Consider the following 115,054-nt stretch of genomic DNA (forward strand, 5'->3'; position numbering starts at 1 on the left):
ATGGGGCGGGCCTCGTCTTTGACGTCAAGACAAGGCTGGATCGCGGCTCCAAGCCCGCGGGCATCGAGCTTTGGCGGTTGTAAGAGAAACCGGAGAAATGATGCCGCAGGATATGTTGTTAGTCACCGGAGCTGCCGGCTTTATCGGCTTCCATGTAGCCCAGCGTCTACTTGCAGCCGGTCGCAAAGTCGTTGGCCTCGACATCGTCAACGACTACTACGACCCACGGCTGAAGGAGGCGCGGCTCGAAACATTGAAGCGCGACCCTGGATTCCATTTCGTGAGGCTCGATCTGACCGACCGTGCCGGCATGAAGGCGCTTTTCGCCGAGTATCGCTTCCCCGAGGTTGTTCATCTCGCCGCCCAGGCCGGGGTGCGCTATTCGCTGGATCATCCTCATGCGTACGTGGATGCGAACCTCGAAGGCTTCATCAATGTGCTCGAGGGCTGCCGCCACAACGCGTGCAGGCATCTGCTGTTTGCATCATCATCATCGGTCTACGGAAGCAATACTAAGTTGCCGTTTTCCGTGCACGACAATGTCGATCACCCGATCAGCCTCTATGCCGCGTCAAAAAAGGCCAATGAGCTGATGGCGCATGCCTACAGCCATCTGTACGGCATACCCGCTACCGGCTTGCGGTTCTTCACCGTCTACGGTCCATGGGGGCGTCCCGACATGGCAATGTTCATTTTCGCAAATGCAATCTTGAGCGGAACGCCGGTCAAGCTGTTCAACAATGGCAATATGCGTCGCGACTTCACCTATGTCGATGACGTCACCGAGGCGATCGTGCGGCTCATAGATCGTCCGCCTCAGGGCAGGCAGGCCTCTGCCGCACCTGATCCATCGAGCAGCAGGGCGCCGTGGAAAATCTATAATATCGGCAACAACACTCCCGAGGAGCTCTCGCGGGTGGTTTCACTGCTCGAGAAAAAACTTGGCCGGACCGCAACGAAGGAAATGCTGCCGATGCAGCCGGGCGACGTGCCCGCGACCTACGCCGATATCGACGACCTCGCGCGTGACATCGGGTTCAAGCCTGCGACCACGATTGAGGATGGCATCGAACGATTCGTGAACTGGTACCGCGAATATCACAAGGTCTGAGCAAGGACAGTGAACCCCGTTCACCTGTCCGGGATCCGTCTCAATCAGAAGATTGGAATAAATGGCTCCGGGTTCAGCCGGTTTTCTGCACTTCCGCCTTGATCCGCAAAGGATTTTCTTAATATACGATGGAGCGGTCGCCAGTGCGTATAGGCTGCTGTGACCGCACGAGGGAGGAGAAGCATCCTGCATGAGGACGCCGGAATCAGATGATCCACAACCCTTTATCCATTCGACCGCCGTGGTCGAGGAGGGGGCGAAGGTCGGCAAGTTCACCAGGGTCTGGTATTTCTCCCACGTCGCGCCAGGTGCGGTGATCGGCGAGAACTGCAGCCTCGGCCAGAACACCTACGTCGAGCGCAACGCCATCGTCGGCAATGCGTGCCGGCTTGGCAATTCGGTCTCGATCTTCTCGCATGTTGAGCTCGAGGATTTCGTGTTCTGTGCGCCCTACATGGTGTTCACCCACATTTCCTTTCCCCGTGCCGCGATCAATCGTCACGCTGTCTTCAAGAAGACGCTGGTGAAGACTGGCACCACGCTTGGCGCAAACTCTACCGTGGTTCCCGATATTACGTGTGGCGTCGGCACTTTTCTTGCCGCCGGCGCGACTCTGACCAAGAGCTCGAAGGACTGGTCAATGATGGTAGGCACGCCAGCCCGCCAAGTCGGCTGGGTGAGTGCGTTCGGCGAGAAGATCGATCTGCCGCTATCCGGCCACGGCGAATGGCGCTGTAAGCATACGGACGATCTCTACGTCTTGAATGGTGCAGAGGTGACACGGCATCCAGGTCCCAAGGATATTCTGAAGTACGAGCCCGGACAACGATTGGTGCGAATGGAAGTCCGCTAGAGCTCCAGCCGCTCACGGCCGATCCAGATCCAAGAGTGGTGCCAAGAACTGTGCGAGGTTGCCCCCTACGAATAAGTGCCCTCTTACTCCGGCCAGGCGGGCGGCTTCCAGATCAGTTGGATTGTCGCCGACCAGAATACTGCGAGAGACATTCACCGGAAACCGCTTCAAAAGATCGGTGATCATACCCGCGCCCGGTTTGCGTCTATCACTTATTCGACGGTACTTCTCCACCGTACCTTCGGGATGATAAGGGCAATACTCAAATGCATCTATATGAGCGCCAGTCTTTGCCAGCTCCGCTGCCATCCAATCATGTAGCGCATTGACGTGAGCCTCTTCATACATGCCTCTGGCCACGCCTGACTGATTGGTAACCACGAAGGCAAAGTATCCGGCATCATTGACGATCTTTACCGCCTCGCGCGCTCCCTCTATCCACCGCACCTTGCTGATCTCAAATACGTACCCAGTGTCTTCATTGAGCACTCCATCGCGATCGAAGAAGACTGCTGGTTTCTCTATAGGCATGTGATCCCGCTCAACGTCCGGTGCCTAGCCATAGCAAGACAATATCAAAACAGCCAGCGCCGGCCATAACAATGAGCGATGCGACTTAGCGCTATCTTCGCTTGTCGGGATTTCATACTTTTCGCCGTAGAGTCTTCGATCAACTCCTTTCGTCCGATATCACCTTGCCATCGTTCGGCAGCGCGCCGGCGCCGACCAGTTCGACATTGCCGCCGAGCTTGGTCACGGTCCGCAGGGTCGCTGCGAGTTCGCTCTGAAAGGCTGCACTTGCCGCGACTGCTTCTGCCTTCAGCGTCATCACGTCGGTCTCGTCGGAACGTGTCACGACCAGGCGCAGCCGCCCGAGCTCCGGATGACGCTTGCCGATCTCGGCGATCTGTTCGGGTCGCACGAACATGCCTTTGACCTTGGTCGTTTGGTCGGCGCGCCCCATCCAGCCTTTGATCCGCATGTTGGTGCGCCCGCACGGGCTTGCGCCGGGCAGCTCCGCGGTAAGATCGCCGAGTGCGAGGCGGATCCAGGGGTGGTGCGGGTCGAGGGAGGTGACCACGATCTCGCCGACGTCACCCTCCGCGACGGGGTCGCCGGTCCCGGGCCTGACGATCTCGAGGATCAGCTCCTCGTTGACCACCATGCCGTCGCGGGCCTCGGTCTCGAACGCGACCATGCCCAGATCGGCGGTGCCGAATGCCTGATAGGCCTCGATGCCGCGTGACTTGATCTCCTCCTGCAGCGACTTCGGAAAAGCCGCCCCCGACACCAGCGCCCGCTTGATCGAGGACACATCGCGTCTGGCACTCGCGGCTGCGTCGAGCAGGATCTTCAGGAAATCGGGCGTGCCACTGTAGCCGATTGGCCGGTAGGCCTCGATCAGCTCGAATTGCTGCTCGGTATTCCCGGGGCCCGCGGGGATCACGGCGCAGCCGAGCGCCCGGGCGGAGGTATCGAAGATGAAGCCGCCCGGGGTGAGGTGATAGCTGAAGGTGTTGAGCACCACGTCGCCCGGACGAAAGCCTGCCGCGAACAGCGCCCGCGCCCCGCGCCAGGCGTCGCCCTGGGCGGCCTCGGGCTCGAAGATCGGTCCGGGCGACGTAAACAGGCGCGCAAACGATCCAGGCGGCCCGGCAACGAAACCGCCGAAGGGCGGGGCGGCCCTGTGCAGGGCCGGGAGTTCCGACTTCCGCAGCACCGGCAGGCGCGCCAGCGCGGCGCGGCTGGTGATGGTGGCGGGATCGACGTCTTTGAGGCGGTCGGCATAGGCCGGAGCCGCCATGGCCCGCCGCAGGACCTCCGGCAGGCGGGCGAACAGTTCCGCCTCGCGCTGGGCGGGATCGCGGGTTTCGCGGGCGTCATAGTGATCCGTCATGGGTGATCCTCACGGGTTCGCGCCAATTGCGCTCCGCCTTCGACGTGCTATCAGACGGTTTCCCGCCGAACTGGCGATGCTCCGGGAAGTGCAATGGCAGACATGCAGACCGCCGCGGCGAGCGGCCCTTCCGATGCCGACGTCGTCGGCAGGCTGAAGCGTCGCGTCATCGAGCACTGCCTGCCGTTGTGGTGCACGGAAGGCTGGGACGGTGCGGCAGGGGGCTTCGTCGACCGGCTCGACCCCGACGGCCGCGCCGATCGGCTGACGCCGCGGCGCGTCTTCGTTCAGGCCCGGCAAATCTACTGCTACGCCAAAGCCGCGCAGATGGGCTGGTACGCCGAAGGCCGCGAGATCGCCCTGAAGGGGCTCGATCACCTGTTGACGAAGGCGAAGGCGCCGGACGGCCGCCCGGGCTTTGTCCACAGGTTGACGGCCGACGGCGGGGTGCTCGACGCGCGGCGCGACACCTACGACCACGCCTTCGTGCTGCTGGCGCTCGCCACGGTCTACGGACTTGATCGCGACGCGCAGGTGCGCTCGGAGATCGATGCGCTGCTCGCCTATCTCGACGGGCACCTGCGCTCGCCGAATGGCGGCTTTCTCGAGGGGGCGCCGGCGTCCCTGCCGCGGCGGCAAAATCCGCAGATGCATCTGTTCGAGGCGATGATCGCCGTATTCGACGCGACGCATGATCTGGCGTTCCAGCAACGCGCCGGCGAGTTTTTCGCGCTGTTCCTTGCCAATCTCTATGACAAGCAGACCCAGGTGCTTGGCGAATATTTTGAAGACGACTGGTCCAAAATTCCGCCCATTAGCGTCGAACCCGGACATTTGGCCGAATGGGTCTGGCTCTTGAAGGGATTTGAACGGATCACGGGCTGTCCGACGGGGCGCTATCGCGGCGAATTGCTGGCGTCGGCGCTGCGCTACCGCGACGAGGCGACCGGCTGCCTCACCGACGAGGGTAGTGTCGAGGGCCGTATCCGGCGTCACTCTCGGCGCCTGTGGCCGCAGAGCGAGATCGCCAAAGCCTGGATCGCGCAGGCCGAAGCCGGCGAGGCGGCTGCCGCCGACGAGGCGCGCGCCGCATTGGCGCGCCTGGAGCGGCATTATCTGAGCCACCCTGTTGCGGGCGGCTGGTACGATCAGTTCGACCGCGACGGCAAGTCGCTGGTCGACACCATCCCTGCGTCTTCGTTCTATCATGTTCTTTGCGCGGTTACGGAAGCGGAGCAGGTGCTGCAATAGGCACCCGGCTACACTCACAGCCACCGCTTCCGCCGCTTGAAGCTCTTGAGGTTCTTGAAACTCTTGCGCTGGTCGCCGGCGCCGCCGAGGTAGAATTCCTTGACGTCCTCGTTGTCGCGCAATTCGTCGGCGGTTCCGTCGAGCACTACCTTGCCCTGTTCCATGATGTAGCCGTGGCTCGCCACTGAAAGCGCAGCGCGCGCATTCTGCTCGACCAGGAGGATGGTAACGCCGAGGTCGCGGTTGATCTCCTTGATGATGGCGAACACTTCCTTGACCAGCAGCGGCGACAGACCCATGGACGGCTCGTCCATCAGGATCATCTTCGGGCGCGCCATCAGCGCGCGGCCGATCGCCAGCATCTGCTGTTCGCCGCCGGAGAGATAGCCGGCGAGCCCCGTGCGCTCCTTCAGGCGCGGGAAATAGTTGAAGACCATGTCGATGTCGGCATTGACCTCGCCGTCGCTGCGGGTGAAGGCGCCAAGCCGCAGATTCTCCAGCGACGTCATGTCGGCGATGATGCGGCGCCCCTCCATGACTTGAAAGATGCCGCGGCGGACGATCTTATCGGGATCGATGCCGTTGATGCGCTCGCCGTCGAAGACGATCTCGCCGCGCGTCACCTCGCCGTCTTCGGTCTTGAGCAGCCCCGAGATCGCCTTCAGCGTGGTCGATTTGCCCGCGCCGTTGGCCCCCAGCAGCGCCACGATCGACCCCTTGGGCACTTCGAGGCTCAGGCCTCGCAGCACCAGGATGACGTCGTCGTACACCACCTCGATGTTGTTGACGCTGAGGAGGGGCGGCGCAGGGACCGCAGTCGGTGCCGGGTGATTTGCTTCGACGGTTTGGGTCATATTGGGATCACCTCAGACTGTCGTCACCCGCGAAGGCGGGTGACCCAGTATTCCAGAGACGCCTGCGATCAGATCCGATGCCACGGCGTACTGGATCCCCCGCCTGCGCGGGGGATGACGCTCGCTTATGGGGGATGAAGTTTACCACCCCAGCCATTCCGGCTTGCGCGGCAGCTCCACGGTCTTGACCTTCTCGAGCTTGATCACGCCCTTGCCCATGAGGTCGTTGAGATCGCCGTCGGTCGAGCCCGTGACCTTGGAGCGGTAGAGATCGACTTTCGTGGTCGGGCGATGGTCCTTCTCGGTCCAGGTCGAGGCGTTGCAGACGCCCTCCATGCCTGATGGCACCCAGTCCTTCTTCTGGTGGAAGCCTTTCGCGACATTCTCGCCGGTGGCGCCGCCGTTCTTGTCGGCCCATTCGATCGCCTCCTTCATGTAGAGGGCGGAGCAGACCGCGGCGATGTAGTGCACGGGACGGTAGATCTTGCCGGAGGGATCCGACATTTTGGAGATTTCCATCACCGTCTTCATGCCGGGCGCATCGCCGCCCCAGCCGACCGCGGTGCGCAGCGGGAAGATCACGCCGTCGGCGGCATCGCCGGCGGTCTTGGCCGCGTTCTCGTCCATGCCCCAGACGTTGCCGAGGAACTGCACGTCGGCGCCGGCCGCCTTGCAGGCTTTCAGCACGGAGATGTTGGAGGCCGCCGTATTGCCGAGATAGGCGTAATTGGCGCCGGAGCTCTTCAGGCTGAGGCATTGCGCCGAGTAGTCGCCGGGGGTGAGCGCGAACACCAGCGGCGGCAACACCTCGAAGCCGAGCTCGGTGGCCATCGCTTCGCCGGCCGCCTTTGGTGCGTTCGGATAGGGGTGGTTGGCGCCCATATGGACGAATTTGGGCTTGCCCGGCTTGCCCTTGGCTTTCCAATCATCCGCCGCCCAGATCAGCATGGCGCGCAGCGAGTCAGAATAGCTCGGACCATAGAAGAAATTATAGGGCGCGGGCTTGGCCTTGCCACTGCTGCCTACCGGATCGGTCAATGCTGCCGCATAGGAGCCGGAGATATCGGGGATCTTGTCCTGGGCGAGGAAACCGGTCAGCGCCTCCGTATCGGCGGTGCCCCAGCCCATGATCGCCGCGACCTTGCTGTCGGGCGCCGACCATTTCTTGTAAAGCGCGATCGCGCGCGGCACCTGATAGCCATAGTCGTTGGTATCGACATTGAGCTTCTTGCCGCCGATGCCGCCGTTCTTGTTGACCCACGCAAAGGTGTCGGCGACGGCCTGGCCGTAGGGTGTGCCGACATCAGAGGTGCCGCCTGAATAGTCGGCGAGGTGGCCGATCGCGATCTGGGCCTGCGCCGCCACGGATGCGCCGCCGATCAGCAGTGCCAACGAGGCCGTGCTCAAAAGGGATCTAATCGTCATGGTCTTTCCTCCTGTTATTCGTTGATACGTTTGTAATTCTTGCCCGACCTTAATGCGAGAACGGGTAAAGTTTCCAATATGCCTTGATCTGCCGCCAGCGGTGCGCGAGCCCGTCCGGCTCGAACATCAGGAACGCGATGATGATCAGCCCGATCGCGATCTCGCGCAGGAACGTGATGTTGTTGTTGAGCTCCAGCGCCCTGTCGATCGCGCTCCCCTTCAATTGCAGGCTGAGCCACTCCATTGCCTCCGGCAGCAGCACCACAAAGGCCGTGCCCATCAGCGTGCCCATCACCGAGCCGGTGCCGCCGATGATAACCATGGCCAGGAACAGCACGGAGCGCTCGATGCCGAAGCCTTCCTGCGAGACGACAAGCTGATAGTGCGCATAGAGCGCGCCGGCGATGCCGGCGAAGAACGCGGCAATACCGAACGACAGCGTTCGGTATTTGGTGAGGTTGATGCCCATGATCTCAGCGGAAAGATAATGGTCGCGGATCGCGATCAGCGCGCGGCCGTCGCGCGTGCGCATCAGATTGGTGACCAGAAGATAGCTGACGATGAGGTAAGCCAGCACGACATAAAAATACTGGCGGTCGCCGCGCAATGTGTAGCCGAACATCGAAAATGGCTCGGCGCTCGCCGGCACCGAGCCGCCGGAGAACCATTCGGCGCGGGAGAAGAAATCGAGCAGGATGTATTGTGCGGCGAGCGTGGCGATGGCGAGATAAAGTCCCTTGAGCCGTGCCGCCGGCACGCCGAAGATCAGGCCGACCAGCGCGGTGACGAGACCCGCAAGTGGAATGGCGAAGAACACCGGGATCGGCGCGTTGTTCGAGATATAGGCCGAAGTGAAGGCGCCAAGCAGGAAGAACGCCGCGTGGCCGATCGAGATCTGCCCGGTGAAGCCGACCAGCACGTTGAGGCCGAGCGCCGCGATTGCGAAGATGCCGATCTGGATCGAGATGCTGAGCCAGTAGTTCGAGAAGACGTAAGGCGCAAGGCAAGCCAGCACGATGCCGGCGATCGCGAAATTGCGGCTGGTGATGGTCGGAAAGATCGTGGTGTCGGCCGCATAGGTGGTGCGGAAGTCGCCGGAGGGGATTAGGGAACGCGTCGCCATGGTCAGACCCGCTCAATGTCTTTGGTGCCGAACAGGCCGTAGGGCTTGATCATGAGGATGATGATCAAGACGTAGAACGGCGCGATCTCGTAGAGATTACCCCAGTGCAGGTACTGGCTGTCGACATATTGCGCGACATTCTCGAGCAGCCCGATGATGATGCCGCCGAGCACTGCGCCGCCGACCGAATCGAGCCCGCCGAGGATCGCCGCCGGAAATACCTTGATGCCGTAGGCGGAGAGGCCGGAAGAGACGCCGTTGACGACGGCCACGACGACGCCCGCGACCGCCGATACGGTCGCCGAGATCGCCCAGGCCATCGCGAACACGCTTTTCACGGAAATGCCGAGCGACTGCGCGACCTGCTGGTTGTAGGCGGTGGCCCGCATCGCCAAGCCGTATTTGGAGGCGCGGAAGAACCAGGCCATGCCGATCATCATCGCGATGGAAACCACGAGACTCATCACGTAGACGGTCTGGATCTGGAGGCCGAACAGGTGGACAGATTGGCTCTGGAACACACGCGGGAACGGCTGCGGATTGACACCGAACATCCATTTCAGCGCGGCCTGGAACACTGTCGAGAGCCCGATCGTCACCATGATGACGGAGATGATAGGCTCGCCGATCATTGGCCGCAGGATCACGATCTGGATCGCAATGCCGAAGACGAACATAAACACCAGCGTGAGCGGCATACCGAGCCAGAACGGCACCTGGTATTTGGCGAGCAGTGCCCAGCACACCCAGGCGCCGATCAATAGCAGTTCGCCTTGCGCGAAGTTCACGACCTGCGTCGCCTTGTAGATCAGCACGAACGACATCGCGACCACGCCGTAGAGCGTGCCGACCACGAGGCCGTTGATCAGGAGCTGGAGCAGGAATTGGGTGTTCATGTTGATTTGCGACTAACGAAAGAGAGGAACGTCGCTGCACCCTCTCCCCTTGTGGGAGAGGGTGGCTTCGCGAAGCGAAGCCGGGTGAGGGGTTGTCTCCGCATCGGAAGTGTGGAGAGGGAACCCCTCACCCTGTCGAGGCCTTGTCTGCCTGCGGAGCAGCCCTCTCCCACAAGGGGAGAGGGCACCACAACTCGCATCGCGCGTTGCTGTTGCTGATCGCTCATTCCGCAGCCTCCGCGGTCATCGCAGATGCGAGATCCACCACCTTCAGCGTGGTCCGCACGCGCTGGGTCGTGCCATCCTGGAAGCGGATCACGGTATCGACCGGAATGTTTGCGTCGCCGCGATAGATCGCGTCGATGATGTCGGCGTATTTCTCGTTGATGACGCCACGGCGCACTTTTCGGGTGCGGGTCAGTTCACCGTCGTCGGCGTCGAGTTCCTTGTAGAGCAGCAGGAAGCGGGAAATCCGTTGGGCCGGCGGCAGCGAGGCGTTGACGGTCTCGACTTCCTTCCGCAACAGCGCATAGACCTCGGGACGCGAGGAGAGGTCGCTATAAGTCGTGAACGAGATCCGGCTCTTCTCCGCCCATTTCGAGATGATGGAGTAACGGATACAGATCATGGAGGCGAGCGCGTCGCGGCCGGCGCCGAGCACCACCGCTTCCGCGATATAGGGCGAGAACTTCAGCTTGTTTTCGATATATTGTGGCGAGAAGCGATCGCCGCGCGAGGTCTCGGCGAGATCCTTGATACGGTCGATCACCACGAGCTGGTTGTTATCGTTGAAATAGCCGGCATCACCGGAGCGCATCCAGCCATCCTGGATGTCCGCCACAGATGCCTCCGGGTTCTTGTAATACCCTAAGAACATGTTGGGGTGGCGCACCACGATCTCGCCGACGCCGTTGACATCGGGATTGTCGACCCGGATCTCGATCGTCTCGGCCATCGCGATGCCCGTGGTATCGGGATCGACTGCGCCGGGCGGATGCAGCGTATAGGCGCCGAGCAATTCGGTCTGGCCATAGAGCGTACGCAGCGGCACGCCCATTGCCCGGAAGAATTTGAAGGTGTCGGGGCCGAGCGCAGCGCCGCCGGTGGCCGCCGAACGCAGCCGCGTGAACCCGAGCCGGTCGCGGAGCGCGCGGAATAGAAGCTGGTCGGCGACGACCGAGCGCTTGCCCTGCTCGAGCGCGGCAAGTCCCGTCTTCATACCGAGCTCGTAGAGCCTTTGCTTCAACGGCGACGAGTCCATCACGTCGGCGCGCACGTCTGCCGCGATCGCCTCCCATACCCGAGGCGCGAACAGCACGAAGGTCGGCGCGATTTCGCGGAAATCGTGCATCATGGTGTCGGGCTCTTCGACGAAGTTGACCTTCATCCGGCAGAGCAGACCTTTGCCGAGCGCGTAGACCTGCTCCATGATCCAGGGCAGCGGCAGCACCGACACATATTCGTCGTCAGGTCCCTTCGGATCGAAGGAGAGATAGGTCGCGCAGTGCTTGAGCACGCGGCCGGCCGCAAGCATCGCCAGCTTCGGATTGGCCGTCGTGCCGGATGTCGTGCAGAGGATCGCGACATCCTCGCCGCCAGTGGCATCGACCAGCGCATCATAGAGGCCGGGCTCGGACGCGGCGCGCTCGCGGCCGAAGCCGGCAAGCTTGCCCGCTTCCATCAGGCGCGGGTCGTCATATTTCCGCATGCCGCGCGGATCGGAATAGATGATGTGCTTCAAGTGCGGCGCGCGGTCGGCGAGCCCCAGCAGCTTGTCGACTTGCTCCTCGTCCTCGGCGAACACCAGCTTCGCCTCGCCATAGTTCAGGAGGTAGGCCGCTTCCTCATCGAGCACGTCGCGGTAAAGTCCAAGGCTCATGCCGCCGATCGCGTGGGTGGCGATCTCGGCGGCCACCCAGTCCGGACGGTTGTCGCCGATGATGCCGATCACGTCGCCGTGGCCCAGCCCCAGTTCGATCATGCCGAGCGCGAAATCGCGCACGCGGGCCTGGTAATCGTCCCAGGTGAATTCGCGCCACAGGCCGAGATCCTTCTCGCGCAACGCAATCTCGCGGCCATGCTCCCTTGCATTCAGCCGTAATATCTTCGGGAAGGTGTCGGCCTGCGCGGCGCGTCCGGCATGGTCCATCATGCCACGCTCTCCCGCGCTAGCGGCACGTGATCAGGATCGATCAGTGCCTCGTCCTCTTCGCCGAGATAGGCGCGCTTGACATGGGGATCGGCGAGCACGGTCGCAGGATCGCCCTCGGCGATCTTGCGGCCGAAATCGAGCACCATGACGCGGTGGGAGATGTCCATCACCACGCCCATGTCGTGCTCGATCATCACGACGGTCATGCCGAACTCTTCGTTGAGATCGACGATGTAGCGCGTCATGTCCTCCTTCTCTTCGAAATTCATGCCGGCCATCGGCTCGTCCAGCAGGATCAATTGCGGCTCGAGCGCCATCGCGCGGGCAAGTTCCACGCGCTTGCGCAGGCCGTAGGGAAGCGTGCCGGCGGTCGCCTTGCGCACCGATTGCAGGTCGAGGAAATCGACGATCTCCTCGACCTTGCGGCGATGATCGAGTTCCTCGCCCCGCGCGCCGGTCAGCCAGTACAGCGATCCAGTGATGAAATTGTTCTTCAGCAGGTGATGGCGGCCGACCATGATGTTATCGAGCACGCTCATGTGATGGAACAGCGCGAGATTCTGGAAGGTGCGGCCGATGCCGAGCGAGGGCCGGGCGTTCGGATTGAGACCCGTGATATCCTTGCCGCGATAGAAAAGCTGACCTTCGGTCGGCTTGTAGCGGCCGGAAATGCAGTTGACGATCGAGGTCTTGCCGGCGCCGTTGGGGCCGATGATGGAGAACAATTCGCCGGGCTTGATGCCAAAGCTCACTTCGGTCAGCGCACGGACGCCACCAAAGCGCAGCGACACCCCGCGCACCTCCAACGTGTAATCCACCTATTCCCTCCAGAAGCGGCGCTTCACGCGCTCTGTGTCTCTTGTTGCAAAGACAGCGATAATCTTACATCGGCCGTTCCGGCTAAGCCATCCGACTAATGGTGCCTCGTTCCACTGCGGACCCCACCGTTCATGCGCGGTAACGCCGCAGCCGGCACTTTGCCCCGTCCGCACTTCCACGCGTGTCGTGCAGATGACATTGCGCCGGTAGCCCTCCATAGGGCAAAGCGATACGGTGAAATGTCTTGTGCCCGACAATTGGCCGCCAAATTTCGTTCGGCCTGTGTATTGTTGCGACGCAACATAATCAGACGAACGACAGTCAACGGGATCATGATTGCTGCCGATTACCTGAAGCGCATCGCGGCCTGGTCGCGTGAGCTGGATGACCGCGAGATCGAGGTCGCGCGCAGCGGCATTACCGAGAAATCCTATGGCACGAATGAATTCATCTTCATGCGCGGCGACCGTTTTGACTATTGGACCGGCGTGGTGACGGGGCTGGCGCGGATGGGCATCGTCTCCCGCGGCGGCAAGGCCGCAAGCTTCGCCGGATTGACCGCCGGTGCCTGGTTCGGCGAAGGGTCGGTGCTGAAGAACGAAGCGCGGCGTTACGATGTGGTGGCGCTGCGTGACACGCGGCTGGCCATGATGGACCGCAAGACCTTCGTCTGGCTGTTCGAGAACAGCGTGGCGTTCAACCGTTTCCTGGTGGCGCAGCTCAACGAGCGGCTTGGCCAGTTCATTGCGCTGCTGGAATATGGCCGTACCCTGGATGCGACCGCGCGAGTGGCGCGTTCCATCGCCTCCCTGTTCAATCCAATTCTCTACCCCGAGCTGTCGCGCCATCTCGAGATCACGCAGGAGGAAATCGGAGCGCTTTCCGGCATCTCGCGGCAGAATGCGAACCAGTGCCTGAAGCGGCTGGAGAAGGAGGGGCTCCTCCGGCTGGAATATGGCGGCGTGACCATCGTCGAACTCGAGCGTCTCCGCCACTACGGCGAATAGTCCAGCCGGCTGGCCCGGCGCAGTGCTTGACCGAAAGCTCGCGCCTAACGTCCTGAATCCAAACGGGGTTATGGCATTAGACTTCGCGGAGGCCGGATGCTACAGACCGGGCCATTCGCAACCTGGCGCAGTTCCGCGCCCTCGGAGAGGACATGCCGGTTCAGGACTCCAAGCGACGTGTCGCGCTGATCACGGGCGCCACCGGTCAGGACGGCGCTTACCTCGCTGAATATCTGCTCGGCCTTGGCTACACCGTCCATGGCATCAAGCGTCGCTCGTCGTCGTTCAATACGGCGCGCGTCGATCATCTCTACCAGGATCCCCATGTCGGCAACGTGCCGTTCCTGCTGCACTATGGCGATATGACGGACTCGACCAACCTGATCCGGCTGATGCAGCAGATCAGGCCGACCGAGATCTATAACCTCGCCGCGCAAAGCCATGTCGGGGTCAGTTTCGAAAGCCCGGAATATACGGCGAATGCCGATGCCATCGGCGTGCTGCGCCTCTTGGAGGCGATCCGCATCCTCAACATGGAGAAGGAGACGCGGTTCTATCAGGCCTCGACATCGGAGCTTTACGGCCTGGTTCAGGAAGTGCCGCAGCGGGAAACCACGCCGTTCTATCCGCGCTCGCCTTATGGCGTGGCAAAGCTTTACGGCTACTGGATCACGGTGAACTACCGCGAGGCCTACGGCATGTACGCTTCGAACGGCATCCTGTTCAACCATGAGAGCCCGATTCGCGGCGAGACCTTCGTTACCCGCAAGATCACCCGCGGCGTCGCCCGCATCGAGGTCGGGCTCGAGGACACGCTCTATCTCGGCAATCTCGAGGCCAAGCGCGACTGGGGTCATGCGCGGGATTATGTCGAGGGTATGCACAGGATCCTGCAGGCGGATGCTCCTGACGATTTCGTGCTGGCGACTGGCGAGACGCGCTCGGTGCGCGAATTCGTGGAACTTGCGTTTGCCGAAGTCGGCCGCGGAATCGAGTGGCGCGGGAAGGGCGTTGACGAGGTCGGGGTCGACACAAAATCCGGCAAGACCGTGGTCCGTATCGACCCGACTTATTTCCGGCCGACCGAGGTCGACCTCTTGATCGGCGACGCCAGCAAGGCGCGCGCAAAGCTCGGCTGGAAGCCGAAGACCGGCTTTGCCCAGCTCGTGAAGGAGATGGTCGCGAGCGACCTCGCCGAGGCCAGGCAGGAGGCCGCCAATGGCAAGCACGCCGTTTGAGCTGAAAGGCAAGACGGTCTTTGTCGCCGGCCATCGTGGCATGGTCGGCTCGTCGCTGGTGCGACGGCTTGCACAGGAGGATGTCGAGGTTCTGACGGTGCCGCACGGCGAAGTCGATCTGCGCGACCAGGCCGCGGTCAACCGGTGGTTTGTCGCCAGGCGGCCGCAGGTGGTGTTCCTGGCGGCGGCGAAAGTCGGTGGCATCGCCGCCAACGACCTGCTGCGCGCCGAGTTCCTCTACGACAATCTGGCGATCGCAACCAACGTGATCCACGCGGCTCACGTCAACGGAACCGAGAAGCTGATGTTCTTCGGCTCCTCCTGCATCTATCCTCGCTTGGCGCCACAGCCGCTGCGCGAGGACTCGATGCTGACCGGGCCGCTGGAGCCGACCAATGAGCCCTATGCGATTGCCAAGATCGCGGGCATCAAGATGGCGGAAACCTATCGCAGCCAGTACGGCGCGGATTTCATCAGCGTGATGCCCACCAATCTGTATGGTCGCGGTGATAATTATCACCCCGAATACAGCCACGTCGTCGCGGCCTTGATCCGCCGTTTCCATGAGGCGAAAGCGTCCGGGGCGAAGAGTGTTGCGGTCTGGGGCACCGGCACGCCGCGGCGCGAATTCCTCTATGTCGACGATCTCGCCGACGCCTGCATCCACCTGATGAAGGTCTATTCCGACAGCGGCTTGGTCAATATCGGCACCGGCAAGGACATCACGATCGCGGAATTCGCCCGGGTCGTCGCCGCGACGGTCGGCTATGAGGGCGAGATCAGCTATGATACTTCGCGGCCCGACGGCACGCCGCGCAAATTGCTCGACGTCAGCCGGCTGGCCGCGCTTGGCTGGCAAGCGAGGACATCGCTGGAAGACGGCATCAGGCTCGCCTATCGGGCATACCTGAGCGAGACCCTGCAGGCGGCGGAATAGCGCCCCAGCCTCACAGCCCGTCATTGCGAGCCAACGGGTCGCGCGAACGCGCGCCCGATGACAGGTTCCGCGAAGCAATCCATCTCTCCACGTGCGGAGGCATGGATTGCTTCGTCGCTTTGCTCCTCGCAATGACGGCGAAGAGAGTGGTTACCTCGTCCCCACTCGCGGCGGATGTTTTGCGAGTGCCACCGCCATCGCCGAGATCAGCGGCTTCATGAAGTAGGCGTCGTTCGCCGGCGCGATGTCGGTGCGCAGGCCGTGCGAGGCGAGCTCGCCGGAAACCGCCGGCCCCACCGAGGCGATCGAGGTTCGGTCTAGGCCCTGACGCAACCTGTCCTCAGAGCCGCGCGCCCGCGCGGCTTCGAACAGCCGGCGCACCTGGCCGAGATTGGTCAACGCGATCGCATCGATCCGGCCCTCCGCCATCTCGTCGATGGCGGCGACGATGTTGGCGTCGGCAGCCTTGGGATCGTAGACATAGGGCAGCACGGTATCGACCTCCGCACCCTGGGCTTTGATCGCGCCGATCAATGCGTTGTGATCCTTGTCCGGATAGAGCTGGAGGCCGAGGCGATGGCCCTTCAGGTCGATCCGGGACAGCATCTCGATGACGCCCTCCGAGGTCGGTTTCTCCGTCGTCACCTGCGGCTCGAGCCCGATTTCGCGCAACGCACGGCCGGGCTTTGGGCCACGGGCGAATTTGCGGGCCTTGCTCAGCGCTGCAATGAATTCCTGCTCGACGCCGACGCGGCGCACGACCTTCATCAAGCGCCGCAGGCCCTCGCCGGTCATCAGCACCAGATCGTCGAATGGCTTTTCGATACAGCGCCTGATCCAGGCTTCGATCGGCGCCGGATCCGGCGCATCGTGGATCGCGAACATCGGACATTGCAGCACGTCGGCTCCCTGTTCGGTGAGCAGCCGGGAGAATTGCGCCTCCTCGCGTGTCTCCAGGATCAGGATGCGGTAGCCGTTCAGCCGGTCAGCCATGATGTGCCTCTCGTAGAGTTTAATTTGGCCCCTGCTGCGGGATTGGCGCAAGGGCGACGGCGGTGGTACAGCAAGGATCCGCAAATCCGCGGTTCCTGCGGCTGCCCAAGCCTTAATCAATCAAGCCCTCATCGGCCAAACCCGAATCAGCCAAGTCTCGATCCATCGCCATGTCCGACCCCCAATTTGTCCTGACTCTGTCCTGCCCCGACCGTCCCGGTATCGTCTCGGCGGTCTCGACCTTTCTCGCGCATAATGGTCAGAACATCCTGGACGCCCAACAGTTCGACGATATCGAAACCAAGAAATTCTTCATGCGGGTGGTCTTCACCGCCGCCGACCTCGCGGTCGAATTGTCGGCGCTGCAGACCGGCTTTGCCGCAATCGCCGAGCGTTTCGGCATGGTTTGGCAGATGCGCGACCGCGCAAGCCGCCGCCGTGTGATGCTGCTGGTCTCCAAATCCGATCACTGCCTGGTCGATATCCTCTATCGCTGGCGCACCGGCGAGTTGCAGATGATCCCGACCGCGATCGTCTCCAACCATCCGCGCGAGACCTACAGCCACCTCGATTTCGGTGATATCCCGTTCCACTACCTGGCCGTGACCAAGGAGACCAAACGCGAGCAGGAAGCCGCGGTCTGGAAGCTCGCGGAGGACACGAATACCGACCTCGTCGTGCTCGCGCGCTACATGCAGATCCTGTCGGACGAATTGTCGGCAAAGCTCGCCGGCCGCTGCATCAATATCCACCATTCGTTCCTGCCGGGCTTCAAGGGTGCGCGCCCCTACCACCAGGCCCATGAGCGCGGCGTCAAACTAATCGGCGCCACCGCGCATTACGTCACCGGCGACCTCGACGAAGGGCCGATCATCGACCAGGACGTCGAGCGCATCAGCCACCGCGATACGCCCGACGATCTCGTCCGCAAGGGCCGCGATATCGAGCGCCGGGTGCTGGCCCGCGCGATCCGCTACCATCTCGAGGACCGCGTGATCCCCAACGGCCGCAAGACGGTGGTATTCGTCGACTGAGCGTTTTCGAGCGAAGCATGCCCTCGGACTTGATCCGAGGGTGGACCCGGTTCGCGTGAAGAAAACGCGTCAGAACGAGAATCTAGAGCTTCGGTTCTGATTCAATCAGAACCGAATGTGCTCTAAGCGTAGTAGCGCTCGTCCGTCCTCAATGAGCGGTGTCCTGCGAGGTCGGTGCCGGCTTGTTCTCGTCGCCGCGCTCGGAGGCGGGCATCAGCCGTTTGCGTTCCCGCTCGCGCATGAATTCGTCGTATTTGGCGGTCCCCGGCCGAGGTGGGGCGTCCGCGGGTAGCCCGCCGGCCCAGGCCGGAATGAAGTCCGCCGCGCCGGCAGACAGCTTCTCGTTGACGGTACCGCATCCGCCCAAGGCGCAGCCTGTCAGAGCGAGGGCGAAAAGGGTTGCGAGAGGGCGGGCACTGGTCGGCATCGCGATGCAGGGTGTCGTGGGCTTGAGGATTTGGATCGAATTGCGCCAACCTTTGGCGCGGGTCGGCGGACCCTAGTTTCGAAATGGTAAGATAGCCTTATCAGGTCTTGTTGGAGGTATTATAGAACCCTAAGCTGTCAGCAGTCAGCGCACGGGCGCCATCGTCGGCTTGACAAACCGGTGCCGGACGACGCCATTCGCCGCGCTACACCGCCGAACAATCTGGGCTATGGTGAGGCAGGGCCGGGGACTCGGTTCGATCTGCAAGAACGATGAGGGGGAGAGGCGTTCATGTTCATTCGCCGTCAATTGTTGCTGGCTGCAGGCGCCATTGCTGCCGCTGCGGCCGTCGTGCCCGTCCGGGCGGAGGAAACGGTCAAAATCGGCCTGATCGTGCCGATGACCGGCGGGCAAGCCTCGACCGGCAAGCAGATCGACAACGCGATCAAGCTCTACATACAGCAGAAGGGGGACATGGTCGCCGGCAAGAAGATCGAAATCATCCTGAGGGACGATGCCGCGGTTCCCGACAACACCAAGCGGCTCGCCCAGGAGCTGATTGTCAACGAGAAGGTCAACATCATTGCCGGTTTCGGCGTCACCCCGGCCGCGCTCGCCGCGGCGCCCCTGGCGACCCAGGCGAAAGTTCCGGAAATCGTGATGGCGGCCGGCACCTCGATCATTACCGAGCGCTCGCCCTATATCGTCCGCACCAGCTTCACGCTGCCGCAGTCTTCCACCATCATCGGCGATTGGGCGGTCAAGAACGGCATCAAGAAGGTGGCCACGCTGACCTCGGATTACGCGCCCGGCAACGACGCGCTCGCTTCCTTCAAGGAGCATTTCGTGGCCGGCGGCGGCGAGATCGTCGAAGAGGTCAAGGTGCCGCTCGCTAATCCCGACTTCGCGCCATTTCTGCAACGGATGAAGGATTCCAAGCCGGACGCCATGTTCGTGTTCGTGCCGGCCGGGCAGGGCGGCAACTTCATGAAGCAATATGCCGAGCGCGGGCTGGACAAGAGCGGCATCAGGGTGATCGGCCCAGGTGACGTCATGGACGACGATCTCCTCAATAATATGGGCGATGCCGCGCTCGGCGCGGTCACCGCGCATCTCTATTCCGCCGCACATCCCTCGCAGACCAACAAGGAATTCGTGGCCGCCTACAAGAAGGCGTTCAACAACCGGCCCGGCTTCATGGCGGTGGGCGGCTATGATGGCATCCATCTTATCTACGAAGCCCTGAAGAAGACCGGCGGTGACGTGACCGGCGACAAGTTGATTGCGGCGATGAAGGGGATGAAGTGGGAGAGCCCGCGGGGGCCGATCTCGATCGACCCTGAGACGCGCGACATCGTGCAGAACATCTATATCCGCAAGGTCGAGAAGGTTGACGGCGAACTCTACAACGTCGAATTCGCGACCTTCGAAGCCGTGAAGGACCCCGGCAAGACCAAGAAGTGACTCCGCGCTCGTCATTATCGGGTGCGCGCCGCGTTCTCTCCAGGTCATGCCCGGGCTTGTCCCGGGCATCCACGCTGTTCTCTGCAGCGAGAAAGACGTGGATGGCCGGGACAAGCCCGGCCATGGCGCGGTCGCTAGACGTGGGCCACTCTTCAATTTTGGCTGATCGGGGATGAAATGACCTCGCTCTTCACCATCCTGTTCGACGGCGTTGCCTACGGCATGCTGCTGTTCGTGCTCGCCTGCGGGCTCGCGGTGACGCTCGGACTGATGAATTTTGTCAATCTCGCGCACGGCGCCTTCGCGATGGCCGGCGGCTACATCTGCGCGGTGCTGGTGAATAATTCCGGCTGGCCGTTCTTTGCGGCACTGCCGCTCGCCTTCGTCGGCAGTGCCGTGGTTGGCGTGGTCCTTGAGCGAACGCTGTACCGTCATCTCTACGCGCGCAGCCATCTCGACCAGGTGCTGTTCTCCATCGGTCTCGTTTTCATGTCGATCGCGGCGGTCGACTACACCATGGGCTCGTCGCGGGTCTTCATCAAATTGCCGGCGGCCCTCGAGGGGCAGTTCGATGTGTTCGGGGTCGGCATCGGTCGCTATCGGCTGATGATCATTGTGATCTGCGGTTTGCTCACGGTCGCGCTGCAATTGATCCTGGCGCGCACGCGCTTCGGCAGCCGCCTGCGCGCGGCGGTCGATGATCCCCGTGCCGCGATCGGGCTCGGCATCAATGTGCCGCAGGTCTTCGCTTTCACCTTCGCCTTCGGTTGCGGGCTGGCCGGGCTCGGCGGCGCGTTGAGCGCGGAGATCCTCGGCCTTGATCCTTATTTCCCGCTCAAATTCATGATCTACTTTCTGATCGTGGTCACGGTGGGCGGCTCCTCCTCGATCACCGGCCCATTCCTGGCGTCGCTCTTGCTCGGCATCGGCGATGTCGCCGGCAAGTATTATGTCCCGAAGATGGGGCCCTTCGTGATCTACACGATCATGATCGTGATCCTGATCTGGCGTCCGAACGGCCTGTTCGGCCGCACGGCCGCGCGCTGAGGGGTGCGATGAGCACGCTTCCCGACGTTTCCACGCATGTGGTTGCCGGCGCCCGCTGGCGACCGGGCGAGATTGCCTTCTGGATCGTGGTCGTCGCCTGCGGCTTCCTGTTTCCATCCCGCTACCTGATCATGACCGAGATCGTGCGGCTCGCTTTGTTCGCGCTGTCGCTCGACCTGATCCTTGGCTATGCTGGCATCGTCTCGCTCGGGCATGCCGCATTCTTCGGCGTCGGCGCCTATTCCGCGGGGCTGCTGGCGCTGCACGGTATCATCAGCGAGCCGGTAGTCGCGCTCGTGGTCGCAGGCCTTGCTGCCATGGTGCTCGGCTTCTTCACGAGCTTTCTTGTCATCCGCGGCGTCGATCTGACGCGGCTGATGGTCACGCTCGGCATCGCGCTGCTCCTGGAGGCGCTCGCCGAGCGCTTCTCCGATATCACCGGCGGTACCGACGGATTGCAGGGCATCGAGATGCAGCCGATCCTCGGCCGCTTTGCGTTCGACATCTTCGGCCAGACCGGCTTCTTCTACTCGCTGATCGTGCTGTTCCTCCTGTTCGTGCTGGCCCGGCGGATCGTGCATTCGCCGTTCGGGCTGTCGCTGCGCGCGATCAGGAACAACCCGCTGCGCGCCGCCGCGATCGGTGTTCCCGTCAATCGCCGATTGATCGCGATTTATACCGTCTCGGCGTTCTATGCCGGCGTCGCCGGCGCGCTGTTCACGCAGACCACGGCGCTGGCTTCGCTCGACGTGTTCTCGTTCGAGCGTTCGGCGGATTTGATGCTGATGCTGGTCATCGGCGGCACCGGCTATCTCTATGGCGGGCTGATCGGCGCCGTCGTGTTCAAGATGCTGCAGGAGCTGTTTTCGACCATTACGCCGCAATACTGGCTGTTCTGGATCGGGCTGGTGCTGGTCGTGATCGTTCTGGTCGGCCGCGCCCGCATCCATCGTTGGGCGCTTTGGCTGCCCAACCTCATCATCCGGCAATTTACCGGTCGCCGGGCCGTTGTCGTGGTTCCCGAAAGCGATCCGTCATGATGATCGCGCTGGAAACCAGGGGACTGGAAAAAACCTTCGGCGGCTTGCGCGTCACGCGCGACCTTTCGTTCCGGATCGAGCAGGGCGCCCGCCACGCTTTGATTGGGCCGAACGGGGCCGGCAAGACCACGGTGATCAACCTGCTCACCGGGGTCCTGCGGCCCAATGCCGGCCGCATCCTGCTCGAAGGCAACGACATCACCAACCTGCCGGTGCACAAGCGCGTGCTGCGTGGCCTGTCGCGTACGTTCCAGATCAACCAGCTCTATCCCGATCTCACCCCACTGGAGACCATTGGGCTCGCGGTCTCCGAACGGATGGGACGCGGCGGCGACTGGTGGCGGCGGATGGGGACGCGGGTAGACGTCAATGCCGAGATCGCCGAGATCCTGGCGCGGTTTCATTTGCTCGACGTCATGAACGAGCCCACCGTCACTTTGCCCTATGGCAAGCAGCGCCTGCTCGAGATCGCGGTCGCGATTGCCACCAGACCCCGCGTGCTGCTGCTCGACGAGCCGGCCGCCGGCGTACCCGAAATCGAGCGCCACGACATTCTGACCGCTGTCGCCGCGCTGCCGCGCGAGGTAACGGTGCTCCTGATCGAGCACGACATGGATCTCGTATTCTCCTTCGCCGACCGCATCTCGGTGCTGGTCAACGGTGCGCTATTGACCGAAGGTCCGCCGGATGCCGTGGCGCGCGACCCGCAAGTGAAGGCGGTCTATCTCGGCGAGGCGGCCGATGCCTGAGCTGCTCGCGATCGAGGGCCTGCGTGCTGGCTATGGCGAGGCGGTGGTGCTGCCGGGCATGACGCTGTCGCTCCCCGAAGGCCAGGTGCTGGCGCTGCTCGGGCGCAACGGCACAGGCAAGACCACGCTGATCAATTCCATCGTCGGCGTCACCCGCCGTTTCGGCGGCCGCATTGCGCTGGCCGGGCAGGACATCACGGCGCTGCGTCCGGATCAACGGGCCCGCGCTGGGGTCGGCTGGGTGCCGCAGGAACGCAATATCTTTCGCTCCCTCACCGTCGAGGAGAATATGACCGCCGTGGCCCAGCCGGGACCATGGACGGTGGAGAGGATCTACCGGATGTTCCCCCGGCTGAAGGAGCGGCGCGGCAATTTCGGCAACCAGCTCTCCGGTGGCGAGCAGCAGATGCTGGCGATCGGCCGCGCGCTGACCTTGAACCCAAAGGTGCTGCTCTTGGACGAGCCGACGGAAGGGCTGGCGCCGATCATCGTTGAGGAATTGCTGAAAGCGCTCGGCACGATCACCCGCTCTGGTGGTATCTGCTCGATCATCGTAGAACAGCACGCGCAAAAGGTTCTGGGGCTCGCGGACCGCGTCGTGATATTGGAACGCGGCACAATCGTGCACGATGCGGCAAGCGATGCCTTGAAAGCCGATCCCACGGTGCTCGAGCGGCATCTTGGGGTCTCCGGCGCCAAAGCGCATTAATTCCGTCCCTAGGGAGTCGAAACCATGCAACGAACAAAACCTCCTTTCCGCGCCGACGAGGTCGGCAGCCTGCTGCGGCCACGGAAGATCAAGGAGGCGCGCGCCAAGCTTGAAAAGGGCGAGATCACGCCCGAGGATCTGCGCAAGATCGAGGACATCGAGATCGAGAAGGTCGTGCACCGCCAGGCCTCCACCGGGCTGAAGCTCGCGACCGACGGTGAATTCCGTCGCTCCTGGTGGCACTTTGATTTTCTCGCCAACCTGACCGGCTGCGAACTGTTCCACCCGGACGCCGGCATCCAGTTCGCAGGCGTGCAGACGCGCCATGACGCAATCCGCGTGATCGACAAATTGGATTTCCCCGACGACCACCCGATGCTCGATCACTTCAGGTTTCTGAAGAAATACGCCGAGCAGGCGCATGTCACGGCCAAGATGACGATCCCGGCGCCGTCGGTGCTGCACTTCCGCGGTGGCCGCAAGCTGATCTCGAAGGAGGTCTATCCCGACCTCGAACCGTTCTTCGAGGATCTCGGCAAGACCTACCGCAAGGCCGTGAAGGCGTTTTATGACGCCGGCTGCCGCTATCTGCAGTTCGACGACACGGTGTGGGCCTATCTCTGCTCGCAGGACGAATTGCAGAAGGCGCGTGAGCGCGGCGACAATCCCGATGGCCTGCAGGAGATCTACGCCCGCGTCATCAACTACGCGATCGCGGCCCGTCCGTCCGACATGGTGATCTCGACCCATGTCTGCCGCGGCAATTTCCGCTCCACCTGGATTTCGTCCGGCGGCTACGAGCCGGTAGCGGAAACGCTGCTCGGCGGCACTAACTACGATGGCTATTTCCTCGAATATGATTCCGACCGTGCCGGCGGTTTCGAGCCGCTGCGCTATTTGCCAAAGGGCAACAAGGTCGTGGTGGTCGGCGTCATTACTTCCAAATTCGGCGAGCTCGAGAGCAGGGACGCCATCAAGCGACGTCTGGAGGAAGCTTCCAAATTCGCGCCGCTCGAACAACTCGCGCTCTCGCCCCAATGCGGCTTCGCTTCGACCGAGGAAGGCAACGTCCTTTCCGAAGAAGAACAGTGGGCGAAGCTCAGGCTTGCAGTGGAAGTCGCAGAAGAGGTGTGGGGTAAGTAGTAGCCACAGCCTGTCATTCCGAGGCGCGTCGCAGACGCGCATCGGGAATCTCGAGGTTCAATGTATCGCATCGCCCCGGAGTGACGGTGTGGAAGCACCCCGTCACTTCTGCGCCAGCTAGACCTTTCCCAATAGCGACGAGTTCGACCACGGCCTGCGATCGCTGCCGTCGGGGGCGTTCGGCCTGCTTTATGGCAGGGCGGGCGAGGGGGGTTCAAAGAGTGGGAAATATGTGCTAACAGCATGCTGCCCCCTACGGCTGCCCACTGCTGTCCCACCCTCTTGGCCCGATGAAGAACGACCAAATCCTGAGCCAGATCACTGACTTCTGCCGGGGGGCCGACATGGCCGAGTCCACGTTCGGCCGGCGTGCGGTCAATGACGGCAAGCTGGTGCACCGGCTGCGGGAGGGCAAAAAGATCACCATTGACACGCTGGACCGCATCCAGGCCTTCATTGCCACCTCGACGCCGGGCGGTGTGGCGCCGCCGCGGGGGCTGGTGGTGCCGCTGGAGAAGCGCGATCCGCGGCAGAATTTCCGTTTTTTCGAGAACCGGCAGCGGTATTTGCTGTTCGTCCATACCTGCGGCGAGAAGCGGGTGATCGCGCAGCGGGTGGCGCTGGAGCTTTCCGCCATCCATCCCCGGCCGCCGGCGCTGCGGGTGTTCGACGCCGGCGTCGGCGATGGCACGGTGCTGGCGCGGGTGCTGCGCGCCATGCATAGCCGCTTTCCTCATATGCCGTTCTACGTGGCTGGCAAGGAACTCAGCCTGGAGGACGTCCGGCTGACCCTCGACAAGGTGCCGGACCGGCTGTTCGAGCACCCTTCGACCGTGTTCGTGCTGACCAACATGTATTACGACGAGGCGCCCTGGCTGACCCCCAAATCCCCGGTGGCGGCCGCCAGCACGCTCTGGTACGAGGTGCCGCTGCGGGGCGGCTCGTCGGGCGAATTCGAGGCCCAGATCGCGGAACTCGGCCCGTTTCTCGAGCAGAATTGGCGTGCCCGCGTCAGCCCACGATCCGGGATGCCCATCTATGAGCGTCCGGTGGTTTTGGTGCTCTACCGGGAGGACCAGAGATTCCTGCTCGATTCGATCATCCCGCGGGCCGGCAAGACCGAGGCCAATTTCGACCTCGTCATCGCATCCCAGCCATACCGGGCGAAATCCTCGGTGAATTTCCGGGCCAAGCGCATCATTGCGCCACTGGCGCGCGCCTTGCGCAGCGGCGGTCGCCTGATCGGTATTCACTCTCATGGCGACGATCCGGGTTTGGAAATTATCCAGGCCGTGTGGCCCGGAGAAAATCCTTTCGCCGTCAGCCGCCATGAGATACTGCGCGCGGTCAAATACGAGCTGGGGTCGGCCGGGCGCGACCTTAACTTTAACGCATACGCGGATAACCGCTCGATCTTCCGCTATGATATGGAAGCCTTGCCTAACGAGGTCACCGGCTCGATCGGAACCTCGACTGCCTTTGCAGCGTGGAACGCGGCGGTGTATGTCGCCCAGGTTGAAGACGACCGGTTGGCGGAGTTGGCGGAAGGCGGCCGAACTCTCGAAGCCACCCGCGACGTTCTGCGCAAACATAATGGGCTTTGGTTCTACGACGAATCCTACGTCATCTCGCGTCGCCGGGACTGACATGTCAGGAACACACTCACACAAACGTCGGAAGTCGACATAACAAGGGGTTTGCTTGATGCGCGCGTCTTACCTGTTCACCAGCGAGTCGGTCTCCGAAGGGCATCCAGACAAGGTCTGCGACCGGATCTCGGACGAGATCGTCGATCTGTTCTATCGGGAAGGGCCGAAAGCCGGCATCGACCCGTGGCAGATCCGCGCCGCCTGCGAAACGCTTGCCACGACCAACAAGGTGGTGATCGCCGGCGAAACCCGCGGGCCCCAGTCGGTGACCAACGACCAGATCGAAAGCACCGTCCGCGAGGCGATCAAGGACATCGGCTACGAGCAGGAGGGCTTCCACTGGAAGAACTGCGACATCGAGATCCTCCTGCATCCGCAGTCGGCCGATATCGCGCAGGGCGTCGACGCGCTGCAGCCGGGCGAGAAGAAGGAAGAGGGGGCGGGCGACCAAGGCATCATGTTCGGTTACGCCACCAATGAGACGCCGGACCTGATGCCGGCGCCGATCTTCTATGCCCACAAGATCCTGCGGCTGATTTCCGAAGCGCGCCACTCCGGCCGCGAGAAGGTGCTGGGGCCGGACTCCAAGAGCCAGGTCACCGTGCAGTACGAGAACGGCAAGCCGGTCGGCGTGCGCGAGATCGTGGTCTCGCACCAGCATCTGGTCGAGGATCTCTCCTCCAATCAGGTTCGCGACATCGTCGAGCCCTATGTGCGCGAGGCGCTGCCGAAGGAGTGGATCAACGGCAAGACCATCTGGCACATCAACCCGACCGGCAAGTTCTTCATCGGCGGCCCCGATGGCGACTCAGGTCTCACCGGCCGCAAGATCATCGTCGACACCTATGGCGGTGCGGCCCCGCATGGCGGCGGCGCTTTCTCCGGCAAGGATCCGACCAAGGTCGACCGCTCGGCCGCCTATGCCGCGCGCTATGTGGCCAAGAACATTGTCGCCGCCGGTCTCGCCGACCGCTGCACCCTGCAGCTCGCTTACGCGATCGGCGTGGCGCGGCCGCTGTCGATCTACATCGACACCCATGGCACCGGTAAGGTGCCGGAGGACAAGCTCGAGAAGGCGGTGGCGCAGGCGATGGACCTGACCCCGCGCGGCATCCGCACCCATCTCGACCTCAACCGTCCGATCTACGCGCGGACCTCGGCCTACGGTCATTTCGGCCGCACGCCCGACAATGAGGGCGGCTTCTCCTGGGAGAAGACCGATCTCGTCGAGCCGCTCAAGCGCGCAGTCTAAGCAGCGTACGTCATTCCGGGGCGCTCGCGAGAGCGAGCAAACCCGGAATCCTTGTCCATCATTTTGAGATTCCGGGTTCGCCTCTTCGAGGCGCCCCGGAATGACGAGTTTAACAACAGGAATCTCGCGATGAACGCCCCGACAAAGCCTGGCTTCACCGACTATATCGTCAAGGACATCTCGCTCGCCGACTTCGGCCGCAAGGAAATCTCGCTCGCAGAAACCGAGATGCCCGGGTTGATGGCGACACGTGAGGAGTTCGGCCCCAAGCAGCCCCTGAAGGGCGCGCGTATTGCCGGCTCCCTGCACATGACCATCCAGACCGCTGTCTTGATCGAGACGCTGGCCGCGCTCGGCGCCGACATCCGCTGGGTCTCCTGCAACATCTATTCGACCCAGGACCACGCCGCGGCCGCGATCGCTGCTGCCGGCATTCCGGTGTTCGCGGTGAAGGGCGAGACGCTCACCGAATACTGGGACTACACCGCCAAGCTGTTCGACTGGCACGGCGGCGGCACGCCCAACATGATCCTCGACGACGGCGGCGACGCCACCATGCTGGTGCATGCCGGCTACCGCGCCGAGCAGGGCGACACGGCTTTCCTCGACAAGCCCGCCTCTGAGGAAGAAGAGATCTTCTACGCGCTGATCAAGCGGCTCCTGAAGGAGAAGCCGAAGGGCTGGTTCGCCGAGATCGCCAAGAACATCAAGGGCGTCTCCGAGGAGACGACGACGGGCGTGCACCGCCTCTACGAGATGGCGAACAAGGGCACGCTGCTGTTCCCGGCCATCAACGTCAACGACAGCGTTACCAAGTCGAAGTTCGACAACCTCTATGGGTGCCGCGAGTCGCTGGTCGACGGCATCCGCCGCGGCACCGACGTGATGTTGTCGGGCAAGGTCGCGATGGTTGCGGGCTTCGGCGACGTCGGCAAGGGCTCGGCCGCTTCGCTGCGCCAGGCCGGCTGCCGCGTGATGGTCTCCGAGGTCGATCCGATCTGCGCGCTGCAGGCGGCGATGGAAGGCTATGAGGTCGTGACCATGGAAGATGCCGCGCCGCGCGCCGACATCTTCGTTACCGCCACCGGCAACAAGGACATCATCACCATCGAGCACATGCGCGCGATGAAGGATCGTGCCATCGTCTGCAACATCGGCCACTTCGACAACGAGATCCAGATCGCGTCGCTGCGCAATCTGAAATGGACCAACATCAAGCCGCAGGTCGACGAGATCGAATTCCCCGACAAGCACCGCATCATCCTGCTGTCGGAAGGCCGCCTCGTGAACCTCGGCAACGCCATGGGCCATCCGTCCTTCGTGATGTCGGCCTCCTTCACCAACCAGACGCTGGCGCAGATCGAGCTGTTCGCCAACAACAAGAACGGCAAGTACGAGAAGAAGGTCTACGTGCTGCCGAAGACGCTGGACGAAAAGGTCGCCCGCCTGCACCTCGCCAAGATCGGCGTCAAGCTGACCGAACTGCGCAAGGACCAGGCCGACTATATCGGCGTCAAGACGGAAGGGCCGTACAAGTCGGATCATTACCGCTACTGATCCAGGCTTTCTGGGATCTTTCTGCGTCATGGCCGGGCTTGTCCCGGCCATCCACGTTCTGGCTTGACTAGCGGCGCAGAAAGGACGTGGATGCCCGGGACGAGCCCGGGCATGACGGCGGTTGCGGGCTCCTGGGGAGGTCCCAATGGAGCATTTCGATGTCCTGATCGTCGGCGCCGGGCTGTCCGGCATCGGCGCGGGCTATCACCTGCAGCAGAAGTGCCCGAGCAGGAGCTACGTCATCCTCGAGGGCCGCGACTGCATCGGTGGCACCTGGGATCTGTTCCGCTATCCCGGCATCCGCTCCGACAGCGACATGTACACGCTCGGCTATTCGTTCCGCCCGTGGACCGAACCGAAGGCGATCGCGGACGGGCCGCGCATCCTGAACTATGTGCGCGAGACCGCGGCCCAGAACGGGATCGACCGCAAGATCCGCTTCAACCATCGCGTCAAGCGTGTCTCGTGGTCGTCCGACGAGGCGCGCTGGACCGTCGAGGCGGAGCGCAGGGCAGGCGAGGGCGCGGCCGAGATCGTGCGCATCACCTGCAATTTCCTCCTCATGTGCTCGGGCTATTACAGATACGAGGAAGGCTACACGCCGGACTTCGCTGGTGCCGCCGACTTCGAGGGTCAGATCGTGCATCCGCAGAAATGGCCCGAGCATCTCGACTACGCCGGCAAGCGCGTGGTCGTAATCGGCTCGGGCGCGACAGCGGTGACGCTGGTGCCGGAGCTCGCCAAGACAGCCGCGCATGTCACCATGCTGCAGCGCTCGCCGACTTACGTGGTGGCGCGTCCGGCGGAGGATGCGCTCGCCAACAAGCTCCGGCGCAATCTCTCGGCGGGGCTCGCTTATCATCTGATCCGCTGGCGCAACGTGCTGCTCGGCATGTATTTCTTCCAGCTCTGCCGCCGCAAGCCGGAGCGCGCCAAGCAGCTCATCCTCGGCGGCATCAAGATGGCGCTCGGTCCGGATTACGACATCGGCACGCATTTCACGCCGCGCTACAATCCGTGGGAGCAGCGGCTCTGCCTCGTGCCGGACGGCGACCTGTTCAAATCGATCCGCGAGAAGCGCGCCTCCGTCGTCACCAGCCAGATCGATACCTTCACCAGGAACGGCATTCGCCTGAAGGACGGCAGCGAGCTTCCGGCCGACATCATCATCACCGCTACCGGACTGGTCCTGCAGGTGCTCGGCGGCGTCGAGGTCAGCGTCGACGGTCGCATCGTCGATTTCGCGAAAACGCTGAGCTACAAGGGCATGATGTATTCGGATGTGCCGAACCTCGCGGCGACGCTCGGCTACACAAACGCGTCGTGGACGCTGAAATGCGACCTCACCTGCGAATATGCCTGCCGTCTGATCAATTACATGGACCGGCACGGCTTCAGGCAGTGCGTGGCGCATAATCTCGATCCTTCGATCGAGGCGCTGCCGGCGCTGGATTTCTCGTCCGGCTATGTCCAGCGCTCGATCGCGAAATTGCCCAAGCAGGGCTCGAAGCGGCCGTGGCGGCTCTACCAGAACTATGCGCTCGACATCGTCTCCCTGCGCTACGGCAAGGTGGATGACGGCGTGATGCAGTATTCGTGACAGTCCTCGTTGTTCTGGCGGGGCGTGTCCAAGCGTCCATGGGTTGGTTTGCGTATTCGGGCTTCCTGTCGAATCAGCCATTCTGCCGCGACGGTTAACGCCGGATTAACCAAGACGCCCTACGCTGCACGGCCTGTGGCTGCTGATAGCAAGAGGAAGCCCATGGACGCCCAGCGAATTGCCGTCGATGCCCTCGTGGCGCTGACCGATTGCGACCGCGACGCCGCCGTTGCCTTCATCCGCCGCTTCTACCTCGCCGGCATCAAGGACCCCAAGCGCCTGACCTTCAAGGGCCTGCAGGCGATGCGCGCCTGAGGGAGCCGTGCCGTAGGATGGGTAGAGCGGAGCGAAATCCATCGCCATAGTGCACGCGGCGTGAATGATGGGTTTCGCTTCGCTCTACCCATCTTACGAATTTGGCGTGCGCCGTTAGCCCCTCATCCTGAGGAGCGGCCATTTGGCCGCGTCTCGAAGGATGAGGCCCCGCCGGTGGCCTCGCCCTTCGAGACGACCGCTGCGCGGTCTCGTCAGGGTGAGGGGACAGGTTGGAGTGTGCTGCCCTCGCCATTGTCATTGCGAGCGGAGCGAAGCAATCCATCGCGCCGCTTGCGGAGGCGTGGATTGCTTCGTCGCTTCGCTCCTCGCAATGACGAGGGGAGAGGTTCTGATTCAAATGTCAAACAGCTCTCCACTGTCATCGTCCGGCTTGACCGGACGATGAAGTATTCCAGAAGCGTTCGAGGCTGATCCGAAGCGCCGCGGAGTACTGGATGCCCGCCTTGGCGGGCATGACGGTGGAGTGTGTGAGGTGGTGTAACTCCGCATTCTCGCGGCGCGTTACGCCCGAGCTTTGCATCTCGTTTCACCCTCCTCGAAGACAGAGGGCGCAGGGAAAGCCCGGTGCCGGTTGCACCCATGGGTCCCGTGCAACAAAAAGCACGGGGGTAGGACCACAGGTCAACCGGAGCAACACCGGCTTTCCCTGCGCGATGGTGTTACGGCTTACTTCGCGCTCTCCCCGGTGACCGGGCTTTCTTGCCACCGTCACCCGCGGCAGCTCTTGCTGCTCGCGAGCTTAGCGCCAGCGTCGGGGCGCCAGGACCACACGACTTCGCCGTCCGCTGATGTCACGCTCGTCAGTCGCAACGTCAGCGTCCACCGCATCTCACCGCGCGTTCGTGACGATCGCGATCCGCCCCTCTCATCGGGTGAGACGGCGCGGGTTATAGAGGTGATTTGCCCGACGGGTTAACAGGAAAATTTTGGTGAACAGGGACTGGACCACCCGATTCGCTTTGAAATTGCACGGAAAATTTATCTGTGCGCGCAGGTCGGCGCGATCCGGAAGCCCCCTCCAGGATTGGCTTGCGGGACCCGCTTGCGCTATATGGACGCAGGACGTGGCTGGGGGCCACGGCAGGGACTGATATGCTGAAAACGGTATTCGCACCGCAGCTTGTTATCCTCTACATCCTGGCGGCATCGACGATCTATGTGCATTTCCGCGGCCGCGAGCGGCTCCGCTTCGCGCGTCAGCTCGGCGATCACTCGACCTATCTCGCGCCCTACAATGTGTTGATGTATGCGGGCTCGGCCGTTCCGAACACGCCGGTGATCCCGGTCGAGAAGTTTCCCGAGCTCGCCAAGCTCAGCGAGAACTGGGAGACCATCCGCGAAGAGGCGGTGCGGCTGTTCGACGAGGGCTTTATCCGAGCAGCCGCCAAGAACAACGACTGGGGCTTCTATTCGTTCTTCAAGAGCGGCTGGAAGCGCTTTTACCTGAAGTGGTATGACGACTTCCTGCCGTCGGCGCGCACGCTGTGCCCAAAGACCGTGGAATTGCTGAATTCGATTCCGTCCGTGCACGGCGCGATGTTTGCGATGCTGCCGCCCGGCGGCAAGCTCGGCGCGCACCGCGATCCCTTTGCCGGCTCGCTGCGCTATCACCTCGGGCTGGTCACCCCCAACTCGAACAAGTGCCGGATCGTGGTCGACGGCGTGGAATGCGTCTGGCGCGACGGCCAGGCCTTCATGTTCGACGAGACCTTCATCCACCACGCCGAGAACGCCACCGACGTCAACCGCATCATCCTGTTCTGCGACGTCGAGCGCCCGATGAAGTATGGCTTCATGACCGCGATCAACCGTTGGGTCAGCCATCACATCGTCAAGGCCTCCGCCACGCAGAACGTGGACGGCGAGCATGTCGGCGTGCTCAACAAGGTGTTCGGCAAGCTCTACGAGGTCCATCTCGCCAGCCGCAAGGTCAAGGAGTGGAACCGCAACGTGTACTACACGCTGAAATATTCGCTGACGGTCGTGATCCTCGGGCTGATCGTTGCGTCGGCGTTGCGGTGAGTGCGTAGGGCGGATTAGCGAAGCGTAATCCGCCGTCTTTTGTGCAATGGTGGAATGGCGGATTACGCTTCGCGTATCCGCCCACGGTCCTTTCCGGATCATGCTCTAGGGAAGCGCTGCAGCGGCGTTGACAACAAGCGGACTGTCGGTCGGCGCAGGCGCCAGTTCGCTGCTGCTGCCCTTGGTGAGAAACTCGTCGAGCGTGGCCTGGATCCTGTGCTTGACGGAATAAGGTCCACGGTCGCACATGTCAGTGTGCCGGAATTGCGTATTGATGATATCGATAACTTGCTTCTTGGCCTGTTCGGGAGCCGGCAACACGCCGGGATCGGTCTTGAAGTTGGGATCTTTCGAGCGGAACGACAGGATCTTAAGTCTGTGGTCAAGCACGAAGGGGACGCGCAAATTGTCCAGCGTGATCACCTTTGACACCAGTTCGGGATGTTGCTTGGCGTAGTACATGGCGATATCGCCGCCGTTTGAATGGCCCACGAGGGTCAGATGATCGTAGACGGCATTGGGCTCAAGCGCCTTCAGCTTCGCGAGCACAAAGCCGATGTTGGCTTCGCCCTTTTTGTAGACGCCAATCCTGCCCACATAGGGTAGTCCGACCCTCGTCATCAGCGGAGGGTCGGATGGAATATCCTGCTGGATGCTGGCGACCAGATATCCATCCGCGGCCAGCACGTTTTCCAGGAACGAATATTCGGTGTTCTTGACCGTGTTGCCGTTGCTGATGATCGCGACCGGAAGCTTCCAGATTCCGGCATTGGCCTTCATCTCGTAATCCGCACGCACGGCAAGATCGACCGGCACCAGCCGTTGTCGGGTCTGATCATAGAGGCTCAAGCTTTCGTGCCGAATTCCCCACTTGCTCACGCCAAAGTAGGCGGCGCCGGAAAGGGCGCAGAGACAGGCGAAAACGACAATTCCTCGCTTCATTGCCTCCATCCCGTCGTTCTTTTTTCGGTATTAACTCGCTGAATGGGTGACGGAAAAGGCTCTAAGTCCTGCGGCCATATTAAATTTCTGTCAGCTTCTTGCCGTGCGCGGGCATCGCTGCGCCCCGCGCAGGAATGAAGCGGCGCGATGCTTGCGAGGATACAAGCGGCTATGTTCGCCTTCGGTCCAACCGATCCGCTTAAGGTCTAGCTGTCGCCCCCAGCTCCCGTAGAAGACGGCGGATTACGCTGCGCTAATCCGCCCTAAGATCCTTGCTCCGCTGGACTAAAGTTCTAGCCTCTATTTCCTGGTCGGATGGAACTTTCGGCGCGTCATATCGTTTTGCGATTAAACGACCCAACAAAGTGAAATTTGCCAGGGGGCTTGTCCGAGGGAGATGCTCCCATGGCAACGCTCGGTCTCGACGCCACCCAACTGACTCCATCCGAGCATCAGCGCCAGCTTCGGCGCGCCGTCATCGCCTCCACGATTGGGACCGCGATCGAATGGTATGATTTCTTCCTTTACAGCACCGTCACCGGGCTGGTTTTCGCAAAGCTGTTCTTCCCGCACTCCGACCCCTGGGTCGGCACGCTGGAGGCATTTGCCATTTATGCTGTCGGCTTCGTCGCGCGGCCGATCGGTGCTGCGATCTTCGGGCATTATGGCGACCGCATCGGCCGCAAAGCGACGCTGATCGCGACGCTGCTCCTGATGGGACTGGCGACCGCGGCGGTGGCCGTGGTGCCGACCTATGAGCGCGTCGGCATCTGGGGTGCGGTGATCCTGACGGTGCTGCGCTTCATCCAGGGCGTCGGTGTCGGCGGCGAATGGGGCGGCTCGGTGCTGATGTCGATGGAATGGGCGCGCGACAACCACTCCCGCGGGTTCATCGCGTCATGGCCGCAATTCGGCGTTCCGTGCGGCCTGTTCCTCGCCAATCTTGCCGTTCTGGCGTTCAGCCAGATGGCTGGGGACCAGTTTCTCGCCTGGGGCTGGCGGCTTCCGTTTGCGCTCAGCCTCATCCTGGTCGTCGTCGGTCTCTACATCAGGCTCGGCATTCTGGAAACGCCGGTGTTCAGCAAACTGCAGGCCGAGCAAAAGCTCGACCGCACGCCGATGCTGACGGTGATCAAGGAGTATCCGAAGGAAATCCTGCTGTCCGCCTTCGCGCGCATGGCCGAGCAGGCGCCGTTCTACATCTTCACCGCCTTCGTCTTTTCCTACGGCATTGCCACGCTGCACGTCTCGCGCGACTTCCTGCTCACTGCGGTGCTCACGGCTTCGGTGCTGTCGTTCGTCTCGATCCCGCTGTTCGGGCATCTGTCTGACCGGATCGGCCGCAAGAACATGTATATGATCGGTGCCGTCGTGACCGGCATCTTCGGCTTTATCTACTTCGCGATGCTCAACACGGGATCTTTGACGATCATCTTCCTCGCGATCGTCCTGTCGCTGATCCCGCACGACATGATGTACGGGCCGCAGGCCGCGCTGATCGCCGAGAGCTTTACCGGGCGCCTGCGCTACAGCGGTTCATCGCTCGGCTACCAGCTCGCGTCGGTGATCGCCGGCGGTCCGGCGCCCCTGATCGCGGCCTGGCTGTTCGGCATGTACCAGTCGGCGACCGCAATCGCGATCTACATCGCGATCTGCGCCGTCATCACCCTGGTCGCGACTGCGCTGATGACCGACTACACCGGAAAGGACATCAACGCGGCCGACGCACACGACCGGCGGGCATAAGGCAGCAAATGGAGGAAAGGGCATGTTGAAATGGCGGAATGAATCGGCGCTCGATCTCTACAATCTGGCGGCAGCGATCTTCCTGCTTGCGGCACCGTGGATGTTTGTCCGTGGCAACCCGATGGCGGCAATCGATCTGCGGGCAAGCGGCGCGGCGATCGCGATCCTGTCGCTAGCGGCGATCATTGCATTTTCCGCTTGGGAAGAATGGGTCAACCTGCTCGTCGGGGGCTGGCTGATCGTGTCGCCCTGGCTGCTCGGCTTCGCGCACACCCGCGCAATGCATTTCAGCATCATCGCCGGCGCCGTGGTGATGTTCATGTCGCTGCTTGAGCTGTGGCTGGAATACGAGAAGACGCATCCCGGCCCGGGCGCGTCGGAGGAGTCCGAGAGCTAGTAGGCGATTCCGGTCGTAGCCCGGGCGGAGCGCCAGCGTACCCGGGGCCGCTCTCGATGCGGGCGCAAAAGTCCCGGGTTGCGATTCGCTCCACCCGGGCTACGAAGCTTAGCAATAACGGGGCAGTCATTCCGGGGCGATGCGCAGCATCGAGCCCGGAATCCATTTCTCCGCCGTCACCTGCCGCTTGATGGATTCCGGGTTCGCGCTGCGCGCGCCCCGGAATGACGGCGGTTGGCGTGGTGAGGGCGGAGCATTACTCCGGCTGGCCGATCGAGACCTTCAGCGTGCCGACGCCGTCGACGCCGCATTCGATTTGATCGCCGGGCTGGAGCTGGGAGACGCCGGCTGGTGTTCCCGTCATGATGAGGTCGCCGGCGGCGAGCTTCACCTGCTGGGAGAGCTGCCAGATGATTTCGGGCACGTTCCAGATCAGTTCGGTGAGGTCGCCCTTCTGGGTTTCCTTGCCGTTGACGGTGAGCCAGATCCTGCCCTTTGACGGATGGCCGATCTTGGAGGCGGGCTGCAGCGCAGAGCAGGGCGCCGAATAGTCGAAGGACTTTCCGATCTCCCAGGGACGTTCCTTCTTGCGCGAGGCGATCTGCAGATCGCGGCGGGTGAGATCGATGCCGACCGCGTAGCCATAGACATGGTCCAGCGCCTTGTCGGCGGGAATGTTGAGGCCGCCGCTCTTCATTGCGACCACCAGTTCGACCTCGTGGTGCAAGTCCTTGGTCAGCGGCGGGTAGGGGATGGTAGCACCGTCAGGCACCAGCATGTCGGCGTGCTTGGCGAAGAAGAAGGGCGGCGCGCGCTCGTCATTGCCCATCTCCCTGATGTGTTCGAGGTAGTTGCGCCCGACGCACCAGATGCGGCGGACGGGGAAGGATTTCGTCTCGCCGACGACGGGGAGCGAAGGCTGCGGCGGGGCGGGGATGACGTAGTCTGTGGCGGTCATGAAGCGCTCTCGTTCTCGATGTGGGATGGTTAGCCGGTGGCGCTGATCGGGGCCAGCGTGAGCGGGCGGGTGTCGTAGTGCTGCAGGCGGAAGAAGGAGGCGTAGCGGCCGCCGCGGCGGAGCAGTTCGTCATGGCGACCGCGCTCGACGATCTGGCCGCCCTCGACCACCAGGATCGCGTCCGCATGCATGATGGTGTGCAGCCGATGCGCGATCACGATCGTGGTGCGGTTCTGGCAGAGATGCTCGATCGCCTCCTGCACCTGCTTTTCGGATTCGGAATCAAGCGCGGCGGTCGCTTCATCAAGCAGGATGATCGGCGCGTTCTTGATCAGCGCGCGCGCCACCGCGATGCGCTGGCGCTGCCCGCCGGACAACTGCGTGCCGAGCTCGCCGACCGGGGTGTCGTAGCCGAGCGGGAAGCTGGTGATGAAGTCGTGCGCACAGGCCGCCTTGGCCGCGTCCACGATCTCATCTTCGGTGGCGCCGGGCTTGCCGAAGGCGATGTTGTTGCGGATGGTGTCGCGGAACAGATAGACGTCCTGGCCGACATAGGCGGTCTGCTGGCGCAGCGAGCGCCGCGACACCGAAGAGATCGATTGGCCGTCGATCAGGATGTCGCCCTCGCTCGCTTCATAGAAGCGAAGCAGCAGCGCCAGCACTGTGGACTTGCCGCCGCCGGAGGGGCCGACCAGCGCGGTGACCTTGCCGGGCTCGGCGACAAAGCTCATGTGGCTCAGCACCGGCGCGTCGGCGCGATAGGCAAAGCCGACATCGCGCAGCTCAATCCGCGCTTCGGTCAGCCTCAAGGCCGGCTTGTCGTCGTCGGAGCGTTCGCTCGCGGGGCTATCCACGACTTCGAGCAGCATCCGCGCGCCGACCAACTGGCTGTTGAGATCGATGTTGAGCCGCGACAGCCGTTTTGCCGGCTCGGTTGCCATCAGGAAAGCGGTCATGAAGGAGAAGAACGCGCCGGGGGTCGCGTTGAGCGCGACCACGCTGTAGCCGCCATAGAGCAGGCAGCCGGCCACTGCGAAGCCGCCGAGCATCTCCATCAGCGGGTTCGAGCGGTTGGCAACCCGCGCCATCTTGTTGGCGTTGCGCTCGACGGCCGTGATGTTCGCGTCGATGCGCTGCTTCATCGTCTCTTCCAGCGTGAACGCCTTCACGGTGCGGATGCCCTGCAGCGATTCCTGCATGGTCTCGAGGATGTCGGCGGTGCCGGTGAACTGGTTGTAGGCGAGGCCCTTGATGCGCTTCACCAGCTTGCGCAGGATCAGCATCGCCGGCGGCACCACCACGAGGCCAATGAACGACAGCACCGGATCCTGGAACACCATCACGCCGATCATGGCGATCAACGTCAACAGATCGCGCCCGATCGCGTTGATCAGCATGTTGAGGACGTCGGTGATGGATTTGGCGCCGGCAGTCAGCCGGGCCAGGAATTCCGACGAATGCCGTTCGGAGAAGAAGCCGATGCTTTCGCTCATCAGCTTGGCGAATAACTGGCGCTGATTGTTGGCCAGGATGGCGTTGCTGATTTTCGCCAGGATCACGGAGTGGCCGTAGGTCGCCACGCCCTTGATGAACAACAGAATGACGGTCACGCCGGAGAGACGCGCGATGCCGGCAATGTCCCTGTCGATATAGGCCTGGTTGATCACCTGACCCAGGATATAGGCGGCGCCGGCGGTGGCGCCGGCCGATATTGCCATCAGGACGAACGCTTGCAGATAGCGCCGCCAATAGATGAGCCCCTGCTCGGCGATCAGACGGCGAATCAGGATCGCCGCCCCATAGGGGTCGTCGGTTATCTTTCTTGGAGGCTCGGTCATCCGCGTTCCCTTGACGCCGCGTTGTTCGGAAGCGGGCGCGCGTCAGCGTCAGGCGAACGAGTCCTTGCCTGCGAAACAGATGTTTTTCAAGCCATATTCAGGCCAAATAACGGCTTGATTTTCAGGCCGATTCCGCCTCCTGGAGCGGGCCCCCGCGCTCCAGGAACAGCTTTTGCTCCCAGGCTAGCGCATGCGCCGCGATGGTCTCGAGATCGTCGTATTTCGGCGTCCAGTCCAGGAGCGTGCGGATGCGGCTGGTGTCGGCGACCATGGTCATGATGTCGCCGGGACGGCGCGGCGCAACCGACACAGCGAAATTGCGCATGGAGACGCGGCGCACCGCCTCGATCGTCTCCAATACCGAATAGCCGCGGCCATAGCCGCAATTCAGCGTGACCGAACCTCCGCCAGCACGCAAATAAGACAGCGCGGCGTGATGCGCCTCGACGAGATCGGTGACATGGATGAAGTCGCGGATGCAAGTACCGTCCGGCGTCGGATAGTCGCTGCCGAACACGTCGACCTTGGCGCGCTGGCCGGTGGCGGCCTCGACCGCGATCTTGAGCAGATGCGTCGCGCCGATGGTGGAAAGCCCGATGCGGCCCAGCGGGTCGGCGCCGGCGACGTTGAAATAGCGCAGCACGACGTAACTCATGCCGTAGGCAGTCGCCACATCATGCAGCATGATCTCCGTCATCAGCTTCGACATGCCGTAGGGCGACAGCGGCCGCGTCGGCGCGGTTTCCGGCACCGGCACCTCTTCGGGATTGCCATAGACGGCGGCGGTGGACGAGAAGATGAAGCGGCTGACGCCGGACTTGACCGCGGCGTTCAACAGGCTCTGTGTGGTCATCGTGTTGTTGCGGTAGTAGCCGAGCGGATCGCGCATCGATTCCGGAACCACCACCGAGCCGGCGAAATGGATGATGCTCTCGACGCCGTGCTGGGCGATCACGCCCTCGACGAGATTTTCGTCGCCGGCATCGCCGATGAACAGCGGCACGCCTTCGGGCAACAGGGCGGAGAAGCCGGTCGAGAGGTTGTCGACCACCACGACGCTTGCGCCGGCATCGACCAGCGCGCGCACCATGTGACTTCCGATATAGCCGGCGCCGCCGGTGACGAGCACGGTCATGACTTCACCTCTCCCCGCTATTTTCCCGGGATGTTAGCGGGGGCGCGATGAAGAGGGGGTTTCGTGGCCTCAGAACTGGCTCCTATGCTTAATGTTGCGTATACGAACTCCTGCAAAGGGGGACTTACGTGCCGATCGAGAACAATCCGGCCGCTGAGCTGCAACTGATCGTGCCGAATCTGCACAGGCGCTATTCGGGCGTGACTGCGACCAACCGCATGGTCGCACCGAAGCTTGCGAAGATGTTCCGCGCCGCATGGCTCGGCTCGCATGCGCCCGAGGGCATCGCGCGCATGGACTTCGCTGACCTCTTGAAACTTTGGCGCCGCCCTGCGCCGCTGATCTGGCACGCGCGGCGCAATGACGAGATGATCGTGGGCGTGCTGCTGCGCGCGCTCGGCTGGCCGTTGAAGCTCGTGTTCACGTCCGCCGCGCAACGCCACCACACTTGGCTGACTCGCTGGCTGATCCGGCAGATGGATGCGGTGATCGCGACGAGCGCGTTGTCTGCGTCCTTCCTCAAGCGCGAGGCGACGGTGGTGATGCATGGCGTCGACACCGAACGTTACGCGCCGCCAGCCGACCGCGCGGCGGCGTTCGCCGAAAGTGGCCTGCCCGGGCGCTACGCGATCGGCTGCTTCGGCCGCGTGCGCGCGCAGAAGGGCAGCGACGTCTTTGTCGAGGCGATGTGCCGGCTGTTGCCGCGCTATCCGGATTTTTCGGCGGTGCTGGTCGGCGCCGTGGTGCCGGAGCAGCAGGGGTTTGCGAACGGGCTGAAGCAGCGGATCGAGGCTGCGGGGTTGACGTCGCGGATCAGGATATCAGGTGAAGTCCCGATCGAGGAGGTCGAGCGCTGGTATCAGCGATTGACCATCTACGCTTTCACCTCGCGCAACGAGGGCTTTGGGTTGACGCTGATCGAAGCGATGTCATCAGGCGCGGCGCTGGTGGCGGCGCGCGCGGGCGCGGCCGAATTCGTGGTCGAGGATGGCATCACCGGCGTGCTGGTGCCGCCGGGGGATGTCGATGCGCTCTGTACGGCGCTCGAGCCGTTGATGCGCGATCCGGCGGCTGCGGCTGCGATGGGAGAGCGGGCGCGGGCCCGCGTGGTGGGAAAATTCAGTCTCGACGCCGAGGCGAACGGGATCGCCGCGGTCTATCGCGTGCTCGCCTGAGCCAGCACGCGCTCGGCGATATCGGCCACGTCAGAGGCCGGAATATCGCGCATGCAGCGGTGGTCGTTCATGGTGCAGACCGGGCGATGGCAAGGCTGACACGGCACGTGCGTCTTGGTCACCACGGTGGCCGCCAGACCGTTGAGCGGAGCCCAGTGGTAAGGGCTAGTGGGGCCGAAAATGCCCATGGTCGGGGTGCCGAGCGCGGCTGCGACATGCATCAGGCCGGAATCGTTCGAAATCGCGACGCTCGCCGCGGCCATCGCCAGGATACCGTTGCGCAAGTCCGTGCCGGTGAGGTCGCGGACACCGGCGCCGCCGGCGGCGACGATCTCCGTGGCTAGCGCCTTCTCGCCGGGGCCTCCGACCACCCAGACGTCGAAACCGCGCGCGGCCAGCAGCCGTGCAGCCTCGCCGTAATAAGTCCAGCGTTTGCCCGAGCCGACCGAGCCGGGCGCCAGCGCGATCGCGGGACCGCGGCTCAACCCGTTGGCTTGCCGCCAGCGCTCGGTTTCCTCCGTGGGAACCCGCAATTGCGGCACCGGCCATTCGGGCGGAAATTTCGCGCCCACGGGCAAAGCGAGCGCCGACATCTGGTCGACCATGCGATCCAGCTTCTTCTCGCCCCAGCGCATGTGGTTGATGAGGCCGAACCTCGCCTCGCCGCAAAAGCCGACGCGCTCCGGGATGCCGGCCAGCGTCGGCGCGATCGCCGATTTCCAGGTGCGGAGCATGACCAGGGCGGTGTGATAGCCGCGGGCGCGAAGTTCCCCTGCCAGGCCGAACTGTTTTGCCACCGCCAGGCGGCCGCGCGGCAAATCCCAGACCACCTTGCCGCGGACACCCGGCATGTAGTCGACCAGAGGCGCGCAGAGCGAGGTTGTGAGCATGTCGACCGGACGATTTGGCCAGCGCTGTTTCAGCACCCGCACGACGGTATGGCCGCGGACGAAATCGCCGATCCACATATAGGGGATGATCAGGATCGGGCGGGTATCGCCGGCGTCCTCGACCTCAATGCCTTCTATTGAATCAATATTCATATCTTCTGTACGGGAACCCGGCGCTTTTGCGGCCTCGTCGGTAGCCGCTCTCCATCCGGAGGTAAAGTCAGCCGCATTTCATCCACCGCGCAAGTTGCCTGCGCCGTCGGACTGGGGCAAAGCTGGCGCCGCACAAATCAGGGCAGGGATCGGCATGTTGCTGGTGACCGGCGGGGCCGGTTTTATCGGGTCGAATGTCGTGGCCGCGTTGAATGACGCCGGCCGCACGGACGTCGTCGTGTGCGACGCGCTTGGCCATGACGGCAAGTGGCGCAATTTGGCAAAACGCCAGCTTACCGATGTCGTGCCGCCATCGGAGCTTTCGGCGTGGCTGTTGGGCCGGCGGCTCGATGCGGTGATCCACCTCGGAGCGATCTCGGAGACGACGGCGACCGACGGCGATCTCGTGATCGAGACCAATTTCCGCCTGTCGCTGCGGCTGCTCGACTGGTGCACGGCGAATGCGACGCCGCTGATCTATGCGTCCTCGGCCGCGACCTATGGCGACGGTGAAGCGGGATTTCGCGACGAGCAGACGGTCGAGGCGCTGAAGAAACTGCGGCCGATGAATCTCTATGGCTGGAGCAAGCATCTGTTCGATCTCGCCGTGGCCGAGCGCGCCGCGCGCGGTGAGAAATTGCCGCCGCAATGGGCGGGCCTGAAATTCTTCAACGTGTTCGGGCCGAACGAATATCACAAGGGTACCATGATGAGCGTGCTGGCGCGGCGCTTCGACGACATCAAGGCAGGCCGCACGGTGCAATTGTTCAAGTCGCATCGCGATGGTATCGCCGACGGCGACCAGCGGCGCGACTTCATCTATGTCGACGATACCGTGCGGGTGATGATGTGGCTGCTCGCCACGCCTTCGGTCAGCGGATTGTTCAATGTCGGAACCGGCACTGCGCGCAGTTTCCGCGACCTGATGCTCTCGGCCTATGCCGCGCTCGGGCTAAAGCCGAACATCGAGTATGTCGACATGCCCGAACAGATCAGGGGCAGCTATCAATATTTCACGCAAGCCGATGTCGATCGCTTGCAGCGTGCGGGCTATAACGGCGGTTTCACGCGGCTCGAGGACGCCGTCGATGCCTACGTGAACGGCTTCCTCGATCGTCCCGACCGCTACCGCTGACGGGCAAGGAAACAGATGCTCGATTTCGAAACCCTGTCGCAGGCGCTTTCCCGTCAGACCGTGCTCTGCATCGGCGACCTGATGCTGGACGAGTTCGTCTATGGCGAGGTGTCGCGGATTTCGCCCGAGGCGCCGGCGCCGGTGATCGCGGTCCAGCGCAGCGAGACCAATGTCGGCGGCGCCGGCAATGTCGCGCGCAACATCGCGTCGCTCGGCGGCCGCTGCATTTTTGTCGGCCTCATCGGCGAGGATGAGCCGGGCGCGAGACTGAAGGCGGCGCTGGCGGCCGAGAGCGGGATCGAAAGCCGGCTGGTGTGCGACAGCGCGCGCCCGACGACGCGGAAGGTGCGCTTCGTCTCCGAGCATTTTTCCACCCACATGCTGCGCGCCGACTGGGAGCAGGCGCAGCCGGCGACAGGCGAGATCGAGCAGCAACTGATCGATACGATCCTCCCCGAGCTCGCCCGTGCCGACATCGTGCTGCTGTCTGACTATGCCAAGGGCGTGCTGACCGCGCGGGTGATCCGCAACACCATCGATGCCGCGCGCAAGCTTGGCAAGCGCGTGATCGTCGATCCTAAGAGCCTCAATCTTGCGATCTATCGCGGCGCGACGCTGCTCACCCCCAACCGCAAGGAATTCGCTGAGGCGACGCGGAGCCGCGCCGATACGCCCGGTGCGATCGCCGAAGCGGCGGAGGACGCGATGCGGCTCGCCGATTGCGAGGCGATGCTGGTGACGCAGGGCGAGCGCGGCATGACTCTGGTGGTGCGTGACAGCGAAACCGTCCACGTGCCGGCGCTGCCGGTGAAGGTTCGCGACGTCTCCGGCGCCGGCGACACGGTTGCGGCTGCACTCGCGCTGTCGCTCGCCGCCAACGCCGATTGGGAGACCGCGTTGCGGGTGGCAAGTGCGGCGGCCGCGGTCGCCGTCGGCAAGACCGGAACCGCGACGGCCACGCCGGCCGAGCTCAGGCGCAAGATCCTGCCGCATGCCTCGCTTGCGGCGGAAGAGAAGATCGTCGCGGCCGGCGGCGATCTCGGCGCCCAGCTCAGCGAATGGCGCCGGCAGGGCCTGCGCGTCGGTTTCACCAATGGCTGTTTCGACATCCTGCATCCTGGCCACGTCAAGGTGTTGACGGCGGCGCGCGGCGCTTGCGATCGACTGATCGTCGGCCTCAACAGCGACGCCTCCGTCCGGCGGCTGAAAGGGCAGGGGCGCCCGGTGCAGGACGAGCGCGCACGTGCCGAAGTGCTGGCGGCGCTGGAGGCGGTCGATCTCGTCGCCATTTTCGAGGAAGACACGCCGATCAACCTGATCACGGCGATAAAGCCGAGCGTGCTGGTCAAGGGCGGCGACTATACCCGCGCGCAGGTGGTCGGCCATGAGATCGTCGAAGCCAATGGCGGCGAGGTGCTGCTGGTCGACATCCTGCCCGGCTTCAGCACGACCTCGCTGGTCGCCCGTGCCCGCGGAGGCAAGGCGTGAGCACGGCGGCGGGCTTTTCTCCCGCAAGCGCGGCGCTGCCGGCCTGGCGCAACCCGGCCGCCTGGACCAAAGCGGCCGACATCGTCGCCGTGCTGCTCGCGCTGTCGCTGCCCTGGTCGACCTCGCTGGTCGGCATCTTCGGCGCAGTGTTCGTGGTCGTGGTCGCACCGACGCTGGATCTGAAGTCGTTCCTGCAATCGCTGAAGCAGCCGATCGTCGCGCTGCCGATCGCACTGTTCGTGCTCGCGGTGGTCGGCATGCTGTGGTCGGACGCGCCCTGGGGTGCGCGCACTTATGCGGTGAGCCCGACGGCCAAGCTCTTGGTGCTGCCGTTCCTGCTCTACCATTTCGAGCGCTCGTCCCGGGGCATGTGGGTGTTCACCGCGTTCCTGATCTCCTGCACGCTCCTGGTGGTGATGTCCTGGCTGGTGGTCCTGCAGCCCAGCCTGTCGTTGAAACCGCCAATCGATGCCGAGCGCGGCATCTTCGTGAAGAACTATATCGACCAGAGCCAGGAGTTCACGCTCTGCGCGGTGGCGCTGGCCTATCCTATCGTCACCCTGCTGCGCGCGAAAAAATTCGCGCTGGCCGGCCTGCTGGTCGCGATTGCGTTGAGCTTCTTCGTCAACATGGCCTTTGTGATCGTCTCGCGGACGGCACTGGTGACGGTGCCCGTGATGTTTGCGGTGTTCGCGTTCCTGCATCTAAAATGGCGCAACATCCTGATGATAGTTGGAGCGGTGGCAGTATTGGCGGCGGTCGCCTGGCAGGCCTCGCCGCAACTGCGCGGGACAGCAGCGAGCTTCAGCAAGGACTATCGGGAATACAAGGAGCAGAACCGGGCGACCTCGATCGGGCTCCGGCTCGAATACTGGCGCAAATCGCTGGGCTTCATCGCCGATGCGCCTTTGATCGGCCATGGTACCGGCTCCACCCGCGGGCTGTTCGCGCAGGTCGCGACCGGGGGGACCGCCGAGGAGCTCAAGGCGACCAGCGATGTGGTTGGCAATCCGCACAACCAGACATTGAATGTTGCCGTGCAATGGGGCATTGTCGGCGTCGTCATTCTCTATGCCATCTGGTTTTGGCATCTCAGACTGTTTCGGGGCGAGGGGCTGGTCAACTGGATCGGGCTCCTGGTGGTCGTGCAGAATATCTTTACCTCGTTGTTCAACTCGCACATCTTCGATTTCCACGAGGGTTGGATGTACGTGCTCGGCGTCGGCGTCGCCGGCGGTATGGTGCTGAAGGCGAAATCGGACGGCGCGGCCGTAAAACCGCCGAGCTCGGTCACGCCATGATCTCTGGCCTGCGCGCTGCATATGGGCTATCAGCAGCCCAGAACGCTGTTGCAAACCTGTTGGTCCTTGGCCCATCCGTCACATGACGCGCTTCTCTCAACTCACGGCACGCAACTTCCTGATCGTGATGCATGACGCGGTCGCGACCGCATTCGCGCTCCTGGCCGCATTCTATCTGCGCTTCGAGGGCGATCTGCTCACGGATCGCCTGCCGCTGTTGCTGCGCATCCTGCCCTGGTTCGTCGTCTTCAGCGTGATCATCTGCTACGTCTTCAATCTCACGACCTCGAAATGGCGTTTCATCTCGCTGCCGGACGCCCTCAACATCCTGCGGGCCTCGGCAGTCCTGACGCTGGCACTGGTCGTGCTCGACTACGTCTTCTTCTTCATCGCGCCGAGCTTCCACGGAACCGTGTTTTTCGGCCGCATCACCATCGTCCTCTATTTCTTCCTCCAGGTATTCTCGCTGGGCGCGCTCCGCTTCGGCTACCGCTATTTCCGCTACTCGCGCACGCGCCACCATGCCCGCACCGAGGATGCTGCGCCGACGCTTCTGGTCGGGCGTGCAGCGGATGCCGAGATCGTGCTGCGCGGGATCGAGAACGGCGCCATCAAGCGGATCTGGCCGGTCGGCGTACTGTCGCCGTCGAATTCCGATCTCGGCCAGCAGATCCGTAACATCCCGGTGCTTGGCAGCGTCGACGATGTCGAAACCGTGATCCGCGAGTTCCAAAGCCGCGAGAAGCCGATCAAGCGGCTGGTGATGACGTCGTCGGCGTTCGAGCCCGACGCGCATCCGGAATCGGTGCTGATGCGGGCAAAGCGGCTGGGCCTGATGGTCAGCCGCCTGCCGTCGCTGGAGGGCGGCGATGCGCCGCGGCTGACCAATGTCGCGGTCGAAGACCTGCTGCTGCGTCCGACCGCGACGATCGACTATGCCCGCCTGGAGGGGCTGGTGAACGGCAAGAGCGTCATCGTCACCGGCGGCGGCGGTTCGATCGGCGCCGAAATCTGCGATCGCGTCGCGACGTTCGGTGCCGCCCGCCTGCTGGTGATCGAGCATTCGGAGCCGGCGCTCTATGCGGTCACCGAGGCGCTCGCGGCGCGCGGGGCCCAGGCGGCGGTGGAAGGCCGCATCGCCGACATTCGCGATCGCGAGCGCATCCTGCGGCTGATGCGTGAATTCAAGCCCGACATCGTGTTCCATGCCGCGGCGCTGAAACACGTGCCGATTCTCGAGCGCGACTGGAGCGAGGGCGTCAAGACCAACATCTTCGGATCGGTGAACGTTGCGGACGCCGCACGCGAAGCCGGCGCCAAGGCGATGGTGATGATCTCCACCGACAAGGCAATCGAGCCGGTCTCGATGCTGGGCCTGACCAAGCGCTTTGCCGAAATGTATTGCCAGGCGCTCGATCACGATCTTGCGGCGCAGTTCGGCGACAAGCCGCATATGCGCCTGATCTCGGTCCGGTTCGGCAATGTGCTGGCGTCGAACGGCTCGGTGGTGCCCAAATTCAAGGCACAGATCGAGGCGGGGGGCCCGGTCACGGTCACGCATCCCGACATGGTGCGTTATTTCATGACCATCCGCGAAGCCTGCGATCTCGTGCTGACTGCGGCCACGCATGCGCTGACGCTGGCGCGACCCGACGTCTCCGTCTACGTTCTCGAAATGGGCCAGCCGGTCAAGATCGTCGAGCTGGCCGAGCGGATGATACGTCTGTCCGGCCTGCAGCCCGGCATCGACGTCGATATCGTCTTCAGCGGGATGCGGCCGGGGGAGAGGCTGAACGAGATCCTGTTCGCGAGTGAGGAGCCGACAGTCGAGATCGGGATTGCCGGAATCATGGCAGCCAGGCCGAACGAGCCGCCGATGGCGACCTTGCGCAAATGGCTGGCTGCGCTGGAAGAGGCGATCGCCAGAGACGATCGCACCACGATCCGCGGCGTGCTGAAGGATGCCGTGCCTGAATTCGGATCGAACGCCGCGTGATCCGCTCCTGATCCGCGAGACCACCGATGCAGAAGCCCGGAAAAGTCGTCGTCGTCAGTCAGCACTATCCGCCGGACCGGAGCACGACCGCCGCGATCATGGCTGCGATAGCGAACCGCCTTGCGAAGGAGGTGGACGTCCTGGTGCTGTCGGGATGGCCGGGCTCGGCGTCGAAATTGGCAGCCGATCGGCCGGTGGTCGAGGAGATCAAGAACTGGATGCCTGGCAAGGCCGCGCTCCTCAAGCGCGCCGCCGCCGAGCTGCTGTTCACCGCGCGTACCTTCTTCGCCGTTGTCAGGCGGCTTGAGCGCGGCGACGTCGCGCTGACGGTGACGGCTCCTTTTGTGCTGCCTTACGCCGTCGCCGCCGCGGCCAGATTGAAGCGCGCCCGGTCGATCCTGATCATGCACGATCTGTTTCCGGAGGTGCTCGTCCTGAGCGGCCTGTTGAAGCCGGGCTCGATCGTCACCAGAGCGATGCGGGCCATGAACGGGCTGATGTTCCGCGCGTTGACCACCGTCGTCATCATCGGCCGCGACAGTGAGAAATTGCTGCTCAGCTATCGCGGCATGACGCGGGACAAGATCGAATTCATTCCGAACTGGACCACCATCGACCCCGCGGTTCGTCCGGTTGCGGCCGACAATGCCTTCCGTCGCGGGCTTGGTGGCCGTTTTGTCGTCGGTCTTTCCGGTAATCTCGGCTTCACCCACGATCCTGTGATCGTGTTCGAGGCGGCGCGCCGGCTGAAGGATGATCCCGGCATTCATTTCCTGCTCTCGGGCTGGGGGCTGGGTTTCGACAAACTGAGATCGATGCAGTCCGAGGCGAAGCTCGCCAATATCACGCTGGTGGACCGCGTTGCGGATGAAGATCTGCAGGATTTCCTGTCGGCGGCGGACCTCTGGCTCATTCCTTATCGAAAGGACGTTGCCGGTGTCTCGGTGCCGAGCCGGTTCTACAATCTGCTTGCGGTGGGGCGGCCCGTCATCCTCATATCCGAGCCGGATGCCGAAGCCGCGCTGACGGTAATGGAGCACGATCTCGGGCGGGTTGTGACGCCGGGCATGCCGGCGCAACTGGCCGAGGCGATTCGTGCAGCATCGCGAACTCCCGATCCGACGCTGCCGGAGCGGGCCGTCGCGGTGGCGAGGAGCTATAGTCCCGAGCGTGCCTTGACAGGATACGCAGCCCTCATTCAGAGACTGATTGGATCGGAAGAGCGGTGTCGGGAGTTACGGTCGTGACTAAAGACCAGCCCGTGGTGTTGGTGACGGGAGCGAGCGGGTTCGTCGGCCGGCATATGTCGCCGGTGCTGGCGCGCAACGGTTGGGTGGTGCGACGTGCCGTCCGCAAGCCGACAGGCGGCGCCGACGAGGTGCCCATCGATTCGATCGGCCCCGTCACGGACTGGCGGGCCGCGCTCGAGGGCGTCGATGCGGTCGTGCATTTGGCGGCGCGCGTGCATCACAGGCGGGAGGAACACACCGTCGAGCTTTATCGCACCGTCAATCTTGAAGGCACGTTGCATCTGGCCCGTTGCGCGGCCGACGCCGGTGTCCGCCACTTCATCTTCGTCAGCACCGTGCTGGTGCACGGCCGAAGCACTGACGGCCGCGCGCCATTCAGCGAGAACGACGTCCTGACCCCGCGCGGCCTCTATGGAATGTCGAAAGCGGCGGCCGAAGCAGGATTGAGGCATTTGGCGCAGGCGAGCCAGATGAAGGTCACGATCATTCGGCCACCATTGATCTACGGGTTCGGCGCCAAAGGTAATCTCGCGTTGCTCGAAAAGGCGATCGGTCTCGGCGTCCCGCTCCCGTTTGCGAACGTGCGCAACCGTCGTGCGTTCGTCTCGGTGGAGAATCTGACATCATTCGTGCTGCATCGGCTTTCTCATCCGGACGGCCAGTTCAACATTTTCCTTGTCGCGGATGACGAGCAGGTGTCGACGCCCGAATTCATCGAGCTCCTCGCGGCCGCAGCAGGCAAACCGGCGCGCCTGTTTTCCATGCCGCGGCTAGTGTTGAGTTCGTTGTTCAGCATCACCGGCCGCAACGAGGCCAATGAGAGCCTGTTCGGCTCGCTCGAACTCGACCTGTCCAAGGTCGCGTCTACCGGCTGGCGGCCGCTCATCGGCCTCAACGAGGGCTTGAAGCGCGCCTTGCGGGGTTTCGACCACCTGATCGATTAACCGACCGTTGAGCACCTTCTCGCCCCGATGGCGATATTTCACGGGCCCGGAAAAAGCTCACAGGCGCGTACGCAAGGCGCGTGCGCTCCTATAGCTCTTTGGCAACCGTTCGCTTGCTGCTGACGGACGAATATTGAACGGGCGGCGCTCCGCCTACCTCCATGATGTTCGTCGTTGGCCATCGCCCATGGGTTGCTCAAAAAAGGCCAGCCAGATCATCAAGAGTGGCCCGCTGCGCAACTACAGCCGTAACGTGATTCCCGTCAGTCGACATAGGGCGGTAACTGACGTGACCGTACTGCTCTTCAGTCACCGAGGGTCAACAGCCGGCATCGCACGCAATCCGATCGGGGGTCGCGTAGGACGTCAGAACGATGTTCGATCGGATACAGGAGGATGGCCTTGCTGGATACGTCAGAGCCGCTGGAATCCGAACAAGGCAAATATCGTGCATTGCTTCTTGCCGCACTTGGCGGTGTTCTGGAGAATTACGACTTCATCGTCTTCGCCCTTTTCGCAAGGGTCCTGGGGCAGCTTTTCTTTCCGCCCGAGATGCCCGAATGGATAGCAGTCGCGCAGACCTTCGGCATTTTTGCCGCCGGCAATTTGGCACGTCCGCTCGGAGCGATCATTCTGGCACATTATGGCGACCTGCTCGGCAGGAAGCGGACCTTCGTTTTCAGCATATCGCTGATGGCCGTTGCCACCTTTGGAATTGCCTTTGCGCCGACCTACGCGAACATCGGCAGCGCGGCGCCGGTCGTGCTGTTGATGCTGAGGATATTGCAGGGCGCTGCATTGGGCGGCGAACTGCCGGGAGCCTGGACCTTCGTGGCCGAACAAGTGGCTGCGCCTCGCATCGGCTTCGCCTGCAGCATGTTGAGCAGTGCGCTTGCGATCGGAAATCTACTGGGAGCGTTGGCTGGCGTCATCGTGAACCGGCTGTACAAACCGGCAGAGGTCCTGGCTTTCGGCTGGCGACTTCCATTCGTGGCTGGCGGCATCATTGCGCTGCTGGCAGTCTATGTGCGTCGCTCGTTGACGGAAACTCCGATCTTTCGCGCCCTGCAAAACAAGGGTGAACTTGCCGCCGAACTGCCGTTGAAGATCGTGCTTCGAAGCTATGGTCGCGGCGTCCTTGCCTCCTCCGCGCTGGCTTCACTCATCGCAGTGACGATCGTCGTCATGTTTGTCATGGTGCCGACGCTGATCCAAACCAGCTACGGCATCGATGCCGATCGGGCGTACGAAGCCGTCAGCCTCGCGACCGCCTGCCTCGCAGTGAGCTGCATCTGCTGCGGCATGCTGGCCGACATGTTGGGCGCCAGCCTTTTTCTGGTCGTGTGCACACCCGTTTTGGCAGCCTCGGTCTATCTGTTCTTTGCGTTGCTGCCGGGACATCCCGAAAGGCTGTTCCCGCTTTATGCGCTGGCCGGCACGTCCGCCGGCGTTCTCGCAGGCATCCCGCCGATGCTCGTGGAAAGCTTCCCTCCCGCCGTGCGATATACCGGTGTCGCGCTCTCATACAATGTCCCCTATGCTGTATTCGGCGGAGTCACGCCGCCGCTCATTGCGTTGGCGCTCCGCGTCGATCCTTTGGCGCACGCGCATGCCGTCCTTCTTGCCTGCGCCGCCGCCTTCCTCATAGGTTCAGCGCGACTGGTCCGCGGCCAAAAACAAAAACCATCAGTGCAACTGGAAGCTTTGCCGCGATGAAAGCGACGGCAATCGGCAAGGAATCGGGATCTCCCGGCAACGAGCGGCTGCGGTTCTCCCATAGATTAACTTGCTGATTGGCCGCTATTGTCTTCGAAAGCCATCGCCTGCAACCTTGTGCGGTCGACCTTGCTCAGGGCGTTGCGTGGAAATGTTTCGAGTACCCTTAAGGCTTCCGGGACCTTGTAGGGCGCAAGCCGCGTCGCGACGTTTTGCAGGATCTCCGCAACGACGGTTTCGCTCGTGCCGGCCACCAGTTTCACGAAGCCAAATATGCGCTGACCTAGCACCGTATCGGGCTTGCCGACTACAACCGCTGCTACGACCGCGGGATGACAGGCAATCAGGGCTTCCTCAATTTCGATCGGCGAAATGTTGGTTCCGCCGCGGATGATGATGTCCTTTTTTCGCGACACGAACCAAAGCTCATTGCCTTCGCCGCGCCGCATCAAGTCGCCACTGTGATACCAACCGTCCTTGAGGCTTTGCGCGGTTGCGATCGGATCGTCCCAATACCTCGTGAAGACGTTAGGACCGCGGATCAGGAGCTCACCAATCTCGCCGTGGAGGACGTCCGCCCCATGATTGTCGACCAGCCGAATCTCCGCCCCCTCGACGATCCGGACAACGGGTCCTGATGCCAGTCCGAACGTGAAGGTTCCGACCGCTTCCGTCGCATTCCAAAGGTTGTAGAGAGGCGCTCCAAGAACCGATGCAGCCTTTTCCTGAATCTCGATTGGACAGGCGTCCGCACCAGTGGTGCAGAACCGCAGCGAAGACAGGTCTCGCGGCCTGGCGAGCTGGGCCTCGATCAGCGCCGCGTATTCGGCAGGAAAGCCGAGCAGACAGGTGCCGCGATAGCGTTCGACATTGTCGAGCACGACATCAGCATCAAAGCTCTCCAGCATGATGAAGGGGGTGCCGAGCCGGACAAGAGCCAGTGAGCGAAAGACGCCGCTGGCATGCGTCATGATCATCGACAATATGACGACATCCTCCGCCAATAAGCTACCATGCTTGCAAACGAGATCCGTCGCTGCCGCCAGCGTGCCCGGCGTATGTGCGACGAATTTGGGATAGCCACTGGTGGTGCCGGATGTATTGATCAGTACAGCAGGCTCGTCGGAAGGGGGCTTCGGGAAATGCACATGCGCTGCCTGTTTCAGGTCATTCCATGGCCGCAGGCCGAGCGCATTGGCGTCTCCATCCACCAGAATACGGCTCGTCCGCGGAAGGATCGCATCGTCGATCGGGGCAACATTCTGATAGAGCGCGGCTTGACCGATATAGAGCGCAGGCTGCAATCGCTGCAGTAGCGGCGCGAGTTCGGCACATTTGAAGGCGGTTCGTAGTGGCGCCGCAATCGCGCCCAGTCTGTAACACGCGTAGTAGCCGACCAGAATTTCGGGGCAATTCATCATGTGAAGCGCGACGCGGTCGCCTGGTTTGACGCCGTTCGCGGCGAGACCTTGTGCGACAGACTCGGCTTCGGCCTCCAGTCGGCTGTAGGTCCACACGTCTTCGTTAAAAACAAAGGCCGTGCTCTCGGGGCGCACACGCGCTTGATGCATCAACGCTTCGGTCGGCGTGAGCGACATGGAAACCGTCTACGAGATGAGTAGGCTGTATTTTATGCTGGCTGGACGGCGTTACTCCGTGATTTCACATTGAGAGAAATGGTTGCATCCGTAAGAAACGCGCTTGGCGACTTCGAAAGATCGTTGATTGACGCGTTTTCTTCGCGTGAACCGGTGTCCGCTTCGATCGAAGACGCTCTATCGTCCCCGTCTGTGCGAAAATCTATAGAGCTGCCACGCCACCGCACTCGCGCCAACGAGCAGCAGAACGAGGCTCGCCGCGGCCGAATCCAATTGGATCGACAACATCGCGAGCAGCGCGAGCGCGACATTGAGCGCGAAGACTTCGCCGACGATGCGCGACACGGAAAATCCATTGTCCGTCGCGCGCTGGTAAAAGTGCGAGCGGTGAGCCGCCCAGAATGGCTCTCCGTTGATCAGCCGGCGCAGCAGCGTGATCGTGGCATCAGCAAGGTAATAGAGCGGCAGCAGCAACGCCGCGGCGACCTGCTGGTGATAGGCGAGCTGGAGCAGGCACCAGCCGAGCAGAAGCCCGATTGGCAGGCTGCCGACGTCGCCGAGGAAGATCTTTGCCACAGGGCGATTGAAGGGAGAGAAGCCGAGCAGCGCGCCGCAGAGCGCCGCCGCCACCAGCGCTGTCGAAGGCGGAACCTGCGCCCAAAAGCCAAGCAGTGCGACTGCCGCCGTGATCGGCACCGCTTCGGCCGCCGTCATCAGGTCGAGCCCGTCCATGAAGTTGACGAGGTTCACGAACCATAGCCCCGCGATCAGCAGCAAGCCGCGCTCGATCCAGAACGGGACGGTCGGTACGATCCTAAGATCGGCGGGCGCGGCGAACACGACCGCAGCCACCGCCAATCCCTGCAGCAACAGGCGCGGCAGCACGGGCACGGGCTTGATGTCATCGGCAAAGCCGACAGCGGCGATGAACAACGTCGCAGCGAAGACCGCAAGGGGGACTTGCAGCGTGCCGTTGCCGCTCAATGCGACGAGCGTGCCTGCCGCGACCAGCGTCGCCACGATCACGGCGATCCCCGCGCCCTGCGGCGTCGGGATTCGATGGGATGAGCGCGCATTCGGCTTGGCGAGCGCCACGCGCAACAGCATCGGCCGCAGCAGCCAAACGAGGAGCGCCGACAATAACGCAGCAAGCGCCGCGGCGACGACCGAAAGCGCGATATCAGCGTTGGTCATTCGATTGGCGAGAGCGATTGTGCGGGGACATCGATCGGCTTGTCCCCTTGTGCTTTCTTTTCCGCGCTAAGAATCCACACCAGTCCGCCAAATGCGCCGACGATGAAGGACACGGCGCCGAACAGCAACGAAACGTTGACGCCCTCGTTGGCCGCCAGCCCGGCGTAGCCGAAGGCGAGACCCATGCTCGCCTCGCGCACGCCCCAGCCGGCAATCGAAATCGGCAGCATGGTGATCAACATCACCGGCGGCACCAGTTGAAAGATCTGGCTGAACAGCAGCGGTGCGGAAATGGACTGCGCCACGCACCAGACGATAACGACGGCCAGAACGTGAACGAGCAGGGAGAGCACCGCGACCTTCGGCCCGCGATCCCAACTGAACAGCACCTTGTTTGCGATAACGGCGCAGGCGTGGATGTGGTGCGTTCCCCACCAGCGCTTCAGCCACGGCCAGTTCAATGCGCCGAGCAGGAGAAAGCCGCCGCCGGCCGCAAGCGCCGCGAAATCGATCAGGAGCAGCGCCGACCGTCCCTGCGGATCGTTGATCAACCGATAGCTCCACGGCAGGCTCGCTACGATCAGCACGGCGAGCGCGATCAGGCCGATGGCGCGGTCGACGAAGATCGAATAGGTCGCCGCGCGCCAGCCGGCGCCCGCGCGCGCGACCAGCCACAGCCGCACCGCATCGCCGCCGATCGACGATGGCAAGGTCTGATTGAAGAAGGTCCCGATCACGTTGAAGCGCATCGCCTGCCGGGTTTCGAGCGGCGCGCCGCATTCGGCGCTGATCTCACGCCATCGCAATACGCCGAGGAAGATCTGCAGGAAGGTCACCGCGATCGCGAGAGCGATCCAGCCCAGGCTTTCGACGCGGATGCGCGCAGCGAGATCATACAGGTTGACCTTGCGGAGCGAGAGGTAAAGCAACGCAGCCGAGATCAATATCTTGATGGTCGAAAGCAGTATCCGGCGCATCTCGTCAGCGCTTGCCAGGTTCGAGAAAGACGTCAAAAACGGCGCAAATCGACGCCGTGCGCCGAATTTGGTGGCCTTGGTATGGGTTTAGGACCGATCTTGCAATAGCCGTTCGATCGCTCTTGCGGCAGCCTCCAACCGGCGGCTAAAGAGGGCCTGAACGGGGACTGCCGGGTTGCCCGGATATTTGGCTTGCATGCTCATAAAGGTTTACGCTGCCCACAAAAACTCATCTGAAGGGACTAACCGGTGTGGTAGCGCTTGCGGGTGGAAAACCCGCCCGCCAAGGGCTGTCATCTACTGCTGGTCGCGTCCGTGACCCCGGGCATTTCGCCGATGTCGACAATGTGAAGGGGATAGGGACATCGGTTCCGGAGGGACGATGAGGACGTTAACTATTGTCGGGCAGCCCGATCATTACAGAATTCGAGGTTAGGATGGACCGAATTATTCCACTGATCATGTGCGGCGGGGCGGGCACGAGGCTGTGGCCGGCGTCGCGCGAGGTCCATCCGAAGCAGTTCCTGCCGTTGTTCGGGACCCGCTCGACCTTTCAGGAGACGCTGCTGAGGGTGTCGGATCCGGCGCTGTTCGAGCGGCCGATCGTGATCACCAACAACGCCTATCGTTTCATGGTGCTGGAGCAACTGGCCGGCATCGGGCGCGAGGCGGACGTGCTGCTGGAGCCGGCGCGGCGCGACTCGGGGCCGGCGATCGCGGCCGGCGCGGCCTTTGCACAAGCGCGCGACAGGGACGCGACCGTGCTGGCCCTCGCCGCCGATCACGTGGTCGGCGACACCGCGGCCTTCGTCGCCGCCTGTCGCGAGGGGCTGGCTGCCGCGAAAGCAGGCCGCATCGTCACCTTCGGCGTCAATCCTGAGCGCCCGGCCACCGAATACGGCTATATCAGCCCCGGCGATACCATTTCGGGACAGGTGCGCGCGGTCGCAAAATTCGTCGAGAAGCCCGACGCCGCAACCGCGGCCGACTACATCACGTCGGGCTATCTCTGGAACAGCGGCAATTTCATGTTCCGCGCCGCCGTGCTGCTCGATGAGTACCGCAATTTCGATACCGCGAGCGTGCAGGCGGTGACCGAGGCGGTGACGAAGACCGAACGCGATCTCGGCTTCGTCAAGCTCGATGCGGATGCGTTCGGAGCGGCGAAGGCGATCTCGATCGATTACGCGGTGATGGAGAAGACCGCGCACGCGGCGGTGGTGCCGGTGTCCTGCGGCTGGTCGGATGTCGGCTCCTGGCACGCGGTGTGGGAATTGTCTGATAAAGACGGGCAGGGCAATGCCGCGCGCGGTGCTGCGGTGTTCGAAGATTCGCGCAACTGCAACGTCGTGACCGACCGCGCGCTGGTCGCGCTCGAGGGCGTCGACGACCTCGTGGTGGTGGCGACGCAGGACGCCATCCTGGTGTCGCGGCAGAAGGACGCCAACGGCCTGAAGCGCCTGGTGGCGAAACTGAAGACGGTGGCGCCCGAGGTCACCGAGAACCACATCAAGGTGCATCGGCCCTGGGGCTCGTACCAGTCGGTCGACAATGGCGAACGCCACCAGGTCAAGCGCATCATCGTCAAGCCGGGCGAGCGGCTGTCGCTGCAGAAGCACCATCACCGTTCCGAACACTGGATCGTGGTCCGTGGTGCTGCGCGCGTCACCGTCAACGAAACGGTGAAGACCGTGCACGAGAACGAGTCGATCTACATCCCGATCGGCGCGGTGCACCGGCTGGAGAACCCCGGCAAGATCCTGCTGGAATTGATCGAGGTGCAGACCGGCAGCTACCTCGGCGAGGACGACATCATCCGCATCGAGGACGACTATCAGCGCACCTGATGATGCGCTGTGCATCGATTTCGTCCCCGATCGCCCGGCGAGACGGTGTAATCTTTTGAATCAAAACGTGTCCGGATTTGCGCGTTGGCATTCGCCACATTTGTGACAGCATGCTATAGCGTGTGCGTGACGATGCTTCGGGGAAAGAAAGCACGTCAGGACAAGGGGATAGGGCTGCGGCCTGATTCGGTGGAATCAGGCTGGTCCGGGGAAGAACGCGCAACCGATGGGCGCCACCAAAAGTCTGTTGGGGTAACCACATGAGTTCCAAAGGGTCGGGGTTGGCCGCAAAAGCCGGGATCAGGCGCGCCTTGCGCGTCGGGGTTATCGGGGCGGGGGTGATGGGCAGCAACCATGCCCGCGTGCTGGCGGGATTGCCCGACGTCACGCTGGTCGGGATCGTCGATCCTCTGGCTGAACATCGCGCGCGCGCCATTGCGCTGGTCGGGTGCCGGGCGTTTGCGACGCTCGATGAGTTGCTCGCCGAAGGCGTCGATGCCGTGACGATCGCGGCCCCGACCCATCTGCATCACGAGATCGCGCTCACCTGTATCGCGCAGAACGTCCATATCCTGGTCGAGAAGCCCGTCGCCTCCACAGTCGAGGAGGGCAACGACATCGTCAACACCGCGCGGCAGGCTGGCGTGACGCTGATGGTCGGACACGTCGAGCGCTTCAACCCGGCGGTGGTCGCGATCAAGCAGGCGATATCGGGCGAAGACATCCTCTCGATCGGCATTACCCGCGTCGGTCCGTTTCCGCCGCGCATGTCCAATGTCGGTGTCGTCATCGATCTGGCCGTGCACGACATCGATCTGATCCGCTGGTTCACCGAGTCTGAAATCGTCGACGTGCAGCCGCAGCTTTCGAGCGCCGTGGCCGAGCGTGAGGACATCGCGCTGTTGCAATTCCGTACCGCCTCGGGCGTGCTTGCGCATATCAACACCAACTGGCTGACGCCGTTCAAGGCGCGCAGCGTCACGGTCGCGACGCGCGGCAAATATGTGATGGGCGATCTCCTGACCCGTCAGGTCACGGAGTGTTTCGGCTTCAAGCCCGACGGCAGCTATTCGATGCGGCATTTGCCTGTCGGCCACGACGAACCGTTGCGCGCCGAATTGATTGCGTTCCTCGACGCGGTGAGGGGCGGGAAGGAGCCGGCGGTATCAGGCAACGAGGGCGTCGCGAGCCTCGAGATCGCGATCAAATGTCTGGAAACGCCGGCCACGCCCGCCGCGACCGTCGCCCGCAAGGCGCCGCGCCGCGTCGCCGGCTGATAGCTTCCCTCACGCCTCCCGCAAGGTCCCATGAACCAGCATCTGCGCCCAGAACCCATTCCCTTCATCGACCTTGCCGCGCAGCGCCGCCGGCTCGGCACCTCCGTCGATGAAGCGGTCTCCCGCGTGCTCTCCCATTGCCAGTTCATCAATGGGCCGGAAGTGTCGGCGCTGGAGGCGGAACTTGCAAAGTTCTCGGGCGCAAAACATGTGGTGGCTTGCGCCAGCGGCACCGACGCGCTTCTGATGGTGCTGATGGCCAAGAAGGTCGGCCCGCGCGATGCGGTGCTGTGCCCGTCCTTCACGTTCTGCGCGACCGGCGAATCGGTGGCGCTGACCGGCGCTACGCCGGTTTTTGTGGACGTCGATGAGACGACGTTCAACATGGATGCGGCCTCGCTGAAGCGCGGCATCGCGACCGCCAAGGCGCGCGGCCTCAAGCCAGTCGGCGTCATTCCAGTCGACCTGTTCGGGCAGAGCGCCGATCACGACGCGATCGCTGCGGTCGCCAAGGCCGAAGGTCTGTTCGTGCTCGATGACGCCGCGCAGGGCTTTGGCGCTACTTACAAGGGGCGGCGGATCGGCACTTTTGGCCTGGCGACGGCGACCAGCTTCTTCCCGGCAAAGCCGCTCGGTTGCTTCGGCGACGGTGGTGCGATCTTCACCGACGACGACGAGCTAGCCGAGACGCTGCGCAGCATCCGCGTGCACGGCCAGGGCTCGGACAAATACGACAACGTGCGCCTGGGCCTGACCGGGCGGCTCGACACCATGCAGGCGGCGGTACTGCTCGAGAAGCTCAAGATTTTCGAAGAAGAGATCGCGGCGCGCAATGAGGTCGCGGAGCGCTATGCGCGCGGGCTCGGTAACGTCGTGACCGTGCCGCGCCTTGCCGCCGGCTGCAGCTCGATCTGGGCGTGCTATACCATCCGCCTGCCCGAGGGCACCGACCGCGACGGCTTTGCCGCGGCGCTGAAGGCGCAGGGCGTTCCGACCGCGATCTACTATACGAAATCGATGCATCAGCAGACCGCCTACCGCGACTTCCCGGTGGCGGAGGGCGGCCTGCCGGTCAGCGAACGGCTTTCGAACGACGTCATCAGCCTGCCGATTCACGCCTATCTCGACGAGGCGACGCAGGGGCGAATCATCGAGGCTGTGCGCGGCGCGCTTTCGTCCTGATTTCGCCGTTTTGCGGCGCCGGTGCTTGGGCTAGAACCGGCGCATGCTTGGACGCATCTTCACGGTCGGCGGCTACACCCTGCTTTCGCGGCTGACGGGGCTCGCGCGCGACATCATGCTCGCAGCGATCCTCGGCGCGGGACCTATTGCCGACGCCTTCCTGGTCGCCTGGCGCCTGCCGAACAATTTTCGTGCGATCTTCGCCGAAGGCGCGTTCAACACCGCGTTCGTCCCGGCTTACGCCCATGTCCACGGCAAGGGCGGCGATACGTCCGCGCGCCTGTTCGCCGACCGCATCTTTACGCTGCTGTTCTTGTCTCAGCTCATCCTGCTGGTGCTGGCCTGGGCCTTCATGCCGCAGGCATTGCGCGTCCTGGCGCCCGGCTTCACCGATGACGCCGAGCAGCGCCAGCTTGCGATCGAGCTGACGCGGATCACCTTTCCGTATCTGCTGCTGATCACCATGGTGACGCTCTATGGCGGCATGCTCAACGTGATGCAGCGCTTTGCCAGCGCGGCCGGGGCGTCCATCCTCCTCAATCTGTCGATGATGGCAACGCTGGCGCTGGCGGCCTTCTTCCCGAGTGCAGGTCACGCTGCGGCCTGGGGCGTCCTGATCTCCGGTTTCCTGCAATATTTCCTGCTTGCGGGCGATCTGGCGAGGCACGGCACGCTGCCGCGCTTTGCCATGCCGCGGCTGGATGAGGACGTCCGCGCCTTTTTCCGCGCGATCGGACCGGCGACGCTGGGCTCGATGGGCACGCAGGTCGCCGTGTTCGCCGACACGATCATCGCGACCTTCCTGGCGGCCGGTGCCCTGTCGGCGCTCTATTACGCCGAGCGGCTCTATCAACTGCCGATCGGCGTGATCGGGATTGCCGTCGGCACGGTGCTGCTGCCGGAAATGTCGCGGCGGATCACCGCACAGGATGTGGTGGGGGCTGCGGCTGCGCAGCGCCGCGCGTTTGATTTCACCCTGCTTGCCACCGTGCCCTTTGTCGCGGCCTTCCTCACCGTGCCTGACATCATCGTGCGCGCGGCGTTTGCGCGCGGCGCCTTTACCAAGGCCGATGCCGCGGCGGCCGCCGCGACCCTGGCGGCCTATTCGATCGGCCTGATCCCCTTCGTGATGATCCGCAGCGCCGTTGCGACGTTCTATGCACGCAAGGATACGGCAACGCCGGTGAAGGCGTCGCTGACCGGGCTTGCGGCCAATCTGCTGCTGAAGATCGGCCTGATGGCCCCACTCGCCCAGATCGGACTTGCGCTCGCCACCGCTGTAGGCGCCTGGATCAACCTGCTCTTGGTGTTCGGCTTTGCGGTGCGCGCCGGCTATCTCGAGCTCGATCGCCTGATGATGCTGACCTTTGCGAAATTCGCCGTCTCCGGCCTCGTGCTTGCGGGGGCGCTTTGGTGGACCGAGCGATTCGCAGCCGTCTATTTCGCGCAGATGCACGTGCTGCGCGACGAAACCATCCTTGCGCTCCTGATTGCGGTCGGCGCCTTCGTCTATGGATTTTCCATCCTGGTGCTGTTCGGGCGCGGATGGCTCTTCGCCCTGCGGCGCGGATAGTTTTCAAGTCAAATCAGCTTTTTGTTGCGGTGCTTCCAAGCTCCGCAATTCGCGGTTTGCGCTTCTTTCCCAACCGCGCCAATATGGCGGGAAACACGCCAAGATGGCGTGGACAACAACAATTGGAGTGACGATGGCAGCCCCCATCAAATTCGGCGTCGGCCAGAGCGTACGCCGCAAGGAAGACGATGCCCTCATTCGCGGCAAGGGCCGCTACACCGACGACGTCGCGCCGCAGCCGGCGCTGCATTCGCTGGTGCTGCGCTCGCCGCATGCGCATGCGAAGTTCACCATCGACGTCACCAAGGCGCGCGGCCTGCCGGGCGTCAGCCTGATCCTGACTGCGGCCGAGGTCGCCGATCTCGGCGACCTGCCATGCCTGTTCAATCTGGAGACCGATCCGTTCACCGGTCCGCCCTATCCGATCCTGGCCAAGGACGAAGTCCGCCATGTCGGCGACGCCGTCGCCTTCGTCGTCGCCGAGACGATCGACCAGGCGCGTGATGCGATCGAGGCGATCGACGTGCAGTGGACGCCGCTGCCGGCCGTGATCGGCGTCGTCAATGCCGTGAAGCCGGGCGCGCCGCAGGTGTGGCCCGACAAGCCGGGCAACGTGCTGTTCGACGTCTCGATCGGCGACAAGAAGGCGACTGAAGAAGCTTTTGCGAAGGCGCATGCGGTCGCGGAAATCTCGATCGTCAACCCGCGCATCGTCACCAACTTCATGGAGACGCGTGCGGCGGTCGCCGAATATGACGCCAAGAAGGACCATCTGACGCTGACGATCGGCAGCCAGGGCAGCCATCGCCTCCGCGATATCCTCTGCCAGAACATCCTGAAGATCCCGGTCGAGAACATGCGGGTGATCTGTCCCGATGTCGGCGGCGGCTTCGGCACCAAGCTGTTTCCCTACCGCGAATATGCTCTGGTCGCGGTCGCTGCGCGGCAGTTGAAGAAGACGGTCAAATGGACGGCTGACCGTGCCGACCACTTCATGGGCGACTCGCAGGGGCGCGACAACGTCACGACCGCGAAGATGGCGCTCGCCGAGGACGGCAAGTTCCTGGGCATGGACGTCGATCTGATGGGCGACATGGGTGGCTATCTCTCGACCTTCGGTCCCTATATTCCGCATGGCGGCGCCGGCATGCTGCCGGGCCTCTACGACATCCAGGCCTTTCATTGCCGCGTCCGCACCGTGTTCACCAACACCGTGCCGGTCGATGCCTATCGCGGCGCCGGGCGGCCGGAGGCGGCTTACGTTGTCGAACGTCTGGTTGATGCCGCCGCGCGAAAACTCGACATGACGCCGGATGCGATCCGCCGCAAGAATTTCATCCCGCCGAAGGCGCTGCCCTACAAGACCGCGACCGGGAAGGTCTATGACTCCGGCGATTTCGCCGCGCATATGAAGCGCGCGATGGAGATCGCCGAGTGGAAAGAATTTCCCAAGCGCGCCAAGGCGGCGAAGAAGGATGGCCTGGTGCGCGGCATCGGGCTTGCAACCTATGTCGAGATCTGCGGCACCATGGGCGAGGAGACTGCGAATGTCGCGCTCGACCCCAATGGTGACGTCTCAATCCTGATCGGCACGCAATCGAGCGGGCAGGGCCACCAGACCGCCTATGCGCAGCTCGTGGCCGAACAGTTCGGCCTGCCGCCCGAGCGCGTCCACATCCTGCAGGGCGACACCGACAAGATCGCAACAGGTCTTGGCACCGGCGGCTCGGCATCGATCCCGTCGGGCGGCGTCAGCGTGCAGCGCGCCACCGCTGCGCTCGGCGACAGGCTGAAGGAGATCGCGGCGCAGGCGCTGGAAGCGAGCGCCGGCGACCTCGAGATATCGGACGGCGTGATCCGCATCGCCGGCACCGACCGTTCGATCAGCTTTGCCGATCTCGCCAAGCGCCCTGGTGTCGATCCGTCGAAGCTGAACGCCAGCGCGACCTTCGCCAGTGCCGACGGCACCTATCCGAACGGCACGCATCTCGCCGAAGTCGAGATCGATCCGGCGACCGGCATCATCAAGATCGTGAACTATGTCATTGTCGATGACTTCGGCGTGACACTGAACCCGCTGCTGCTCGCGGGCCAGGTTCACGGCGGCGCGATGCAGGGCATCGGGCAGGCGCTGATGGAGCAGGCGGTCTATAGCGCAACCGACGGCCAGCTCGTCACCGGCACCTTCATGGACTATGCGGTGCCGCGCGCCTCCGACGGTCCGTCCTTCGTGTTCGAGACCCACAACGTGCCCTGTGCGACCAATCCGCTTGGCGTCAAGGGCGCGGGCGAAGCAGGCGCGATCGGCTCATGTCCGGCGATCGTCAACGCGATCGTCGAGGGCCTGTGGCGCGAATACAAGATCGACCACATCGATATGCCCGCTACCCCCGAGCGGGTCTGGATCGCGATCCGCGAGGCGCAGCGACGCCATAATCTCTGATGACGACATCGTAGCGCGGGAATAAACGCCCGCGCACGGGTTCTAAAGCATGATCCGGAAAAGTGGGAAACCGGTTTTCCGAAAAGATCATGCTCAAAGGAGGCGCTGGATCATGATCCAGCGTGAGGCCGCGAGCGCAAAGCGCGCGCGGCGGCGTCCGGCAAGCTTCACGAAAAGGAGAATTCGCCGATGAAGCGGATGGTTTTGGTGGCAGGTGGCGTGCTGCTCGGTGCAAGCGCTGTCATGGCTCAGCAGGAGATCGCCGTTCAGCAGGACAACCTGATGCGGGCGCAGGCGAAAAGCATGTACAATGTGATCGGGAAAATGGTGAAGGGCGATATCCCCTACGACCAGAAGGCGGTCGATACGGCGCTCGCCGATCTCGAAACGAACGTCGCCAAGATCGCGACCGTCTTTGCCACCAACCCCAAGGAAGACGTGAAGGACGCCCATTACACGTCGTCGCCCAAGATCTGGCAAAACAAGGCTGATTTCGATTCCAAGATCCCGCCGGTCACGAAGGCGATCGGTGACTTCAAGGGCAAGGTCAAGAATCTCGATCAGTTGAAGGTGGCCTACACCACGATCAACGATCGCTGCGGCGCGTGCCACGACACCTATCGCGTCAAATTGAAGTGATGCGGCGCTTGCGCTCTTCACCTCTCCCGCTTGCGGGAGAGGTCGGCGCGTAGCGCCGGGTGAGGGCTCTCTCCGCGCAAAGATAATCTCTGTTCTTTTCGCGCAGACACCCTCACCCCAGCGCTGCCGGAGCGAGCTTTGCTCGTCTCGCCCGCAAGCGGGAGAGGGGGCGCAGCTTCATCGTGGTCACCGCCGATCTACCTCATTAGGTGCAAAACGAAAAAGGCGGATGCCGCAGCATCCGCCTTCAGGAATGGACGCTTGTGGCTCGCCTATTTCACGACCTGGCCGCGGATTTCGCCGCCTGGATTGGCCGCGGTGTGGACGTTCACGTAGTACTTACCGGCGAGGAAATCGGCGGCCTGCGCGTCCGTCAGCGTGGCGCTGCCTTCGGCGGGGCTCGAGGCGATATTCGGGATCGGGACCGCGACGCCGCCGTTCTTGCCGGCTTCGGCGGGACCATGGAAATGCGCTGCGGTAGCGGGACCGGTGAGGCCGGAATAGGTCACCTTCCAGCTCAGCTTCTTGGTCGCGGGATCGTAGTCGATATCGGCGGTGCCGGTTCCGGTGCTGCTGTTCGGCGGCACTTCCGATTTGCCGTCCAACGGCACCTTGTACTTGTCGGCGAGAGCAGGACCGGCAAACACGACGGCGGCTCCGAGCGCGAGCGTGGCAAGCATGGTCTTGTTCGGCATGGTTTTTCTCCCTGTTGGCGTCGGCCTGAGTGTCGACCTCAAAACAATGGCCTTTCTGCTTTATTCCCAAAATCGCCCGCGAGCGCGGAAAATTTCGAGCAAGCGCATGGCCGAAACTCTCGCCATATTAGCCGTTCGATCGACGAACTGGAGCATATTCGGTTCTGATTGAACCGAAGCGCCAGATTTTGTTTTTGACGCGTTCACACGAACCGGTGCTCACGCTCGGATCAAGTCCAAGGGCATGCTTTGCTCGAAGACGCTCCAATGACGGGTCGGACCATGTTGCGACGAATATATCCCGCGGCCATTCTCGCCGGCATTGTCGCCGCCGGCGTCTACTGGTGGCTGACCATACCTGCGACGTTCGCGGCCAGCGTATTGCCGGCCTATGAGCCTGACATTGGCAATGGCTCGACCATCTTCAACGCGGGCGGATGTTCGTCCTGTCACGCCGTGCCCGACCAGCCCGATCGCACCCGGCTCGGCGGCGGGCTCGCGATTCCATCGCCATTCGGCACCTTCTATGCGCCGAACATCTCGCCCGATCCCAATGACGGGATCGGCCGCTGGAGCGAGGCCGATTTCGTCACAGCGGTCATGAAGGGCACCTCGCCGGAGGGCGCCCATTTTTTCCCTGCCTTTCCCTACACGTCCTACCGGCATGCGAAGATCGAGGACGTCCGCGACCTCTTCGCGTTCATCAAGACGCTGCCGCCGGTCGCCGGCAAGGTGCGCGATCACGACGTGCCGTTCCCCTTCAACATCCGCCGCAACATCGGCGTGTGGAAATTCCTGTTCATGGATGACAAGCCCTTTACGCCGGATCCGGCGCGCTCCGCGCAATGGAATCGCGGGGCCTATCTCGTGAACAGTTTTGGCCATTGCGCGGAGTGCCACAGCCCGCGCAATTTCCTGGGCGGCATCATCAGCGCGCAGCGTCTTGCCGGCGGACCGAACCCGGAAGGTGAGGGTTGGGTGCCCAATATCACGCAAAAGAATCTGGCGGACTGGAGCGTGAAGGACTTCACCTATTTCCTGAAGACCGGTGAACTGCCGGACGGCGACAGCGCCAGCGGATTGATGGCGCGCGTGATCAAGAACACGTCACAATTGTCCGATGAAGATCGTGCGGCCATGGCCGATTATCTTAAATCCCTGCCACCGGTCGAGGGCCCCACGCCGCCGAAGCGGACCGGGGGCAGGAGCTAGGGCGTTTACTCACAGGCGCTTGATCAAGTTTCCCGAAAACCGGACACATGACGGTTGGAGGATGATTTCCGCCTGCGACTCCTTCCAAATCTGCGCCGCGTGGCGCCCCGATAGAGCGTTTTCGAGCGAAGTGGATACCGGTTCGCGTGAAGAAAACGCGTGAAAACAAGAATCTAGAGCTTCGGTTCTGCCGGCGTCGTTCTCGGCCATGTGTTCCAGACTCGCGCGGAGCCGTCGGCCTTCACAGCTGCTCGCCGCCACACTCATAGCCCCAATTCAAGCGCGCGCGGTGGCTTCGTCCGAGCCTCCCACATCGAGAATGATCTTGCCTTTCGGCGGCTCTCGTTGACCTTCCAACATCATGTGCGCGTCTCGCGCAGCGGCAAAAGGAAGAACTGCGCCGACGCGGGTTTTCAGGTCACCGCGATCGATGAGATCGGCAATCTCGCGAAGGCGCTCGGTGGTCACTTCCACCAGGAAGAAGGCTGCGGTGACCCCGTGGTGCTTTGCGCGCTCTTGATCGGGCTGGGACACAGCGGAGATCAGCTTGCCGCCCGGGCGAAGAACCTGAAAGGAACGTATTTGCGTTTCGCCTCCGACGAGATCCAGTACCGCGTCCGCATCCTTCACCTCTTCCTCGAAGCGTTGCGTGTGATAGTCCAATACTCTGTCGGCACCAAGGGACCGCACGTATTCGATGTCTTGGCTCCCCGCGGTGGCGATTGAACGCAGGCGAGCGCGACGAGCGAGCTGAACCGCGTAGGCTCCGACGTTTCCCGCAGCTCCGTGAATGACGACCGTCTGCCCGGCTTCGAGGCGAGCGTGGTCGAACAGAGCTTGCCACGCCGTGACCGCAACGACGGGAACGGAAGCCGCTTCGGCATAGCTCAGCGAGCCTGGTTTCTTCGCGAGCATCCCAGCAGAGGCCACGGCGTATTCTGCGTAAGCACCAAGGAACTGGCTGTTGGTCACTCCGAAAACCTGGTCCCCAACAGCGATCTCGGATACGCCCGATCCCACGGCCGCGATTGTTCCGGACAGATCAGAGCCGAGCGTAAGAGGAAGGGGCTGCGGCAACGCGCTCTTTCCGGCCCTGATCCAGCCGTCCCAGGGACCGACCCCTGCTGCGTGAACATCGACAAGGACCTCGCCCGTACCAGGAACTGGCCTCGGAACCCGATCCAAAATCATCACTTCCGGCGGTCCGAATTCGTGCACTCGCCATGCCAACATGGAGCAGCGCGCAGGACCTTGGGACGCATCGTCGACGGGGCTGCTTGCCATTCTGAACTCCCTGTTAAGACGTGAGTCGGCTTGAAGGCCGTGCGCCGGTCATGGACCCAAAGCCGGTCTCGCGCATCCGCTTCAACCGGTGTTACCAATCGAAGATGGAGGGCAGCCTGATCCAGAACAGTACCAAGATCGGCAACTCTCAATGTACCATCGATAGTCGCTTAGGTCGCAGCGACGTTCATTTCGCAGTGCTAGCGTGCCAATTCCAACAGCCGGCGAACATCCGCCGGCAGCCGCCGTTCATTGAGGTTGGTCACGCTGAGCAGCAATCCTTGCTGTCGGGGAGGCTGCATGTACCACGGCGACAGGGGAGCCGGCGCCAAGCCGAACTGTAGAGCGCGCAAAGCGATGTCCACGTCTGAAGCAAACTCGGGAAGCAAGAGAACCACTGCCAGACCGGCGGTTGCTTGTACCTTTATCGGGTCTGACGCCATCTCTCCCAGGCAACGAAGCAAAGTCTCCCGTTGGGCGGCGTAGAGCCGCTTCATGCGGCGCAGATGGCGAAGGTAGTGCCCTTCTCGCAGGAATTCCGCCACGGCGCGCTGCACGGCCGCAGCCGGCGCTGGTGCCAAGCAAGCAGCGAGCTCACCGAACGGACGACTCAGTTCCGGCGGCACGACCATGAACCCCAGGCGCAGCGCCGGGCTGATCGTTTTGCTGAAACTGCCGATGTGCAGCACCCGGCCTCCATGATCGAGCGATGCAAGAGCCGGGGCCGCCCGTCCTTTCAGCTGCAGTTCGCTGAGGTAATCGTCCTCGATGATCCAGGCGTCGTTCTGCCGAGCCCAGGCGAGCAGTGCAAGTCGCCGCGGCAGCGACATCGTCATCCCGAGCGGCGCCTGCTGGCCTGGTGTGACGACTGCCAGTGTCGCTCCACCGGCGGTTTGCACCCCGGCGGCAACATCCAGCCCTTCCGCATCGACCGGGACAGCTGTCACATGCATGCCAGCTAGGCCGAGCGCGGTGCGCGTGAGCGGAAAGCCTGGATCTTCGATCCAAGCTCCCATCCTTCCAAGCTGAAGCCCTCGGATAGCCAGACCGAGCGCGCCGGAGAATCCGCTCGTTATGAGCACCTGAGAGGGGCTGCACCGAATTCCGCGGGCCAGCCCTAAGTAAGCCGCAACTTCCTTTCGCAGCTCCGGATCGCCGCGCGGATCCGGATACGTCACCGGCGCAGCCGCGGCTAGCCGGGTCTCACGCGTCAGGATGCGTGACCACAGCTTAAAAGGGAAGGCGTCCTGAGAGGGCACGCCCATCTGAAATGCCCGCGGCGCGCTTCCGAACTCATAAAAGAGGTCCGGTAGAGGCGCCGCCTCTGGCGACCACTCGGGCGTTGAGGATCGGGATGGCCGGTCGGCCACACGAGTTCCTGCCGGCCCGAGACCGATCGCGAATTGCTCCGTGATGAGACGTTCGTAGGCCACACGCACGGTGCCGCGGGAGACGCCGAGCTGAGCGGCCAGATCGCGCCAGGAAGGCAATCGCGCGCCCGACGCGAGCCGCCCGCTCTCGATGCTCTCTCGGATCGCGCAATAGATCTGGGCAGCCAGTGGGGTCCTTCTGGCACGATCTAGTTGGATGGGGAGGACAGCCATCGCGCGATGGTACAGTCAAAATTGGCAATCTTGGTACTGTTTTATGATCAGGTCCGGACCGATCTATTTCCTGCAACCAGCACCACAGACACGGAGACGGGAGTTCGATAATGGTCGATATTATTTCTGGCGTTAAGATCCCCGATAGCAAGATCGCACGCGAGGCCGCCGAACTGTGCGGCAACATGAAACCGAGATGTTGTTCAACCACTCGGTTCGCGTATTTGTGTTCGGTGCGATGAAAGGAATTCGTCAGAATCTAAAATTCGATTCTGAACTGCTTTATGTCGCAGCGCTGTTTCACGATCTGGGTCTTATCCACCCTTACCATACCGATACGAAACGGTTTGAAGTCGACGGCGCCGATGCAGCCCGCGAATTCCTCAAGAGCCACGGCATCCCGGATCCGAAAGCGGATCTGGTGTGGGAAGCAATCGCTTTACATACCACGCCAGGCATTCCCCAATACATGCGGCCAGAAATAGCTCTCACCAACGCAGGTGTTCTAGTTGATGTCGTCGGCATTGGATATGACGACTATACGCGAGAGCAACGCGACCAGGTCATTGCCGCGTTTCCTCGTGGTGATTTCAAGAATGAGTTCATCCAGGTTCAGACGTGCTCGGCCTTGAAGAAGCCCCAGACCACGTTCGGCACAGTCAATGTCGATTATATCGAAGATTACGATCCCACATTTCGCAGGCCAAACGCCTGCGTTCGGATACGCAATACTCCGTGGCTCAGCTGAACCGTCATGCCATGAATTCACCCGCCGTGATGCTTGCCACCTCTTAAAGTGTAATCGAGCCGCAAGAGCGAGTTGAGATGCCAAACTTTGCTGATTTCCCGATCACACGGCGCTGGCCTGCGAAATACCCGGATCGCTTGCAACTCTATTCACTGCCGACACCCAACGGCGTAAAGGTCTCGATCATGTTGGAGGAGATCGGGCTCCCCTACGAAGTTCATCTGGTCGACTTCAACAAGGGCGACCAGCACACGCCAGAATTTCTTTCATTGAACCCCAACGGCAAGATCCCGGCGATCCTCGACCCCGATGGCCCCGACGGAGAGCCGCTGCCCTTATTCGAATCCGGAGCCATCTTGCAATATCTCGCGGAGAAGACGGGCAAGCTTTTGCCGGCAGATGCGGCTCGCCGCTACAAGACTATCCAGTGGCTGCATTTCCAGATGGGCGGGATCGGACCGATGTTCGGCCAGCTCGGCTTCTTCAACAAATTCGCAGGCCGTGAATACGAGGACAAGCGCCCACTTCAACGATACGTCAACGAGTCAAAACGCCTGCTCGGCGTATTGGAAACGCATCTCGCCGGACGACTATGGATCATGGACGATGAATATACCATCGCCGACATTTCCATGCTCGGCTGGGTGCGTAACCTGATCGGCTTCTATGAGGCGCGCGAACTCGTCGACTTCGACAGTCTTCAAGCGGTACCAGCCTGGCTCGATCGCGGCCTGGCGCGGCCCGCGGTGCAGCGTGGATTGACCATCCCGCACAGGCCATGAGAGACGGGAAGGTGCACTGATCGACCCTGCACCGCATCGCACGATGCTGCTGAGTCTCTCCCGTCTGTCGAAGTTCAGGGCTGCGAAATTGTCGCGCCAATGGCCAAGCTGCCCGGTCAGGAAATCCTGATCACCGAAGATCTCGCTTATCGACTTGCATAAGCCAACCGGGAGGTCAGCCGGCAGCTTGAATTGCTGACAATGAGCCGGGAAGCGGATATCGTGCAGAGTTGCGGCAGCAGGTCAGTCCGCGAGCTTGAGCGACCGTTGAATAATCTGATCGACAGCGCGATCTGACCGGCTCAAGCACTACTGCAGTGCCGAGCTAGCTTCTACTCGGCCGCAACAGCTCGACGCGTTGGTAGATAATCATTGGATTGATCGCACTTGGCGCGATCTGAGTTGCTCATTCCTGCACGCAAGCCTTTGTGACCAGACGCATTGCGAGTGTAGCAATTCACGCCGGATCCGACATCGGGGCGTAACAGCAAACCTGCCAACATCTGGTTGCGTCACTCAGCTCGATCACTCTTGCCGGCTCGCGTGGCCTTCGTCTCAGGATATCCAGAGTAGGATCATATGAAAATCATCATCGCTACGACCCCCGCGCCCGGTCATGTCAATCCGATGCTTGGTATCGCGCGCATCCTGTTGGCTGACGGTCACGAGGTGGTCGCCTTCACAGGAAGCGCTTTCCGCGACCGCATCAACAGTATTGGTGCAGCATTTCGTCCTATTCCTGCCAGCGCAGATCAGGATGTGGTGGATCCTTTCGCGAAGTATCCCGAACTGAAAAGCCTGCCTCCGGGGTTGGAGTTGTTGCGCGTCACCAAGGAGCGCTTATTTGTTGACCACATGCTCGTGCAGCACGAGGGCTTGCAACGATTGTTGCGGGAAGTCCCGGCCGACATCGTGATGGGGGATGAGTACTTCTTGGGCCTGCTACCAATGCTGCTCGGCCCTCGCTCGAAGCGGCCTCCGATTGTCTGCTTTGGCACCACGATCCTCCATTGGCCTCGCACAGACGGGGCGCCAGAACTCCTCGGCTTGCCTCCGGCGGCAGCCCCGGCGCAGCGCGAGAAGTATGCAGCCATTGCCCAGGAACATGAGAGGGTCGTCAATCAACCGCTCGCGCATCGTTTGAACCAATGCCTGGAGGAAATCGGCGTCAAGTCGCTGCCGAGGCCTCCTTTCGAGGCAATGGTGGAATTAGCAGATGCCTATCTGCAGCTGACGGTGCCGAGTTTTGAGTTTCCGCGTCCCGCCCCGGCTTCGGTGCAATTCGTGGGTACCCCGCCCATTATGCCCAAACAAGCGCCGCTGCCACCCTGGGCCGATGAGCTGGACGGCAGGCGCAAGGTGGTCCTCGTCACCCAAGGGACAGTGGCCAACCACGACTTCAACCGCTTGGTAACACCGACCCTTGTGGGATTGGCCGACGAGCGGGACCTGCTCGTGGTCGTCACCGCTGGTGGCCGCCCGGTCGATACGATCCCTGGCCCCATTCCGGCTAATGCGCGTTTGACGAGCTATCTGCCGTTCGAGTGGATCCTGTCCAAGGCCGATGTATTTGTCACCAATGGAGGTTATGGCAGCGTCAACCAAGCCATGAGCTTTGGGGTTCCTCTGGTCTGCGCTGGACTCACCGAGGACAAGGCCGATGTGAATGCGCGGGTCGGCTGGTCCGGGGTCGGCATCAACCTTGAGACGAGCACGCCGACGCCGCAGGTGCTGCGCGAGGCTGTGCGGGCCGTACTCGATACGGAGAGGTATCGCGCACGTGCTTCGCTCATGGCTAAGGAATTCCAGCGCATCGACACCCGTGGCGAGATTCTCCGCGCGATCAAGCGGGTGTCTCAGAACGGGGCTGATCGGCCGTCCCGCGCCGCTTTGCTGTCGGCGAAGTAGATCGACGATACCGACCTCAGCACGGCGGGGCCAGCAACGGCACCTGCAGCGGATGTCACGTCCGATGCGCGAGGGACGTCAGTCGGCCCGGACCTGACTTCCGGCAATGGGTGTGCAGCGACGCCTTGCGGCGATCACCAAGACGGTTGTCGACGGCGTCCCGCACCCGCGCAACTATACCGTTACGTCGCCGAAGTGAGGCGCCGAGCGGTCGGACGCCGACACTGCCGCAGTGGCCTATGTCTGGGCAGTCGGCCACGTCAACCAGTCTAGGTGGTCCCGAACGCCTTGAAGGTGATGATGGTGCGGGTGTCCTGGATGCCCGGGATGACCTGGACCTTCTCGTTGACGAAATGGCCGATGTCGGTGTCCTTGTCGACGTAGAACTTCACCAGGAGATCGTAATCGCCCGCGGTGGAGTAGATCTCGGAGGCGATCTCGGCCTCCGCCAGCGCATTGGCGACGGCATAGGACTGGCCGAGCTTGCACTTGATCTGAATGAAGAAGGGAACCATCGCTGTTATCTCCGGGGCAGGTAGCCGGTCCATAGAGCCAAATTCGCCGTGCAATGGCAAGCCAGCTTGCCGGCGTTGGTTCGCCGCGCTAGGAGGGACCATGGTATTATGCCTATCCCACTGCGCGGCAGCTTTCCGATGACGACGCCGATCGCACTCACCATTGCCGGTTCGGATTCCTCTGGCGGCGCCGGCGTCCAGGCGGATTTGAAGACCTTTGCCGCGCTCGGTGTCTACGGCGCATCCGTCATCACCGCGCTCACCGCGCAGAATACGATGGGCGTGCGCGGCATCCACCAGGTGCCGGCCGAGTTTGTGACGGCGCAGATCGATGCGGTGTTCTCCGATCTTGCGGTCGGCGCGGTCAAGATCGGCATGGTGGCGGAGCTTTCGATCATCGATGCGATCGCGGCCGGGCTCGAGCGCTGGTCGCCGAAGCATGTCGTGTTCGATCCGGTGATGGTTGCAACCTCGGGCGATCGCCTGCTTGCCGCGGAGGCGGTCGATGCGCTGCGCACGAGATTGATCCCGCTTGCGTCGTTGATCACCCCGAACCTGCCGGAGGCCGCAGCACTGCTCGACGAACCGATGGCCTCGGATGAGGCCGCCATCGAGAGCCAGGGCAGGCGGCTGCTTGCCCTCGGCTGTCGGGCGGTCCTGATTAAGGGCGGGCACGGGCAGGGCAGCGAGAGCATCGACTATCTCGTCGATGTAGACAGCGCGATCGTGCTCGCGGCGCCGCGCATCAGCACCGCAAACACCCATGGCACCGGCTGCTCTTTGTCGTCTGCGATCGCAGCCGAGCTTGCCAAGGGCGAAGACGTGACGTCAGCCGTGCGCAATGCCAAGCGCTGGATCAGCGCCGCCATCGAAGCCGCCGACCGTTTCACCGTCGGCCACGGCCACGGGTCGGTGCATCATTTTCACAGATTTTATTAGACGACCGAGCTGCCTCAACCCTGTCCCGCATATCTACGGCCTCTGGTGTCGCCAGATTGTCGCATGGCGCTGTTATCCGCCTTTCAAAGGGGCGCGTAGCTGATTCTGGTGGGACTGTTGGCTGCGACGAATCGTCATCGCCCTGTCACAGGGATTTGTTAGGTGCACAGGTATGGGAAGCGACTCTTTCAGTGAAGAGAGCCCCGAGCGGCGCTTTCGCACGTTGTTTATCTCCGATGTCCATCTCGGAGCCCGCGGGTCGCAAGCCGACCGATTGCTGGATTTCCTGCGCTCTCACGATGCCGACACGATCTACCTGGTTGGCGACATCGTTGACGGTTGGGCGCTGAAGTCGAGCTGGCACTGGCCCCAGACCCACAACGATTTCGTGCAGAAGATGCTGCGCAAGGCACGCAAGGGCGCCAAGGTCATCTATATCCCCGGCAATCACGACGAGTTCCTGCGCAAGTACTACGGCACGCATTTCGGCGGCATCGACGTGATGGAGAACACCATCCACACCGGCGTCGACGGCAAGCGCTACCTCGTGATCCACGGCGATATCTTCGACCTCGTGGTGCAGAATGCGCGCTGGCTCGCCCATCTCGGCGACAAGGCGTACGACTTCGCGATCCAGATGAATCGCTTCGTCAACTTCTTCCGCCGCATGTTCGGCGTGCCCTATTGGTCGCTGTCGCAATGGGCGAAGCTGAAGGTCAAGAAGGCAGTCAATTACATCGGCGCGTTCGAAACCACGCTTGCGAGCGAAGCACGTCGCCACGGCTGCGACGGCGTGATCTGCGGCCACATCCATTATGCAACGATCCGCGACGAGCACGGCATCCGCTACATGAATTGCGGCGACTGGGTCGAGAGCTGCACGGCGCTGGCCGAGCACGAGGATGGCCGCTTCGAGATCATCACCTGGACGGACCCGGTCCGGCGCATCGCCCCAGTGCCGCGGGTCACGGCGCGCGCTGCATGACAAAAATCCTGGTCGCGACCGACGCATGGCATCCCCAGGTCAATGGGGTGGTTCGGACGCTGACCATGATGGCCGAGGCGGCAAAGGGCCTCGGCGTCGAGATCGCATTTCTCACGCCGCAATCGTTCCGCACCTTCGCGATGCCGAGCTATCGCGACCTCCGGCTGGCCTTGCCGCATCCGGCCGCGATCGCCGCGCTGATCGAGCAGGACAAGCCTGACAGCATCCACATCGCCACCGAAGGTCCGATCGGCCTGTTGGTGCGTCGCTATTGCCGCAAGCGCGGCCTGCCGTTCACCACGAGCTTTCACACCCGCTTTCCCGACTATGTCTCGGCGCGCTCGCCAATCCCGGAAAACTGGGTCTGGCGGCTGTTGCGTTGGTTCCATCGGCCGAGCCAGGCGGTGATGGCGGCAACCCCGGCGCTCGCCGCCGAACTGCGCTCGCGCGGCTTTCGCAACGTGGTGCTGTGGTCGCGCGGCGTCGATACCGCGCTGTTCCATCCGCGCCATGTCGACCTCTGTCTTCCGGCACCGGTTTTCCTCAGCGTCGGCCGGGTGGCGGTCGAGAAGAACCTGGAAGCCTTCCTCGACCTCGATCTGCCGGGCACCAAGGTCGTTGTCGGCGACGGACCGGCGCGGTCGGTACTGGAGCGGAAATACCGCGACGCCGTGTTCCTGGGCGCACGGCACGGCGAGGAATTGGCGCGCATTTATGCCGCTGCCGACGTGTTCGTATTCCCGAGCAGGACCGACACCTTCGGCCTGGTGCTGCTGGAGGCGCTGGCGAGCGGCCTGCCGGTCGCCGCTTTCCCGGTGGTCGGCCCGCGCGACGTGATCGGCAGCGCGCCGGTCGGCGTGCTGAAGGAAGACCTCCGCGAGGCCTGCCTGGAGGCGCTCAGCATCCCCGCGGAGGCCTGTGTCGACTTTGCCGCGCGCCACACCTGGCAAGCCTCGGCGCGCGTCTTTATCGACCACGCGCTCAATCTCCGGCCGGTCGAGCCGGAGCCTGAGAACGAACCGGCGGAATTCGTGGCTGAGGACCCGCATTTCGCAGCCTAGCCTGACCCCGTAGCCCGGGTGGAGCGCAGCGCAACCCGGGGACTTCTGTATCGGTGTTGACCGGTGGTCCCGGGTTACGCGTTCCGCTCCACCCGGGCTACGGCCGGGGATCACACAGAAGCGTCTTGCCGGCTCGTCCGCGACCGCGTTACAAATTGCGCATGACCGAAATCATCGCAAATCAACCCATCGGTGCGGCTGATATCGAAGCCGCCGCAAAGGTGGTCGCGCCGTTCGCGGTGCGCACGCCGCTGCTGTCCTTTCCCGTCCTCAACGAGCGCGCCGGGACCACGGTATTCCTGAAGCCGGAAATGCTGCAGCGGACCGGCTCGTTCAAGTTCCGCGGCGCCTTCAACAAGCTGTCGTCGATCCCGCAGGCACAGCGCGGCGGCGGGGTCGTCGCATTCTCCTCCGGCAACCATGCCCAGGGCGTGGCCGCAGCGGCGAAGATCCTCAGCATGCAGGCGACCATCGTGATGCCGGCGGACTCGCCCATCACCAAGCGCGAGCGCACCAAGTCCTATGGCGCCGAGGTCGTGCTCTATGACCGCGACCGTGAGGACCGCGAGGCGATCGCCAATGGCATCGCGGAGAAGCGCGGCGCGACTTTGGTGCGTCCCTATGACGATCCCTTCGTGATCGCAGGGCAGGGCACCGCGGGCCGCGAAATCGCCGAGGACATGGCCACGCTTGGGCTTACGCCTGACATCGTGGTGGCACCGGCGTCCGGCGGCGGGCTGATCGCGGGCGTCGCGACCGCCGTGAAGGCCAAATTCCCGCAAGCCCAGGTGATCGTCGCCGAGCCGAAGGGCTATGACGACCACGCGCTGTCGCTACAGGTAGGACATCGCGAGCCGCATCCAGCCGCCGCCCGCACTATCTGCGACGCATTGATGGCGGCGATGCCGGGCGAGCTCACATTTGCGATCAACAGCAAGCTGTTGGCGGGCGGCGTGTCGGCTTCAGATGAGGAAGTCGCCGCTGCGGTTGCGTTCGCCTATCGCGAACTGAAGCTGGTGGTAGAGCCCGGCGGCGCCGTCGGCCTTGCCGCCTTGCTTGCCGGCCGCATCGACGCCAAGGACAAGAACGTCGTCATCGTTCTCTCCGGCGGCAATGTCGACGCCGACCTGTTCGCCAAGCTGGTGGCCTGAACAACGCCGAGATTCTGTAGCCCGGGTGAAGCCAACGGGTCGCGCGAAGGCGCGCCCGATGGCTCCACCCGGGCTACGACGCAGAACATCGTTTTGGCGCCTGCGCAATCAGCGCATCAACGGCGTCCAAATCCCTGGCCCCGCCCCATCGATCGGCTGACTGCCCTTGCGGCGGATTGCAGCACCTGACAATCTTTGTTTGGCGCAAGGTCGGAGGAATCCAGGATGGGGGACGGCTCCGGGCAAAGGGTTGCAACCGTCGTCATCGCGGTAGTGCTCGTCGGCGCGGCCGCATCGCAGGCGAGGAGTGTGCTGGCGCCGCTCGCTGCGGCGCTGTTCATCATCGCGATCGTCTGGCCGGCGCAGAAATGGCTGCAGTCATGGATGCCGAAGCTCGCAGCGCTCGCGATCACCATGCTGGTCACGGTGGCGATCTGCCTTGCCTTCGCTTCGCTGGCAGCGTGGGGCTTTGGCCGCGTCGGCCATTTCCTCGTCGCCGATGCTGGGCGGTATCAGACGTTCTATGAACGGGCCGTGATATGGCTCGATGGCCATGGCATCGAGGTTGCCAGCCTCTGGGCCGAGCACTTCAATGTCGGCTGGCTGCTGCGCGCCACGCAATACGTCACCGGCCGCCTCAACACCACGCTGAGCTTCTGGCTGATCGCGCTGGTCTATGTCGTGCTGGGGCTGCTCGAGGTCGAGGATGCCAGGCGAAGGATAGACAGATTGGAGAACGCTACGGCGGCGCGCGTGTTGCTCAATGGCAGCGCCGCGACCGCGGCCAAATTTCGGAAATATCTGCTGGTGCGCACGCAGATGAGCGCAGTCACCGGCCTTCTGGTCGGCCTTTTCGCCGGCGTTACCGGATTGCCATTCGCGTTCGAATGGGGCGTGATCGCCTTCGTGCTGAACTACATCCCGTTCATCGGGCCGTTCATCGCCACGCTATTTCCGACGCTGCTTGCCATGACGCAATTCGAGAGCTGGCCGGCGGTGTTCGGTGTCTTTGCCTGCCTCAACATCATCCAGTTCGTGGTCGGCAGCTATGTCGAGCCACGCGTCGCCGGCAACACGCTATCGATATCGCCGTTCATCGTGCTGTTTGCGATCTTCTTGTGGACCTTCCTGTGGGGCCTGTTCGGCACCTTCATCGGTGTGCCAATCACGCTTGCGCTTCTCACCTTCTCTGCCGAGCACCCGTCGACGTGCTGGCTCGCCGATCTGCTCGGAGGGCCGGCGGATGCGAAGCGGGCCTAGGCACCCATTTTCAGACCCGTCCAATGGGCGGCGAAGGTCCACATGTCGGCGTGCAGGGCGATGATCTTGTCCAGCGGCATGCCGGCGCCGTGCCCGGCGCGGGTTTCGACGCGCACCAGATGCGGCCTCGGACCAAGGTCCGCCGCCTGCAACGCCGCGACATATTTGAAAGTGTGCGCGGGAACGACGCGGTCATCGGCGTCGGCGGTCGTGGCGAGGATCGCTGGATAGTCGGCGCCGGCCCTGATGGTGTGGTAGGGCGAGTAGGTCATGAGGTTGCGGAAGTGCCGCTCTTCGGCCGGGCTGCCATACTCGCCCATCCAAAACAGGCCGGCGGTGAACTTGTCGTAGCGCAGCATGTCCATCACGCCGACGCCCGGCAGCGCCACGTCGAAGAGGTCAGGTCGCTGATTGGTCACCGCGCCGACCAACAGGCCGCCTCCCGACTCGCCCTGGATCGTCAGGCCGTCCGACGGGGTGATGCCTTCGGCCTTCAGGAACTCGGCGGCGGTGATGAAGTCGTCGAACACGTTCTGCCTGTTTTCAAGTTGGCCCGCGCGGTGCCAGGCCCTGCCGTACTCACCGCCGCCGCGGACGTTGGCAACTGCCAGCACGCCGCCTTGTTCGACCCAGGCGAGTTGCAGGGAGTTATAGATCGGAACCTGGCTGATGCCGAACCCGCCATAGCCGTAGAGCAGGGTGGGCGCGGCCCCGGACACGTCCTTGCGACGGACCAGGAACAACGGCACCCATGTGCCGTCCTTGGAGCGAAAGAAGCGCTGCTCCACCACGATCCTGCTCAGGTCGATCGCCACCTCGGGCTCGGCCCACGGCGTGATGGTGTTGGCGGCCACGTCGTAACGATAGATGGTGGTGGGCACGTTATAGCTGGTGAAGACGAAGAACGCCTCGTCTTCGGCCGGATTGCCGGTCAAGCCGCCTGCCGTGCCGATGCTGGGCAGCGCCACCGCGCCGTCGGGCGCGCCGTCCATGTCGAAGCGACGGATCTCGGTCTTGGCATCGACGAGGTAGCCGATCAGCAGCTTGCCGCCGAGCAAAGCGGCGTCGTTGAGCACCGCGCTGCCCTCGGCTTCGGGGACGATCTCGACCGGCTGCGGCTCGGGCGCGGCGAGGTCGAGCGACACCACGCGACGGCGCTCGGCGCCATCGGTGGTGATCAGGATCAACTTGGCGCCATCGTTGCCGAGAACCATCCACTCGGCGTCCATGCTTGGGACGATAGTGCGTGGCGTCCAGTCCGTAGCGCTCAGGTCGACGACGGTGAGGGCGCTCTCGTTCGACCCAGGGGTCGAGGAGATGTGGAGGTAGCGGCCATCCACGGCGCGATCGGCCACGTGCAGCAGTCCCGGGTGATCCGGGGTGCAGTAGATGAGACGGTCTTCGGCCTGCGGCGTGCCCAGTCTGTGGAAATAGACGGCGTGGTTGGCGACGCCAGCGCTCACGGCCGTGCCGGCTTCAGGCTCAGGATAGCGCGAATAGAAGAAGCCGGAGCCATCGGGCACCCAGGCCAGCCGGGTGAACCGCGCCCATTCGACGGCGTCGTCCAACTGCTGGCCAGTATCGACGTTGAGCACTTTGATGGTGCGCCAGTCCGTGCCGCCGGTCTGCACGCCGAAAGCCACGAAGCGGCCGTCGTCGGACGGCGCCCATTCGGCCAGCGCATCGGCGTTGTCAGTCGACCAGGCATTAGGATCGATCAGCAGGCGGTCTTCGCCCGCCGCCCCGCCACCCACATAGAGCGAAGCCTGATTGGCAACGCCGTCATTGCGGGTGAAGAAATAGCGCTCGCCGCGCTTCAGCGGGACCGTGAAGCGCTCGTAGTCCAGCAATTCGGTCATCCGCTGCCTGAACACGTCGCGACCGGGCAGGGTGCTGAGATATTTTTGCGTCACCGCGTTTTGCGCTTCGATCCAGGCTGCAAGCTTTCGGTCACTGCGCGCATCGCCTTCCAGCCAGCGATAAGGATCAGCGATCTTCTCGCCGAAATGCTCCTCCACCAGATCGCCGCGTTCGGTCTCCGGATAAGCGATGTAGCGCATGGTCTCTCCAAAACGGATTGGGCTAGGGTGGGAATGGCCGGGGCCAGAGGGAGCCGTGGGGCACGAAAACGTCGTCGGCCAGCCTTCGGTCATGAAGATTGCCGGTCGTCGACAGCGGACAAGTCGTCGCCGAAAGGTTTCGGCACGACAGGATCACAGAAGGGCAGGTTGCTGACCGCCCGGATGGCGCGCGACATCCGCGCGACCACTTCTGCGGTGGTGAAGGTCTGGCCGTAGCGCACCGCGGCCAGGCTGATCGTCTCATCGATCGTGCGTATCGCACACATCACGGCAGCGGCGCACAGGCGGACGTCGAAATCATTGCGCAAGCGATCCAGCCGATCCGCGATGACCGCCATCATCTGCTCTTCGCCATCGTGGTAGGACAGGAGCCAGGTTGAGCGAAGGTCAGGCTCATCGGGAAAGGCGGCGATCAGCCTGACGATCAGGATCCCGTCGGCGATCTCTTCTGCCGACTGCTTTTCCAGGTCGAAACACTCCGCGAGATGCGCTTCAAGCGACACGTTGCGCGGCCAACGTTGCAGTTGCAGGGCGAAGCGGCTCCACGACTGGGCGAACAGCGGCTCCACGCAGCTCTCCTTGGTGCGGAAGTATCTCCACACCGTTCGCTTGGAGAGGCCGGAAGCCTCGGCGATATCGTCCCCGCTTGTGCCGCTGACCCCACGTTCCAGAAAAAGTCTGGCTGCCTGGCGCGAGACCGCCAGACGCGCATCGTCTTGCATCGAACCCACGGAGTACCCTCATGTCACTTAGTGACGAAAATGATGTCACTAAGTGACATGAATGTAAAGCCCGAGCGCGACCAGCGCAGGGGTGCTGCTAGCTAGTTTCCCGCAATCTCCACCTTCTCCGGCTCGGCAAGGCAAAGCGTTCCATCGAGGCCGCTTACCAGCCGGTGGATGTAGAAATAGCTTGGCGCATCATCGGCAGCGTTCATCACCGGCGAGGGCGCGGAGATAATCTTCAATGCGCCGCATGCACCGATCCAGTCGATGTGGCGGTGACCGTGCATCACCACGACGCGGTCGGCAAAGGCTTGCAGTCTGCGAACGAACCAGCTCCCATTGATTAATGCCGTTCCAATGCGCTCGGAGAACTTCGTCGTCGGCATGGGATATTCCGTGAGGTGATGGTGCAGCGCCACGATCCACCGTGCTTTCGGAAAATAGTTCATGGCGGCCTCCAGCCGCTGCACCTGTTCGAGCGAGACCAGCCCGAGCGCGTTGGTGAAGGAGAAGTGGGTTTCGGCATTGGAGTCGAGGATGGCTATTCCGAGGCCTTCCGGTTGGTCGGGCGGCAGGATCATCGGGAATTGGTCCTCGAATAGCCGGCGAAGCTCGGCGCCCCGACGCACGCCGCCGCGCTCGGCGAACGCAACAATCTCTTCGCGATGCGGCGTGAGGAGTTCGTCCAGCGTGGCCGCGACTTTGCCTGAGTTGTCGACGAGGCGCACCCGATTGCCCTGAATGGCCGATATCGCCGACAGGGTTCGCATTTGCCGCAGCCGCTTGCCGGGGCTGAACGGCAAGTCGAGCCGGGCAGGGTTGGCCCGATCGACGATGTTCACATCATGATTGCCCGGCAGCAGAAGCGTCCGCGCGGCAAGATCAGGGTGCTCTGACAATGCCTCGAGGAATTCAGCCCATTCGCTTGCCCGTCCTGCGTCCGTCATATCGCCGCTGATCAGCACGTGATCGAGCGGATCGGCGGCATGAATGGCGGCGAGACGCGCGAGCACGGCGGCGAAGCGTTCATTGCCGCGCGGTCCGGCGCGCCCGCATTCGATGCGAAAGCCATATCGCTCGCCGACGACGTGGACATCGGACAGGTGCGCAACGCGCCAGATGCGCGCATCGGACCTGGGGATATCGAATGCGGCAAGATCGGCCGGCTGATCCATGCTGGCATCGGCAAAGCCCCAGGCCAATGACGCAGCGGCGAGATAGCAGGATACGAGTACGATGGCGTTGGCCAGCGTGGTCACCACGAGATGATGACCCAGGGCGAGATCGATCAGGCCGGCGGTCCATTGCGAGGCCGGCCAAACCAGGATTGCGATCAATGCCGCGCCTGCGCTGAGCAGGATGCCGGCACCGAGCGAACACGCGCGTCGCACTCGCATGCGCAAATTTGGAGTCAGGCTGTATTGCCAGATCCGTTCCGTCAGGTGGCGCAGTGCCTCACGGCAGAACGCGTAGCTTGGCTGCACCGCGAGCGCGTTGAGCGACCAGAAACTGGTCTCGACGATCCGCAGCAGCGGCCGCCAGGCGAACCAGCCGAGCGCGACGATCGCGATCAGCATCAACGCCGCGCCGATTTCCGTCAGGACCAGGATTTTTTCGGACAGGATTGACAGCCAGGCGGAGGCTATCAGGGGCGCAAGACCAAGCAACACGGCCGGCAGCAGGAGCAACGCGGTCCACGCGAACAAGAGCTTCGGCAGGCTGATCTCGACAAGCAGGCTGCCGGCAATAGCAAGCAGCGAACGCTGACCGGGGCTAGCCACATCGTCCTCGACGTCGCCGTCGCGCGGATCAAGCAGCACGAGGCGCTGAATGCTCGAACGTTCGTCCGCCGATGTCGACTGCCTCATGACATGAGTCCGTCGCTTGCACCTGTCGCCAGGATGGACTTCGCGGACGCTAGCAGCACGTGTCCGTGCTGCGTACTTTATCACAGGTCTTGTAACGAGACATCGGCCACTGCGCGAGTCTCCTCGCGGAGAGGCAAGCCTCGCGCTTACGAGAAGAACGCGATCTTCTCGGCCTGGCTCATGCGGCGGATCGGCGCGAGCGGATCGCTGGCCGCGGCGCTGGGCTTCTTGACGATGCCGTTGGCAATGATGGTGGAGCCGAGCGAGATTTCGACCGGAGGCTCGGGCGGCGCGACGAAGGCAGGCTGCGGCGGAAGCTCGAACTGCGGTTCCGGCAGCGCGACGGCAAGCTCAGGCGCCTGCGGCACGATTTCCGGCGCGGGCGGTGCTTCCAGTTCAACAGGTGGTTCTTCGGCGATCGTTGCCGTGGTGTCCTCAACGTCGAACGGGTCGGGTGCGCCCATCTCCATCGCGATCATGTCGAGCACGGCCTCGTCATGAGCGTCGGCCGCAGCTTCCTCGGTGGCGCGAGCAAGCTCGATCGCTTCAGCCTCCGCCAGCGCCGCTTCGGCGACAGCGAGCGCGGCTTCCGCGTCCGCGACGGTGATGGTCTCTTCCGCGGCTTCCGGCTCGGGAGGTGCGGCGACCGTCTCCATGGTGGCCGGCGCCTCCGGTGGAGCTTCGACTTCTGTCGTGTGCTCGACCTCCACCGTGTGAAGGGCGCGCGGCTCCGCGTGGCTCTCGGGGGCAGGTGCGGGTGACGGAGCCATCGGCGCTTCGGCGCTCGGCGCGGGCGTCTCATCGGCTTCGGAGAATTGGGCAAGGCGCTGCACGATCGGCGCGAAGGCGGCATCCAGCGCGGCCTTCGCGTCCTCGGATGAAATCTGCGCGGCGCCGCTCTCGATCGCGACGACCTGGGAATCGATGAGGTCGCAGATGCGTCCGTCATTGCCGATCTCGCGCAGCCGCCACGCGATCTCGCGGATCACCCGCGCGCCCTTGCGCACCGGCGCAAGCTTCTGCTCCAGCGCCAGGCTATCGAGCGCTTCGGCTGCAGATGCCTGCGCGGCCTCCACCGCGTCGCGGATCGCGGCGATGGCCTCGGCTATCGCCGGCCCCGAATCCGGCGGCTTAACCGCCTGCCTCTGCGCGGCGAGGCTTTCCTCGAGCCGGGCCACCGCATCCAGCACCAGGCGGGTATCGGCGTTGCGGTTGCGCTTGGCATATTCGGAGAGGAACCAGCGGCCGCGCGAAGTCTCCATGAAGGCTTCGCTGATCGCGTGGTAATCGTCCTCGCCCGGCTGCACCGGGCGGGCTGTGATCGGCGAAAGGGCGAATGCTTCGTTGGCCATGCAAATCTCGTCGCGCAAATTGCGGCGCGCTGCGATAACGAACACCACGATATCAGGCGAATCGCAATTGGATTGATGGCTTCCGAATCACAAATTCCTGCAGCGCCGCAAGTGGATGCTAAGCGATTCGCGGCTCGCCTCGGAGCCTTTTACGGCACCATGTTCGGGATGCTCGGCACCTATCTGCCGTTCTTCCCGCTCTGGCTGAAGGCGGTGGGGATCGAGGCGTCCTGGATCGGCGTCATCACGGCGGTGCCCGCGGTGACCCGTTTCACCGTGCTGCCGCTGATCACGTCCCTTGCCGAGCGGCGGCGGATGCTGCGCGGCGCCATCATGATCACGGCAGCCGCGACCGCGTTCGGATTTGCCCTCATCGGCACCCAACGCCAGGCACTGCCTGTATTCCTGGTCTTCGTCGTCACCTGCTGCCTGTGGACGCCGATGGGGCCGCTCACGGATGCCTATGCGCTCCGCGGCGTGACGCATTACAGACTGAACTATGGTCCGCTGCGGCTGTGGGGTTCGGCCGCCTTCGTGGTCGGCGCGCTCTTGTGCGGGCTGCTGGTCGATGAAGTCGCGGCGGAGCACCTGATCTGGATCATTGCTGCCGTAGCGGGGGTCAGTGCGCTCACCAGCCTGGGCCTGCGGCCGCTCGAGGTCACAAAGAGGGCCGAGACCGCACAGCGCGGCGGCGTCGCGCTGCTCCGCGATCGGGGCTTCCTCGCGATCATCGCGGCTTCTGCGCTGATCCAGGGCAGCCATGTCGCCTATTACATCTTTGCCTCCATCGTCTGGAAGCAGGCCGGCCTGGGCGGGCTCACCATCGCAGCGCTGTGGTCGCTCGGCGTGCTCGCGGAGATCGTGCTGTTTGCGGTATCGCCGCGCCTCACGCTGCCCCCGGCGATGCTGGTAGTGATCGGCGCACTGGCCGGGGTTGCGCGCTGGGTGATCACCGCGCAAGACCCGCCGCTTCCGGTCCTGGCCGTCGTGCAGCTCACGCATGGGCTGACCTTCGGCCTGACGCAGGTCGGCATCATGGGGCTTTTGGTGCACCAGGTGCCCGGACACATCATGGCGCGCGGGCAGGGCTATCTTGCCGCCTGCAGCGGCATCGTCTCGAGCAGCACCGCGATCCTGTGCGGCGTCGTCTATGCCCGCTACGGCCAGGGCGTCTATTACCTGATGGCCGCGATGGCGGCGTCAGGTGCGCTCGTGATGTGGCTGGGGCGCAACCGGATAGCGTTTTCAAGCGAAGTGGGTACCGGTTCGCGTTAAGAAAACGCGTCAAGAAGGGGACTCCATCATCCCCAGAGCGAGGCCTCCGGCGGATAGACGAGGCTGCCGTCGTAGCGCAGCCCGTGGTCGCGGTCGCGCGCGAGCAACAAGGGGCCGTCGAGATCGACGAAGCGGGCCTGCGGGGTGAGCAGCATCGCGGGCGCCATGGCAAGCGAGGTCGCGACCATGCAGCCGACCATGATGTCGAAGCCGAGCGCCTGGGCGGCATCCGCCATCGCCAACGCCTCGGTCAGGCCGCCGGTCTTGTCGAGCTTGATATTGACTGCGTCGTAGCGGTCGCGGAGCCCCTCCAGCGAGGCGCGCGCATGCACGCTCTCGTCGGCGCAGACGGCAAGCGGCCGCTTGATCTCAGCCAGCGCCGCATCGTTGCCGGCCGGCAGCGGCTGCTCCACCAGCGTGACCCCGGCATCCGCGCAGGCGGCGAGGTTGTCGGCGAGGTTGTCCGCCGTCCAGGCCTCATTGGCGTCGACGATCAGTTCCGCATTCGGCGCCGCTCTTCGTACCGCCTTGATGCGCTCTCCATCGCCGTCGCCGCCGAACTTGATCTTGAGCAGCGGCCGGTGCGCGGCCCTGGCGGTCGCTTCCGCCATCGCCTTCGGCGTTCCCAGCGAGATCGTGTAGGCCGTGGTGCAGGGGGCCGGCGCGCCGCGCCCGAGCAGGTTCCATATCCGATTGCCGCGGCGCTTGGCCGCGAGGTCCCACAGGGCGCAATCCAGCGCGTTCCGGGCCGCGCCCGGCGGCATTTGCGCCTGCAGGGCCTTCCGGTCCATGCCGGCCGCAAGGGGCCCCTGCATCGCCTGGATCGCCGCGAGCGCCGCCTCCGGCGTCTCGCCATAGCGCGGGTAGGGCACGCACTCGCCGCGCCCGGTCATCCCATCCAGGCTGACCTCGGCCACCACGGTAACGGCCTCGGTCTTGGCGCCCCGGCTGATGGTGAAGGCGCCCGCGATCGGCCAGCGTTCGATAAAGGCGGCAAGCTCTTGCGTTAAGCGCGCGGATCGGCTGGAAGTCATTTCAAAATCTCGCAATTTCTGAACCGTGCGCTTGCGGGGCGCTGCCAACTATGGCTGGTTAGCGCCAGATTCTACAAGGCAATGCGGCGTTCGAATTCCTATCTTTCGAACGAGACAACCAGCCTGGGGTGGGCATTTTGAACGGCGACCCGACACTGGAACGGATAACACAGGGCGGCGGCCTTGCCCTGTGCGCCGCGGGGCCGTGGACGGCCCGTTTTGCGCCCGTGCTGGAGCGGATGGTGGCCGACGCGGAAAAACTCCGCGGCACCCGTCCCGATATCTTCATCGACGTCTCCCAGGTCTCCAAGCTCGACACCTTCGGCGCCTGGTTGATCGAGCGGCTCAGGCGCAGCCTGAGCCACGGTGGCGGCGAGGCGACCATCGCCGGGCTCTCGGAAAACTATTCGAGCCTGGTCGACGAAGTCAGGCGGGTGAAGGAAATGCCGGAGGCCGAGACCGGCCCGGTCTCGATTACGGCCATGCTGGACCAGATCGGCCGGGTGGTGGTCGGCATCGGCGGCACGATCATCGGATTGATCGACATGCTCGGCGCCGTGCTCGTCGCGAGCGGGCATGTCTTGATCCGCCCGCGCTCGTTCCGTCTGACCTCGACCATCCACCATCTGGAGCAGGTGTGCTGGCGCGCGGTGCCGATCGTGGTGCTGATCACCTTCCTGATCGGCTGCATCATCGCGCAGCAAGGCATCTTTCATTTCCGCAGGTTCGGCGCCGACATCTTCGTGGTCGACATGCTCGGCGTGCTGGTGCTGCGCGAGATCGGCGTGTTGCTGGTGGCGATCATGGTCGCGGGCCGCTCGGGCAGTGCCTACACCGCCGAGCTCGGCTCGATGAAGATGCGCGAGGAAATCGACGCGCTGCGTACCATGGGGTTCGATCCGATCGAGGTGCTGGTCCTGCCCCGCATGCTGGCGCTGGTGCTGGCGCTGCCGATCCTTGCATTTCTCGGCGCGATGGCCGCGCTGTATGGCGGCGGCCTTGTCGCTTGGCTCTATGGCGGTGTCGATCCCGAAGCGTTCCTTTTGCGGCTGCGCGACGCCATCTCGATCAATCATTTCATCGTCGGCATGGTCAAGGCGCCGGTGATGGCGGCGGTGATCGGCATCGTCGCCTGCGTTGAGGGGCTGGCGGTGCAGGGCAGCGCGGAATCGCTCGGCCAGCACACGACGTCATCGGTGGTGAAGGGCATCTTCTTCGTCATCGTGATGGACGGCGTGTTCGCGATCTTCTTCGCGTCGATCGGGATGTGACCATGCTGGTACAGCCCATTTCCGACGCCATCATCCGCGTTCGCGACATCACGGTGCAGTTCGGCGGGACTCGCGTGCTCGACGGCCTCGACCTCGATGTGAAGCGCGGCGAGATTCTGGGCTTTGTCGGGCCCTCCGGCGCCGGCAAGTCGGTGCTGACGCGCACGATCATCGGGTTGGTGCCGAAGGTGTCAGGACGCATCGAAGTGTTCGGCATCGACCTCGATGCCGCCAGCTCCAGCGAACGGCGCCGGGTCGAACGGCGCTGGGGCGTCCTGTTCCAGCAGGGCGCGCTGTTCTCCTCGCTCACCGTGCGGCAGAACATCCAGTTTCCGGTGCGCGAATATCTGAGGGTCTCACAGCGGCTATTGGACGAGATCATGGTGGCGAAGCTCGTGATGGTCGGGCTGAAGCCCGAGGTCGCCGACCGCTATCCTTCCGAGCTCTCCGGCGGCATGATCAAGCGCGTGGCGCTGGCGCGTGCGCTCGCGCTCGATCCCGAGCTCGTGTTCCTGGATGAGCCGACTTCGGGCCTGGACCCGATCGGCGCCGGCGAGTTCGACGAGCTGGTGCGCACCCTGCAGCGCACTTTGGGGCTGACCGTTTTCATGGTAACCCACGACCTCGACAGCCTATATACCGCGTGCGACCGCATCGCCGTTTTAGGGAACGGTAAGATCATTGCCGCAGGATCGATCGCCGACATGCAGGCCTCGCAGCATCCATGGCTGCGGCAATACTTCCATGGCAAACGCGCCCGCGCCGTCATCGGCTAGCGCGTGATCCCGACAGGTGGAAACCGGTTTTCGGACAAGATGATGCGCGAGAGAGAAGGATCAGTGACGGTTCCGCCGCGGCGGACCCCGAGCTTGGACGAGTAGCTGGAGCAATCGATGGAAACCCGGGCGAACTATGTCCTGATCGGCGCCTTCACGCTGGCGGTGATTGCGGCTGCGTTCGGCTTCGTGCTCTGGTTCCAGAGCCTGCATACCACCAAGCAGCGCAGCCCTTTGCGGGTGATTTTCGAAGGTCCGGCCTCGGGTCTGCGGAACGGTGGTAATGTCAATTTTAATGGTATCAGGATAGGGGAAGTCATTTCGGTGAAGCTCGACAATCCGCGTCGCGTGGTTGCATTCGCGATGGTCGAGAACAACGCGCCGATCCGCAAGGACACCCTGGTCGGCCTCGAATTCCAGGGATTGACGGGCGTTGCCGCGATCTCGCTGAAGGGCGGCGAGGAGACGGCGCCTCCGGTGCCGCTCGACGAGGACGGTATCCCCGTGCTGACCGCCGATCCCAGGGCCCTGCAGGATGTCACCGAAGCGATCCGTGCGACGCTTCAGAACGTCAACCGCATCGTCGCGGACAATCAAGAGTCGGTGAAGAACTCGCTGCGTAATCTCGAGACCTTCACCGCGGCGCTCGCGCGCAATTCCGAGAAGATCGACAATGTGATGCTGAGGGTCGACGGCGTGATGGGCAAGGCCGACAACCTCATGCTCGGCCTCAACAGCATCGCCGGCGGCGATCGCGGTGGCGAACTGGCCGCGATGGTGAAATCGATCCGCGAGCTCGCCGAAGATTTCGACAAGCGCTCCGGCGCACTGATGGCCGACGGCCGCAGGACGCTCGGCGATATCAGCCGCGCCGTGAACAACCTCGACCGCAACCCGACGCGCCTGTTGTTCGGCGCCAGCAGCAGCAGTAGCAGCAACAGCAACGCATCTGAACCGCCGCCTCCGCCGAGGTCGGTAGGGCCGGTACGGAGGCGACAGTAGCGGGCGATTCGTTCCCTCTCCAGCGTCATCGTCCGCGAAGGCGGACGATCCGGTATGCGGCAGCGTCACGGGCTCATCTCAGGCCGTAGCGACTACTGGATGCCCCGCCTTCGCGGGGCATAACGGTGAGAGATTTGTTCTCCGCCGTCATTGCGAGCCAACGGGTCGCGCGAACGCGCGCCCGATGACAGGCTCCGCGAAGCAATCCACCGCATAACGGGTGAGAATGGATTGCTTCGTCGCTTTCGCTCCTCGCAATGACGAAAAGCAAAACGGAGGCCCTTCGGCCTCCATTTCTCTATTCGCTATTCGCCAATCGCTATTCGCGTCTCATCCCAGCCGCCCCGCTGCGTGTGCGAGCAGCGTGTACACCAGCCCCGTCTCCGAGGTGAGATGGTTGCGCAGCGACTGCGGGCCGCGGTCGTCGCGGGCGACTTCGTCGAGCAGCCGCTCGAACTCGGCGATGTAGCGGTCGACCGTCTGCTTGAAGCCGCGGTCGGAGCGGTACTTGCGGGCGACCTCGTCGAAAGCCTTCTGGCCGGCCGGCGTGTAGAGCCGCTTGCTGAACGCCTTGTTCTCGCCGCGCTGGTAGCGATCCCACATCTCAGCCGCAAGGTTGCGGTCCATCAGCCGGCCGATGTCGAGCGACAGCGATTCCAGCGGATTGGCGGCGGCAGCCTGCGGACGGGGACGCGGCGCTTCGCGGGGCGCGGGGGCAGGGGTATCGCTGCGGTTGAGCAGGTCCGACAGCCAGCCGTCCCGGCCGTTGTCCGGGGTCGCCGGGGTGACCGGCGGCGCTTCGGTGCGGCGCGAGGCCGGCGCCGGCACGCCGAGGTCCGGCGGCGGCAGGGTCGATGCGCTGCCATAGTCGCCGCCGCGCATGCGGACATCGCTTGTGCGACCGCCAGCGGCAGCGACCATCACGGTCTCGTCCTGGCGCTGCACGCTGACCCGGCTGTTGGTCGCGACGTCCAGCCCGCGGCCGTGCTGGGCCACGATGCGGTTGAGCTCGGCCAGCGCCTCGATCTGGTCGACGATCACCTTGCGCATCTGCGCGGTGTTCTCCGCGGCCTCCTGCGGCATCTCGAGCACGCCGCGGCGCAGCTCGGTGCGGGTGGCCTCGAGCTCGTTGTGCATCTCGGCCGCCATCTGCTTCATCGACTGCACCATCGCGGAGAACTTCTCCGTCGATTCCTTGAACATCGCATCCGTTTCCTGGGTGCTCTGCTGGTACAGGTCGTTCATGGCGTCGAGCGTCTGTTGCCGCTCGTTCTCGGCCGCGGCGCGCACGGCCTCGAACTGGCGGCTGATCGCCGCAGAGCCGGCGCCGGCGGTCTCCGCCACCACGCGGGCGATGTCGCGGGCGCGCTCCTCGGCCGCGGCGAGCGATTCATCGAGCAGGCCGGTGAAGCGCGACAGCCGCTGGTCGAGATCAGTGGTGCGCAGGTCGATGGTGGTGACCAGCGATTCCAGCGTCGCCTTGCGTTCGGCGATCGAGCCCGTGGTGTTGCGGTTGCTCTGCTCCACCAATGCGGCGGCTTCGACCAACGCGCGGCCGTGGGTGTCGAACTGGGTCGACAGCTCGCCGAGGTCCTCCAGCGCCTTCTGGGTCTTGCTGTTGAACACGGTGAGCTGGTCTTCCAGCGTCTGGGTCGCAATGCCGTTGCGCGAGGTGACGTCGTTCATCGCCGAGACGAAGTCGGCGACGCGGGTCACAAGCGCGCGCTCGAGCGAGTTGAGGTTGTCATGGGCGCCGGTGAGCACCTCCTGCAAGAGGATGTTGCCCTCGCGCAGCCGCTCGAACAGCGCCACCGTATCCGTGCGCAGGATCTTGCTGGTCTCCTGCATCTCGGTGACGGCGGCAATCGAGACCTGGCGCGACTGGTCGATCGCCGCGCGCGAGGAGTGCTCGAGGTCCTTCAGCGACTTTGCCACCGCGCCGGTCGCAAGATCGCCGGCGGAGGTGATGTTGCGCGCGACTTCGGCGCCGTGGCTCGACATCGTCTGCGCGAAGGTATGGCCGCGCATCTCGATCGACTTCAGCGCGTCCGCGGTGGCGCGGTCGATATCGGTGGCGAGCTGCGCGCTCTTGTTGGTGAGCGCTTCCACCAGCGTGCCGCGCCTGGTGTCGACCATCTGCGCCAGCCGCTCGGCCTGCTGCTGCACATAGGTGACGATCTCGTCGGTCTTGCCGGTCATGGTCGAGCCGAACTGGCTGGAGGCGGCGAGCACCGAACGCTCGATGTCGGCGGACGTCGTCTTGACCTTCGAGGAGACCTCGTTGGCGGCGGCGACCAGCGAACTGTGCGCGTTCTGCGCCGAGGTCTGAATCGTGTCGGTGGTGTTCGCCGTGACGGCAGCGAGCGAGCGCTCGATCTGGACCGAGATGGCCTGGATCTGACCAGCCGCGTCGGCCGAGGTCGACACGAACGAGGTCTGCGCCTCGCGTGCGCTGCTCAGGATGGCCGCGGCAGTGTCGGCGCCGACTGCGGTCAGCGTCCGTTCGATATCGATTGCCAGCGACTTGACGTGGTTGGCTGCCTCCGACGATCCGGTGACCAGCGTGGTCTGAACGTCGCGGGCAGCCGAAGTGATCGACTCCGCGATGGCCGCGCCAGCCATCGACAGCGAGCGCTGCATGTCTGCGACCAGCGTCGTGACGCTGTTTGCAGCTTCGGTTGATGCGGCAACCAGCGTGTTCTGGGCCTCGCGTGCGCCTGAGGTGACTGACTCCGCGGTAGCAGCGCCGGCCATGGACAGCGAGCGCTGCACGTCAGCGACCAGCGCCTTGACAGTGTTCGCGGCTTCGGTTGACGCGGAAACCAGCGTGTTCTGCGCCTCGCGTGCGCCTGAGGTGATCGACTCCGCGGTCGCCGTGCCGGCCATGGATAGCGAGCGCTGCATGTCGGCAGTCAGCGTCGTGACCGCGTTTGCAGCGTCGGTTGAGGCCGCGACCAACGAGCTCTGCACGTCAGCGGTTAGCGTTCGTACCAGGTTTGCCGCCTCGGTCGAGGCCGACGTGAGCCTGTTCTGCGCCTCGCGGGCGCTGCTCAGGACTGTCTCGGCCGTCGATGTGCCGGCGGCAGACAGCGAGCGCTCCACATCGACCGAGAGTGCCTTCACCTGGCTGGTGATGTCGGTCGAGGCTGTTGTCAGCGCGCTCTGGGCCTCGCGTGCGCTGGCAACGACTGCTTCCGCCGTCGAGCTACCCGCAAGCGTGAGCGAGCGTTCGACATCGCCCGCCAGCGACTTGATCTGGTTCGTGATGTCGGTCGATGCCGCGATCAGCGTGTTCTGTGCTTCGCGCGCACCGGCCGTGACGGCTTCGGCTGTGGCGGTGCCGGCGAGCGTCAGCGAGCGCTCGACGTCGACGGCCAGCAACTTGACCTGGCTTGCCGCGTCGGTGGAGGCGCTGACCAGCGCGGTCTGTGCCTCGCGTGCTCCCGACAGGATCGAGGCGGCGGTCGCGCTGCCGACGGTCTGCAGGGTGCGCTCGACATCGGTCGAGAGCGCCTTGACCTGGGAGGCGACCTCACCGGTGGCCGCCATCAGCGAGGCCTGGGCATCGCGGGCGCTGGACAGGATCGAGCTCGCGGCACCGGAGCCGACCGCGGTCAGCGCAGCCTCGACTTCGCCGGCGGTGAGCTTGAGCTGGGTGCCGACGTCGGAGGAGACCGTCAGCAGCGACTGCTGCGCGGTGCGCGCGCCGGTCTGGATGGTCTCGCTGGTGTTGACCACCAGATTGGTGAGCGAGCGCTCGGCGTCCTCGACATGCGACTTGATGCCGGAGGAGAGCAGTTCAGCGCGCGCCATCAGCTCGTCGCTGGCCTGGCGTCCGCTGCTTTCGATGCGGCCCGCGACCGCCTCGACGCGCGAGCCCAGGAGGTCCTCGAATTGCGCCACGCGGGCGTCGATGTCGCCGGCGATGGCGCCAACGCGGGTCTCGATGCCGTGGTGGATTTCCAGGAACCGGGCCGAGATGGTGTCGGTCAGATGCGCGCTGCGGCCGTCCACGGTTTCGGTGACGCTGGCGATGCGGCGATCGAGCGCCTCGATCGCCTGCGCGGCGCCGTCGGTGAGCGAGGAGGTGAGCAGGCCGAGGCGGGAGTCGATCGACTGGATCGCCTGCGCCGCACCTTCGGTGAGCGAGGTCGAGAGCATGCCGAGCCGGCCATCGATCGTCTGCGTGACCGAGCTGGTGCGAGTGTCGAAAGTCTGTTCCAGCGACTTCAGGCGGCCCTCGATCGACTCGTCGAGCCATTTGAGGCGGCCCTCGAGCGAATTGTCGAGGAAGCCAAGCCGGGTCTCGAGCGAGGCGTTGAGCGTGCCGAGCCGGTTCTCCAGCGAGCTGTCGAGCGTGTTGACGCGGCCGCTCAGCGCGCTGTCGAACATGGCGAGCTTGCTATCGAGCGACGAGTCGAGGCTGCTGACACGGTCGCCGAGCGTGGTCTCGAACTGCAGGAGGCGCTGGTCGAGGGTCGCCGTGATCTCGCCGCTGTTGGAGGTGAGGCGGGTGTCGAAATTGTCGACATAGGTTTTCAGGGTGTTGGCGATGTCCTCGGTGCGCTGGCCCATGCGCTCGACGATCTCGCCGCCGAACGTCTTCACGGTGCGGTCGAATTCCGCAATGTGGCGGGTGATCAGCGCGCCGAGCGTGCCGGAGTCGCGGGCGAACTTCTCCGCCAGTTCCGAGCCCTGGTTTTTCACCAGTTCGTCGAAGGCGCTCATCTGCAGCGAGAGCGAGTCGTGTGCGGTCTCGGTCTGGCTCACCACCCTGGCAACCAGCGAATTGACGGTGACGTCGAGCACTTCGCTCGCCTTGTCGCCGGAGGTGATGATGTGGCTGGCCAGCCGATTGCCGGCCTCGTCGATCTTGGTGACGAGGTCTCCACTGCGCAGCTCGAGCTCGAGCAGGAGCGAGTCGGAGGAATTCTTCAGGGAATCGTGCGCCAGTTCGGTGCGCTCGGAGATGCCCTCGACAACGCTCACGGCGCGCTGCTCAAATTCGCCGGTGATGCGGTCGATGCGCTCGTTCAGCATCTCATGGACGCGGTCGGCGAGGTCGACGAATTCGTCGTGGACGTGGCCGGTCTTGAAGTTGAGGCTGCTCGTCAGCCGCTCGGAGGCATCGAGCACCGCGCGCGTGGTCTCGGAGCTGGCTTCCTCGAGCCGGTCGAGCAGGTCGCCGCCGCGCTCGCCGAGCGCGAGGATCATGTTGTCGCCGGCGTGGCTCAACGCCTGGGTGATGTGCTGGCCGCGCTCTTCCAGAGCGCCGGTGATGCTCTTTGCGACTTCGTCGACGCGCGAGGCGATCGCATCCGAGATCAGCGCGATGTCGTGGCGCAGGTCGATCTGCACGCCGGAAATGGCGCTGCGCACCTGCTCGGCCTGTCCGACCAGATTGTCGCGCTGGTGGGCGATGTCCTGCAACAGCGCGCGGATGCGCACCTCGTTGTCGGAATAGGCGCGCTCCAGCGCCGCGACCTCATTGGCGACCAGCGTCTCGAGCTCGCCGGCGCGCGCGATCGCGCGCTCGATGCCGTCACCCATCGCCGCGACCTCGCGGCGGATCGCCTGTCCGACCGTGACCATGGAATCGCTCGCCGCCCCTTCGGGCTCCGAGAAGCGGATCGCGACCTGCGCCATCGATTGCGCGATCATCCGCATCTCCTGCCCGCGCCAGGCAAGACTCGCGAGGAAGTAGAATAGCAGCACGGGCGCGAGGAACAGGCAGGCGAGGCCTGCCAGCACCAGGACGCCGCCGCTCTGGCCGATCGCGGCCTGCAGCGAGGACAGGAAGCTCACCGTGAGCAGGCCGCAGCCGACCAGCCAGACGCCGGTGAAGATCGACGCAAAGGTGTAGACGTTGCGGGCAGGGCTGCCCTTCTGCAGCGCCTGCAGGAGCTGTCCGATCGCCTCGCGATCGTCATTGGCGGCGCGCCGGGGGCCGCGTTGCTCCTCGATCGGCTCGAACACCGATCGCTCGTTGCCGGGACGTGTTTCGACTGGACGCGTCTCGAACGGGGTTTCGGGGAAGGGCGTGGTCGCAGCAGGGATCGCGGGCGGCGCGGCTTCGCCGCTACCGGTACTGATCACATCGCGGTTGGGCTCGGCACTGTTCTCACCGATGTTCAGAGCTTCCTGAATGGCAGACAGCGCGACTTCGGTGGGATCTTTCACCTTCTTGGGATTGTTCGCCATGTTAAGTCTGAGCCCTCTCAACTAATACGCGTCGGCGATCTTGCGAACATTGTCCCCCGCAAGCTCGAGCCGTCCCGTCCCCGTAAAGCGGTACGCAAGCACGCCCGTCGGCCGCTTGTCCGCTACATCCGGAAACATCCTATTGGTTGAGCGATGCGAATGAAATGGCCGCGATTAAGACATTCTTAATCATCGTTAACAGGTTTGTGCCATAAGGCCTTATGCTTCCACATAAATCCTGCGAGCTGACGCCCATTGAGGTCCTACTTTGTCTGAAAAAGGGCAAAGTTGAGGCAAATTTGGCCAACGATCCGTTAACTATTTCCGTGATTGGGTGACGCCCAAACGGCCCTACCCAAAAGGAGGTGGTGGCCGGTCCTTAGGATCAGGCCCATGCCGCGTCACCTCGAACGGACCCAATGGATAGCTTCGCCGCCGCTCTCCCCCGGTGACGGCCCGATCGATCTTGCACATCTTGCGCGCATGTCGCTCGGCGACGCCGCTCTCGAGCGCGAGGTGCTTTCGCTGTTCGTGGCGCAGTCGGCCAAGCTGATCGCAGCCCTGGCCACCCTTCCGCAGGATGCGCGCGAACTGGCGCACAAGTTGAAGGGATCGGCACGCGCGATCGGCGCTTTCGCTGTCGCGGATGCCGCCGCCGGGCTGGAACATGTCCTGACGAGTGGCATCGAACCGGCGGAGCCGCTGGCGGTGCTCACTGACGCGGTCGCGCAAGCGCGGAACGGGATCGAGGCCATCCTCGGCGACCCTTCAAGCCCGAATTGACCGGCGACAAATTCGCGTCAAAAGGTTTTGCGTGAGGGCACCCGGCCGCTGGCGCTCCCGGGATCGACCCGTTATAGGGACTGCCGGGGACCTCATCCAGATCCGTATTCCGGTAGCACGAGCGATCATGGCCAAGATAACTTATGTCGACCATTCCGGGGAAAGACGCACCATCGAGGTGGAGAACGGCGCGACCGTGATGGAAGGCGCTATCCGCAACGGCGTTCCGGGCATCGAGGCGGAATGCGGCGGCGCCTGCGCTTGTGCGACCTGCCATGTCTATGTCGACGAAGCCTGGCGCGAGAAGGTCGGCGCGCCCACGCCGATGGAAGAGGACATGCTGGATTTCGGTTTCGACGTGCGGCCGAATTCGCGTCTGTCCTGCCAGATCAAGGTCACCGACGACCTCGACGGGCTCGTGGTGACGACGCCGGAACGGCAGGCTTGAAGCATGACCCTCATGGTGAGGAGCGCCGGAGGCGCCTCTCCCGGACGATGCTTCGCATCGCCTTGAGAACCATGAGGCCCCGCCGGTGGCCTCGTCCCTCGAGACGCGCTTCGCGCTCCTCGGGATGAGGAGATAAAGTGGCGTTCGCCTCGAGAGCGTACCCAGACTAGGCTAGATCAAGGCCGCGGCGGATCCAGGGCTTTAGGTTAGCCTTCACTTCATCCGTCAGCGGAACCGGCTTGCGCGTGGTTTCGTCGATCAGCACCGTCACCGCCTGCGCTGAGGCCACGCATCGACCCTGCGAAAACACCACCTGATCGAACGTCACCGAGGTTCGTCCGAACTTCACGACGCCGAGCCCGAGTTCGATCGTGCCGGGCCAATGCAGCTCAGCGCGGAAATGGGTGTCGAGGCGCACCATGATCCAGGCGAGCCCCTCCGGCACCAATCCCTTGCTGGGATCCTTCATCAGCGTGACGCGGCCGGTCTCGAAATAGCTCGCATAGACCGCATTGTTGACGTGCCCATTGGGATCGAGGTCGGCAAAGCGCACATTGTCTGACAGCCGATAGGGATAGTCTTCCAGGCGCGGCGTGGCGTCGGAACGGATCGGGGCATTCACTTGCACAATCTCCAGGTCGTTCGCCACGTTACAGCCTAGTTGTCGAGTTGCGGCAAGGGGTTGCCGCGGCGCTTGCCGCCCCTATTATGGCGTTCCCGATCAGGCCGTTCCCGATCAGGTCGTCTTGGCTCGGTCGGCAGCCTTCCCATTTCGTACTCAACTGACAAAGAAGCGGATATGAGCGAAGCGATCAAAACGGACGTGTTGATTATCGGCGCAGGTCCCTGCGGACTGTTTGCCGTGTTCGAACTGGGCCTCCTCGACATGAAGACCCATGTGGTCGACATCCTCGACAAGATCGGCGGCCAGTGCGCCGAGCTCTATCCGGAGAAGCCGATCTACGACATTCCCGGCATCCCGCTCGTCACCGGCCAGGGGCTGACGGAGTCGCTGTTGGAGCAGATCAAGCCGTTCCACCCGACCTTCCATCTGAACGAGATGGTTGAGACGATCGAGAAGGTCGGCGATCCCGCCTTCCGCGTGAAGACCGACGCGGGCAAGGTGTTCGAATGCAAGGTGGTGGTGATCGCCGCCGGCGGCGGATCGTTCCAGCCGAAGCGGCCGCCGGTGCCGGGCATCGAAGCCTATGAAGGCAGCTCGGTGTTCTACGCAGTGCGGAAAATGGAGCAGTTCCGCGACCGGAACATCCTGATTGTCGGTGGCGGCGATTCCGCGCTCGACTGGACCCTCAACCTGCACCCGATCGCCAAGCGCATCACGCTATTGCATCGACGCGACGAGTTCCGCGCTGCGCCCCACAGCGTCGAGCAGATGCGTGCGCTCGTTGCCGATGGCAAGATGGACCTGAAGCTCGGCCAGGTCACCGGCCTCGAAGGCGAGGCGGGCAGGCTTGCGGCGGCGACGGTGAAGGGCAACGACAACGCCCTCACGAGGGTCGAGTGCGATACCATGCTGCCGTTCTTCGGGCTCACGATGAAGCTCGGTCCGGTCGCGAACTGGGGCGTGGCGCTGGAGAACAATCTGGTGCCTGTCGACACCGCCGCCTTCGAGACCAACGTATCAGGCATTTTCGCGATCGGGGATATCAACACCTATCCCGGCAAGCTGAAGCTGATCCTGTCCGGCTTCCACGAGGGCGCGCTGATGGCGCAGAAAGCCCACCGCTATGTCTATCCGGACAAGCGGCTCGTGTTCCAATACACGACGTCGTCATCGAGCCTGCAGAAGAAACTCGGCGTCGGTTGATTCCAATCAACATATGTTTGGTCGATTTCAGTCAAAATATCGTCGGTCAGGCCGCGGAGCGGCCGCTGCGGCCATTTGCATCGTTCTGCCCTGCCACTGGAACCTTCCGCGAAATGGCCGTAGTCTTCGCTCATTCGTTCGTTGAATTAGTCGGGTGACGACAATGCGAAATTGGCGATTTCGATTTCGGCTGCTAGTGCCTGTTATCATGGCGCTCCTGGCGGCCGCCCTGCCGGCGCAGGCGCAGCAGCCGTCGGCGGCGGGGCTGTGGCAGAAGGTCGAGGACGGCAGGCCCGTGATCTGGGTGCTGTTCGTCGACCATAACGGCGTCTTCGAAGGCATCATGGCGAAGACATTCCCGAGGCCCGGCGAGCCCGTCACCGAGGCCTGCACGAAATGCACCGACGACCGCAAGAACGCGCCACTTCTTGGCATTCCCTTCATCCGCAACATGAAGCGCGCCGGATTGAAGTATGAGGAAGGCAACGTACTCGATCCGCGCGACGGCAGTATCTACAAGGCCAAGATGAGCGTCAGTCCCGACGGCAAGGAATTGACGATGCGCGGCTACATCGGCATCTCGCTGTTCGGCAAGGACGAGGTCTGGTACCGCCTGCCTGATACGGCGATCGCGCAACTCGATCCCGCCATCGTCGCGAAATATCTGCCGGCTCAGGCGGCGGCGATGAAGCCTCCGGTGCCGGCCGCCACGAAGAAGAACGTCGGTCCAGCCGGCGCGCCTTCGCGCTAAAGCTTCGGTTCTGATTGAATTAGAGCCGACATTCCCACCTCGCTCGAAAGCGCTTTAGCGGCTGCCGATCGGCTGCACCGGTTCGGAGATCACCTCGCCCACGCCGACGTCGAGTCGCAGCACTCCGGCCGCCGCGGGGAGGGCGGCGTCCGCCATCGCGGCGTGGCCTTCGGCGGTCGGATGCACCGCGCCGCCGTAGACGGCCGACAGCAGGCCCCAGGTCGCATCATGGATGTCCGAAGGCTGCATCGAGGATGGCAGCGCCTGCGGATAGGTCATCGCGGTGAAGTAGCTGTCATTGGCGTCGCGAACCCAGCGGGCGCGCGGCAGGTAGGCGCGATATTCCGAGGCGCTGCGGCCGCAGAGCATCGGCTGGCTGGCGGCGGTGACGATGTCAGGATTGAAGCTCTCGCCATTGGCCGCAAAGCATTGCCGGTCGAACTCCGGATCGGTGGCGCCGCGCGCGCAGAAGCCATGCATCGCGAACGCGTCCTGATGGGCGTCGACGAAGGTCATGCGGTCGGCACGCGGATTACGACAGAGGACGCCCGACTGGCACAGCGCCAGCGCCTTCAAGGCCGGAAGGAATTCGTCCTGCACATAGCCGACCACCGGACCAAGCCGCTGCGGCGCGGCATCGAAGGAGGGATGGATGTCGAAGCCGGCGCGGCCGCCGGGGCAGGGGACACCGCCCTCCGACAGCCCCGGATTGGCATAGGCCGTATAGATCACGCGCGAAAGATCGCCGCCGACGAGCGGCCTTAGCGCCTCGCGCAGCTTGGCAAAGGATTGCGGCAATGTGCGTCGCAGGGCATCGCGGGAATCGTCGACAGACGCCATGACGCCACCGCGCCGGAACAGCGCGCGCTCTGTCCCGGCATCGACGATCACATTGGCGACGAGGCCGGAGAAGTAGATATCGTTGGCACCGATCGAGAGCAGGAGCAGGTCGAGCTGTCGATCCGGCTGGCGGCGCTTGGCTGCCGCGAGCGCATCGCGCAATTCGGCGAGCTGGCCGTTGACGGTGCCCGAGCAGGTGTTGCCCGATTTGCTCGGCAGGCACTCGCGGGCCTGCTGTGAGCCGAACAGCCCGTCATTGATGGTTGCTCCCGTGCAGGCGAGCGGCAGGTAGGTCACGGCGATGTGCGGGTAGTTCACCGCGAGCGCGAGCGCGGTGCGGGTCTGGTAGCTGTAGAGCGAGCGGTGGCAGGCCGCGTTGAACCACAGCGCGCTGTGCTTCTGCCATACCGAGAGGAAGTCCGGTGCTTCGCAGGCGCGTCCGCCTTTGTAGCCGGCGCGGCTCGGCCGGTAATATTGCTCGCCCGCGGTGCCGAGATAGGAGCGGAAGCAGAAGCCTTCTTCCGCCAGCGCAATCGGACGGTCCGGATTGCCCTCGCCGGAGGCGATGCTGTCGCCGAGCCCTGCGATGAAGATATCGCGCACGGCGATCTCGGTGGAGACGCGCTGGGCCGGATCCGAACCCGCGGAGACGTCGACGGTCGCCATGGTCGTGCGGCCGTAGCGGACGCGCAGGTTCACCGGTTCGGCGCAGTCGAAGGCGGAGGTCTGTGGCCCGTCGCCGTCGTCGAACGACCAGGCGCAGGTGGCGCCGACCGGAATCGGCCCGACCAATCGCACCGTGATCGGGTGATCTGTTGGCGTCAGGTAGCTTTCCTTGACGTTATCGCGGGTGCAGGGCTCGTTGACGCGGCCGGCGAGGTCGATGCAGAGCCGGTTGACGGTGTTGCGCGCCCAGCCGCGGCCGTCGCTCTGCAATTCCAGCGCCTGCTCGGCGGCGAGCACGCTGCGGCCGCTCCCGGCTTCGGTCTGCAGCAGGAAGTCGCGCTCCTCGCGGAACAGGCGAAAGCGGTTGCGGACTTCCCACGAGATCTGCAGCGGCTGTTGGGCCGCGGTCTGCGCTTCGGCCGATTGGCTCAGCAGCGCGACCGCCAGCAGCGCGGCGGAAACGATCGAACGGAACAGAATTTTGACCATGGCGCGTTTGACGGCATCGGTGGGGCAGAAATAAGAGAGCCGCGCCGAATTAGCCAGAAAGAATAACGCGCCGAGATCATGATCCGATTGGACGGAATCGGATTGTGATCTCATCGCTTTGCGCGCAAACGCTTCGCGTTTGTCGCGAGGGAAAACCGGTTCCCACTTTTCCGGATCATGCTCCAGATAACGTCGCTGTTACCGTTTCAGGTGCTTGATCCGTGGCCGGCTCTCGACCGATTGCCGCACGGTAACCTCGGCGGTCTCCGCTCTGAAAGGCGGATCATTGAGCTTGCGCCGGCTGAGCCACGGCTGCACCACGTTAAGCCACAGCTCGCGCACCCCCATGATCGAGATCGAGATACCGAAGGGGATCAGGAAGTACAGGATGCGGAACACGACCAGCGTGGCCAGCAACTGCTCCTTGGAGAAGTCCGGCAGCGCCACCAGCATCGCGGCGTCGAACACGCCGATCGATCCCGGCGCGTGGCTCGCGAAGCCGAGCAGGGTGGCCAGGATGAACACCACGGCCAGCGAGACGAAATCGATATAGGGCTCGGTCGGCATCAACAGATACATCGCGAGCGCGCAGAAACCGAGGTCGACGACGCCGATCAGGATTTGCACCAGCGTCAGCTTCGCGGACGGTAATACCACCTTCCAGCCGTTCTGGCCGAGCTCGCGGCGGCCGGTGCCGGTCACGAGCCAGACCAGATAGGCGCCGATGCCGGCGAGGCAGCCCACTCCGATCAGCCGGTTCATGGCTTCCGGCAACAGGTCCATCGAGGACGCCGCTCCGGGGTGCCAGACCATGCCGATCCCGAGCACGAACAGATTGCCGAGCCAGAAGGTCAGGCCGGAGAGGAAGCAGATCTTGGCGACATCGATCGCGGTCAGGCCGTAGTCCGAATAGATGCGAAAGCGGATCGCGCCGCCGGTGAAGACGGTGGCGCCGATATTGTGACCAATAGTGTAGCTGGTGAAGCTGGACAGCGCCGCGATGCGGTAGGGGATGTGGGTCTTGCCAATGGTTCGCAGCGCGAAGAAGTCGTAAAAGGTTAACGTGCAGAAGGCACCGACCACGCACAGCGCGGCAAGCGCAATGCGGTGCGGGGCGATCTCGGTCAACGCCGTCAGGACCAGGGCGGTATCGACGCCCTTCAAGGTCCGGACCAGATGGGTCACCGCCAAGACGATGATGATGACGCTCGCGGCGATCCCCAGCCGTTTCCAGCCGATCTTTTCCTTGAAGCCACGCCCAAGCGCGGTCAGCAGCCGATGCATTCGTCCTCCCGGCGGGGCGGCATTCTAAAGAAGGCCCGTTACATGGTCACATGGGATAACGGGTGACGGTCAAACGCACCGTGCCCCAGCACCCATAAGGCAAAACGGTAGATTTGTGCAGCCCTTGACAAGCCACGGGTCCGCCTTCGTTCGTGATTTCTGTCATACGCGGTACATATGTCTGGGTATTGGAAAATGTGAGTCGCCGCCGGCGGTCCCGTCGGTTCAATTTCGTCGCAGCGTTCCGCTGTTCCGTCCCCGGTTCTTGCCGTTTCGCCGGAACGTCTCTCCATCCAGCCTGTTAGCGCAGGTATCAGCAACCAGAACATGGCGTTTTGCGGGGGACGACAAGGTGGGCGCGCGCCATGTTCCCAGAACCAAGGGATACGCGCAATGGGACTCTTCAGTAAAGACATCAAGAGCATGAATGACTTGTTCGTGCACCAATTGCAGGACATCTATTACGCCGAGCAACAACTTGTGAAAGCGCTGCCGAAGATGGCCAAAAAGGCCTCCGATCCGCAGCTCAAACAGGGATTTCTGACCCACCTGGATGAAACCAAAACGCATGTGCAGAGACTGGAGCAGGTATTCCAGATGCATGGCGCCCAAGTGAAGGCGGTCGATTGCCCGGCGATCGACGGCATCATCGAGGAAGCCGAGGACGTGGCCGGCGAGGTGGATGACAAGAACGTGCTCGACGCCGCGCTGATCAACGCCGCACAGGCCGCCGAGCATTATGAGATCGCCCGCTACGGCAGTCTGATCGCCTGGGCACGGCAGCTCGGCCGCAACGACTGCGCTTCCATCCTGCAGAAGACGCTGGATGAGGAAAAAACCACCGACAAGAAGCTGACCTCGATCGCCGAAGGCAAGGTCAATCTCAGGGCGGCGAGCTAGATCACGATCCGGCCACGTTTGACTGGGCTGCAGCTCATCAGAGTGTGTGATTTTCGGGCTAACGTCTGGCTCACCGGGCGAAATCCGGTTCCGGTGGGTCCGGATCGCCCCCGGCATTTCGGAGATTGAGGCAAAAAGCCGCGCCGGAATAATCCGGTGCGGCTTTTTGTACCGGTCGCTGCTGTCCGCTGTCACTCTTCGATCGGTACCGAACTGTATTCGCGAAACGACGGGCTATGTCTGGTGTTGGCTCTCCGCCGAGGTGATCCATGCAAGACCTGCCGCTCAAGATCCGACAATATGCTGATGTGCCGTCCCGTCCGGCCGAAAAACCCGTGCCCTCGAGGCTCGCCGCCTCGCTGACGCTTGCGGCGATGAGCCTTGGCTACGGGGTGGTGCAGCTCGACGTCACCATCGTCAACACTGCGCTGCATGCGATCGGCGGTGCGCTTGGCGGTGGCGTGTCCGAGCTGCAATGGGTGGTGAGCGCCTACACCATCGTCTTTGCCGCCTTCATTCTGACGGCCGGTGCGCTCGGCGATCGCATCGGCGCCAAACGGGTCTTCATGGCCGGCTTCGCGCTGTTCACCGCCGCCTCGCTTGCCTGTGCGTTGGCGCCGGACGCACCGGTGCTGATCGCGGCCCGCTGCATCCAGGGACTGGCGGCCGCGATCCTGGTGCCGAATTCACTGGCGCTGCTCAACCATGCCTATCCGGATGAGAAGGCGCGCGGCCGCGCCGTCGCGGTCTGGGCGGCCGGCGCCAGCGTGGCGCTGACGGCAGGGCCCTTCCTCGGCGGCGCACTGATTGCGCTCATCGGCTGGCGCGCGATCTTCCTGGTCAACCTGCCGATCGGCCTTGCCGGCCTCTGGCTGGCCTTCCGCTATGCCGATGAGACCACGCGCTCGCTTTCGCGCGAGATCGATTTGCCTGGTCAAATCGCGGCGATCACGGCGCTTGGCGCGCTCGCCGGCGCCCTCATCGAGGGCGGCGCGCGCGGCTGGCAGGATCCGTTCGTGCTCACAGGCTTTGCTGCGTCCGCGGTGCTGAGCGCGCTGTTCGTCTGGCGCGAAGCCCATGCGTCGCAACCGATGCTGCCGCTGTCGCTCTTCAGACAGCGAATGTTCGCGGCGACGTCGCTCGTCGGTCTCCTCGTCAACGTGGCCCTGTACGGGCTGATCTTCGTGCTGAGCCTGTATTTCCAGGAGATCAACGGCCTGTCGGCATTTCAGACCGGGCTGGCCTTCGTGCCGATGATGGGCGCGGTGCTGCCCGTCAATCTGATCGCGCCGCGCATCAGCGAGCGCATCGGCGCGCCCGCGACCATCGGCGGCGGTGCGCTGCTGTCGGCCGCGGGATGTTTGGCCTTGCTCGGCTTGGGGCCTGACACTGCCTATTGGGCGATCTGTGCGCAATTGATCGCGATGAGCAGCGGGCTCGGTCTTTTGGTCCCGCCGCTGACGTCGACGCTGCTTGGCAGCGTCGAGAAGTCGCGCTCGGGAATTGCAGCCGGCGTGCTCAATGCGACCCGGCAGACCGGCAGCGTGCTCGGTGTCGCGCTGTTCGGCTCGCTGGTCGGCCGGTCCACAGCGTTCATCGCCGGCCTGCACGCCTCGCTGCTGATCTCGGCCGGCCTGCTGCTTGCGGCCGCTGCCGCGATCATGCTCGGCGCCATGTGGCGGGACCGGGCGACGACGTGACCTGCATCATCACGCGCGCCGGTTGCGGATTGAGCCGATTTTTGTCGCCGGCTCAAAACTTCGTTCACCATCAGCGGAACGAGTTCCGCTGCGGTTACCCCAAATCCACCAACTGGAGGGCTGGTACGGCGCGATAGGGGAACTGCAATGTACCAAGTCCTGATTTGCCTGACGACGCAGCACGATTGGCGGTTCGTCATCCTTGCCCTGACGACCTGCTGGCTCGCCGGCGCGGTCGCGATCAGCCTGTTTCACCGGGCCAGGGCGTCGCAAGGGCTTCCGCGGGTGGTCTGGATCGGGCTGGATGCGGTGGCCGGCGGCTGCGGGATCTGGGCGACGCATTTCATTGCGATGCTGGCCTATCAGCCCGGCATGGGCGTCGGATACGACATTCCGCTCACCCTGCTGTCACTGGCCCTTGGGGTGTCGATCGCGACGGTAGGCTTGACGATTGCATTGCTGAACAACCGCGTCTCGACGGCAGCAGCTGGCGGCGCGATCGTTGGCCTTGGCATTGCCGCCCTGCACTACGTTGGCATGATGGCCGTTGCATTTCCGGCGCGCGTCGAATGGTCGCCCGGCATCGTGCTCGGTTCGGTGCTGATCGGCAGCCTGTTCGCGGGGCTGGCGCTCGTGGTTGCGACGCGCAGCGATGATCGCAACCACGGCATCGGCGCGACCGCACTGCTGACGCTGGCCGTCCTCTCGCTCCATTTCACTGGAATGGGCGCAATGACCGTCATTCCCGATCCCAGCGTCGCCGTTGACCAGATGTCGATTTCGCCGGTCGCGCTTTCCTCCCTGACGGCGATCGTGACCTTCGCGTTTCTCGGGATCACGCTGGTTGCGGCCATGCTCGACCGTCGTGCCAAGGGCGAAATGCGCCAGCAGAAGGTTCTGCTCGACACCGCGCTCGGCAACATGTCGCAGGGCTTGTGCATGTTCGATGCGAATGGCCGCATCCTCCTGGCCAACGACCGTTACGGCGCGATGATGGGCCGGTCCAGCATTCCGCTGCGGGGCCGCCTGCTGCGCGACGTCCTGCAGGACCAGAAGCTGAACGGCGAATGGGACGGCGATCCCGATCAGTTCGTCGCCGATGTGATGGCGGAAGCCAGCGCCGGCCACACCGTGACCAAGGTGGTGACCAGGGGCGGCCGCTCGATCCGCGTTGTCGATCAGCCGATGAAAGGCGGCGGCTGGGTCGCGACCTTTGAGGATATCACCGAGTGGCAGCAGGCGCAGGAGCGGATTTCGCACATGGCGCGCCATGATGCGCTGACCAATCTGCCCAACCGGACGCTGTTCCGCGAACAGCTCGAAAAGGGATTGCGGCTCGCCCGGCGCAGCGACCAGCTCGCGGTGCTCTGCCTCGATCTCGATCATTTCAAGATCATCAACGATTCGCTCGGCCATCCCGTCGGAGACGCGCTGCTCAAGGCGGTCGCGCAGCGGCTCGGCGAATGCGTCACCGAGAACGATACCGTGGCCAGGCTCGGCGGCGACGAATTCGCGATCGTGCAGTTCTGCGGGGATTGCGACCCATCGGTGGTGGCCGCGCTCGCGAGCCTCATCGTCGAGAAAATCGCGGCTCCTTACGACATCGGCGGCCATCAGCTCGTGATCGGCGTCAGCATCGGCATCTCGTTGGCGCCCGAGGACGGCAAAAATCCGGACGAATTGTTGAAGAAGGCCGATCTCGCGCTCTACCGTGCCAAGGCGGACGGCCGCGCCACCTATCGCTTCTTCGAGACCGGGATGGATGCACGCGCGCAAGCGCGGCGCATGCTCGAGCTCGACCTGCGCAAGGCGCTGCAGCGTGATGAATTCGAAGTTCACTATCAGCCGATCCGCGACGTCGCCCACGACCGGATCGTCGCCTGCGAGGCCTTGCTGCGCTGGAAACATTCGCTGCGCGGGCTGATCCCGCCGGGCAATTTCATCGGGCTTGCGGAAGAAACCGGACTGATCGTTCCGATCGGGGAATTCGTGCTGCGCCAGGCCTGCGCGGATGCGGCTGCCTGGCCGCAGGACGTCGCGGTCGCGGTCAATCTGTCGCCGATCCAGTTCAAAAACCCGAACCTGGTGTCATCTGTGAAGGCGGCGCTTGAGGACACCCGCCTTGCTGCGCATCGGCTCGAGCTCGAGATCACGGAGACGGTGCTGCTACAGAACAGCGAGGCGACGCTCGCTGTGCTGCACGAACTGCGCGCGCTTGGCATCCGCATCTCGCTGGACGATTTCGGCACCGGCTATTCGTCGCTGAGCTATCTTCGCAGTTTCCCGTTCGACAAGATCAAGATCGATCGCTCGTTCGTCAGCGACCTCGCGACGCGGGAAGATTCCATGGCGATCGTCCGCGCCGTGACCGGGCTCGGCAAGAGTCTCGGCATCGTCACCACGGCGGAGGGTGTTGAGACCGATGCGCAGTTCGAACTGCTGCGTCGCGAGGGATGCACGCAGGCGCAGGGCTATCTGTTCAGCGCGCCGCGTCCCGTCGCCGAGGTGATGAAAATCCTGGCGGAAAGGTCGCCGCAGCGCCTGAGCGCTTAACTCCTGCGCAGCGCAAAATGCGCGCCGCAAAACGCCATCGCACCGCCGAGGCATAGCGCGGCGAGGCCGGCCTCCACGATCGAGATGGTCGAGATTGAACTCGGTGCCGACGCCACCTGGCCGGCGCCGGCGAGAATGAGGACGCCGACGGCGATCAGGAACTGCCGCATCCGCGGCGGGATCTCGCCGGCGACGGCGCTGTGCATCAGGTTTGCGGTGAAGTAGCCGCCACAGAACGCCACCGTCGCGATCAGCCACCAGGCGATCGCCGCGCCCGCCGGCATGGTCTCGTGCGTGTCGGAGCGCCACAGCCCGCCAAGATCAAGGCCGTAGCGCATGCCCAGCATGTGCACGGCGAGCGCCAGCAGCACGCCGGAAAGCATGGCGCCGCCGAGAATCAGGTGGCGTGGAAAAGAGGTCGTCTCGTCCATGGTCTGCTTGTAGGATGAAGCCGGCGCGCCGCGCAAGCGGCGCGGTCAGTCGATTGGTCCGGGTTGTGGAATTTGCCGAAATCATCAGCCAACAATAGCGCGGAGCCAGGCGAGGGCACACCGACGCGCTATGCCTACAAGGCATCATTGATCGGATCGGCGCATCAATTCGAATTGACCGATGCCGGATTGTCGTGGCGGATCGCCGGCCGTTCCGGCGTCTGGCCTTATCGCGATATCTCGGCGGTCCGCCTCTCATACCGTCCGGTGTCGATGCAGTCGCGCCGTTTCCGTGCCGATATTGCGAATACCAATGGCGGACGTCTCGCCATCCTCTCGACCACCTGGCAGACCGCGACACTGATGGCGCCGCAGGACCACGGCTACCGTGCCTTCATCGAGGAATTGCACCGACGGATGAAGGCGGCCGGCAGCAAGGCGGTGCTGACAGGCGGGCTCGGGCGTGCGACCTATGCGGCCGCGCTCGCGGTGTTGGCGGTGCTGGCGGTCGCGATGATCGGGCTTTTGCTGCGCGCGTTGTTCACCGGCGAATTCGTCGCCGTGCTGTTTCTGATCGGCTTCGCCGTCCTGTTCGCCTGGCAGATCGGCGGCTTCGTCGGCCGCAACCGGCCGCGCAGCTACAGCTTCGATCATCTGCCGGATAAATTGCTGCCGTAGCTCGCTTCACTCGGTCGCGTCAAAATCTTCTTCCTTCGCAATCAAGATGCCCGATAGCGCCCGGAGTCCGGTTTCGAGCTGCTCCAGCGTCGGCGCGCCCAGCGCCAGGCGGACCGCATTGGGTGCATGTCCCGGGGCGACCGCGAAGGTCGTGGACGGCGTCAACGCGATGTCGCGACGGGCGGCTGCGGCTACGAAAGTCTGCGAGCGCCAATGCGGCGGCAATGTCAGCCAGAGATGATAGGCCTTGGTATTGGCCTGGATTTCGAACCCGGCGAGCAATTTTGCGGCCATCTGCTGGCGGCGCGCCGCGTCGATCCGCTTCAGCCGCGTGAGCTCGGACACGGTGCCGTCACCCATCAGCCGCTGCCCGGCAGCAAACGCATAGCCTGACGCCGTCCATCCGCCGGAGCGGACGGATGCCATGATGATCTCGCGCAGCCGTAGCGGAGACACGATGAAGCCGAGCGCAAGCCCGGGTGCGACTTTCTTCGAGAGGCTGTCGAGCACGATGCAGCGGTCGGGAGACAGCGCAGCGAGCGGCGGCTCATCGTCGAGAAATCCGTAGACCGTGTCCTCGATGATGGTGAGGTCGAGCTTCTCGACCACGCGCAGCAGATCGGTGCGCCGCGCGGCCGGCATCGTGATGCCCAGCGGGTTTTGAATGGTCGGCTGCAGATAGAGCGACGAAAGATGCGCCTCGCGGTGCGCTTTCTGCACCGCATCGGGCCGCACGCCATGCTCGTCCATCGCAAGCGGCACCAGCGTCACGCCAAGCCGCGCCGCGATGCCCTTGATGAAGGGATAGGTCAGCGCCTCGACGCCGCAGCGCCCGCCCGGCGGCACCAGCGCGGCGAGCGCGGCCGCGATGCACTGCCTGCCGTTGGCGGTAAAGACGATCTGCTCGGCGCCGGGAGACCAGTTCTTGCGGGCAAGGAACGCCGCCGAGACCTGTCGCACGGCTTGCGTGCCCGTGCTGGTCGACGGCCGCAATGCGGCCTCGAGCGCCTCTGTCCGCTCCAGCCCTTGCAGGCTTTTCGCGATCATCGCTGCCTGTTGCGGCAGCAGCGGATAGTTGAATTCCATGTCGATGCGCGCGCCATGCGCCTCGGGCGACGGCGCGATGCTGCCTCGCGCGTCGCCGGAAATGAAGGTGCCGCGGCCGACTTCGCCGACGACGAGACCGCGCCGCAACAGCTCGGTGTAGACCCGGCTCGCGGTCGACACCGCGATCTTGCGCTCATAGGCGAAACTGCGTTGTGGCGGCAGGCGGTCGCCAGGTTTCAGCGCGCCGCCGGCGATCTCGGCGGCGATGGCGTCGGCAAGCCGCAAATATTCGAACTTCGACATTATTGCACCGAGGACAATGTTTCGCTTGAACCGAGATAATTACCGGATCATCTAGGGGGCATCAATCCTACGATTGTACTGAGGATGCGCAAGCAATCCGAGGTCAATACGGCGCTGCGACAGCATTTGCGCCGACGGCATCGCTTTGCCGCGCGGGAGAAAGCCGGAGAGAAGACGATGTCGACGCTATCCTCAGCCGCAGGCCGGCCCGCGCAGCCGGGCGCTTCAGGCGGGCTGGTTCGCCGGATCGAAGCGGGCGCGCACGCGCTGCTCGCCTATCTGGAGCGCCGCGCCGCCATCAAAACACTTCGCGGACTGGATGACCGCGCGCTGCGCGACATCGGCATCTCACGCTGCCAGATCGAGGCCGCCGTTGGCGGCGCGCTCAATCCCGCGATGGGAAAGCTCGGCTCGAAAGCATTTTAGTGCCGCACCACCAGCACCGAGCATTTTGCGTAGCGCACCACATGGCCGGCATTGGAGCCGAGAAAATAGGTGCGCATCGCTGGGCGGTGCGAGGTCATCACGATAAGGTCGGCGTGCATTGCCGCCGCTTCCTCTAGGATCTCGTGATAGATGCCGCCCTGTCGCACCACGCTGGAAATGCGCGATGGCTCGATGCCGCTTTCCCGGGCCACGATCGCCAGCGCTTCCTCGGAGGTCTGCCGCTGTTGGGTATCGAAATCGGCCGGCACATATTCGGCCAGCATCACCGGTGTCATCGGCAGCACGTTGAGCAGGCGTACCGTACCCCTCCAGTTTTCCGCGAGCGTTGCCGCTGTCGCGATCGCGGGCTTCGCCAGATCGGTGTCGGCCAAATCGATCGGCACCAGAATGGACTTGAACATCCACGCCTCCTGTCCGCTCAACATTGACACGGCAAGCGGCGATTCCCGCGCCTGCCTCTAGTCGTCCGAAGTCTGCTTCAATAGTTTCGGGCTGACAAACTGTACGAGCTTGCCGCGACGGAACGCCACGTCGGTCCAGTCGTGCGTCGGGAAGTCGAAGATCGCAAGACCGGAGGTTGGCAGGTTGTGATCGAGCGCTTTCTTCGCAGATGCGTCGCCGCTGCCGATGAGGGTGAGGGCAAGCTCATGCATGCCGGGATTGTGGCCGACCAGCATCAGCCGCTTGGGGTCGCTGACCGAAGCCATCCGAATCGTGTGCAGCAGGTCGGTCGGATCGGCGCCGTAGAGTTCCGGTAGGAACTCGACGTCTGGCGGCGATACGAGCCCTTTCATCGCTTGCCAGGCGACTTCCCAGGTCTGATGTGCCCGGACCGCGGGCGAGACCAGCACGCGGTCAGGAAATGGCGGATGCCGGCCGATCCAGGCGCCGATCTCCGCGGCATCACGGTGGCCGCGCTCGTCGAGCCGCCGGTCGTGATCCTGGCCCGTGGGCGATTCGGTTTCGGTCTTGGCGTGACGCAACAGCATCAAACGGCGCATGGCGCAATCTCAATTCGGCGTGTTCTGGATTAATCTTACATGCTCATGCCCGCGACAAGGTGACAAGCCGTGTCGCGGTCCGTAAGAAAACGACATGAGCGAGACTTCCACAAGTGCGACCGACGATCGCGATGCTGCGATGCCGTTCCCCTCGCGCCTTTCGGTCGAGCTGGACGTCGATATCTGCGTGGTCGGGGCTGGGCTTGCCGGACTGACCGTGGCGCGGGAAGCGGCGCGGCTTGGCGCCAGCGTTGCGGTGCTCGAAGGCCGCCAGGTCGGCTGGAACGCCTCCGGTAACCAGTTCGGCACGGTGATGCCGGGATTCAATCTTCCGCTGTCCGAGCTGATCGAACGCGTCGGCCTGGAAGACGCCCGCGAACTCTGGGCGCTGTCGAAGGCCGGCGCCGATTACGTTCGCGCGACCGCGACCGAGGAACTGATCCCGGGCATCGCGTTCAGCGAGGGTGCGCTGCAGGTTTCCACCGTCGATGTCGGCGAGACCCTGATCAGCCGGCTGCAGACGCTGGCTGAGGATTTCGAGACCGAGGTCGAGGGCTGGCAGGTCGACCGTGTGCGCAGCACCATCAGGACGAAGCGCTATTTCCATGGCATCTACTACCCCAAAGCGTTTCAGGTTGACGGCCGCAAATATGTGCATGGCTTGGCGGCGCTTGCGCAGCGGGCAGGGGCGCGCATTTTCGAGGACACGCCGGTGGTCAGCATCGACTTCTCCGGCATCCGCAAGCGCATCGTTACGCCTTCGGCGCGCTTGCGCGCGAACCATATTGTGCTCGCCGGCAATGTTCATCTCGGCGCGCCGCTCCAGCGCCTGTCGGACACGCTGCTGCCTGTCTGGCGCTATGCGGCGGTGAGCGAGCCGCTTGGCGAACGGCTCGCGGAGGCGCTCGCCTTTCACGGCTCGGTCAACGACAGCGACGGCATCGATCATTTCCGAATCGTCGATGGCGACCGGCTGATGTGGGCGAGCCCGGAGACGACATGGAACGCGAAGCCGCAGCGTTTCGCGCCCGCCATCCAGCGCCGCATCGCGACCATCTTTCCGCAACTCGGCAAGGTCGCGATCGACGATGTCTTTGGCGGCGCCGTTGGCGTGACCGTGCATGGCATGCCGCAGATCGGCGAGCTGCGCAAAGGCCTCTGGGTCGCAAGTGGCTTTGGCCGGCAGGGCATGAACACCTCGGCAATGGCCGGGCTGTTGATCGCACGCAGCATCCTGTGGGGCGACGAACGCTGGCGGCTGTTCTCGCCGTTCGAACTGGTCTGGGCGGGCGGGACGACCGGCCGCATCGCGGCGCATCTGATCAGCCTTTGGGGGCGGGGCGCCTCCGCCGCCGCCAACGCACTGGCGCGCTATCGGGAGGGCGTGCGCGCCAAGGAGCGCGTCCGCAACGCACGGCTCGCCGAGGCCAATCGCCAGTACGGCACCCTGCCGCGGCCGCCGCGCCGCCGCCCGGCGCCTGGTGGCCAGCGGACTGCGCACCCGCAACCGTCTGTGCCGCAGGAGCCGTATGGCTCAAGCTCGCAGAAAAGTGAGGAGATCAGGGACTGACCGGTGTAACGTCGCAATCGGGTGTGCCGTATCTGACAGCGAACAATCGTCATCCGCCTCCACGGAGACCATCATGATTGACCGCCGTTTCCTGCTTGCTTCCGTTGCCGGCCTGTTCAGCCTCGCCGCTTTCCGCTGGCTGCGTGGTTCACCGGCGCAGGCCGCCGAGAAATTCGAGATCGAGAAGACCGACGCCGAGTGGCGCGCGCAGCTCACGCCGCAGCAATATGAGATCCTGCGCAAGCAGGGCACGGAGCGGCCCTGGTCCAGCCCGCTGTTGAAGGAGCACCGCAAGGGCATCTTCGCCTGCGCAGGCTGCGACCTGCCGCTATTCTCCTCCGACACCAAGTTCGAAAGCGGGACCGGCTGGCCGAGTTTCTATCGGCCGCTCGAAAACGCCGTCGGCACGACGGAAGATCGCACCTTCGGCATGGCGCGTACGGAGGTGCATTGCCGGCGCTGCGGCGGCCATCTCGGCCACGTCTTCGACGACGGTCCGAAGCCGACGGGTCTGCGCTACTGCATGGATGGCTTTGCGCTGGTCTTCCATCCGGCGACCGCCTCGGCCACCTGAATCTATCTTCATCACGCCAGATGCAATGAACACAAAAAAGGCCTCCCTTTCGGAGGCCTTTTTTCCTCGATCGTGTGATCGTCTCACGCCGACTTGCGCTCGTCCTCCTGCGCGGGGGCGTCGAGCTTCCTTGCGCTTTGCAGCAGGGCCTCTTCGTGTGCGATCAGCTTCTTCGACTCCTTCAGCGCGTGATAGAGGTCACCGTTGAGGATGTGGTTGTTGATGTTTTCGATGAATGGCCAGCCGCTTGGCATCGCCGTGATGATGTCGCGCACCAGGCTGAAATAGGTCGGATGGTGCGCCATCGGGTCGGGCGAGAGATACATGAGCTGCACCGCGAGATAGACCAGCTTGGCCGGCGTGTCGGCTGTCTCCGGCGTCAGAATGTCCTTCTCGCGCAGGATCGGAATCCTGTCGCCGTCGATCAGGAGGCGAGCCCGCTGATCGGTGTTGGTGACCACGCAGGAGCCGATGATGATCCGCTCGTTCGGCTTCAGCTCGACCTTCAATGCCATTCCCGTTCTCCTCTGCCGCCATTCCCGCGCGATGCGTCGTTGCGACGAAATCGAATCATGTCTGGCGCGCGTCCGCCGTTAAGACCGATGGCGGCCGATCGCGCCGCAATCCTTTCCGATCATGGTTAACAGTTGGTA

General features: G+C 63.5%; 95 protein-coding genes and 1 pseudogene (1 of these 96 running past the window's edge). 60 read left to right on the top strand and 36 right to left on the bottom strand.

What is annotated here, in order from left to right:
* The 3 genes from AC5ZG1_RS08545 to AC5ZG1_RS08555 all read left to right on the top strand — a co-directional run.
* On the top strand, positions 1-83 hold the final stretch of the coding sequence (locus AC5ZG1_RS08545) for a nucleotide sugar dehydrogenase (RefSeq protein ID WP_496132690.1). Its footprint begins 1,201 nt before the window's first position; the window shows 83 of its 1,284 coding nt (coding positions 1,202-1,284); the start codon falls outside the window, past its left edge; it ends in the stop codon at positions 81-83.
* A gap of 17 nt (positions 84-100) precedes the next feature.
* Positions 101-1,111: an NAD-dependent epimerase gene (locus AC5ZG1_RS08550; RefSeq protein ID WP_496132589.1), complete on the top strand. Its 1,011-nt coding sequence runs from the start codon at positions 101-103 to the stop codon at positions 1,109-1,111.
* Positions 1,112-1,301: 190 nt separating this feature from the next.
* Positions 1,302-1,964 carry an acyltransferase gene (locus tag AC5ZG1_RS08555; protein ID WP_496132590.1) on the top strand — a complete coding sequence of 221 codons (663 nt, stop codon included), beginning with the start codon at positions 1,302-1,304 and terminating at the stop codon, positions 1,962-1,964.
* Between the two features lie 12 nt (positions 1,965-1,976).
* On the opposite strand, the gene AC5ZG1_RS08560 is transcribed toward AC5ZG1_RS08555, so the two are convergent.
* A complete protein-coding gene (locus AC5ZG1_RS08560; protein ID WP_496132591.1) occupies positions 1,977-2,495 on the bottom strand; it encodes a D-glycero-alpha-D-manno-heptose-1,7-bisphosphate 7-phosphatase in 519 nt (172 codons plus the stop codon).
* A gap of 139 nt (positions 2,496-2,634) precedes the next feature.
* Positions 2,635-3,861 carry a phenylacetate--CoA ligase family protein gene (locus tag AC5ZG1_RS08565; RefSeq protein WP_496132592.1) on the bottom strand — a complete coding sequence of 409 codons (1,227 nt, stop codon included), beginning with the start codon at positions 3,859-3,861 and terminating at the stop codon, positions 2,635-2,637.
* A 102-nt stretch (positions 3,862-3,963) separates the two neighbouring features.
* Between AC5ZG1_RS08565 and AC5ZG1_RS08570 the strand changes: the two genes are divergently transcribed.
* The gene (locus tag AC5ZG1_RS08570; RefSeq protein ID WP_496132691.1) at positions 3,964-5,112 is read left to right on the top strand and encodes an AGE family epimerase/isomerase; all 1,149 of its coding nucleotides are present in this window, start codon (positions 3,964-3,966) and stop codon (positions 5,110-5,112) included.
* A gap of 14 nt (positions 5,113-5,126) precedes the next feature.
* On the opposite strand, the gene AC5ZG1_RS08575 is transcribed toward AC5ZG1_RS08570, so the two are convergent.
* The 6 genes from AC5ZG1_RS08575 to AC5ZG1_RS08600 all read right to left on the bottom strand — a co-directional run bounded on the left by AC5ZG1_RS08575 (position 5,127) and on the right by AC5ZG1_RS08600 (position 12,380).
* Positions 5,127-5,966 carry an ABC transporter ATP-binding protein gene (locus AC5ZG1_RS08575; RefSeq protein WP_496132593.1) on the bottom strand — a complete coding sequence of 280 codons (840 nt, stop codon included), beginning with the start codon at positions 5,964-5,966 and terminating at the stop codon, positions 5,127-5,129.
* Positions 5,967-6,107: 141 nt separating this feature from the next.
* Positions 6,108-7,391, bottom strand: a complete 1,284-nt coding sequence (locus AC5ZG1_RS08580; RefSeq protein WP_028167634.1) for an ABC transporter substrate-binding protein — start codon at positions 7,389-7,391, stop codon at positions 6,108-6,110.
* 49 nt (positions 7,392-7,440) lie between these two features.
* Positions 7,441-8,514, bottom strand: a complete 1,074-nt coding sequence (locus AC5ZG1_RS08585; protein WP_130227079.1) for a branched-chain amino acid ABC transporter permease — start codon at positions 8,512-8,514, stop codon at positions 7,441-7,443.
* 2 nt (positions 8,515-8,516) lie between these two features.
* Entirely contained in the window at positions 8,517-9,410 is an 894-nt protein-coding gene (locus tag AC5ZG1_RS08590; RefSeq protein WP_456643083.1) for a branched-chain amino acid ABC transporter permease, read from the bottom strand.
* A gap of 223 nt (positions 9,411-9,633) precedes the next feature.
* Positions 9,634-11,562 (bottom strand): long-chain fatty acid--CoA ligase, encoded by a 1,929-nt coding sequence (locus AC5ZG1_RS08595; RefSeq protein ID WP_496132594.1) that lies wholly within the window; start codon positions 11,560-11,562, stop codon positions 9,634-9,636.
* Complete coding sequence (locus tag AC5ZG1_RS08600; RefSeq protein ID WP_496132595.1) at positions 11,559-12,380, bottom strand: ABC transporter ATP-binding protein; 822 nt, start codon at positions 12,378-12,380, stop codon at positions 11,559-11,561. Before AC5ZG1_RS08600 ends, AC5ZG1_RS08595 begins: the two co-directional genes overlap by 4 nt.
* Before the next feature lie 333 nt (positions 12,381-12,713).
* On the opposite strand from AC5ZG1_RS08600, the gene AC5ZG1_RS08605 reads away from it, so the two are divergent.
* From AC5ZG1_RS08605 to AC5ZG1_RS08615, 3 genes are all read left to right on the top strand, one after another.
* Positions 12,714-13,388, top strand: coding sequence for a Crp/Fnr family transcriptional regulator (locus tag AC5ZG1_RS08605; RefSeq protein WP_496132596.1), 675 nt, complete (start codon positions 12,714-12,716; stop codon positions 13,386-13,388).
* A gap of 152 nt (positions 13,389-13,540) precedes the next feature.
* Positions 13,541-14,626, top strand: coding sequence for a GDP-mannose 4,6-dehydratase (gene gmd / locus AC5ZG1_RS08610; protein WP_130227074.1), 1,086 nt, complete (start codon positions 13,541-13,543; stop codon positions 14,624-14,626).
* Positions 14,607-15,563: a GDP-L-fucose synthase family protein gene (locus tag AC5ZG1_RS08615; protein ID WP_496132597.1), complete on the top strand. Its 957-nt coding sequence runs from the start codon at positions 14,607-14,609 to the stop codon at positions 15,561-15,563. The genes gmd and AC5ZG1_RS08615 overlap by 20 nt, the downstream gene beginning before the upstream one ends.
* 150 nt (positions 15,564-15,713) lie before the next feature.
* On the opposite strand, the gene AC5ZG1_RS08620 is transcribed toward AC5ZG1_RS08615, so the two are convergent.
* A complete protein-coding gene (locus tag AC5ZG1_RS08620; RefSeq protein ID WP_474419258.1) occupies positions 15,714-16,556 on the bottom strand; it encodes a uroporphyrinogen-III synthase in 843 nt (280 codons plus the stop codon).
* Positions 16,557-16,726: 170 nt separating this feature from the next.
* On the opposite strand from AC5ZG1_RS08620, the gene purU reads away from it, so the two are divergent.
* Positions 16,727-17,590 (top strand): formyltetrahydrofolate deformylase, encoded by an 864-nt coding sequence (gene purU / locus AC5ZG1_RS08625; RefSeq protein WP_456643078.1) that lies wholly within the window; start codon positions 16,727-16,729, stop codon positions 17,588-17,590.
* Between the two features lie 148 nt (positions 17,591-17,738).
* Here purU and AC5ZG1_RS08630 read toward each other — a convergent pair whose 3' ends face one another.
* Entirely contained in the window at positions 17,739-18,017 is a 279-nt protein-coding gene (locus tag AC5ZG1_RS08630) for a hypothetical protein (RefSeq protein ID WP_496132598.1), read from the bottom strand.
* Between the two features lie 291 nt (positions 18,018-18,308).
* On the opposite strand from AC5ZG1_RS08630, the gene AC5ZG1_RS08635 reads away from it, so the two are divergent.
* From AC5ZG1_RS08635 to AC5ZG1_RS08690, 12 genes are all read left to right on the top strand, one after another.
* Positions 18,309-19,481, top strand: a complete 1,173-nt coding sequence (locus AC5ZG1_RS08635) for an ABC transporter substrate-binding protein (protein WP_496132599.1) — start codon at positions 18,309-18,311, stop codon at positions 19,479-19,481.
* A gap of 177 nt (positions 19,482-19,658) precedes the next feature.
* Positions 19,659-20,528 (top strand): branched-chain amino acid ABC transporter permease, encoded by an 870-nt coding sequence (locus AC5ZG1_RS08640; RefSeq protein ID WP_496132600.1) that lies wholly within the window; start codon positions 19,659-19,661, stop codon positions 20,526-20,528.
* Between the two features lie 8 nt (positions 20,529-20,536).
* Positions 20,537-21,568 carry a branched-chain amino acid ABC transporter permease gene (locus AC5ZG1_RS08645; protein WP_496132601.1) on the top strand — a complete coding sequence of 344 codons (1,032 nt, stop codon included), beginning with the start codon at positions 20,537-20,539 and terminating at the stop codon, positions 21,566-21,568.
* The gene (locus AC5ZG1_RS08650) at positions 21,565-22,317 is read left to right on the top strand and encodes an ABC transporter ATP-binding protein (protein WP_496132602.1); all 753 of its coding nucleotides are present in this window, start codon (positions 21,565-21,567) and stop codon (positions 22,315-22,317) included. The genes AC5ZG1_RS08645 and AC5ZG1_RS08650 overlap by 4 nt, the downstream gene beginning before the upstream one ends.
* Entirely contained in the window at positions 22,310-23,026 is a 717-nt protein-coding gene (locus tag AC5ZG1_RS08655) for an ABC transporter ATP-binding protein (RefSeq protein ID WP_496132603.1), read from the top strand. The genes AC5ZG1_RS08650 and AC5ZG1_RS08655 overlap by 8 nt, the downstream gene beginning before the upstream one ends.
* Before the next feature lie 24 nt (positions 23,027-23,050).
* Positions 23,051-24,169, top strand: a complete 1,119-nt coding sequence (locus AC5ZG1_RS08660) for a cobalamin-independent methionine synthase II family protein (protein ID WP_496132604.1) — start codon at positions 23,051-23,053, stop codon at positions 24,167-24,169.
* Positions 24,170-24,459: 290 nt separating this feature from the next.
* On the top strand, positions 24,460-25,815 hold the full coding sequence (locus AC5ZG1_RS08665; protein WP_496132605.1) for a hypothetical protein: 1,356 nt from the start codon (positions 24,460-24,462) through the stop codon (positions 25,813-25,815).
* Between the two features lie 58 nt (positions 25,816-25,873).
* A complete protein-coding gene (metK, locus tag AC5ZG1_RS08670) occupies positions 25,874-27,070 on the top strand; it encodes a methionine adenosyltransferase (RefSeq protein WP_474419266.1) in 1,197 nt (398 codons plus the stop codon).
* Between the two features lie 129 nt (positions 27,071-27,199).
* Entirely contained in the window at positions 27,200-28,627 is a 1,428-nt protein-coding gene (ahcY, locus tag AC5ZG1_RS08675; RefSeq protein WP_474419267.1) for an adenosylhomocysteinase, read from the top strand.
* A 145-nt stretch (positions 28,628-28,772) separates the two neighbouring features.
* On the top strand, positions 28,773-30,227 hold the full coding sequence (locus AC5ZG1_RS08680; RefSeq protein WP_496132606.1) for a flavin-containing monooxygenase: 1,455 nt from the start codon (positions 28,773-28,775) through the stop codon (positions 30,225-30,227).
* 162 nt (positions 30,228-30,389) lie between these two features.
* On the top strand, positions 30,390-30,542 hold the full coding sequence (locus tag AC5ZG1_RS08685; protein WP_165435298.1) for a hypothetical protein: 153 nt from the start codon (positions 30,390-30,392) through the stop codon (positions 30,540-30,542).
* Between the two features lie 1,113 nt (positions 30,543-31,655).
* Positions 31,656-32,585: an aspartyl/asparaginyl beta-hydroxylase domain-containing protein gene (locus AC5ZG1_RS08690; RefSeq protein WP_496132607.1), complete on the top strand. Its 930-nt coding sequence runs from the start codon at positions 31,656-31,658 to the stop codon at positions 32,583-32,585.
* A gap of 105 nt (positions 32,586-32,690) precedes the next feature.
* On the opposite strand, the gene AC5ZG1_RS08695 is transcribed toward AC5ZG1_RS08690, so the two are convergent.
* Positions 32,691-33,527, bottom strand: coding sequence for an alpha/beta fold hydrolase (locus AC5ZG1_RS08695; RefSeq protein WP_456643068.1), 837 nt, complete (start codon positions 33,525-33,527; stop codon positions 32,691-32,693).
* 405 nt (positions 33,528-33,932) lie between these two features.
* On the opposite strand from AC5ZG1_RS08695, the gene AC5ZG1_RS08700 reads away from it, so the two are divergent.
* Positions 33,933-35,273: an MFS transporter gene (locus AC5ZG1_RS08700; RefSeq protein ID WP_130228951.1), complete on the top strand. Its 1,341-nt coding sequence runs from the start codon at positions 33,933-33,935 to the stop codon at positions 35,271-35,273.
* Positions 35,274-35,295: 22 nt separating this feature from the next.
* Entirely contained in the window at positions 35,296-35,670 is a 375-nt protein-coding gene (locus AC5ZG1_RS08705) for an SPW repeat protein (protein ID WP_496132608.1), read from the top strand.
* Between the two features lie 256 nt (positions 35,671-35,926).
* On the opposite strand, the gene AC5ZG1_RS08710 is transcribed toward AC5ZG1_RS08705, so the two are convergent.
* The 3 genes from AC5ZG1_RS08710 to galE all read right to left on the bottom strand — a co-directional run bounded on the left by AC5ZG1_RS08710 (position 35,927) and on the right by galE (position 39,601).
* Entirely contained in the window at positions 35,927-36,628 is a 702-nt protein-coding gene (locus tag AC5ZG1_RS08710) for a fumarylacetoacetate hydrolase family protein (RefSeq protein ID WP_496132609.1), read from the bottom strand.
* A 29-nt stretch (positions 36,629-36,657) separates the two neighbouring features.
* Positions 36,658-38,466 carry an ABC transporter ATP-binding protein gene (locus AC5ZG1_RS08715; protein WP_496132610.1) on the bottom strand — a complete coding sequence of 603 codons (1,809 nt, stop codon included), beginning with the start codon at positions 38,464-38,466 and terminating at the stop codon, positions 36,658-36,660.
* Positions 38,467-38,587: 121 nt separating this feature from the next.
* A complete protein-coding gene (gene galE / locus AC5ZG1_RS08720) occupies positions 38,588-39,601 on the bottom strand; it encodes a UDP-glucose 4-epimerase GalE (protein WP_496132611.1) in 1,014 nt (337 codons plus the stop codon).
* A 128-nt stretch (positions 39,602-39,729) separates the two neighbouring features.
* On the opposite strand from galE, the gene AC5ZG1_RS08725 reads away from it, so the two are divergent.
* Positions 39,730-40,776 (top strand): glycosyltransferase family 4 protein, encoded by a 1,047-nt coding sequence (locus AC5ZG1_RS08725; RefSeq protein WP_496132612.1) that lies wholly within the window; start codon positions 39,730-39,732, stop codon positions 40,774-40,776.
* Here AC5ZG1_RS08725 and waaF read toward each other — a convergent pair.
* A complete protein-coding gene (waaF, locus tag AC5ZG1_RS08730) occupies positions 40,758-41,819 on the bottom strand; it encodes a lipopolysaccharide heptosyltransferase II (RefSeq protein ID WP_496132613.1) in 1,062 nt (353 codons plus the stop codon). The two genes, AC5ZG1_RS08725 and waaF, sit on opposite strands and share 19 nt — an antisense overlap.
* A 154-nt stretch (positions 41,820-41,973) precedes the next feature.
* On the opposite strand from waaF, the gene rfaD reads away from it, so the two are divergent.
* From rfaD to AC5ZG1_RS08765, 7 genes are all read left to right on the top strand, one after another.
* Positions 41,974-42,954, top strand: a complete 981-nt coding sequence (gene rfaD, locus AC5ZG1_RS08735; RefSeq protein ID WP_496132614.1) for an ADP-glyceromanno-heptose 6-epimerase — start codon at positions 41,974-41,976, stop codon at positions 42,952-42,954.
* 15 nt (positions 42,955-42,969) lie between these two features.
* Positions 42,970-44,442 carry a D-glycero-beta-D-manno-heptose-7-phosphate kinase gene (gene rfaE1 / locus AC5ZG1_RS08740; protein WP_496132615.1) on the top strand — a complete coding sequence of 491 codons (1,473 nt, stop codon included), beginning with the start codon at positions 42,970-42,972 and terminating at the stop codon, positions 44,440-44,442.
* Positions 44,439-45,743, top strand: coding sequence for an O-antigen ligase family protein (locus tag AC5ZG1_RS08745; RefSeq protein ID WP_496132616.1), 1,305 nt, complete (start codon positions 44,439-44,441; stop codon positions 45,741-45,743). The genes rfaE1 and AC5ZG1_RS08745 overlap by 4 nt, the downstream gene beginning before the upstream one ends.
* 82 nt (positions 45,744-45,825) lie before the next feature.
* Positions 45,826-47,739: a polysaccharide biosynthesis protein gene (locus tag AC5ZG1_RS08750; RefSeq protein WP_463327726.1), complete on the top strand. Its 1,914-nt coding sequence runs from the start codon at positions 45,826-45,828 to the stop codon at positions 47,737-47,739.
* 26 nt (positions 47,740-47,765) lie between these two features.
* Positions 47,766-48,986: a glycosyltransferase family 4 protein gene (locus AC5ZG1_RS08755; RefSeq protein WP_496132617.1), complete on the top strand. Its 1,221-nt coding sequence runs from the start codon at positions 47,766-47,768 to the stop codon at positions 48,984-48,986.
* Entirely contained in the window at positions 48,983-49,933 is a 951-nt protein-coding gene (locus AC5ZG1_RS08760; RefSeq protein ID WP_456643058.1) for an NAD-dependent epimerase/dehydratase family protein, read from the top strand. The genes AC5ZG1_RS08755 and AC5ZG1_RS08760 overlap by 4 nt, the downstream gene beginning before the upstream one ends.
* Positions 49,934-50,329: 396 nt before the next feature.
* Positions 50,330-51,649, top strand: a complete 1,320-nt coding sequence (locus tag AC5ZG1_RS08765; protein WP_496132618.1) for an MFS transporter — start codon at positions 50,330-50,332, stop codon at positions 51,647-51,649.
* Positions 51,650-51,714: 65 nt separating this feature from the next.
* Here AC5ZG1_RS08765 and AC5ZG1_RS08770 read toward each other — a convergent pair whose 3' ends face one another.
* From AC5ZG1_RS08770 to AC5ZG1_RS08780, 3 genes are all read right to left on the bottom strand, one after another.
* A complete protein-coding gene (locus AC5ZG1_RS08770; RefSeq protein ID WP_496132619.1) occupies positions 51,715-53,220 on the bottom strand; it encodes a class I adenylate-forming enzyme family protein in 1,506 nt (501 codons plus the stop codon).
* Between the two features lie 204 nt (positions 53,221-53,424).
* Positions 53,425-54,441 (bottom strand): MraY family glycosyltransferase, encoded by a 1,017-nt coding sequence (locus AC5ZG1_RS08775; RefSeq protein ID WP_496132620.1) that lies wholly within the window; start codon positions 54,439-54,441, stop codon positions 53,425-53,427.
* On the bottom strand, positions 54,438-55,418 hold the full coding sequence (locus AC5ZG1_RS08780) for a lysylphosphatidylglycerol synthase transmembrane domain-containing protein (protein WP_464346446.1): 981 nt from the start codon (positions 55,416-55,418) through the stop codon (positions 54,438-54,440). The genes AC5ZG1_RS08775 and AC5ZG1_RS08780 overlap by 4 nt, the downstream gene beginning before the upstream one ends.
* 437 nt (positions 55,419-55,855) lie before the next feature.
* Between AC5ZG1_RS08780 and AC5ZG1_RS08785 the strand changes: the two genes are divergently transcribed.
* The 6 genes from AC5ZG1_RS08785 to AC5ZG1_RS08810 all read left to right on the top strand — a co-directional run bounded on the left by AC5ZG1_RS08785 (position 55,856) and on the right by AC5ZG1_RS08810 (position 64,379).
* A complete protein-coding gene (locus AC5ZG1_RS08785; RefSeq protein WP_496132621.1) occupies positions 55,856-57,265 on the top strand; it encodes a mannose-1-phosphate guanylyltransferase/mannose-6-phosphate isomerase in 1,410 nt (469 codons plus the stop codon).
* Between the two features lie 260 nt (positions 57,266-57,525).
* Positions 57,526-58,542 (top strand): Gfo/Idh/MocA family protein, encoded by a 1,017-nt coding sequence (locus tag AC5ZG1_RS08790; RefSeq protein ID WP_130229692.1) that lies wholly within the window; start codon positions 57,526-57,528, stop codon positions 58,540-58,542.
* A 30-nt stretch (positions 58,543-58,572) separates the two neighbouring features.
* Complete coding sequence (locus AC5ZG1_RS08795) at positions 58,573-59,724, top strand: DegT/DnrJ/EryC1/StrS family aminotransferase (RefSeq protein ID WP_496132622.1); 1,152 nt, start codon at positions 58,573-58,575, stop codon at positions 59,722-59,724.
* A gap of 43 nt (positions 59,725-59,767) precedes the next feature.
* Positions 59,768-61,297, top strand: a complete 1,530-nt coding sequence (gene murJ / locus AC5ZG1_RS08800) for a murein biosynthesis integral membrane protein MurJ (RefSeq protein WP_496132623.1) — start codon at positions 59,768-59,770, stop codon at positions 61,295-61,297.
* Between the two features lie 133 nt (positions 61,298-61,430).
* The gene (locus AC5ZG1_RS08805; protein ID WP_130229689.1) at positions 61,431-63,740 is read left to right on the top strand and encodes a xanthine dehydrogenase family protein molybdopterin-binding subunit; all 2,310 of its coding nucleotides are present in this window, start codon (positions 61,431-61,433) and stop codon (positions 63,738-63,740) included.
* Between the two features lie 189 nt (positions 63,741-63,929).
* Positions 63,930-64,379 (top strand): c-type cytochrome, encoded by a 450-nt coding sequence (locus tag AC5ZG1_RS08810; RefSeq protein WP_028163618.1) that lies wholly within the window; start codon positions 63,930-63,932, stop codon positions 64,377-64,379.
* Positions 64,380-64,651: 272 nt separating this feature from the next.
* Here the strand turns inward: AC5ZG1_RS08810 and AC5ZG1_RS08815 are convergent, their stop codons facing one another.
* Complete coding sequence (locus AC5ZG1_RS08815) at positions 64,652-65,074, bottom strand: CHRD domain-containing protein (RefSeq protein ID WP_028163616.1); 423 nt, start codon at positions 65,072-65,074, stop codon at positions 64,652-64,654.
* A gap of 282 nt (positions 65,075-65,356) precedes the next feature.
* On the opposite strand from AC5ZG1_RS08815, the gene AC5ZG1_RS08820 reads away from it, so the two are divergent.
* On the top strand, positions 65,357-66,286 hold the full coding sequence (locus AC5ZG1_RS08820; RefSeq protein ID WP_130229694.1) for a c-type cytochrome: 930 nt from the start codon (positions 65,357-65,359) through the stop codon (positions 66,284-66,286).
* A 276-nt stretch (positions 66,287-66,562) separates the two neighbouring features.
* Here the strand turns inward: AC5ZG1_RS08820 and AC5ZG1_RS08825 are convergent, their stop codons facing one another.
* Positions 66,563-67,519 (bottom strand): NADP-dependent oxidoreductase, encoded by a 957-nt coding sequence (locus AC5ZG1_RS08825; protein ID WP_496132692.1) that lies wholly within the window; start codon positions 67,517-67,519, stop codon positions 66,563-66,565.
* A 251-nt stretch (positions 67,520-67,770) separates the two neighbouring features.
* On the bottom strand, positions 67,771-69,174 hold the full coding sequence (pdxR, locus tag AC5ZG1_RS08830) for a MocR-like pyridoxine biosynthesis transcription factor PdxR (RefSeq protein WP_496132624.1): 1,404 nt from the start codon (positions 69,172-69,174) through the stop codon (positions 67,771-67,773).
* Between the two features lie 110 nt (positions 69,175-69,284).
* Here pdxR and AC5ZG1_RS08835 point away from each other — a divergent pair.
* The 3 genes and pseudogenes from AC5ZG1_RS08835 (at position 69,285) to AC5ZG1_RS08845 (ending at position 72,612) form a co-directional block, all read left to right on the top strand.
* Positions 69,285-69,922 (top strand): annotated as a pseudogene (locus AC5ZG1_RS08835) (HD domain-containing protein).
* Between the two features lie 77 nt (positions 69,923-69,999).
* Positions 70,000-70,704, top strand: coding sequence for a glutathione S-transferase family protein (locus tag AC5ZG1_RS08840; protein WP_130229685.1), 705 nt, complete (start codon positions 70,000-70,002; stop codon positions 70,702-70,704).
* A 579-nt stretch (positions 70,705-71,283) separates the two neighbouring features.
* The gene (locus AC5ZG1_RS08845; protein WP_496132625.1) at positions 71,284-72,612 is read left to right on the top strand and encodes a glycosyltransferase; all 1,329 of its coding nucleotides are present in this window, start codon (positions 71,284-71,286) and stop codon (positions 72,610-72,612) included.
* A 269-nt stretch (positions 72,613-72,881) separates the two neighbouring features.
* Here the strand turns inward: AC5ZG1_RS08845 and AC5ZG1_RS08850 are convergent, their stop codons facing one another.
* Positions 72,882-73,127 carry an Lrp/AsnC ligand binding domain-containing protein gene (locus tag AC5ZG1_RS08850; RefSeq protein WP_496132626.1) on the bottom strand — a complete coding sequence of 82 codons (246 nt, stop codon included), beginning with the start codon at positions 73,125-73,127 and terminating at the stop codon, positions 72,882-72,884.
* A 138-nt stretch (positions 73,128-73,265) separates the two neighbouring features.
* Here AC5ZG1_RS08850 and thiD point away from each other — a divergent pair, with 138 nt between their 5' ends.
* From thiD to AC5ZG1_RS08875, 5 genes are all read left to right on the top strand, one after another.
* Positions 73,266-74,066, top strand: coding sequence for a bifunctional hydroxymethylpyrimidine kinase/phosphomethylpyrimidine kinase (gene thiD / locus AC5ZG1_RS08855; RefSeq protein ID WP_496132693.1), 801 nt, complete (start codon positions 73,266-73,268; stop codon positions 74,064-74,066).
* Between the two features lie 172 nt (positions 74,067-74,238).
* Positions 74,239-75,051, top strand: a complete 813-nt coding sequence (locus AC5ZG1_RS08860) for a UDP-2,3-diacylglucosamine diphosphatase (protein WP_028163613.1) — start codon at positions 74,239-74,241, stop codon at positions 75,049-75,051.
* A complete protein-coding gene (locus tag AC5ZG1_RS08865; protein WP_496132627.1) occupies positions 75,048-76,112 on the top strand; it encodes a glycosyltransferase family 4 protein in 1,065 nt (354 codons plus the stop codon). Before AC5ZG1_RS08860 ends, AC5ZG1_RS08865 begins: the two co-directional genes overlap by 4 nt.
* A gap of 161 nt (positions 76,113-76,273) precedes the next feature.
* On the top strand, positions 76,274-77,263 hold the full coding sequence (locus AC5ZG1_RS08870; RefSeq protein ID WP_496132628.1) for a threonine/serine dehydratase family protein: 990 nt from the start codon (positions 76,274-76,276) through the stop codon (positions 77,261-77,263).
* A gap of 225 nt (positions 77,264-77,488) precedes the next feature.
* Complete coding sequence (locus AC5ZG1_RS08875) at positions 77,489-78,523, top strand: AI-2E family transporter (RefSeq protein ID WP_130227057.1); 1,035 nt, start codon at positions 77,489-77,491, stop codon at positions 78,521-78,523.
* Here AC5ZG1_RS08875 and AC5ZG1_RS08880 read toward each other — a convergent pair.
* The 4 genes from AC5ZG1_RS08880 to AC5ZG1_RS08895 form a co-directional block, all read right to left on the bottom strand.
* On the bottom strand, positions 78,520-80,676 hold the full coding sequence (locus AC5ZG1_RS08880; protein WP_496132629.1) for a prolyl oligopeptidase family serine peptidase: 2,157 nt from the start codon (positions 80,674-80,676) through the stop codon (positions 78,520-78,522). The two genes, AC5ZG1_RS08875 and AC5ZG1_RS08880, sit on opposite strands and share 4 nt — an antisense overlap.
* Complete coding sequence (locus tag AC5ZG1_RS08885) at positions 80,673-81,326, bottom strand: TetR/AcrR family transcriptional regulator (RefSeq protein ID WP_496132630.1); 654 nt, start codon at positions 81,324-81,326, stop codon at positions 80,673-80,675. Before AC5ZG1_RS08885 ends, AC5ZG1_RS08880 begins: the two co-directional genes overlap by 4 nt.
* A 101-nt stretch (positions 81,327-81,427) precedes the next feature.
* Positions 81,428-83,197, bottom strand: coding sequence for a metallophosphoesterase family protein (locus tag AC5ZG1_RS08890; RefSeq protein ID WP_496132631.1), 1,770 nt, complete (start codon positions 83,195-83,197; stop codon positions 81,428-81,430).
* A gap of 146 nt (positions 83,198-83,343) precedes the next feature.
* Positions 83,344-84,549: a hypothetical protein gene (locus tag AC5ZG1_RS08895; RefSeq protein ID WP_496132632.1), complete on the bottom strand. Its 1,206-nt coding sequence runs from the start codon at positions 84,547-84,549 to the stop codon at positions 83,344-83,346.
* A 75-nt stretch (positions 84,550-84,624) separates the two neighbouring features.
* Between AC5ZG1_RS08895 and AC5ZG1_RS08900 the strand changes: the two genes are divergently transcribed.
* Complete coding sequence (locus AC5ZG1_RS08900) at positions 84,625-85,824, top strand: MFS transporter (protein WP_496132633.1); 1,200 nt, start codon at positions 84,625-84,627, stop codon at positions 85,822-85,824.
* A gap of 26 nt (positions 85,825-85,850) precedes the next feature.
* Here AC5ZG1_RS08900 and dgcA read toward each other — a convergent pair whose 3' ends face one another.
* Positions 85,851-86,858 carry an N-acetyl-D-Glu racemase DgcA gene (gene dgcA, locus AC5ZG1_RS08905; RefSeq protein WP_496132634.1) on the bottom strand — a complete coding sequence of 336 codons (1,008 nt, stop codon included), beginning with the start codon at positions 86,856-86,858 and terminating at the stop codon, positions 85,851-85,853.
* 137 nt (positions 86,859-86,995) lie between these two features.
* Between dgcA and AC5ZG1_RS08910 the strand changes: the two genes are divergently transcribed.
* The 3 genes from AC5ZG1_RS08910 (at position 86,996) to AC5ZG1_RS08920 (ending at position 89,907) form a co-directional block, all read left to right on the top strand.
* The gene (locus AC5ZG1_RS08910) at positions 86,996-88,129 is read left to right on the top strand and encodes an ABC transporter permease (protein WP_496132694.1); all 1,134 of its coding nucleotides are present in this window, start codon (positions 86,996-86,998) and stop codon (positions 88,127-88,129) included.
* A 2-nt stretch (positions 88,130-88,131) separates the two neighbouring features.
* Positions 88,132-88,905 carry an ABC transporter ATP-binding protein gene (locus AC5ZG1_RS08915; protein WP_496132635.1) on the top strand — a complete coding sequence of 258 codons (774 nt, stop codon included), beginning with the start codon at positions 88,132-88,134 and terminating at the stop codon, positions 88,903-88,905.
* Between the two features lie 117 nt (positions 88,906-89,022).
* On the top strand, positions 89,023-89,907 hold the full coding sequence (locus AC5ZG1_RS08920; RefSeq protein WP_464346459.1) for an MlaD family protein: 885 nt from the start codon (positions 89,023-89,025) through the stop codon (positions 89,905-89,907).
* 330 nt (positions 89,908-90,237) lie between these two features.
* Here AC5ZG1_RS08920 and AC5ZG1_RS08925 read toward each other — a convergent pair whose 3' ends face one another.
* Complete coding sequence (locus AC5ZG1_RS08925) at positions 90,238-96,108, bottom strand: apolipoprotein A-IV repeat region-like domain-containing protein (protein WP_496132636.1); 5,871 nt, start codon at positions 96,106-96,108, stop codon at positions 90,238-90,240.
* A 393-nt stretch (positions 96,109-96,501) separates the two neighbouring features.
* On the opposite strand from AC5ZG1_RS08925, the gene AC5ZG1_RS08930 reads away from it, so the two are divergent.
* Both AC5ZG1_RS08930 and AC5ZG1_RS08935 read left to right on the top strand, forming a co-directional pair.
* Positions 96,502-96,891 (top strand): Hpt domain-containing protein, encoded by a 390-nt coding sequence (locus AC5ZG1_RS08930; protein ID WP_496132637.1) that lies wholly within the window; start codon positions 96,502-96,504, stop codon positions 96,889-96,891.
* 127 nt (positions 96,892-97,018) lie between these two features.
* Positions 97,019-97,339, top strand: coding sequence for a 2Fe-2S iron-sulfur cluster-binding protein (locus AC5ZG1_RS08935; protein WP_028163599.1), 321 nt, complete (start codon positions 97,019-97,021; stop codon positions 97,337-97,339).
* 166 nt (positions 97,340-97,505) lie between these two features.
* On the opposite strand, the gene AC5ZG1_RS08940 is transcribed toward AC5ZG1_RS08935, so the two are convergent.
* A complete protein-coding gene (locus AC5ZG1_RS08940) occupies positions 97,506-97,961 on the bottom strand; it encodes an acyl-CoA thioesterase (protein ID WP_463327702.1) in 456 nt (151 codons plus the stop codon).
* A 177-nt stretch (positions 97,962-98,138) separates the two neighbouring features.
* Here AC5ZG1_RS08940 and AC5ZG1_RS08945 point away from each other — a divergent pair, with 177 nt between their 5' ends.
* Positions 98,139-99,167, top strand: a complete 1,029-nt coding sequence (locus AC5ZG1_RS08945) for an NAD(P)/FAD-dependent oxidoreductase (protein WP_028163597.1) — start codon at positions 98,139-98,141, stop codon at positions 99,165-99,167.
* Between the two features lie 163 nt (positions 99,168-99,330).
* Positions 99,331-99,918 (top strand): DUF2147 domain-containing protein, encoded by a 588-nt coding sequence (locus AC5ZG1_RS08950; RefSeq protein WP_456643383.1) that lies wholly within the window; start codon positions 99,331-99,333, stop codon positions 99,916-99,918.
* A 54-nt stretch (positions 99,919-99,972) separates the two neighbouring features.
* On the opposite strand, the gene AC5ZG1_RS08955 is transcribed toward AC5ZG1_RS08950, so the two are convergent.
* Positions 99,973-101,913: an SGNH/GDSL hydrolase family protein gene (locus tag AC5ZG1_RS08955; RefSeq protein WP_496132638.1), complete on the bottom strand. Its 1,941-nt coding sequence runs from the start codon at positions 101,911-101,913 to the stop codon at positions 99,973-99,975.
* Positions 101,914-102,111: 198 nt separating this feature from the next.
* The gene (locus AC5ZG1_RS08960; protein WP_130227044.1) at positions 102,112-103,197 is read right to left on the bottom strand and encodes a lysylphosphatidylglycerol synthase transmembrane domain-containing protein; all 1,086 of its coding nucleotides are present in this window, start codon (positions 103,195-103,197) and stop codon (positions 102,112-102,114) included.
* A gap of 393 nt (positions 103,198-103,590) precedes the next feature.
* On the opposite strand from AC5ZG1_RS08960, the gene AC5ZG1_RS08965 reads away from it, so the two are divergent.
* The 3 genes from AC5ZG1_RS08965 to AC5ZG1_RS08975 all read left to right on the top strand — a co-directional run bounded on the left by AC5ZG1_RS08965 (position 103,591) and on the right by AC5ZG1_RS08975 (position 108,350).
* Positions 103,591-104,097, top strand: a complete 507-nt coding sequence (locus AC5ZG1_RS08965) for a YciE/YciF ferroxidase family protein (RefSeq protein ID WP_496132639.1) — start codon at positions 103,591-103,593, stop codon at positions 104,095-104,097.
* Between the two features lie 269 nt (positions 104,098-104,366).
* Positions 104,367-105,797, top strand: coding sequence for an MFS transporter (locus AC5ZG1_RS08970; protein ID WP_496132640.1), 1,431 nt, complete (start codon positions 104,367-104,369; stop codon positions 105,795-105,797).
* 147 nt (positions 105,798-105,944) lie between these two features.
* The gene (locus AC5ZG1_RS08975) at positions 105,945-108,350 is read left to right on the top strand and encodes a bifunctional diguanylate cyclase/phosphodiesterase (protein WP_496132641.1); all 2,406 of its coding nucleotides are present in this window, start codon (positions 105,945-105,947) and stop codon (positions 108,348-108,350) included.
* Here the strand turns inward: AC5ZG1_RS08975 and AC5ZG1_RS08980 are convergent.
* Entirely contained in the window at positions 108,347-108,781 is a 435-nt protein-coding gene (locus AC5ZG1_RS08980; protein ID WP_028163590.1) for a hypothetical protein, read from the bottom strand. The two genes, AC5ZG1_RS08975 and AC5ZG1_RS08980, sit on opposite strands and share 4 nt — an antisense overlap.
* Positions 108,782-108,853: 72 nt before the next feature.
* Between AC5ZG1_RS08980 and AC5ZG1_RS08985 the strand changes: the two genes are divergently transcribed.
* Positions 108,854-109,459 (top strand): hypothetical protein, encoded by a 606-nt coding sequence (locus tag AC5ZG1_RS08985; RefSeq protein WP_496132642.1) that lies wholly within the window; start codon positions 108,854-108,856, stop codon positions 109,457-109,459.
* A 6-nt stretch (positions 109,460-109,465) separates the two neighbouring features.
* Here the strand turns inward: AC5ZG1_RS08985 and AC5ZG1_RS08990 are convergent, their stop codons facing one another.
* The gene (locus AC5ZG1_RS08990) at positions 109,466-110,809 is read right to left on the bottom strand and encodes an aminotransferase-like domain-containing protein (protein WP_496132643.1); all 1,344 of its coding nucleotides are present in this window, start codon (positions 110,807-110,809) and stop codon (positions 109,466-109,468) included.
* A gap of 177 nt (positions 110,810-110,986) precedes the next feature.
* On the opposite strand from AC5ZG1_RS08990, the gene AC5ZG1_RS08995 reads away from it, so the two are divergent.
* Positions 110,987-111,235 (top strand): DUF1127 domain-containing protein, encoded by a 249-nt coding sequence (locus AC5ZG1_RS08995; protein WP_130227039.1) that lies wholly within the window; start codon positions 110,987-110,989, stop codon positions 111,233-111,235.
* Here AC5ZG1_RS08995 and AC5ZG1_RS09000 read toward each other — a convergent pair.
* Both AC5ZG1_RS09000 and AC5ZG1_RS09005 read right to left on the bottom strand, forming a co-directional pair.
* Positions 111,232-111,657 carry a universal stress protein gene (locus AC5ZG1_RS09000; RefSeq protein WP_028163586.1) on the bottom strand — a complete coding sequence of 142 codons (426 nt, stop codon included), beginning with the start codon at positions 111,655-111,657 and terminating at the stop codon, positions 111,232-111,234. The genes AC5ZG1_RS08995 and AC5ZG1_RS09000 overlap by 4 nt on opposite strands.
* Before the next feature lie 57 nt (positions 111,658-111,714).
* Entirely contained in the window at positions 111,715-112,257 is a 543-nt protein-coding gene (locus tag AC5ZG1_RS09005) for a SixA phosphatase family protein (protein WP_208829151.1), read from the bottom strand.
* Positions 112,258-112,351: 94 nt separating this feature from the next.
* Between AC5ZG1_RS09005 and AC5ZG1_RS09010 the strand changes: the two genes are divergently transcribed.
* Together AC5ZG1_RS09010 and msrB are read left to right on the top strand one after the other, a co-directional pair.
* Positions 112,352-113,827: an NAD(P)/FAD-dependent oxidoreductase gene (locus AC5ZG1_RS09010; protein ID WP_496132644.1), complete on the top strand. Its 1,476-nt coding sequence runs from the start codon at positions 112,352-112,354 to the stop codon at positions 113,825-113,827.
* Between the two features lie 73 nt (positions 113,828-113,900).
* Positions 113,901-114,401 (top strand): peptide-methionine (R)-S-oxide reductase MsrB, encoded by a 501-nt coding sequence (msrB, locus tag AC5ZG1_RS09015; RefSeq protein WP_456643376.1) that lies wholly within the window; start codon positions 113,901-113,903, stop codon positions 114,399-114,401.
* 83 nt (positions 114,402-114,484) lie between these two features.
* On the opposite strand, the gene flbT is transcribed toward msrB, so the two are convergent.
* Entirely contained in the window at positions 114,485-114,916 is a 432-nt protein-coding gene (gene flbT / locus AC5ZG1_RS09020) for a flagellar biosynthesis repressor FlbT (protein WP_456643375.1), read from the bottom strand.
* Positions 114,917-115,054: the final 138 nt, after the last annotated feature.

The sequence above is a fragment of the Bradyrhizobium sp. Leo78 genome (assembly GCF_059512425.1).

Coding starts and splice junctions, on each gene's coding strand:
- AC5ZG1_RS08970 (WP_496132640.1), top strand. CDS start 104,367: ATGCAAGACCTGCCGCTCAAGATCCGACAATATGCTGATGTGCCGTCC.
- AC5ZG1_RS08615 (WP_496132597.1), top strand. CDS start 14,607: ATGGCAAGCACGCCGTTTGAGCTGAAAGGCAAGACGGTCTTTGTCGCC.
- AC5ZG1_RS08870 (WP_496132628.1), top strand. CDS start 76,274: ATGACCGAAATCATCGCAAATCAACCCATCGGTGCGGCTGATATCGAA.
- msrB (WP_456643376.1), top strand. CDS start 113,901: ATGATTGACCGCCGTTTCCTGCTTGCTTCCGTTGCCGGCCTGTTCAGC.
- AC5ZG1_RS08805 (WP_130229689.1), top strand. CDS start 61,431: ATGGCAGCCCCCATCAAATTCGGCGTCGGCCAGAGCGTACGCCGCAAG.
- AC5ZG1_RS09005 (WP_208829151.1), bottom strand. CDS start 112,257: ATGCGCCGTTTGATGCTGTTGCGTCACGCCAAGACCGAAACCGAATCG.
- AC5ZG1_RS08770 (WP_496132619.1), bottom strand. CDS start 53,220: ATGCATCAAGCGCGTGTGCGCCCCGAGAGCACGGCCTTTGTTTTTAAC.
- purU (WP_456643078.1), top strand. CDS start 16,727: ATGTCCGACCCCCAATTTGTCCTGACTCTGTCCTGCCCCGACCGTCCC.
- AC5ZG1_RS08630 (WP_496132598.1), bottom strand. CDS start 18,017: ATGCCGACCAGTGCCCGCCCTCTCGCAACCCTTTTCGCCCTCGCTCTG.
- AC5ZG1_RS08590 (WP_456643083.1), bottom strand. CDS start 9,410: ATGAACACCCAATTCCTGCTCCAGCTCCTGATCAACGGCCTCGTGGTC.
- AC5ZG1_RS08845 (WP_496132625.1), top strand. CDS start 71,284: ATGAAAATCATCATCGCTACGACCCCCGCGCCCGGTCATGTCAATCCG.
- AC5ZG1_RS08550 (WP_496132589.1), top strand. CDS start 101: ATGCCGCAGGATATGTTGTTAGTCACCGGAGCTGCCGGCTTTATCGGC.
- AC5ZG1_RS08850 (WP_496132626.1), bottom strand. CDS start 73,127: ATGGTTCCCTTCTTCATTCAGATCAAGTGCAAGCTCGGCCAGTCCTAT.
- AC5ZG1_RS09000 (WP_028163586.1), bottom strand. CDS start 111,657: ATGTTCAAGTCCATTCTGGTGCCGATCGATTTGGCCGACACCGATCTG.
- rfaE1 (WP_496132615.1), top strand. CDS start 42,970: ATGCTCGATTTCGAAACCCTGTCGCAGGCGCTTTCCCGTCAGACCGTG.
- ahcY (WP_474419267.1), top strand. CDS start 27,200: ATGAACGCCCCGACAAAGCCTGGCTTCACCGACTATATCGTCAAGGAC.
- AC5ZG1_RS08695 (WP_456643068.1), bottom strand. CDS start 33,527: ATGAAGCGAGGAATTGTCGTTTTCGCCTGTCTCTGCGCCCTTTCCGGC.
- flbT (WP_456643375.1), bottom strand. CDS start 114,916: ATGGCATTGAAGGTCGAGCTGAAGCCGAACGAGCGGATCATCATCGGC.
- AC5ZG1_RS08645 (WP_496132601.1), top strand. CDS start 20,537: ATGAGCACGCTTCCCGACGTTTCCACGCATGTGGTTGCCGGCGCCCGC.
- AC5ZG1_RS08815 (WP_028163616.1), bottom strand. CDS start 65,074: ATGCCGAACAAGACCATGCTTGCCACGCTCGCGCTCGGAGCCGCCGTC.
- AC5ZG1_RS08890 (WP_496132631.1), bottom strand. CDS start 83,197: ATGAGGCAGTCGACATCGGCGGACGAACGTTCGAGCATTCAGCGCCTC.
- AC5ZG1_RS08780 (WP_464346446.1), bottom strand. CDS start 55,418: ATGCGCCGGATACTGCTTTCGACCATCAAGATATTGATCTCGGCTGCG.
- AC5ZG1_RS08900 (WP_496132633.1), top strand. CDS start 84,625: ATGGCTTCCGAATCACAAATTCCTGCAGCGCCGCAAGTGGATGCTAAG.
- AC5ZG1_RS08705 (WP_496132608.1), top strand. CDS start 35,296: ATGTTGAAATGGCGGAATGAATCGGCGCTCGATCTCTACAATCTGGCG.
- pdxR (WP_496132624.1), bottom strand. CDS start 69,174: ATGGCTGTCCTCCCCATCCAACTAGATCGTGCCAGAAGGACCCCACTG.
- AC5ZG1_RS08980 (WP_028163590.1), bottom strand. CDS start 108,781: ATGGACGAGACGACCTCTTTTCCACGCCACCTGATTCTCGGCGGCGCC.
- AC5ZG1_RS08950 (WP_456643383.1), top strand. CDS start 99,331: ATGCGAAATTGGCGATTTCGATTTCGGCTGCTAGTGCCTGTTATCATG.
- AC5ZG1_RS08920 (WP_464346459.1), top strand. CDS start 89,023: ATGGAAACCCGGGCGAACTATGTCCTGATCGGCGCCTTCACGCTGGCG.
- AC5ZG1_RS08685 (WP_165435298.1), top strand. CDS start 30,390: ATGGACGCCCAGCGAATTGCCGTCGATGCCCTCGTGGCGCTGACCGAT.
- AC5ZG1_RS08555 (WP_496132590.1), top strand. CDS start 1,302: ATGAGGACGCCGGAATCAGATGATCCACAACCCTTTATCCATTCGACC.
- AC5ZG1_RS08655 (WP_496132603.1), top strand. CDS start 22,310: ATGCCTGAGCTGCTCGCGATCGAGGGCCTGCGTGCTGGCTATGGCGAG.
- AC5ZG1_RS08715 (WP_496132610.1), bottom strand. CDS start 38,466: ATGACCGAGCCTCCAAGAAAGATAACCGACGACCCCTATGGGGCGGCG.
- AC5ZG1_RS08755 (WP_496132617.1), top strand. CDS start 47,766: ATGCAGAAGCCCGGAAAAGTCGTCGTCGTCAGTCAGCACTATCCGCCG.
- AC5ZG1_RS09010 (WP_496132644.1), top strand. CDS start 112,352: ATGAGCGAGACTTCCACAAGTGCGACCGACGATCGCGATGCTGCGATG.
- AC5ZG1_RS08960 (WP_130227044.1), bottom strand. CDS start 103,197: ATGCATCGGCTGCTGACCGCGCTTGGGCGTGGCTTCAAGGAAAAGATC.
- AC5ZG1_RS08875 (WP_130227057.1), top strand. CDS start 77,489: ATGGGGGACGGCTCCGGGCAAAGGGTTGCAACCGTCGTCATCGCGGTA.
- AC5ZG1_RS08790 (WP_130229692.1), top strand. CDS start 57,526: ATGAGTTCCAAAGGGTCGGGGTTGGCCGCAAAAGCCGGGATCAGGCGC.
- AC5ZG1_RS08945 (WP_028163597.1), top strand. CDS start 98,139: ATGAGCGAAGCGATCAAAACGGACGTGTTGATTATCGGCGCAGGTCCC.
- metK (WP_474419266.1), top strand. CDS start 25,874: ATGCGCGCGTCTTACCTGTTCACCAGCGAGTCGGTCTCCGAAGGGCAT.
- AC5ZG1_RS08605 (WP_496132596.1), top strand. CDS start 12,714: ATGATTGCTGCCGATTACCTGAAGCGCATCGCGGCCTGGTCGCGTGAG.
- AC5ZG1_RS08635 (WP_496132599.1), top strand. CDS start 18,309: ATGTTCATTCGCCGTCAATTGTTGCTGGCTGCAGGCGCCATTGCTGCC.
- gmd (WP_130227074.1), top strand. CDS start 13,541: ATGCCGGTTCAGGACTCCAAGCGACGTGTCGCGCTGATCACGGGCGCC.
- AC5ZG1_RS08885 (WP_496132630.1), bottom strand. CDS start 81,326: ATGCAAGACGATGCGCGTCTGGCGGTCTCGCGCCAGGCAGCCAGACTT.
- galE (WP_496132611.1), bottom strand. CDS start 39,601: ATGACCGTGCTCGTCACCGGCGGCGCCGGCTATATCGGAAGTCACATG.
- AC5ZG1_RS08965 (WP_496132639.1), top strand. CDS start 103,591: ATGGGACTCTTCAGTAAAGACATCAAGAGCATGAATGACTTGTTCGTG.
- AC5ZG1_RS08560 (WP_496132591.1), bottom strand. CDS start 2,495: ATGCCTATAGAGAAACCAGCAGTCTTCTTCGATCGCGATGGAGTGCTC.
- waaF (WP_496132613.1), bottom strand. CDS start 41,819: ATGAATATTGATTCAATAGAAGGCATTGAGGTCGAGGACGCCGGCGAT.
- AC5ZG1_RS08955 (WP_496132638.1), bottom strand. CDS start 101,913: ATGGTCAAAATTCTGTTCCGTTCGATCGTTTCCGCCGCGCTGCTGGCG.
- AC5ZG1_RS08650 (WP_496132602.1), top strand. CDS start 21,565: ATGATGATCGCGCTGGAAACCAGGGGACTGGAAAAAACCTTCGGCGGC.
- AC5ZG1_RS08825 (WP_496132692.1), bottom strand. CDS start 67,519: ATGTTGGCATGGCGAGTGCACGAATTCGGACCGCCGGAAGTGATGATT.
- AC5ZG1_RS08640 (WP_496132600.1), top strand. CDS start 19,659: ATGACCTCGCTCTTCACCATCCTGTTCGACGGCGTTGCCTACGGCATG.
- AC5ZG1_RS08700 (WP_130228951.1), top strand. CDS start 33,933: ATGGCAACGCTCGGTCTCGACGCCACCCAACTGACTCCATCCGAGCAT.
- AC5ZG1_RS08665 (WP_496132605.1), top strand. CDS start 24,460: ATGAAGAACGACCAAATCCTGAGCCAGATCACTGACTTCTGCCGGGGG.
- AC5ZG1_RS08860 (WP_028163613.1), top strand. CDS start 74,239: ATGGGAAGCGACTCTTTCAGTGAAGAGAGCCCCGAGCGGCGCTTTCGC.
- AC5ZG1_RS08565 (WP_496132592.1), bottom strand. CDS start 3,861: ATGACGGATCACTATGACGCCCGCGAAACCCGCGATCCCGCCCAGCGC.
- AC5ZG1_RS08975 (WP_496132641.1), top strand. CDS start 105,945: ATGTACCAAGTCCTGATTTGCCTGACGACGCAGCACGATTGGCGGTTC.
- murJ (WP_496132623.1), top strand. CDS start 59,768: ATGCTTGGACGCATCTTCACGGTCGGCGGCTACACCCTGCTTTCGCGG.
- AC5ZG1_RS08785 (WP_496132621.1), top strand. CDS start 55,856: ATGGACCGAATTATTCCACTGATCATGTGCGGCGGGGCGGGCACGAGG.
- AC5ZG1_RS08570 (WP_496132691.1), top strand. CDS start 3,964: ATGCAGACCGCCGCGGCGAGCGGCCCTTCCGATGCCGACGTCGTCGGC.
- AC5ZG1_RS08995 (WP_130227039.1), top strand. CDS start 110,987: ATGTCGACGCTATCCTCAGCCGCAGGCCGGCCCGCGCAGCCGGGCGCT.
- AC5ZG1_RS08710 (WP_496132609.1), bottom strand. CDS start 36,628: ATGACCGCCACAGACTACGTCATCCCCGCCCCGCCGCAGCCTTCGCTC.
- AC5ZG1_RS08925 (WP_496132636.1), bottom strand. CDS start 96,108: ATGGCGAACAATCCCAAGAAGGTGAAAGATCCCACCGAAGTCGCGCTG.
- AC5ZG1_RS08990 (WP_496132643.1), bottom strand. CDS start 110,809: ATGTCGAAGTTCGAATATTTGCGGCTTGCCGACGCCATCGCCGCCGAG.
- AC5ZG1_RS08880 (WP_496132629.1), bottom strand. CDS start 80,676: ATGACCGAAGGCTGGCCGACGACGTTTTCGTGCCCCACGGCTCCCTCT.
- AC5ZG1_RS08620 (WP_474419258.1), bottom strand. CDS start 16,556: ATGGCTGACCGGCTGAACGGCTACCGCATCCTGATCCTGGAGACACGC.
- dgcA (WP_496132634.1), bottom strand. CDS start 86,858: ATGACTTCCAGCCGATCCGCGCGCTTAACGCAAGAGCTTGCCGCCTTT.
- AC5ZG1_RS08660 (WP_496132604.1), top strand. CDS start 23,051: ATGCAACGAACAAAACCTCCTTTCCGCGCCGACGAGGTCGGCAGCCTG.
- AC5ZG1_RS08935 (WP_028163599.1), top strand. CDS start 97,019: ATGGCCAAGATAACTTATGTCGACCATTCCGGGGAAAGACGCACCATC.
- AC5ZG1_RS08580 (WP_028167634.1), bottom strand. CDS start 7,391: ATGACGATTAGATCCCTTTTGAGCACGGCCTCGTTGGCACTGCTGATC.
- rfaD (WP_496132614.1), top strand. CDS start 41,974: ATGTTGCTGGTGACCGGCGGGGCCGGTTTTATCGGGTCGAATGTCGTG.
- AC5ZG1_RS08865 (WP_496132627.1), top strand. CDS start 75,048: ATGACAAAAATCCTGGTCGCGACCGACGCATGGCATCCCCAGGTCAAT.
- AC5ZG1_RS08795 (WP_496132622.1), top strand. CDS start 58,573: ATGAACCAGCATCTGCGCCCAGAACCCATTCCCTTCATCGACCTTGCC.
- AC5ZG1_RS08690 (WP_496132607.1), top strand. CDS start 31,656: ATGCTGAAAACGGTATTCGCACCGCAGCTTGTTATCCTCTACATCCTG.
- AC5ZG1_RS08680 (WP_496132606.1), top strand. CDS start 28,773: ATGGAGCATTTCGATGTCCTGATCGTCGGCGCCGGGCTGTCCGGCATC.
- AC5ZG1_RS08915 (WP_496132635.1), top strand. CDS start 88,132: ATGCTGGTACAGCCCATTTCCGACGCCATCATCCGCGTTCGCGACATC.
- AC5ZG1_RS08895 (WP_496132632.1), bottom strand. CDS start 84,549: ATGGCCAACGAAGCATTCGCCCTTTCGCCGATCACAGCCCGCCCGGTG.
- AC5ZG1_RS08575 (WP_496132593.1), bottom strand. CDS start 5,966: ATGACCCAAACCGTCGAAGCAAATCACCCGGCACCGACTGCGGTCCCT.
- AC5ZG1_RS08775 (WP_496132620.1), bottom strand. CDS start 54,441: ATGACCAACGCTGATATCGCGCTTTCGGTCGTCGCCGCGGCGCTTGCT.
- AC5ZG1_RS08585 (WP_130227079.1), bottom strand. CDS start 8,514: ATGGCGACGCGTTCCCTAATCCCCTCCGGCGACTTCCGCACCACCTAT.
- AC5ZG1_RS08840 (WP_130229685.1), top strand. CDS start 70,000: ATGCCAAACTTTGCTGATTTCCCGATCACACGGCGCTGGCCTGCGAAA.
- AC5ZG1_RS08810 (WP_028163618.1), top strand. CDS start 63,930: ATGAAGCGGATGGTTTTGGTGGCAGGTGGCGTGCTGCTCGGTGCAAGC.
- AC5ZG1_RS08595 (WP_496132594.1), bottom strand. CDS start 11,562: ATGATGGACCATGCCGGACGCGCCGCGCAGGCCGACACCTTCCCGAAG.
- AC5ZG1_RS08750 (WP_463327726.1), top strand. CDS start 45,826: ATGACGCGCTTCTCTCAACTCACGGCACGCAACTTCCTGATCGTGATG.
- AC5ZG1_RS08765 (WP_496132618.1), top strand. CDS start 50,330: ATGGCCTTGCTGGATACGTCAGAGCCGCTGGAATCCGAACAAGGCAAA.
- thiD (WP_496132693.1), top strand. CDS start 73,266: ATGACGACGCCGATCGCACTCACCATTGCCGGTTCGGATTCCTCTGGC.
- AC5ZG1_RS08820 (WP_130229694.1), top strand. CDS start 65,357: ATGTTGCGACGAATATATCCCGCGGCCATTCTCGCCGGCATTGTCGCC.
- AC5ZG1_RS08930 (WP_496132637.1), top strand. CDS start 96,502: ATGCCGCGTCACCTCGAACGGACCCAATGGATAGCTTCGCCGCCGCTC.